Raw genomic sequence first — 104,735 nt, forward strand, 5'->3', positions numbered from 1 at the left:
CCCCATCACTCCCATACCGACGCCGCCCCTACCCCTGACCAGCGAAAACACAGTCGTCAGACTCGGAAAGACAACAGCGTCTAAGGGCTGTCCCGTTAATAGATCTCAGGGCTCGGGAGGTCTGTCGCTCACGCATGGGATGTGCTGTGCACGGGGGAGTTGGGCCCTCTGCTCTTGTCGAAGGCGGCAGCAGTGCCGGATGTACCGTTGTGCAGAATCGGGTAGGCCGCCTACCGTTCGGCTGTGAGCAGCTCTTTTCAGACGATCGTTGACCTGGAGGCGACCGCCGAGGACGCCGTCGCGCACGGGGAGCGGGTGGCGGCGTGGCTGGTCGGCGAGGGAATCGTGCGGCTGCCGGATCACGGCCCCGGGCCGCGGTGGGAGCGGGCGACGGGGTTCCGGGAAGCGAGCGGGAGCAACGGGCTGACCGTTGTCACGGGGCGGACGGTGTTCTTCTCGCCGCAGCAGAGCGGACCGCCGGTCTGTCCGTACTGCGCGGCGGCGTTCGGGGATGGACACTGCGAGATGTTCTCGCCGGTCATGGACGCATGGTGGAACACCGGCAGGGGCGAAGTGCCGTGTCCGGCGTGCGGAAGGGTGGTGTCGCTGGCTGCGTGGGAGTGGGCGGGGGACGGGCTTGCCTTCGCGTACCTGGGGCTCGAGTTCTGGAACGGGTCCGCGTTGCTGCCGGAGTTCGTTACGGAGCTGGGTCAGGTACTCGGGCACCGGACCCGGTTCGTGCGAGGAAGAATCTAAAGGTTGCCCCGTAACTGCTGGTCACGGGTGAGATGATCTTGATGTGGCTGGTGTGATCACGGCGTCGGAGTCGTTCTGGATAGCCCCGTTCGCCGGGCTGAGCCCTCGCCTGTTCGGCAAGCTGGTGACCGTACTGCGGCGCGAGGGCGCGGATGGGGCCCGCAAGGGCCGGCCGTGGAGCCTCCCGCTGGAGGACCGGGTCCTGCTGGTCGCGGCGTACCGGCGCACGAACTTGACGATGCGCCAGCTCGCCCCGCTCTTCGGGGTGTCCAAGTCGACGGCGGACCGCATCATCGACCACCTCGGGCCGATGCTCGCGCTCCAGCCCCGGAAGCGGTTCGCCAAGGGCACCGTGCTCATCGTGGACGGCACCTTGGTCCCGACCCGGGACCACGCGGTGGCGGAGCAGTCCAAGAACTACCGGTACTCGACCAACCACCAGGTCGTCATCGACGCCGACACCCGCCTGGTCGTCGTGGTCGGCAAGCCCCTGCTCGGCAACCGCAACGACTGTAAGGCGTGGGAGGAATCCGGCGCCAAGGCCGCCGTCGGCCGGACCATGACGATCGCGGACGGCGGCTATCCCGGCACCGGACTCGTCATGCCCCACCGCCGCCGCAAAGGCGAAGACCTGTCCGAGTACGCCGGGCGTCGTGCCTGTGGGTGCTCTGGTCTCGCCGTGTGGCCAGGCACCTCGGCGACGTGACGTCCACCCAGTGTGCGCGGTCATGCTGCCGCTCGATGTGATGGACGCGTAGGTCACGACGGCGGGGGAAGACCGGTCGGGTCGGGAGTTCAGGTGACTCCCGTTCGACCAGCACTCCTCAAGTTCGGAACGACAACAGCCACTGAGAGACAGATGCGCATGATCGGCATTGAATGCGCCGAGGATTTGTAGGGCGCGGCCGATGACAGGGCCCGTACCTGCGGGCGGCGAGGGCTGCTGCTGGGACGGTCGGCCCGGTAGGGCTGTGATCGTGCGGCGGTCGTGAGCCAAGGCGTGTGACTCCTTGTTCGACCTGGGTGCGACAGTCCGGCAGTCACTGTTCCTCAGCGAACGGGAGGTGGAACTCCGAGTACAGGACAGGTGGTGGCAGCTGAAGGACGCTCGTCCAGGTCTCATGCTTTGTCGCGGAGCGACTCCTCGTCCAGCGAGGCGAGTCTGCTGAGGATGTCGACGGCCAGTGCCCGTTCACCCGCGGGTAGTGATCTGAGGAGCAGTTCGTTGATCCGTTCTGCTGGAGTGATCAGGGAGTCGAGCAGTTCGGCACCCTCGTCGGTGAGGCTCAGCAGCGTTCGTCTGAGGTCTCCCTCGTCGCGCACCTGGCTCACGTAGTGCTGGTCGGTCAGGCGGCGGATCATATGGTTGACAGTAGAACGGTCCAGTGAGGTGAGGTGTGCGAGAGTCCGCTGGTCGATGCCCGGGTCCCGGCTGAGGGCGTTGAGGATGGCGAACTTCTGGGACGTGATCTCCCTGGACACGTGCTGGGTCCAGAGGGCTGTGTGCACTTGTTCGGCACGCCGGATCAGATGGCCGATGTAGTTGGGCAGCTCCAGTGCGCGTGCCACGGCGCTCCGTCCGTCGTCGAGGTGGTGCCGGCAGGAAAGGCGGCCGGTCTGATGGAGTCTAGAGAGTGCGCGACACCACCTTGGGGGGACTTGTCCGTCAGCGTGCCCGACGTCCGGGGCGCTGGTCGTAGGGGGTGGCCCGTGAGCCGTCGACCCCCACTTCCAGTCGGCCTACCCGCTCGATCTCCAGCACGACGCGGTCCCCGTGGCTGAGCGGTCCCACGCCGGCCGGGGTGCCTGTCGCGATGATGTCGCCCGGGTGGAGCGTCATCACGGACGAGGTGTAGGCGATCAGGTCTGCGACCCCGAAGATCAGGTCGGCTGTGTTGGTGCGCTGCCGGGTGGTGCCGGCGACATCGCAGCGTAGATCGAGGGAGTCGGGGTCGGGTATCTCGTCGGCGGTGACGATCCAGGGGCCGATCGGTGTGAACGTGTCGAACGACTTGCGTGTGGAGCGGTCTTCGCCGGAGCGGACGGTGATGTCCAGGACGCAGGTGTACCCGAAGACGTAGTCCAGTGCGTCGGCCGCGTCGACGTGATGGGCGGTGCGTCCGATGACGACGCCCAGTTCGCCTTCCTGATCGGTGCGCTTGTCCGTGTAGGGCAGGACGATGTCCTGGCCCGGTCCGATGACCGAGGAGTTGGCTTTCAGGAAGACGCCGAGGTCGGCGACCGAGGTGGTGTACTCCATTTCCGCCTTGTGGTCGAGGTAGTTGACCGGAGCTCCGACGACCTTTCCAGGCCGGGGCAGCGGGGATTCCAGGGCTGCCTCGCTGAGCGGGACGCGTGCGCAGTTGGACACGTCGACATCCATCGCGGCGCCGCGGGCGAGGGTTTCGATGTGCTGGTGCAGTGGGCCGGCCGCACCGGGGTTGCTGCCTTGGGCGAGTTGTTCGGTCACGTCGACGAGATGGTCGCCGTCGACGATTCCGAGGCGTCCTTTGTTGAACAGGGCCAGGCGCATCGTGGCCTCCTTGTGAAGTGTCGGCTGTGGTGTGGTGGATCAGGCTCCGGGATCGGCGCTTTCGGTGCGGTAGAGGCCGAGGGAGCGCATGACGGGCTCGTCGCTGTACGAGAACAGGACGGCATCGTCCGAGGTGGAGGCGTTCAGGTGACGGTAGGAGGCCCAGCCGGGAACGGCGAAGGTGTCGTGCTCGGACCAGTCCAGACGCACGCCGTCCACGATCGTGGCGCCTTCGCCACGTACGACGTTGAAGATGGTGGAGGCGGTGTGCCGGCGGCCGGCTCCCTGGAAGCCGGGGCGCAGGCGTTGGATGCGGCAGCCGATGGTGGGCATGACCGGGCCGCCCGTCCACGGGTTGGTGTACTCCAGGACGATGCCGTCGACGTCGCTTCCTTCGGCGGTGTCGGCGATGCCTTCCAGTGACCGCTGGGTCTCGTGCCAGGTGTAGCGGGTCACGGGGGAGTTGGGCCCGTCCTGGGAGAGCCAGACCGGGTTGAGCCGGCCGTGGAGGAACTGCCTGCTGCCGGCGTCATCGGCTCGGGTGACCGGTTGGAGGCGCTGGTGGAACTTCTCGTAGAAGCCGGCCTCCAGAGCGTTGACCAGCGGGTAGTCGAGAGCGTCGAGCCAGATCATCGGCGCGTCACCCTCGTGGGTGTGATCGTGCCAGTGCCATCCAGGAGTGAGCAGCAGATCACCGGGGGCCATGAAGACACGCTCGCCGTTGACCGTCGTCCACGCGCCACTGCCTTCGAGGATGAAGCGGAAGGCGTTGGAGGTGTGCCGGTGTGCCTGGGCGGATTCGCCTGGCAGGATGATCTGCAGGCCCGCATAGAGCGTGTTGACCGTGGCCGGGGGGTCGCTCAGGCCGGGGTTGACGAGCATGAGGACCCGGCGTTCGGCCTCCTCCAGCGACAGGGTCCTGGAGAAGTGCAGGAGGTGAGGCCGCAGCTCCTGCCAGCTCCATCGGCAGGGCACCGCGCGGCTCTTCGGTTCGGCGGGGAACAGGTTGCCGTAGAAGCGCCAGAGCGGAGCCGCCCCGAGTCCCTCCAGTGTCTTGTAAGCAAGCTCATCGGTCGTCATGGTGTCCTCCTACGGGTGCGGGATCACGGGGCGGGGACGGCGGCCCGGGCAGGTGTCCACACCCAGGAGACGTCGCTGAAGTCCTCGGGCGCACGTGACGCGAAGAGCTGGTTGCGCAGGGTGGCGCCCATGCCCTCCAGGTGGCAGATCTCGCCGAAGCGGCGGGCGTTGGTCTGGATCCGCGCAGCGCGCTCGCGGCGCTGATCGGCGTACGCGGCGAAGGCGTCCGCGGGGTCGGTGAACCGGCCGAAGGACTGCCCGAGCGCGACGGCGTCCTCCAGTGCCTGGCAGGCCCCCTGGGCCAGGTACTGGAGCATCGGGTGTGCGGCGTCACCGAGCAGGGCGATCCTGCCGTGGACCCAGTTGTCGATGGGCAGGCGGTCGTACAGGGGCCAGCGCCGGTCGCGTGCTATCAGCGGCAGGGCGTCGCGCACGGTCTGGCATGTTCCCGCGAAGCGTTCTTCGAGCTCGGCCTCAGTGCCCCAGTCGTCCGAGTCCGGTGTGTAGTGGTCGCTCTCGAACACGGCGACCTGGTTGTAGAGCTCGCCGCGCCGTACCGGGTACTGCACCAGGTGCATGCGAGGTCCAGCCCAGACCATGACCGCATCAGAGGCGGCGTGCTGCGACATCCGGCCGGTCATCCTGTCGGCGGGAAGAGCGCCGCGGAACGCTACGTAGCGGGAGCAGACCGGCTCTCCGTCACCGACCAGGGCCTGACGCAGGCGCGAGTGCAGACCGTCCGCCGCCACGACGACGTCGGCTGTGAGCCTCGGAGCCGTCCCGGCGAAGTGGAGGTGTACGGCGGATTCATCCTGTTCGGCGTGCGTGACGGTGTGTCCGGTGCGCAGCGTGACGGCGGGGTGTTCCCGGCAGGCGGCAAGGAGGGCCGCGTGCAGGTCCGTGCGGTGGGTGACGAGGTAGGGATGTGTGAAGCGTTCGGTGTACGCAGCGCTGCGCAGGTCGAGAGACGTGACCTGGTCGCCGCTCAGGGCGTCCATCATCACGAGCCGGGGCGGCGCGACCGCGGTGCGCCGGACCGCATCGAGCACCCCCAGATCCTCGAGGGCCTGTGAGGCGTTCGGGGCGAGCTGCAGGCCGGCCCCGATCTCCCCGAACTGGGCAGCTCGTTCGAGAACAGTCACATGGTGACCGGCGCGGGCGATCGACAGCGCGGCGGCCAGGCCGCCGATACCACCGCCGACCACGACGATGCGGAGTGCAGCAGGGGTCACGGACATATGGCCTCCTTGGTGAGGGAAGTGGAGGACACCTATGGGGAGCGCGAGACGCGCCGGCCAAATGATCAGTACCCCAATCATTGGTGTACTGATTATATTGCGAGGACGTTACCCCGGTGTCAACGGTTCAGGGGAGAAAGGTCAGCAGGGAGCGCGACGTCAGGTCTGTCTGATCAGCATGCGGCCGTACGGCTGTCCGCGTATACGCGAGCTTCGGTGCGCGTGATGATCTATCAGCGCACCTACGACGCCCCGACCGTACGGCAACTCGGCATGCTCGGCGTCGAACCGCGCGTGGAGGTCTCAGTCGGCAGCTTCCCACTGCTGCCGCTGCTGGTTGCCGGCACCCGGCGCATCGCCCTGATCCAGGCCCGCCTGATGACGCCTCTCGCTGCCGTGCGGGTACTGGAACCGCCCTACGAAGCGGTGCCGCTGCGAGAGGTGATGTGGTGGCACCCCGTCCACACGCACGACGCCGCACACATCTGGCTACGCGAAACGGCGGCCCGGGTCGGCCGACGCATGGCCGACGGGCACGACACGCCGCAGCCGTCCTGACAGGCGGCGGGAGCGCACGACCTGGATCGGCGGTATCCGCCCAGTGGATCCGAGGCATCCGAAAATCGGATCGCGGCAGGGCTGGGCAGGCCACCCAGGGGGCCGCATAGTCGTGGCACATCCCTATGCCGTGCGCCGACGTCGTCGACCGACGCATCTTTTGCCACGCGCATCTCCCTTCCCGCCTCCCGCTCTGGAATGCCGCCATGCCCGCTCCCGTCACCCCGCCCTCCGACGCCCACGACTTCCCGGATACGCAGGGGAAACTACCTGCTGCTCTCCTCATGGCCGGCAGTTGCCTGCCTGCCTGTTCTGGGCGCTGTGCTGCTCGCACCGGTTCTGCCTCGCATGCAGGAGCACTTCGAGGGTGTCGCCGGCAGCGAGGCCCTGGTGCCCCTGGTGCTGACCGTTCCCGCGCTGTCGCTGGCCCTGCTGGCTCCCTTTGCCGGTGTCGTCGTCGACCGCCTCGGCCGCAAGCGCCTGCTGATCGTGGCGACGGTCCTGTACGCGTTGTTCGGCACAGTTCCGTTGTGGGTGGACTCGACCTGAGCTCGGCCGTCGGAGCGCTCGGCCTTGCCACCCTGCTTCTCGCGGGTGCGCCCCTTCTCCTCGCCCACCGGACGCCGGCCGCTGCCCCGCTGCACCATGTTCACGAACAGCCCTGACCACCGGGGTCACCGCGCCGGCGCTGCCAAGGTGGACCGGCGCACGACCAGTTCCGGCTGCAGTACGACGTGGACATGTCCGTGAACGGCGTTGTGCGCCGTGTCCTCGATGAGCAGGCGGCCGGCCTGCTGTCCCATGGCGACGACCGGCCGCCGCACCGTGGTCAGCGGCACGACGGCGGACACTGCGAAGTCGAGGTCGCCGTAGCCGACCAACGCGATGTCGTCAGGCACCCTCAGTCCGGCCTCGTACAGGGCCTGCATCACTCCGAGAGCGAGCAGATCGTCGGCGCAGAACACAGCGGTCGGCCGGTCCGCCAGGCCGAGGATGCGCTGACCGGCGTCCTTGCCCGCGCCCACCGTCAGGGCTGGGCACGCGAGCTCATGCAGGGAGTCCGAGGCGAGCCCGGCCCGGCTGATGGCACGGCGTGCACCTGTGCACCGGTCCCGTACCGGCGCGAGCTCGTAGGGACCGCCGACGTGCACAAAGGACCGGTGCCCTTGCTCGAGCAGGTGACGGACTGCCGCGTAACCCCCAGCGACATCATCGATTCCCACGGAGCACGCAGCCGGTTCGAGAGCGGATTGGTCGGCCATGACGAAGGGCAGCGCATGCCGACGCAACGCAGCCGCGGTTCGGCCTGCTCCGTCACCCGAAACCAGCACGGCTCCGCGGATCCGGTGCGCGGCGATCAGGGCGAGGTGCCGACCGTCCTGGGCCCCCTCGCGGGCGCCGGTGCACACCATGACGCCGAGGTCGGCCTCGCGTGCGGCCTGCTCGACGCCGGTGGCCAGCGCCGTGAAATACGGATCCGCCCCGTTCAGCCCCAGGACGGCGATGACACGGGAGGCCAGACCGTCCACCCCCTGTGCGCCTTGGGCGCGTACGTATCCGATCGAGCCGATCACGTCGAGGACGCGCTTGCGGGTGGCCTCGGCGACGACCTCCGGGTGGTTGAGGACGTTCGAGACGGTGCCGAGCGACACACCGGCCTCGCGCGCAACGTCCTTGACACCCACCTTGCGACGCGCCCTGCCGTCTCGAGCCGTCCTTGTATCCAGCCCGTGTGCCGGTGTCCTGTTCAAGAAGGGAATGGTTGTGGGCAGCTGGTGGGCCATCGTTCAAGGGCTCACTGGGGCTGCGGTGGTGCTGCGTTGCACGAGGCGTGGGGTCATCGTCGTCTGCATGGACCGGTCCCGCCTGCCTTCCACGCGCTCGATGAGCAAGCGGGCGGCGGTGGAGCCCATGGTGTGTCCCGCCTGATCGACGCTGCTGAGCTGGACGGTGGCCAGGTCAGCGAGAGCGGTGTTGTTGTAGCCGACGAGCGAGAGGTCCTCGGGGATGCGAAGGCCGAGTTCGTGAGCCGCCCGGTAGATGCCCAGGGCGGCGACGTCGGCGCCTGTCATGACGGCGGTCGGCGGTCGTTCCATGGTCAGCAGGGTCATACCGGCCTTGAAGCCGCCCTCGTCGGAGTACGCGGCATGGTGAACCCGCACGTGCTCGGTGAGGCCGTGCCGTTCCATGGCTGCGCGGTAGCCGCCCGCGAGGACGACCTCCGGTGTGCGCTTCCACTGGTTGGCTCTGGTGCCGGGGGCCGCGACGAGGGCGATGTCTCGGTGTCCGAGCGCCACCAGATGGTCGACCACCAGGCCCGCGCCGGTGTCATCCGCGTCGACCACCGAGTCGTGGGTGTCGGTTGCGTCGTGGTGACCGATGACAACGGTCGGCGTGGCCGCCGCAGTTGCAAGTACCTCGGCGCGCGAGGTCCCCGGAGCGATGAGGATCAAGCCGTCCATCTGGCGGTCGACCATGGAACGGATGGTTTTCGCCTGTTCGTCCGGGTCGAAGCCGGCCGCGCCGATCAGCACGGTGTACTCGCTGGTGCGGAGCTCCTCCTGGATGCCGTCGAGGATGTCCGCGAAGAAGGCGTTACGGACGTTGTCCAGGAGCACGCCGATCGTGTACGTCCGCCCCCGCATCCCGCGTGCCGCCGCCTGCGGCCGATAGTCCAGTTCGGCGATGGCAGCCCGCACCTTCTCCTGCATGCCGGGGCTCACGCCGTAGGCGTTGCGCAGCACCTTGGAGACCGCGGCGACGGACACGCCGGCGTGCCGGGCGACGTCGGTGATGGTCACGCGCTTGTTCTGCTTGGGTGCGGCAGCCCCGCCCATCGTCAGTACCCCAGATTTCGTAGGTGCGAGTGTAACGGTCTACATAATGACTGCTGGATGACGGTAAGGCTACTGGTTCGCGTCCTGGTGTTACGGCTCCGTGTCTTGACGGATGCCGACGAGCGGTGCAGGGTGTTGCCCACTTCGTGGTGGAGAACGTTACACACAGCCTTCTGTGCGGTTGGACTCGTTTCCCTTCCTCAGCGCCGCTCGCCGTTCCTCGCCCCTCTCTCAAAGACCTCCGGGAGTCTCCATGCCCCTTCGCATGCCCCATGCCCGTCGTGCGCGTCTGAGCCTGTTCGCGGCCGCCACCACCTCGCTGGCGCTGGTCACCACCGCCTGCGGCGGTAGCGGCTCCGGATCCTCCGCCGCCCCCAAAGAGTTCAGCTACCTGAGCGTCACCGAGAACACCACCGTGAAGACCGCCCTGACCACCATGTCCGAGGGTGCGTGCAAGGCGGCGAACGACGCTCTGCCTCTGAAGGTGGAGACCGTGCCGCAGACGAGCCTCGACCAGAAGCTGCAGCTGCTGGCCGGCCAGGACGCGCTGCCGGTGCAGTTCGCCGCGGGCAATGCCCCCGCGCTCACCCAGCAGTTGGCGAAGTCGGGCAAGGTGGCTGACCTGGAGAAGGAGCTCAAGTCGCTCGGCGTTCTCGATCAACTGGAGCCGGCGGCCGTCTCCACGATCAAGGCACTGTACGGAGGCAAGCTCCAGGTGCTGCCGTACGAGTACAACATCGAGGGCATCTTCTACAACAAGAAGCTCTTCCAGGAGAACGCCATAGCCATTCCGGGCACCTGGGACGAGTTGGTGGCTGCCGCGGCGAAGCTGGACGCCAAGAACGTTCAGCCCTTCTCCGCCTCCGGTCAGCAGGGGTGGCCCATCACCCGCCTGCTGAGCACGTACCTCTACCGCAGCCTGGGGCCCGACGCCCTCCAGAAGGTGGCCGACGGCAAGGCGAAACTGACCGACCCGGAGTACGTGAAGGCCGCCGAGGAGATCGCCGGCCTCGGCAAGCGGGGCTACTTCGGCAAGGGCGTCGGTTCCATCGACTACGACACGGCGATGAACCAGTTCCTCAACGGCAAGGCCGCCATGTTCTACATGGGCAACTGGGCACTGGCGAACATCTCCGACGACAAGCAGAACAAGATCGGTGCGGAGAACGTCGGCTTCATGCCCTTCCCCGCCGTGCCCGGTGGCAAGGGGTCCATCGACCAGTACCCCTCCAACGTCGGCCTCGGCATCACGCTCGGCGCGAAGTCCTTCGACGAGAAGACCGGTGACTGGGTCTCCTGCATCGCCAAGAACTACGGCAGCACCGCGCTCAAGGACCACGGTTCCATCTCCGGTTTCAAGGTCAACACCGGGGTGATGGACGCCAACGACGTCACCACGAAGGTCCGCAAGACGATCAGCGAGTCGAAGCAGAACGTCCTTTGGTTCGAGGCCCTGTTCAGCACCAAAGCCACCACCGTCAGCCAGACCAACGCGGCCGGCCTGGTCACCGGGAGCATGAAGCCCGAGGCGTTCATGCAGACGGTCCAGGACGCGCTGACCGCCAAGTGACCCACCGGGGGCGGCCCGAGCCTCCCCGCACGGACCGCCCCCGGTTCCGTCCCGACAGGTCTCTTCAACGAAAAACGAAGTGGACACCATCCATGCACCGCGTACTCGGTGACCGCAGGGCCATCGCGATCCTGCTCGGCCCCGCCCTTCTCGTCTACTCACTGATCATGCTGGTCCCCATCGTGTGGTCCCTCGGGTACTCCTTCACCAAGGGCAACACCATCGAGGGATTCACCGGAAACGGGGGTGCCAACTTCTCCAGGCTGTTCGACGACCCGGCCGTCCGCGACGCCCTCTGGTTCACCCTCAAATACGCGGCCCTCGTCACTGTGGGCCAGGTCGTCGCCGGCTACCTCCTGGCCCTGCTGTACGTCTTCTTCCTCAAGAAGTCCTCCGCGCTGATCCGCACGCTGGCCTTCTTCCCGGTCGTGCTGCCCACGGTCGCGGTGGGCCTGCTCTTCCAGAAGTTCTTCCAAGTCGCCCCGCAGACAGGTCCGGTCAACTCCCTGCTCAACGCGGTCGGAGTCGACTCCATCGACTTCTTCGGCAGCGCCGGGAGCGCGTTCTGGGTTCTGATCGTCATGGACATATGGCGCTCCATGGGCTTCTACGCCGTCCTGCTCTTCGCCGGCCTGGTCGACATCCCCGACGAGGTCCTCGAATCGGCGCGCCTGGACGGAGCCTCGGGGCTGCGACTGATCCGGCACATCGTGCTGCCGCTGTCCCTGCCCGTACTGATGTCATCGCTGATCTTCAGCATCAACGGGACGCTCAAGGTCTTCGACTCCGTCGTCGCCCTGACCAACGGCGGCCCGGGCAACGGCACCACCCCACTGACCCTGTACATGTTCCAGACGTCGTTCACCTACAGCGACTACGGCTACGGCAGCACCATCGCCCTGCTGCTGACCGTGGTGTGCCTGCTGGTGAGCCTGGCCGTCTACCGCGTCTCGCGGCGCGACATCACGGAGGGCTGAACGCATGGCCATCGACACACCTGTGAAGACCTCCGCAGGCCGCTGGAGCCGGAAGCCGTCCGGACATGCCGGCCCGAGCCGCAGACCCCGGGCGCCGCGCCGGCTGTGGGTGAAGATCGTCGTCACCCTGCTGCTGGTCGTCGAGGTCTACCCACTGATCTGGATGCTCCTGACGTCGCTGAAGTCCAACGACGACTACCTGAACAATTCCACCTGGAGCCTGCCCACCACGTGGGAGTGGGGCAACTACACCGAGGCATGGACAACCGGCCATCTCGGGCTGTACGTCCAGAACAGCGTCCTCGCCGTTCTGCCTGCCCTGGCCCTGATGCTGCTCCTGGGAACGGCCGCGGGATTCGCCCTGCAGATCATGGTGTGGAAGGGCCGCAGCCTCACCCTGCTGGTCTTCCTCGCAGGCATGATGGTGCCCCCGCAGATGATCCTCCTGCCGCTGTTCACCGTGTACTTCCAGACCGGCCTGTCCGGCACGCTGTGGCCGTTGATCCTCACCTACACCGGCACCGGCCTGCCCCTGACCGTCTTCATGATGGCCACGTACTACCGGACCGTTCCCCGCGAACTGTTCGAAGCGGCCACCATCGACGGCGCGGGCATCCTGCGCGCCTTCTGGACCATCAGCGTGCCCATGGTCCGAAACGCCCTGCTCACCGTCGGCCTGGTGCAGTTCTTCTTCATCTGGAACGACCTGCTCATCGCGCTGACCTTCACCAACAACCAGGACCTGCGCACCATCCAGGTCGGCCTGCTCAACTTCACCGGCGACTTCGGTGCCACACAGTACGGGCCGCTGTTCGCCGCGATCTGCATCAACGTCTTCGGCACCCTCCTGATCTACCTCTTCCTCAACCAGAAGGTCATGAAGGGCCTGACCTCGGGAGCGGTCAAGGGCTGAGACCGGCTGCCCGCAGCCCACTCGCCCCGCTCCCGCGCACGTGAAGAAAGGCTTTCCTTGTTCCCCCCTCAGCCCTGCCCGGTGTCTTTCGAGCACCTCCCGGACGGCCTCGGCATCGGCGTCCCCACACCCCGACTTACGTGGATCCTGCCGGCAGGCGGCGGGTCCCAGGAGGCGTACGAACTCGAGCTCGCACGTGACGGCCGTACAGACCGCACCGGCCGCATAGCAAGCAGTGACCAGGTGCTGGTGGCCTGGCCCGGTGATCCGCTGAACTCCCGAGAACGCGCCACCGTCCGCGTCCGCGTCTGGACCACGGGGGCGAGTGAGCCCTCGTACTGGAGCACCCCGAGCGCCGTCGAGGCGGGCCTGCTGGACGCCGCCGACTGGCAGGCAGTCCCGGTGGGCGCCGCCTGGCCCGAGGACCCCGAAGCCGCCCGCCGTCCGGCCCGCGTCCGCAAGGACTTCCGGATCGACCGGACGGTGGCACACGCCCGCCTCTACATCACCGCACACGGCCTGTACGAGGCCGAGATCAACGGACGCCGCATCGGCGACGAGACGCTGGCTCCGGGCTGGACCGTCTACCCGCACCGGCTGCGCTACCGCACGCACGACGTCACCAGCCACCTCACCGAAGGCGCCAACACCATCGGCGCATGGCTCGGCGACGGCTGGTACCGCGGCAAGTACGGCTTCGACGGCGGCACCCGCAACATCTACGGCACCGACCAGTCCCTGATCGCCCAGCTGGAGGTGACGTACGACGACGGCACCACGGTCACGATTGCCACGGACCGGACCTGGAACGCCGCGCCAGGGCCGATCCTGACCAGCGGACTGTACGAGGGCGAGACGTTCGACGCCAGGCTGCACGAGCCCGACTGGGCCACCCCTCCCGGCGCTGCCCAGGGCGAGTGGACGCAAGTCCGCACCGGCAGTCGCGACATGGGCACGCTCGTCGCCCCGCAGGGACCTCCGGTGCGCTGCACCGAGGAGATCACTCCGGTCACCATCACCCGCACCGGCGACGACAGCCATCTGCTCGACTTCGGCCAGAACCTGGTGGGCCGTCTCCGAGTCACCCTCGACGGACCGGCCGGCACCGCCGTCACCCTCCGGCACGCCGAGGTCCTGGAGCAGGGTGAGCTGGCCACGCGGCCCTTGCGCGAGGCGCACGCCGAGGACACGGTGATCCTCTCCGGCCGAGGGCCCCTCACCTGGGAACCACGCTTCACTCTCCACGGCTTCCGCTATGCAGAAGTCAGTGGCTGGACGGCAGACCTGACCGCCGAGATGGTGACAGCCCGGGTGTACCACACCGACATGCGTCGCACCGGCTGGTTCGAGTGCAGCGACCCGCTGGTCAACCGGCTGCACGAGAACGTCGTGTGGAGCATGCGCGGCAACTTCGTCGACATCCCCACCGACTGCCCACAGCGCGACGAACGCCTCGGCTGGACCGGTGACATCCAGGTCTTCGCCCCCACCGCGAGCTACCTGTACGACTGCTCGGGCATGCTCGACTCCTGGCTCACCGACGTCGCGCTGGAGCAACTCCCCGACGGAACGATTCCCTGGTACGTGCCCGTCATCCCGGGCGAGCCCATGTGGACGCCGATCCACCCCGGGGCCGCCTGGGGCGACGTTGCCACACTCACTCCCTGGACGCTCTACCAGCGCTTCGGAGACCTCGATCTCCTGCGCCGGCACTACCCCATGGCCAAGAAGTGGGTCGACCTCGTCGAAAGCCTCGCTGGGCCGACCCGACTGTGGGACACGGGCTTCCAACTGGGGGACTGGCTCGACCCTGCCGCACCACCCGAGGACCCGGCCGCCGGCCGCACCGACCGTTACCTCGTCGCTACCGCCTACTTCGCCCACTCCGCCCGTCACCTCGCGCTGGCGGCAGCCTCATTGGGCGATGACACGGACGCCCGGCGGTACAACGGGCTGGCCGACGAGGCCGCCAACGCCTTCCGCCGCCGCTACGTCCTTGCATCGGGGCGCATGAGCAGTGACAGCCCCACTGCCTACGCCATCGCGCTCGCCTTCGACCTGCTGGCCCCGCCGCAAAGGCAGCCGGCCGGTGACCGTCTGGCCCAGCTGGTCATCGAGGACGACGCCCGCATTGCCACCGGCTTCGTCGGCACCCCGCTGATCTGTGACGCCCTCACCGATACGGGACACCTCGATATCGCCTACCGGCTGCTCCTCCAGACCCAGTGCCCCTCATGGCTGTACACCGTGGACATGGGCGCCACGACGATCTGGGAACGCTGGGACAGCCTTCGCCCCGACGGCACCCTCAACCCCGGAGGTATGACGTCGTTCAACCACTACGCCCTCGGGGCCGTCGCTGACTGGCTCCACCGCGTGGTGGGCGGCATTACCGCCACGGCCCCCGGATACCGGAGGATCGCCTTCCGTCCGCGTCCCGGTGGCGGCATCACTTCGGCCCGTACCCGGCACGAGACTCCCTACGGCTCGGTGTCGTTGTCGTGGGAGCAGACAGCCGCGGGGCTGACAGCCCACCTCGTCGTACCGGAGGGCTGTGAGGCGACCGCAGAACTGCCCGGCTGCACGCCGGTCGTCCTGGGGCCGGGCAAGCATGTCCTCAGCACGGTGGAACTCGCGACAAAGGCAGCCTGACCCCCGTTTCGTCAGCTACTGCAGGCCCGGTGCACGCTTCAATGCGCCGGGCTTTGCGGTTTCCGGGTTCGATGAACGCATCTGCATTTGCCATGTGGATGACGTCCATTCACTGCGTCGATAAAGCGCACGCGTAAGCTTTCAATTGAAATTTCAAGGCGATTCAACTGGAAAGTCTTGGTCGTTCCGGCCGTGAGTTTCTTGAAGTGAGTGTTGCTTGAGGGTTGACCCGAAGGGGTGATAGGTAATACTTTCCCATCGTTGGTTGAAACGCTTCACGGGCGGTTGTCTCTGAACACCCAAATCGCATGCCGCGGTACGCGGCGTTGATTGTCTCGAATGAAGTGGCAATGCATTTTCTGTACGCACGTGTGTCCCACCGAGGTCCCGACCTCCTCGAACTGGGGCCGGCCGAGCACCTGACTGCTCGGCCGGCCCCGCCCCCCACGGTGGCTCGTTCAGAAGCTGCCATCTTCTTCCGGGAGAGCCGCTGTGAACACGCAACTTCATTGTCCGTCGCCGTCTTGCACTGATGGTCGGTGCGGCTTCGGGCGGAAGTGATCCGGCAGCCGCTCTGTCCGGAGCTGGAGTGCTGAAAAAGAACGTCCACTCGGTCCCGTAAGCAACGGAATATGTATCAGGGGTGGCCCGATTGCCGGCCTGAAGGAAAGTGCCAGGCTGTGGCCATTCGCTCTGCCGGGTGCTGAAGATCCAGAAGGTGTTCTCTGGCGGCACCGATATCAAGGGCGCCCCTGTCGCCCTGAATGAGGTATCTCGAGAGGGTCGGGCCGCGAGCGCCGACTCTGCCCGATGTATCCCCTGAGTTACCCCACCCCAGCAATGCGCGGCGACAGCTGCGAGCGTCGCACAGCGCTGTTCTGTCCTGCCCTGATTCCTCATGGAGGAGCCGCCATGAATCGTCGTACGTTTCTCTCCGCCGCCGTCCTGACCGCTCTGGCTTCCGGCATCGCGCCGGCCGCTTCCGCGTCCCGTCGCACCGCGGATACAGCCCCCGCCAGCAGGGCCGTCGCCCTGCTGGCGAGGATGACCCCCGCACAGAAGGAGGCCCTCGTCCGCTGCGACTTCGCGGCCCTGAGCTCTCTCGGAATCCCGGCCCTGACCATGGTGGACGCCTCGGCAGGACTGCGTGGGGAGACCGGCGTCACCGCCTTCCCCGTCCCCCTGGCCCAGGCCGCGACATTCGATGCCGACCTCGCCGGCCGGCTCGGCACGGCACTGGGCACCGAAGGACGGGCCAAGGGTTACAACAACCTTCTCGGCCCTACCGTCGACACCGCCCGCACCTGGCACTTCGGCCGACAGGCCGAGGGCATGGGCGAGGACCCTCTCCTGGCTGGGACCCTGGGCGCAGCGCTCACCCGAGGCATACAGGAACAACAGGTTGTCGCCACCGTCAAGCACTTCAGTGCGTACACCCAGGAAGTCAACCGCTTCTTCGTCGACGCGCAGCTCTCCGACCGGGCCCTGCACGAGATCTACCACGCCGCTTTCGAGCGCATCGTCGCCAACGTGCCCGTCACCTCGGTGATGATGGCCTACCCCAAGATCAACGGTACGTTCGCCACGCAGAGCCCCGCGCTGTTCAACGACCTCAAGAAGACCATCGGTCTGGAGGGCTACACCGTCCCCGACTTCTGGGCCGGCGATGATCCTGTGGGAGCCGTCAAGGCAGGCATGGACCTCGGCGGTCTCGGCCCCGGTGGTGTGAAGATACCTCTCGGCGACCTCCTCGATGGCGGCGTCCCCACGGCCCGCCTGGACGACGCAGCCCTGCGCATCCTCAACACCATGTACGCCAACGGCCTGTTCGACCACCCCGTGCCGGCGCCCGCCGCAGACGTCAGCACCCAGGCCCATAAGGACCTCGCTCATGCCCTCGCGGTCAACTCCGCGGTCCTGCTCACCAACCGCGGCCAAGCCCTCCCGCTGACCTCCACCATCAAGTCGCTCGCGGTCATCGGCCCTGCGGGCGACACCGCCTTGACAGGAGTCTCCGGCTCCAGCTACGTCACCCCTGGTGCCTGGATCACCCCGCTGGCGGCCATCAAGGACCGCGCCGGCGCCGGGATCACCGTCACCCACCGCGAGGGATCCGTCGGTGACATCCCCCTCACCGCCGTTCCTGCGACGGTGCTGCGCACGGCCTCTGGTGCGGCAGGGCTCACCGGTAGCTTCTACGCCGCAGCCGAACCATCCGGTACTCCCGTCGCCACACAGGTCAGTGCCGGTGTCGATTTCACCAGTGCGCCCGTGGCCGGTCTGCCCGCCGTGTGGTCGGCCCGCTGGAGTGGCACCCTCACGCCGACCACCACCGGCCTGCACCGTTTCTCGCTGCTGCCCTCAGGTACCACCAAGCTCGTCATCAACGGCAAGACGGTCATCTCCGGCACCCGGCACAGCCGCCGGTTCTTCCTCGGGCCGTACGACTACCCGCTCCAGGGCACCATCGATCTCACCGCCGGGAAGGCGGTGAGTGTCAGCATCGATTACAGCAACAGCACCGCCGACACCGGCACCTGCGGTCTCACCCTCGGCTGGCAGCCGAAGTCCCTCATACCCGACGCGGTAGCCGCAGCACGGGCCGGCGACGCCGCGGTCGTCATCGTGAACCGGGTCGCGGGCGAGGACATGGACCACGGTGTCCTCGACCTGCCGGGCGACCAGAACAAGCTCATCGCCGACGTCGCAGCAGCCAACCCCCGCACCATCGTCGTCCTGAACACCGACGGCCCCGTCGCCATGCCGTGGATCAACGATGTCGAAGCGGTAGTCCAGCTCTGGTATGCGGGACGCGCCACCGGAACGGCCCTGGCCGCCATCCTCTTCGGTGACGCCGACCCTTCGGGCCGTCTTCCGGTCACGTTCCCCGTCACGGTGTCCCAGGGGCCCGGGGCGACACCGGCCACCTACCCGGGCAATGGCCCCACCGTCTCCCACAGCGAAGGCCACCTGGTCGGCTACCGCTACTACGACGCGAAGAACCAGAGCCCCCTGTTCCCCTTCGGCCATGGCCTCTCCTACACCACCTTCAACCTGGGCTCCCTGGAAACGTCCTACAACACAGTGACCAAGACGCTTACTGCCGCCGTCACCCTCACCAACTCCGGCTCCCGCCAAGGTACCGAAGTCGTGCAGCTTTACGCGGGGCTGCCTGCCGGCGCCCAGGCCGAGCCACGGCGACTGATCGGCTTCCACAAGGTCACGCTCGCTTCCGGTGCCGGCACTCGGATCACCTTCAGCGTTTCTGCCCGCGATCTATCGGTGTGGACTGACGGCGCCTGGAAACTCACCCCCGGCTCCTACACAGTCCACGCCGGCCGGTCCTCGCGAAGCCTGGCTGTACAGCGGGTTGTCACCATCAGCTGAGGCCCCTTGAGCTCGTCGGATTCCACGTGCGTCGCATTTCGGGCGGGCCTCGGTCTGCTGCCGGTTGTGGTCGACAGCAGACCGAAGCCCTGAGCCTGACGACCGGAGGGGCAGTGCGACGTGGACCGGCGTCCCCGGCAGCGCGGTCGACATTGGAGTCGGAGCCGACGGCGCCGTTGGCATGTGAGCTCTGCAGGCGGGATTTACCGCTGCACCGGGGACCAGGGCTCTGAGAAACTCCGGCAGAGCAGTCACGGGCCGCTCTGCGTGGCCGTCCGGCTCAGCTTCCGTGGCCGGGCACGTCGTGAGTGACCGGACGGCCGGCGAAGTAGAGAACTGGGGGCGGGCGGCTCAGTACGGACCGCCCGACGGGGGAGCAGGGACGGCAGGCGCGAGGTACGGGTGATTGCGACCGGCGGAAGAAGTGCCCGCCGCCTCACAGCCTTCTGCAACACGCGTGAGCGCCGTTCCTCATCGCCCAATGTCAGGTCAGCGCGGTCAGCACTCGGGCCGCGCCGTCCTCGCAGCCGGTGGCGATCCACCTGCCGTCGGGACTGAAAGCCACGGCGAGCACAGGACCGCCATGGGACTGACGCAGAGCCTCAGAGCCCGTGGCCGCGTGGAACACCCGGGCCGACCGGTCGACGCCGGCGGTCGCGAGCCACGTTCCGTCCGGGCTGAAAGCGACGGCTCGAACCGGCCCGTCGTGCGCCAGCCGGAACCGCTCGGCGCCGCCTGTCGTGGCGAACACGCGGGCCGTCCCGTCGTTACAGGCGGTCGCCAGCCACGCTCCGTCCGGACTCAACGCCACGGCGAGCACCGCGTCGTCATGGCGCAGCCGCATGAGTTCGGCACCGGTCCGCGCGTCGAACACCCGGGCCGACTTGTCGGCGCTGGCGGTCACCAGCATCCCTCCGTCGCGGCTGAACACCACCGACCGCACTGCGCCCTCGTGGACCAGCTCGGCGTTCCTGGCCCCAGTCTGGGCGTTGTAGACACGAGCGGTACCGTCCGCGGCGGCCGTCGCCAATCGCTGACCGTCCCTGCTGTACGCCACCGCCTCGACCTCGGCGTTGTGCACCAGCTTGAAGCGTTGCGCGCCGGTCGCCGCATCGAAGAGACGTGCCGTCCCGTCAGCACTGCCAGTGGCGAGGAAGAGCCCGTCCTCGCTGAACGCCAGTGCCCCCACCGGCCCGTCGTGCGGCAGCTGTTGGGGGTTGGCGCCCGTTTCGGCGTCGCACAGCCGCACCACGCCGTCGCTGCCCGCGCCGGCCACCCGGTGCAGTTGCGAGTCGTAGGCGACGGCCTGTACGGGGCCGCCGTGCGTCTGGCCGACCAACTGCGTACCACTACCGGCATCGAAAACCCGGGCCGTACCGTCGGAGCAGGCGGTAGCCACCCGCGTACCGTTCTGGCTGAAGACCACCACATTCACGGCACCGCCATGGGTCAGCCGACTGTGCTCCTGGTCGGTGTCGGGGTCGAACACGCGGTCCGCCTGATCGTGCATGGCGGCGACCGACGTGCCGTCCGGCAGATACGCGGCATGCGAGCAGTCGCCGAGTCGCGCCAGCTTGGCGCCGGTCTCGGCATCGAAGACGAACCCCCCGCCCTCCTGCTCAGGGGGAGCGCCGGCCACCACCCCCACCGAATCCGTGGCCACCCTTCGCCCGTTAGGGCTGAAGGTCAGGCTGAACACGGAGAAGCCATGCACGACCCGGCACTTCTCCTCGCCGTTCGCCACGTCGAAGACCCGGACCACGAAGTCCCGGCTGCCCGTTGCCACGCGTCTGCCGTCCCGGCTGAAAGCGATCGCGTCCACCTGGCTTTCCATGGTCGAGGGCTGGATGAGCTGTGCTCGCACGGCGCCGGTGTTCGCGTCAAGGACTGTCGCGCTGCCGTCACCGCAAGCGGTGGCGAGCAAGTGCCCGTCGGCGCTCCACGCGACCTGGTTGACGAAGCCACTCTGCGCAACGTGCATCAACACCTCGCTCGTGCGGGAGTCGACCACCGTCACACCGCCCGTCTGCACCTCGAACGCGGGACTGGTACCGCTGCCGATCGCCACCCTCGTATCAGGGCTCCACGCCAGTGTGCGCATCGGTTCGAACGACGGATCGTCGGCGGCGATCCTGCAGCGCACGGCCCCGGACGCCGCGTCGAACACCCAGACCTTCTCGTCGTACTCCATGCCCAGGAGCAGGCTGTCGGGACTCCATACGACGGTGACATCGCCGACCGTCACCGTGCTGCTCATGTCCTCGGTGATGATGCTGCAGCGCTCGGCGCCCGTTGCGGCGTCGAAGACAACTGCCGTCTTGTTCCCCAGCCCGACGGCCACCCACCGCCCGTCCGGGCTGAACGCGAGGTCGTTCACGAACGACGAGTGGGTGAACCGGCAGCGCTCGGTGGCCGTCCGCGCCGCGAAGACGCGAATGGTCGAGTCCTCCTGGCTGCTCGCGGCCCAGAACCGCATATCGGGGCTGCGCACCACCCCCCGGGGGGTGAAGCCCTCCACTCTCATGGGGTTCACCGATACCACTCGGGCCATCCGTGTCATGGTTCGCTCCTGCGCTCAGGGCCGCCGCCGGTGCTGACTGACCGGGGTTGCAAGAAACTTCTCGGCGTTCGTGAGGCAGAACCGCGAGGAGAGATCGCGCACGCACGTGCCCCAGGTCTACGGGAATCCGAAACCGATGCCATGTGGCATGACCGGAGTGGACGAAACGCAAACGGGCGTCGCCGTCCGAGCCCCGCCGCCCGTCGAGCTCGCCGGGCGCCCAGGTCTCTTACGCTGCAACGCCTCTCCGCGCTCCGACCTCGAGGCGCCTCACCGCACCGGGCTTCGCCTGCACACCCCGGGAGGGTGACTGCGGTGCTCCATGTGGAACAGGGGCCGCTTGAAGTCCGCGGCGTCGGTAAGACATGAGCCTTGAGTTCGACTCGCCGGTAGAACGGACCAGGGAGGTACGCGGTGGCACGGATCTGCAAGCCCCTCTCTCTCCGCACCTCGGGCAGGCCACTCGGGGCCCTCTGCGGACAGAGCGCCGCATGACGACTCTGGTGGTGCACGACACGACGGAGGCGTGGACCTCCGCACACCCCGCGCTGGAAGTGACTACCGGAAGTCGGACCGTCCTCGGCCGGGACGCGACGGTCAATCTGCTGCGATACGAAGGCAGCCCGGGCAGCGGACCGCCGGACCGACCGGGAGATGGACCGCCGGACCGACCGGGAGATGGACCGCAGGACCGGCCCGAAGGCGGTGCGGCGGCCGAATTCGTCCCCCCGCAGCCGCTCGACCTCACCGCGTGGGAAGAGCTCCGGATGTGGATCCGGGCCACCGTTCCCGCTGACGGAACCCCGGCACGACCCTTCTATCTGGCGCTCTCCTACGAGGACGCACACGACACCGCGGAGGAGCAGCATCGCTGGTTCGTTCCCGTGAACGAGCCGCAGGGGTGGGAGCAGCGCGTCATCTGCATCGGAGCCGACCGTAGAGGGGCGATCGCGCGGTTCCGGCTGGAGGCGGTCGGTGCCGCTGCGTTCACGGTCGAGCTGTTCCGGCTCGTAGCGGTCCGGGAGGAGATGCTCCGGGACATCGAGGACGCGTTGGCGGACGCGCTGTCGGGGGTGCGTCTGCCCGGGGCCACCGAGGTACCGATCCGGACGACGGTGAACCCCGCCGCGACCACGGTGGTCATTGACCTTGCGCTTGGCGTCGCCGTCGGCAACCGTATCCTCCTGCGGGGCGCCGGCCCGCTGAGTGACGAGGTGCACGACGTGGTCCAGGTGGACCACGAGCCGGCGACAGGCCGGACAGTGCTGGCCTTCGCCGCGGATTCGCCGGTCCTCGGCACCTTCACCGCGGGTACGTCCTCCGTGTCCGTGCTGGTGCCGGTGTCGGTGGAGGGCGCCGCGGTGCCCGGTCAGGAGGCGAGCGCCCGGATCGTGCTCCGCGCGCTGGACGTCCTGGAGGTACCCGAGCGCAGTGGCGGTGTCGCTCAGCGGGACAGTTTCCGGCGCCGGGGACAGCTCACGACCTGCGCCGTCCGGCCGCCTGCCCGAGCCTACGCTGTCTCCTACCGGGTTACGCCGTTCGGTGCGGACCGTGCACAGCAGCTCGCGATCCACACGGACTTGCTGGCCCGACTCGGCCCCGACCGAGCCCTGTGGATCAACGACGCACCCGCCCCAGTCCAGTTGCTCGCCCCTTCCCTCTTGGAGGACGGCGGCCCTCAGCCGCCGTCGCCGCTGTCTGTCCTCGTCGCCTCCCGTCTCCAGACGGGCTCGCGCGAGGAAGTGCCGTGGGCGAGCGGTCCGGACGTCCGGGTCGGCCGCCCGGACACAGCCGGCAGCGACGAGGGGCAGGCGCCGAGGCGATGACCCATTCCGTGCTTCGGCTGACCTCCGGCGTGAAGGACCGACGGCGCTCTGCGCCGTGCACCACGCCCTCCATCCGTGTGGGCGGCGGCAGAGCGCGAAAGCGAGAGAGTGGTGCGGTATGCCCTCGAACGTAGGAGTCAACGTCGTCGAGGTCGATGGCACCGCGCAGCCGGCGGTCGCTGCAGCCGCGACCTCCGTCGCCGCCTTGGTCGGTTTGACCGAACGCGGCCCCGTGAATCGCCCGGTACGGCTTACCAGCCTGGCGCAGTTCCGCGACCGGTTCGGCGGACACCGGGCCGAAGGGACGCTCGCGCACGCGCTGGAGGGTTTCTTCGTGAACGGTGGGGCCACCGCGTACGTCAGCCGCGTGGCCGGAGCGGGGAGCGCCCCGGCGTCGCGCGTGCTCATGGACCGGCAGGCGACGCCGTCGACCGCCCTGCGGGTGACCGCCGGTTACCGCGGCGAAGACGACCCGGGGCCGTGGGGCCGGCGGATCCGAATCGACGTAGCGGACGATCCGCGCACCACCACACTGCTGGCCGCCGACACCTCGGCAAACGCCGTCCAGGCCCGGCTCGTGTCCCTGAGCGAGGTGCGGGTGGGCACGGTGCTGCTGTTCACCTCGAGCGGCACCAGGGAGTACCGGGAGGTGACAGCGATCGCCCCCGCGACCGGAACCGTCACCTGGTCGGACCCGGTGGCTGGGGCCATGACCGTCGCGCACACCACGGTGAGCACGCCCGAATTCGCCCTGACCATCCGCTGCCAAGCAGACATGCGCGGAGAGTCCGCCGTGGTGGAGACCTGGCGCAGGCTCAGCATGGATCCGGACTCGGCCGACTACGCGATCACCCGGCTCAACCACCCCCTCACGGGTTCGCGCTACGCCATGCTGACGGATGTGGCGGCGGCGAGCACGCCGAGCGGTGTACGCACTCCTGCCCCGGTCACCGGCTGGGATCTGCGCGAGGGCCAGGAGAACGAGGCCATCGCCACTGACTACGTCGGCGACGCCGCCACGCACACCGGACTGCACGCGCTGGACGCCACGGACGTGCAACTGCTCGCGGTGCCCGATGTCCACACCCTTGACGACGACGCCCGCACGAGTGTGGTCCGCGCTGCTCTGGACTACTGCGCCCAGCGCGGCGACCTGTGTTTCCTCGGCTCGGCCCCCGGCCGGAAACTGCGCGGCGGAGCCACCGCGCCGCGCGCGCAGGCCGACTACGCGGACCTGGAGAGCGACTACCTCGAGAACGTTGTCTCCTACGCCGAGCCGTTCCAGGGAGCCAAGGTGTACGGCGCGCTGTACGCGCCATGGATCCAGATCGTCGATCCGACGGGGACGGGCCCGGCGCCCACCCGGTTCATTCCGCCGGACGGTCACGTGATGGGCGTGTTCGCCAGAACCGACGCGGAACAAGGCGTCTGGAAGGCTCCTGCCGGGTTGCAGGCCCAGCTGCGGGGCGCGCTCGACGTCGCCGCGCGGTTCACCGACGTACAGCACACCCATCTCGTGCGCGACGGTCATGTCAATGGCATCCGGCCGGTCCGCGGGGCAGGCATCGTGGTGGCCGCGTCCCGGACTCTCTCGACTGACACCCGCTGGTGGTTCGTCAACGTCCGGCTGCTGTTCAACTACGTCAAGGTGTCGCTGCGCGACTCCGTGCGCTTCGTGCGGCAGGAGCCGCACACCGAGCAGTTGCGCCGCTCGGTCAGGCTGAACGTGGTGACCCCGTTCCTGACCGGGCTCTGGCGGAAGGGAGCCTTCGGGTCAGGTCCGCCGGAGCAGGTCTTCAGCGTCAAGTGCGACGCGGAGAACAACCCCGCATCCGAGGTGGATCAGGGCAACTTCTGTCTGGAGGTCTACTTCTACCCGGTCAGGCCGGCCGAGACCGTCACCATCGTCGTCGGTCAGCAGTCCAGCGGCGGCTCGGCCGCCGAGGTGTGAGGAAACAGCGATGGCTTTGAACATCGGAGTGAACGTTCGCGAAGTCGACGGGCGCGCGGCGCCGACCGTCGTCGCCGCGCCCGTCTCGGTGACCGGCTTCCTGCTGCGTGCCGAACGGGGGATCCCCCATACCCCTGTCGCGCTGCGGGGGCTCAACGACTTCGCCGCGTACCTCGGCAGCCATCTGCCCGGAGTCCACGGCTCGCACGCCGTCCGGGGATTCTTCGACAACGGAGGCACGGAGGCCTACGCCGTACGGGTGGTGGACCCGCGCACCAGCATTGTGGCGCAGGTGGAGCTGCCCGATCACAAGGGCGTCCCCTCTCTGAAGGTCGGCGCCGGAAGCCGCGGCCGCGACGACCCGGGCGCCTGGGGCAACTCCCTCTCGGTGCGGGTCGCCGCTCACCCTCGGGCGACCGTCGCCGTCCCCGCCCAGCTGCTCGGGAGGCAGCAAGAACCCTTCGCTCTGCAGGACGGACACACCCTCGTGGTCACCGTCGACGATGCGGACACCACGGTCACCTTCCGCCCCGACGACTTCGGGGCGCCCGGGATCGGTGCGGCGTCGGCTGCCGACGTGGCCGCTGCGGTGGCCCGTCAGACGACCGCCTTCCGGGCGGTCCCGATGCCCGACGGCGGTCTGCTGCTGGTCGCCTCGGCCCCTGGCCCGTCCTCCCGGCTGAGAGTCGCTGGTTCGGCCGCAGAACGGCTGGGCTTCAGGCCGCCCGCCCCCCACGCCGATCACGACGGCGATGCCGATGCCGATGCCGATGCTGAGGCCGGCAGCAATGACAGCGCCGGATCACTGCCGCAGAACAGCTCCCTGGCGGCTCTGGAGGCCGTCGGCGGGCTGGCTGTCGGCTCGGCGGTCATCATCGAGAGCCGGGGCCTGGTGGTGGCACCGTCGGCGATGGCGTCGGCCATCGCCGAGGGGGCGGCTGTAAGGGTCACCGTCGACGGCGCTGCCGTACCGGTCGATGTGACCTTCCAGAAGACGGACTTCGCAGGTCAACTGGACGTTATCTCGCCCCGGGACGTGGTGGCGGCGGTCAACCGGCAGGCGCGCGGTTTCACTGCCTGGCTGGCCCAGGACAGGCTGGTTCTGGTGTCCGACCGTTACGGTGCGGGCTCCGCGATCGCGGTCGCCGCAGGGGCGACGGACGCGACCGCCGCACTGGGGCTCACCGACGCCGTGCCGGTGGCCGGAGCCGCGGAGCGGAAGACGGTCGCCCGCGTGTCGGAAACCGGAAGGTACGTGATCTGGAACAGCAGTCTGTCGGTCCAGGTGCCCACGAACGTGGCGCGGGTCCGCTCCGCCGAGTTCGACCTGGTGGTCAGCCGCGACGGAAGGGAGGTCGAGCGTTTCGAGGCCCTGTCCATGCAGAGCGGCCTTGACTGGTTCGTCGGCACGGTGGTCAACGACCAGCAGTCGGGCTCCCGTTTCATCACTGTCACCGATCAGGACAGCGCTTCCGGCCCGGTCGACGATGTGCCGGCCGACGGGACGTACGTCCTCGGCAGCACCACCCCGGGCACGGACGGCGACCCCCCGAGCGATCTCGACTTCATCGGCGACCCGGCCGCCCGCACCGGTCTGTTCGCCTTCGACACCGTGGCCATCCAGTTGCTGGCCTGTCCCGACTCGGCCTCGGCAGGGGTGGTGAACGCCTGCCTCGGCTACGTTGAGCGGCGGGGAGATGCCATGTTCGTCGGCGCGCCGCCGTCCGGCATGGACCTGGAAGCCATCAAGAATTACGCCTCGGCCTTCCGCAGCCGCAAGTCCTACGGCGCGCTGTACGCGCCGTGGATCCACATCGTCAACCCGCTCGACCTGACGGGGGCGGATCCCCGGCTGCTCGTTCCTCCCGTCGGGCATGTGCTCGGCACGTACGCCCGTATCGCTGAGGCGCGAGGGGTGTGGAAGGCCCCGGCCGGGGACGAGGCGCTGCTCGCCTCCGCGCTGGCGGTGGAGTTCGCCATGACCGACGCCGACCACACCGATCTGGTGAAGGAGGGCGGAGTCAACGGCGTCCGGGCGGTGGCCGGGGCTGGGGTGATCATCGATGCCTCACGGACCCTCAGCACCGACCCCAGGTGGTTCTACGTCAACGTCCGGCGATTGTTCAACCATGTGAAGTCCTCGTTGCGGGAGGGGCTGCGCTGGGTGCCGCAGGAACCGCATTCGGAGGAGCTGCGGCGGCGCGTGAAATTCAACGTGGTGACGCCGTTCCTGCTCGGCCTGTGGCGGCAGGGCGCGTTCGGATCGGACCCGGCCGAGGCCTCGTTCACGGTGAAATGCGACGCCGAAAATAATCCGCCGGAGGACGTGAACGTGGGCAATTTCAAAGTGGAGGTCCTCTTCTACCCGGCGAGACCCACCGAGACGATCCTGATCGTCGTCGGCCAGCAGGACAGCGGCGCCGCCGCGGCGGAGGCATGAGGGAAGTGAATCGGACATGGCAGAGCTGACGTTCCACGAGTCCTACCGGACACATGGGTTCGCGCTGGAGATCGAAGGGGTCGGTTGCCCCGTAACGAAGGTGACCGGTCTCAGCGAAGGGACCTCGGAGACCATCGAACAGCCTGACGGTGGCTCCCCGGTCGTACGGAAGATCGCCGCCGGAGTGGTCAAGTTCGAGACCTTGGTGATCGAGCGCAACATGGACGGCAGTCCGTTCGACAAGGTGTTCCGAGACTGGTTCCGCGACATGTTTGCCCTCAACGGTGTCAGCGGTGGGTCCTCGGTCCGGCGCAACGGCGCGGTTCTGAAGCTGGAGAACGGACAAGAAGTCCTCCGTTTCGCCTTCTACGAGGGCTGGGTCAAGTCCTCCAAGTTCGCCGACCTGGAGGCGGGTTCGACCAACCTGTTCAAGCAGACGGTGGAAATCGAGCACAACGGTCTGGAAAGGGTGTCCTGAGACATGACCGCAGAACTGACCGCAGAGACGACCGCGGACATGACCACCGAGGCGGCGCGACCACGCAGCCGGGAATTCGAGTTCGAGCTGCCCGTCGGTTTTGAGGATTCGAACAGTCAGATCCACCGGACGGCCGTACTGAGGAAGATGACGGGACGCGACGAAGCCATCATGGCCGAGAAGCGCCATCGCACCAACGGCGCCCGGATGATCTCGGAGCTGCTCGGCAGCTGCCTGGTCCGTCTCGGCACCATCGAGAACCCGGGCACCCGCGCCGCCCAGCAGCTGTACTCGGCCGACCGCCACTTCCTGTTGGTCAAGTTGCGGGAGATCACCTTCGGCTCCGACATGCAGGCGACGTACTCCTGCCCCACCTGCCAACAGGCCACCGTCCTGACCGAGGACCTCGCCGACCTGGAGGTGGTGCGGCTGAGCTGCGGTGAGGTGCTGGAGGACATCGTCGTCCGTCTGGAGGACGGGTACGTCGACCGGTCGGGTGCACTCTTCGACGTCGTGGTCTTCCGGCACCCCACCGGCACCGACGAGGAGCGCATCGCCGCCGCGATCCGGGAAAACGCTTCGCACGGCAAGAACGCCCTGATGGCTCGCTGCCTCAAGTCGATGGGCGACATGCCCCTGCCCCGGCTGGAGGCACTGGGCAGCTCCGTCTTCAACGAACTGACGCTCTCCGACCGCCACCTCATCGACCAGGCCATGAATCGCGGCGGCCCGGGCATCAATCTGCGCCGCGCGGTCACCTGCGGTGGCTGTGGCCGTGACTACGCGGCGGCCATCGACATGTCAAATTTCTTGGCAGCTTCGTAGGAGAGGAGGACCGGCTGCGCCGGGAGGTCTTCGTTCTCGCTTACCACCTGCACTGGGGGCGGGACGACATCCTTGATCTCCCGACCGAGGAGCGGTGGCACTACCTGCGGCAACTCGTCGACCAGCTGGAGCGCGAACAGAGCGAGATCAGAAGAAGCACTCCGGGCTGAAGAGTCCCGAGACATCCATGGCGGGCCGGGAGGAGGTGAGGGTATGGACTTCGGCAGTCTGCTGTCCGCAATCGGGCAGCTGCAGGAACTGGTGCGCCAGCAGGGCGTGACCTCCGGTTCCATTCCGCATGTCCTCCTCCAGCTCCAGCAGTTCGTCCAGGCCAGCAGCGAAGGCCAGGTGGTCCAGCTGGAGCAGAAGCTCCGCCTCGTGATCACTGAGAACCAGGTCGGTGTCGCCGGGCAGATCGAGGAGAGTACCCGGGAGCTGCAACGCTCCGTGGATGTCGCGAACCACACACTGGCGCAGAACATCGAGGATAAGACCACCGCGGACGCGAACAGGATCATCAACGAGGAGCAGATCTACCGGGACGTGATCGTTAACGCGCTGGGACGGATTACGCCGGTGCAGACCGAGAACGTCGAACTGAGCCCGCGGGTCGTGGCGAAGATCGAGACACAGCTCGAAGGCATCTTCCGGCGCATGATCGAGGAACGGTTCCAGCCCGCGCTGCTCAAAGAGGGATTCGAGAGGCTGCGGTTCCAGGACACGATGGGCCATGCCTTCGAGCCCGCGATCGAGTTCCTTTTCGCCCCCGACGGTCCGATCGCCAAGGTCGCCCTGCGCGCGGCCGGCGGCAGCCCCGACTTCCACCCTGCCATGGAGGTGTTGTTCGGAGCGAGCGGCAAGATGGCCGACGTCGCGCACGAGGCCGCGCTCGGGGTCAATCTGGACAGCAGCGAGAAGACCTTCGAGAAGAAGCTGGAAGACAGTGTCGGTGCGGCGCTGGGCGAGGCGGGGGACAAGGCGTCCGCGAAGGCCGCGGAGTCGCTCGGGCAGAAGATCTCCTCCGGGGCGACCGCGCTCGGCACGCTCCTGACGTCGATCCCGCAGCTGTACGACTCGGTGACCAAGCTCGGCGAGGCCTGGGACAAACCCAACAAGTCGACGAAGGACTACCTGGACCTGTTGGGCGCTGCCGGCGCCGCGGTCTCCCAGGCCGGCCAGGTGCTCCAGGCGTTCTCCGGGATCACCCAGATCGCGACCGCCGCCCAGGCGGTCTTCAACGCGGTGATGGCACTCAACCCGGTGGTCCTGGTTGTCATCGCCGTCGTCGCCTTGATCGCCGTCGTCGCGCTGCTGATCATCTACTGGGACGAGGTCTCGGCCGCACTGCGGGACAACCCCTGGCTGGCCGTGATCGCGGTCATGCTCGGTGTCATCGGCATCATCATCGTCGTCATCGCCTACTGGGACGAGATCAAGCTCGCGGTCCTGATCGCCGCGAACTTCATCAGCATCCAGGTGCAGCTGATCGGGCAGGTCTTCGCCGGGCTGGGCGTGCTGGTCGGTCAGGTGTGGGCCTGGATCGTGGCCACGGCGCAGAACGCGGGCATCGGCGTCATCAACACCTTCATCGCGGCCGGCACAGCCGTGCAGAACTTCTTCGTCGGACTCATCAACAGCATCCTCGGCGTCTACAACCAACTGGCCGACAGTGCGGCCGGACAGCTCGCCGGGCTGACCCGCGCCGCTCTGATCCCTCCGGTTGACGTGCAGACCAGGCTGATCCCGCCGAAGGAGGTGCCGCAGATCAACGTCGCGGCGGCGTTCACGCCCAAGCCCGTGAAGGGTGGCCTGGAAGACCAGATCGCGGCGCAGGAGGAGGCGGTGGCCAAGGCCCAGCAGGCCGACGAGGAGCGCCGCGCCAAGGCGGCGGCCGGGCAACCGCCTGCCGCGCCCGCCCCCACCGCGGCCCCCACCGCAGGAGGTGCTCCGGCCGGGCTTCCCCCACTGCCTCCGGGCGTCGCCCCACCCGCCGCCGGCGGCCCGCCCGCCCCCGCCGGAGCCGGTGGTGGCCGGCCGCCGCTGCCCCCGGCCGTGACGGCGCCGACCGCCCCGGCGGCCGCGGACCAGTCCGTCCACGTGGAGGGCGGCATCACCGTGAACATCAACGCCGAACGGCTGGAGGCGGACTCGGCCCGGCTGCTGTCCGACGAGCTGATCCAACGGATCCAGGAGCGGCTCGGATCGCTTCGGTCCGAACAGGACTTCCGCACGGGCACTCGCGCCCCGGCGCCGGCTTGACGAGGAAGGTGAGGCCGATGCTGACCCTCCAGAACCCGAGCCGGGGCTTCCTGCTCGGCCACATCCCCGACCCGGGGGTCCCCGACGTCCTGGTCGAGTTCCAATACAACCCCACGCAGCTGGCGGACAAGCGGACGGTCAACTACGCCGCGCTGAACGCGCCCGGCCGACTGTTGCCCCTGCGCCAGTACACCCAGGGCGGTGACCGTACCCTCTCCTTCACCGTCCGGGTCGACGGCCTGTTCCCCGGCCCTGCGGACGAGCGGATTCCGATCAGCAAGGACGCCGAGGGCAGCATCGCCCCCGAACTGAACAAGTACCGGGCCCTGGTGTGGCCACGAACCCCTGACTGGCAGCACGCCGGGGCGAGCTTCACCGGCCTGTACGGGGGCGCGTCCGGGTTCGTCTCCCCACCGGACTGCGTCTTCGGCTTCGGTGACCGCATGATCGACTGTGTCGTCACCGAGGTCGGCATCACCGAGCTGCTGTTCACCCCCGGGCTTGCGCCGCTGCGTGCGGACATCTCCGTCACCCTCGTCGAACGGATGCCGGACGACGACGGCCCGAGCACCGTGCCGCTGAGAGGGGTCAGCTGATGGCGCCGGGCCCCGGCTCCCGGTTCGTGGGGCTGCCGACGCTGACGGTGACCGCGCCCGACGGCTCGTCGAGGCGCGTGGTCGCCCTCCGGCTGACCCGGCCCGCGCCGGGTCCGGTGACCCCCCACATGGTGGCGGAGGAAGAGGGCGTGGATCTGCTGGCCCGCCGCTTCTACGGCGCGGAGAATCTGTGGTGGCGCATCCTCGACGCCAACCCGCCGGCCTTCCCCCTGGATCTGCGCGCCGGTGACGTGGTGAACCTGCCCGAGGCCGGCCCGGTCACCCGTACGACCCGGGCCAGGGACTTCTGACATGGGCACAACGGTTCCCTACGTCAACGTGCGGCTGGAAGGCCAGGACGTCACGGACTGGGTGGAGTCGGTCTCGGTGACCGAGGATGACCGGCAGGCCGACAGTGTCGCGCTTTCCCTGTCCGATCCCCTGCTGGTCTACGCCGACGGACTCTTCGAGGGCAGCGTGATGGAAGTCGACCTGGGGTACGCGGACCCGGGCCAGCACGCGATGCTGATCCGCGCCACCGTCACCAAGGTCGAGGTCGCCTACCCGGAGAGCGGGGTGCCGTCGATTTCGCTCAAGGGCGAGGACCGGTCCATCCTCATGGGCTTGGTCGAACGCAAGAAGGTGTGGCGCGACCGCACGGTCACCGACATCGTGCGCGCCGTCGCCGCTCCGTACGGTTTCGCCCGGGTGGAGGCCTCACTCGCACCGGATCCGCTGATCCGGAGTCGGCCTCTCACCCAGGACGGCAAGACCGACCTGGCCTTCCTGCAGGAGCTGGCGCAGAGCTACCACGCCAAGTGCTTCGTCGAGCTGGACGACGCGGAGCAGGACGTCCTCTACTTCATCCCCGAGCGCAGAGTGGTCCGCCTGCGGCGGCCGGACATGCTCGCCCTGCGCTACCGAGAGGGACCCGGCAGCAATCTCACCGCCTTCTCCCCCAGCTTCGACAGCAGCTACATCGACCGCCTGAAGGAGACGACCGACATCGACCAGCAGGGCAAGCAGATCGCCTCCCAGCCCAAGGCACCGGCCGACGTCGTGGTGTGGCAGCTGGACGAGGGCCGCCTGTCCCGGGCGAGCGCCGCGGACCGAGACCGCCTGCGGGCCCTGTACGAACGCGGAGTTCAGCGCAAACGAGAGCTGCAGCAGGCACTCTCGGCCCGGCAGGTCACCGTCGGCCTGGTGGTGCCGGACCAGGGGGAACTGGAGGCGGCCAACGACTCCCTCGACTCGCGGCGGCTCGGGATGTCCGCGAGCGGCAGCACCGTCGGCACGATCTGGCTCCGCGCCAAGTCGAACGTCGTCGTGCACGGCGTCAACGACAGGTTCAACGGCGAATGGTACGTCTCCTCGGTCACGCACAAGGTGGACAACGGGGGATACCGGACCGACTTCAAATGCGTGCGCTGACAGGAGGAGGGACATGCCGGACCAGTACTTCGGGAAGTACACGGGGATCGTGCGGGACAACCGTGATGGGGCGGGCCTGGGACAGGTCCAGGTGTCCGTACCGGCCATCTTCCCGCCCAGCGAACTCATGCCGGCGCGCGCCGCGTTGCCCTATGGCTACCACTTCGTGCCCGAGGTCGGCACCAAGGTCTGGGTCGAGTTCGAGGGCGGGGACCCCGGTCTGCCGCTGTGGACCGGCGTGCAGTACGCGGCCGGTGAGTGGCCGGCCGAGGCCCGAGCCGATCCGCCGCAGTCGCGGGCCGTCCGGTCGGCCGCCGGGCATCTGCTCCTGCTGGACGACCGGGGCGGCGAGGAGAAGGTCTGCCTCACCGACGGCGTGCACCGGCACACTCTGACACTGGACGCCGACGGCATCACCGTCAAGGACGGGGTGAACGGGCACAGCATCACCCTCGGCCCCCAGGGGATCCTGACCGAGCTCGCCACCGGCGGCCGCATCGAGATGACCGCAGCCTCCACCACGGTCGACGCCGGTGCGGGAGTGGTGGAGGTGAGGGGCTCGCTGGTCAGGCTCGGAGCCGGATCCAGCCCGGTGATCAGGCTGGGCGACGCCGGCATCGGCAACCTCGGTGCACCCGTGGTCATGACCGTCACCACCAACACCCAAGTACTGGCATGAGGAGCGGTCATGGGACTCGGAGCGGACCAGGATTCCACTACGGAGCAGTTCGTCGCGGCCATGCGGCCGATCGCCGGGGACAACGTCGACATCCCTCAGGTCCGGGCGAACCTCGACGCGCTCGGCCTGGCCGTGTACCGCACGCTCACCGCGAACGCGGAGACGGGATCCGACGTGGACGCCGACGCCGCCTTCTGGCGGTGGGTGCAGGACGTGCACGCGTGGATCGAGGCGGTGCACGCAGTCATCGACGGATGGGGCACCGCTACACCGGCCGAGGCGGCCCTGAAAGCGGCACTCGGCGCGGTACCGAAACCGTCCGCGGCGCCTTCTGCGCTCAAGGGGCGAATCGTATGACCGACCGGCTGATGGGGCTGCGCTTCCCCTTCCGGATCGGACCCGGCGGCGGCGTGGAGCGGGCCGAGGACTTCGCCAAGGTCGATTCCGACCTGCGGCATCTGCTGGCCAGCCGCACCGGCGAACGGGTCATGCTCCGCACCTACGGCGCCGGAGTCCGCAACCGGCTGCAGGAGCCCAACACGGCGCCCATGCAGGCCCTGCTGAGGCACGACATCGAGCAGTCCCTGCGCCGGTACCTGCCCCACGTGCGGCTCACCGCCCCGGTGAGGGTGTCCGCAGCCGACGGACAGCTGACCGCCACCATCGAGTACACCGTGCACCCCCGTGACGAGGTCCGACGGCTCAGCGTGGCGCTCCAGCTGCCCGGGGAGCGGCCATGACCGGTGTGCCCCTCGACTACACGAACATCGGCTACGACGCCCTGCGGGCGTCCATGCTGGAACTGGCCCGGGGACGCCTGCCGGAGTGGACCGACCAGAGCGAGAACGATCTCGGCGTCCTGCTTATCGAGTTGTTCGCCTACGCCGCCGACCTGACGCTCTATTACCAGACCCGGATCGCCGCCAATCTGCTCCCGGAAACGTCCGACGAGCCGGACGCGCTCATCCAGTTGCTCCGGCTGATCGGCTACGAACTGATGCCCCCAGCGCCCGCCACCGCCGACCTGGAGATCGCCCTCGGAGCCACGGTCGCGTTGCCCTTCACCGTCCCGGCCCGCACCCGGTTCACCGTTGCGGAACCGGGTGGACGCCAGCTCACCTTCGAGACCGCGGCGGACGTGGTGATCGACCGGCTGCCGCCGCCGGAGACCGACGGACTGCGGCGCTTCTTCCCACTGCCGGTGGCCGAGGGCAACACCGTCGAGGAGGAACTGGTCGGTGTCTCGGACGGTAGCGCAAACCAGATCTATCCATTGGAGAAACGGCCGGTTCTCCGCGACTCGGTCTCCGTGACGGTGACTGAGACAGGCGGCGTTACCCGGTGGACGGAGGTGCCCACACTCGCCTCCAGCACCCCCGCCGACCGGCACTTCGTGGTCAGGCGGGACGCCGGTTACGGCGCCACTATCCGCTTCGGCGACGGGATCAATGGAATGGCACCTCCGAAGGCGGACTCCTCCCGCCCGGTACGGGTGGAGGCCACCTACCGGACAGGGGGCGGAGGCGCGGGCAACGTACAGGCGGAGCTGTCCTTCGTCTCCTCGCTGCCGCAGATCGTGCAGGCGGTCAACCCCGGTCCGGCCTCGGGCGGGACGGAGGGGGAGGACCTGGACCGGGCGCGTGCCCTGGCGCCGCGGCTGTTCCGGTCCCAGGACCGCGCGGTAACCCTCGACGACCACGTGGACGTGGCCCGTCAGGTCCCGGGGGTCGGCAAGGTCAGGGCGGCGGCGACCAACTGGAACGACATCGTGCTGTATGTGGCCCCGGCGGGGCAGGTCGCTTCCCCGTCCGAGATGCTCAAGCGCGACCTGCTGGCCCACTTCGAACGGCACCGGATGGCGACCGTGTCCCTCTCCGTGGTGGGCCCCACCCCGTGCGACATCTACCTGGGTGCGGTGATCCGGGCACAGCCGTACTTCGGACGGGAGGCGGTCAGAAGGGCCGTCGAGGAGGCGGTCGCCGCCTACCTGGCCTTCGACGCCGTCGACTTCGGTCGGCCGGTGTACCTGAGCCGGGTCTACGACCTGATCCAGGAACGGGAGGAGGTGTCGTCCCTGACGGTCGTCAAGTTCGGCCGGGATCCCGCCCTGCCGGCCGACATCGTGGACCACCCGGACGTGGAGACCAGCGGGGTCATCACACCGGCACCGCACGAACTGGCCCGCCCCGGCTACCGGGAGGCGCCGCCGGCCGATGCGGGCTTCGACCTGTCCGCCCGACCGGTGATCTTCACCCTCATCGAAGGCGGCATCTCGTGAGGAGCGTGACTGGCGTCCGCGCCGTCCCCCATCTGGAGGGCGGGCGTATTGAGCTCACATGGCAGAACCCGTCGCCCGCCGCGTTCGCCGACGGACCGCCGCTGGCCGGGATCCGGGTGGTCCGCCGGGAGCGGACCTTTCCCCTCGGCCCGGGCGACGGCGACACCCTGTACGAGGGACCGGTCGTCTCGTCCTTCTCCGACCGCGCGGCACGGCCGCTGGCCACGCACTACTACACCGTCTTCACGCAGAGCTCCGCCACGCCCGCGGAGCACTGGGCCGACGAAAGATCCCATGCCGCCGCCTTCGCGACCACCGCTGAACACGGACTGGGGGACGCCCTCTACCGGCTGCTGCCCGCCGTCCACCGGAGCCTGGACCTGCCGCTGACGGAGGCGGAGACAGCGCTCGCTCCGCCGGCGGTCGCGGCCGCGCTGGCCGCCTTGCCCGCCGGGCTGCGCGAGCGCGGGCAGCTCTACCGGTTCCTGTCCGTGGCCGGAGCCGCACTCGACCTGACCCGTAGCCTCGCGGAGGGGTTGAGACAGATCCACGACCTCGACTCCGTACGCCCGGAGTTCTTGCCCCCGCTCGCCCGCCTGGTCGGCTGGGAGTTGAACCGTACGGCGCCGGTCGACATCCAGCGCAGCGAGATCGCATCGGTGCCGTACCTGTACCGCGGGGTCGGAACGGTGCCGAACCTGCGGGCCATTGTGAACCGCTACACGGGCTGGTACGTGCAGGTCGCGGAGACGGCCCAGTCCATCGCACGCTCCAACACGGCGCCGGAGTTCCATGTGTTCGCGGTCACCGCCCCACCCGCCAGACCGCGCGCCACCGACGACGCCGGACCGCTGCTCGGGTTCGCCCACAACAACGCCTCGGCCTCCGGAACGGCCGGAGCCGCGGCGGCCCTGAACTCCAGCGCCACCGGTCCGTTTGCCCTGCGCCCGGGCATGCAGCTCACCGTGACCGCGGACGACCGGGTGCCCGTCAAGGTGGTGTTCGCACCCACCGACTTCACCGACATGGCCGCCGCGACCTCCCTGGAAGTTGCCGCCGTACTCAACCGGACCCTGTCCGAAGTCACCACCACCGCAGGGCCGGACGGCCGGCTGAGACTCACCTCGAACACCATGGGCGCGGGCTCGGCCGTGCGCGTCGAGGAGGCCCTCGCCAGTCTGGTGACGCTGGAGGGTGCGCCGGCGGGCCGGCTCAGCGTGTTCGGCACCGGCCGGCCCAGGCTTTGCTACGAGGTCGCGGAGACTCCCGGCAGACCGGCTGTCCGGGTGAAGACGTACCGGCGCGGCTCCTGGGGCGAAGCGAACCCGGTGCCCACCGGGCCCGAACCCGCCGCGCGCCCGGCCGGCGTCGAACTGCCGGACGACCGGCTTTTCCTGGCATGGGTCGACGATTGGGGTACCAGGAACGCACGTATCCGTTGCGCCGTCGCGACCCCCCACATGCCGGAACCAGCCACGGTCGGAACCGGTCATGCCGGGCCGTTCACCCTCCGGCCCGGCTCCCGCCTGGTGGTCCGGGTCCGCGACCACCGACAGGGCGTACGGTTCACCGCAGCCGACTTCGCGACCCCCTCGGAACAGTTCCCGGACCTGCGAACGGCGGATGCCGCCGATGTGGCCGCCGTGCTCTCCGCCCGGCTCACCGGCGTCATGGCCACCGCCGCACCCGACGGCACCGTCCGACTCGTCACCTCCGAGGCCGGCGGAGACGAGCGCCTGGAGATCGAGCTGGAAACCTCCGACGCGGCCGGGGCGCTCGGCTTCGGCCCCGGCAACGCCTCCGCCGCCGGGTCGTGGGGCGACGGCCTCGACTGGTCGCCGCCGCAGGACGTGACCGGCCCGGGGTGGGTGACGGACCCGTTCGCGGTCGTCGACGGACCGCATCATGTCCGGCTGTTCTGGTCCGCGCACGACGGCGCCCGCTGGACGATCGCGACCGCGCGCTGGGATAGCTCGGCATGGAGCGCCTCGGAGACCGTCACGGCCGGTGGAGGCGGCAACCGGGAGGCGGCGGCGATCGTAGCCGGACCGCAGGACGGAAAGCTGTGGCTGTTCTGGTCGCGGCGCAGGGCCACAGGCACAGTCGACGACGTGTGGACCCTCGCGTATCGCGTCCTTGACCTTGCCACTGGCAGCTGGGGCCCGGAGAGGGAACTCACCTCGCCCGTGCCGGACGGCCGGTCCGCCGACGGCGAGCCGGCACCTGTTGTGCAGCCGGAAGGCGGCCTGCGGGTGTACTTCAGCTCCGACCGCTCGGGTTCGTCGGGCCTGTGGGCCCTGGACATCACCCCGGCTGGTGTGGCGGGGGAACCCTTCCCGGTCCTCGTCGGTCCCGAGGAAAACCGCTCGCCTGCTCCGGTTCGGGCTCCCGACGGCACCGACTCCCTGCTCTTCCGCAGCGACCGGGGTGTCGCGCTCGCGGGGGTGGCCTCCCGAGAGGTGCCCGTCCGGGACAACAGGGTCACTTCGTCGCCGGCCGTCGCACCGGACGGAAACGGGCTGCACACCAGCGTCCGGACGGTCGATACGGGCACGCTCCGCAGGTACGCAGGCACAACCTCGGCGGTTCCGGCCGCCGCGGACCGCAACGGGCGGCGCAGACAGTGGGACGACATGCTCTCGTATACCCCGTCCAAGCCCGGAGGGACGACGGCCGGCGAAGAACTGGACGACGCCGACCTGTACACCCGGGGCACACTCGCGCTCTTCCTCAGCCCGCTCGTCCCGGAGTCACCGCTGTCCGGGCAGATGCAGGAGCAGTTGCGGCCGCTGCTGACGAGGTTCCTGCCGATCGGCACCCGCGCCGTGCTGGTCCTCGCGCCCCGGATGACCACCGAATACGTCTATCCGCCGGGCCGCGACATCACCGAGTCGTATCGCGACGACTTCACCGACCTGGAGGTGTTCCGGTCTCCGGAGGCGACCACCGAGGCGGTGCTGCCCGACTGGACCTTCTTGCTGGCCAGCACGCCCGGTCACGTATCGGCGAACCCGGACGACCCCACGACACTGCGGCGGCGGGCATGGTTCTCGCCACCCTCCTGAACGAAGGAACGGCCATGACGACTCAACGATCCTCCCTCGCGCCGCTCATGGGCGAGTACCGCGACGTGCTGCTCGACCCGGCCGGACGGATCACCTGGGAAAGCGGCGTGCGCAAGAACACGATCGCCACCGACTGCCGGCGCCTGCTGTGCGGCTTCCTGCATAGCGGCACCACCACGGCCCTGGGCATCACCGGACTGCAGGTGGGCAAGGGCGAGGCCTCCTGGGACCAGTCGCCCGGCGCACCACCCGCGCTGCCCAGCCGGACCGAGCTCGTTGACCCGCACTCCTTCACCGTGGCGGCGGACGCACTGCAGATCGACTATCTCGCCGGTACCGCCGTCAGTGCCACGCCCACGAACCAGCTGCAGGTCGTGGCGACTCTCGGCCCCGGCCGGCCCGACTGGCCGGACGCCCACCACTCGGACGGCACACTGCGCGAGTTCGGCCTGGTCGGCAGCCTCGACGGGGCGACCGTCCTGATCGACTACGTGATCCACCCGGCCATTCCCCGAGACCCACTCAGCACTCTGAAGCGCACCATCCGACTCGTCTTCTGACCGATCACGAACCCGAACAGCAGGGAGAGTACCGTGGCCGCAATCTCGCCCGCCACCTTCGACCCACTGCGCCGCTTCGTCAGAGTGAGGCTGCAACAGGGCGTCCCGATCGTGGACGCGGACACCAACGAGCGCGAGGACATCCAGAAGTTCGAACTGCGGGCCTTCCTCAAGTGGTTCGTCGGCGACGGCGTACCGGCGGGCAACGACGGGTTTAAGGTCGTCGGCACCGGCCTGCCGAACGATTTCGAGATCGGGGCCGGGTTCGACGGTGCCCCGGACGCACTGCACCGGATCGGCCGGTGTCTGGTCCAGGGGCTGGACGTGATGATCGAGGAGTCCGTGCAGTACAGCGGGCAGCTCCTGCACGAGAGCCGCGGAGCGCCCGCCATCGAACTGGCAGCCCGGCTGCAGGTACCGGTGATCGAGAGCATCGAGTCGCTCGACGCACCCGTGATCCTGGTGTACCTGGACGTGTGGGAACGGCTGGTCACCCCGGCGGAGGATCCGCGGCTGGTGCATGCCGGGCTGGGCACCGAGAGCTGTGCCCGCTGCAAGCGCGAGTGGGTCGTCCGGACCCGGGCCGGCGACGCGCTGCCCCTTCTCAACGACGCCGACTTCGACCCGACGCACGCGTACACCACCCTGGCCACCATCCAGCGGCGTACGGGCGACGCGCTCGTGCAGCCCGGGGACATCACCGACCGGCGCGAGCGGGGTCTGCTGGTCCCTCCCGCCAACCTGGTCGAGGATGTGCTGGGAACGGATCCCGCCGAGTACCGGCGGGGCAGGGGGAGACCCCCGATCAGCCTCCGGGAAGCGATCAACGCACTGATGCGGGGGGAACTGCCCACCACCGCCGACGCCCCGGTGGTCGCCTCTGCGACGGCACAGGTGCCGGGCCGGGCCTTCGTCGCCGACGGAAGCGGCGGCCTGGTCGCCCTCTGGTCCGGCGAACAGAGCGGCGGATCCGACCAGATCTTCGCCAGCCGGATGGACCTGGCCGACGTCCACGGCGGCTTCGCCGCCCCTCAACAGATCAGCTCCGGCGGCACGCATGTGAACCCGCACGCGGTCCTGCTGCCCGATGGGCAGCTCCTGGTCGCCTATCAGGCGGGGACCGTCGCCACCGCGGACGTGGTCATGAAGCGCGCGCCTGTGGGCGCGCTCGCGAACGCCCCGGAAATCCTGGTGGCGGCCACTGCCGGTGTCGGGGAAGCCGCCCCGTTCGTGACGCTGACCGGTGGCGTGGTGACCGTCTTCTTCCGCCTCTCGTCGACCAACCGGTGGCAGTACCGTCGCTGGCGCCACACCAGCAACGCCTGGGCCGACGCCGCGGGTCCGGTCCAACTGTCGGCGGTCACCGCCCTCACAGCCGACTTCCACGCGGCGGTCGACTCCAGCGGACAGGTCTGGGCGGCGTTCCACACCGGAGGCGACGTACATGTGCTGCGATTCAATCCGAGCACGGGCGTGGTGGACCAGGAGGAGACCTTCGACAGCGGCGGCGCCGACCAGGAGCCGTTCGTGGTGTGCACCCGCAGCGGTGACGTATGGGTCTACTGGTCATCCCCCTCGGCACTGCACGCACGCCGCTTCCGGGGCGGCGGCTGGGAGGCGGTGGAGACCGTCCCCACCCCGGCGGGCATCGCCTCGAGTCCGTGCGCCGTGGAAGACTCCGACGGCGCCCTGTGGCTGATGTGGTCCCGGGGGGACATCGGTGAGGCCGACCTGGCCGCGATGCGCCGGGACCCGCTCACCGAGAGCTGGGGTCCGCTGCGGCAGCTGACGACCTCCACGGGCGACGACCGGGCCCCGACCGCTCTCATCGCACCGGACAACGCGATCTGGATCTTCTGGGCCAGTGACCGCAGCGGCGTCACGAACGTCTACGCCAAACGCCTGGTAACCGCTGTATGAAGGCCGTCGGAGCAGAAGGGCAACGATGAGCGTGCCACGGATCACCCCGGCTTTTGCCGGATCACCCGTCTACACCGTGAACCACTCCAGAGGTCTGGTCGCCGATCTCGCACTCGACATCGGCATCACCCCTCCCTTCCCGGTCGTCGAGGTGCGACTGCCTGCCGCCGCGGACGTCGAGGTGACCCTGGTCCGGGGCACGGTGGCGCTTCCGCTGCTGCCGGGCCCGGTCGATGACACCACGACGTTCGCGAAGCGCCGGGTGATGGCCGACGCTGTCACGGACGGCTCGGATCTCGTACTCGCCGTCGAGATCCGTGCCACCGCCGGTGCCGCCGCGGGCGAGAACTGGTCCGTGCGCTGCGAGGCCACGGACCCGCAGCCGACATGGCAGTTCACCCAGGGTGACAACACCCCCGGCGATGTGACCGTTACCAGGATCATGTGCGATCCGGTGGCCGACTTCACCGTCACCGCACCGGCTCCGGCGGCCGGGGCGGTGCCCGAAGGGACGAAGGTCACCCTCACCGCCACGGCGGCGCTGGGCACAGCGGCTGCGCCGACCGTGGTCGGCGGCCCGGCACCCGCCGTCGCCTACCGGTGGAGCAAGACCGGCGGAGTGGCGATCCTCGATTTCCCCACGGCCTGCTCGGCGGTCCCGCAGGCGGAGTTCACCACGCCGGGGGTCTACGTGGAGAGAACCATCGACGTCACCGTCGACGTGTGGTTCGAGACCGGCTGTCCGGGGCCGGTCGGGATGCTCAACGGCACTGCCCCGGCGAAGTCGGTGACCATCGGGGTCAGGCCGCAGCACCTCGCCCTCGTCCTGGACCGGTCGGGAAGCATGAGCGGGGAGCGCTGGGAGAACGCCAAGACCGCCGCCCAGCTTCTGGGCAACCTCTTCGTGGCTATGCGTGCGGGGGTGAACCCGGCAGACCGGATCGAGCTGCTGGTGTTCGAGGACACGTCCTGCGCCTGGCACACGGCTGCCGATCCGGCCATTCAGCCCGTGCTCGGTCCCGCCGATCCCGACACGGCCGACACCCTCGTGTGCGCGGTGGACTTCGGGCCGGCGGGGAGCTGCACACCGATCGGCGACGGTCTGATCCGTGCCATCGACGACCTGTCCGCCCTGCCCGACGCCGGCGATCCGCAGTACACGATCGTCCTGCTGACCGATGGGTACGAGAACAGCGGGTCGGTGCGGGTGGCTGCCAGTACGCCGATTCCGGCGGGCACCCCGGGCACCCAGCGGTTCGGCGTCGCCCGCCGGACGGGGGCCGCTCGTCAGCGGGTCGACCGGCATTTGTCCCTCTACACCATCGGTCTCGGCGGTACCGTGCAGGAGGACGTGCTCGACGCTCTGGCCACCCAGTCCCAGGGGGTCTACCGGCACGTCGTCGACGTGTCCGGGATCGCGGACGCCATGGCCCAGATGGTCAGCTTCTCCCAGGCCGCTCAACGCGTCCTGCCGGAGCCCGGCGCCGGCCTCACCGAGCGCGTGGTCATGCTCGACTCGCGTATCAACAGGATGGCGGTCGCCGTCCTGTGGAACGACCCGGCCGACACCGTCGAACTCGCCTGGCGGACCCAGGGATCAGGCGATCCCTTCGCGGAGGTCACCCCGGCCGTCAAGCACTGCCCCGGGCATGGCTTCGCCTCGGTCGACCTCACGGCGCTTCTGGGCATGGATGAGGGATCAGTCCCCGCAACCGAGTGGCGCATCGTTCACCGGGACGGCTCTGGGGCGCCGCTGCCCCTGGACGACCCCGACCTCCTGATCTTCGTCGACCTCTTCGTCCGTGCGGACATCGTGTTCGACCGCGCGACGTACGGCACCGGCGACCCGATGGTAGTCACCGCCCGGCTGAGAGCGGGCGACGACCCGGTCACCACGGCGTCCGTGACCGTGCAACTGGCCAGGCCGGGAGAATCGTTGGGTTCCTTCCTGGCGGCCAACGGATCGCAATACGAGCCTTCCGCGCCGTACCCGCCCGATCCGCACGCACCCAAGGCGAGGATGCTGACGGATCTGCTGCGTCGCCACGAGATGCCGGACGGGCTGCCCGTCCTCGAACCGTCGTCTGTCTTCGAGGACGGCACCGACGAGCTGTTCGACGACGGCGCTCACCACGACGGCCCGGCCGGCAACGGCGACTTCGCCAACCAGTACACCGAACTGGACAAGGAAGGCACGTACACCTGGCGCGTCACCATCGTGGGAGAACTCCCTGACGGCAGCCGCTTCTCACGGGTCGTCACCGTCTCGAAGTGGGTGGGCATCACCCCCGACCCCGATGCATCCGAGGTGTTCGTGGGCCCGACGACGTCCTGGCAGGGGCGTCTGCTTACGGAGATCACGGTTCGCCCCCGGGACCGCAACGGGGAGTTGCTCGGCCCGTTCCGTCCGGAAGACGTGATCTTCAAGTCCCGCCGCTGCCCGTTTTTGCCCGCCCAGGAGGAGGAACCGCAGGAATGGGCCGGGGTCCGCTACCCGTGCCGGGACGGAGGCACGGTCCTCAGCAGGTACGACGGGGGATACAGCCGCGTCGTGATGTGCGAGGAGGGAGAGGAGAACGAGGTGGTCGTCACGGTCAGAGGGGTCGTACTGCCGCCGGTGGTGATCGACGGTCACGATGCCGCCGACGGTCGTCCATGACCGCACACGGCGTCGGCGGGGCGGGCAGGTCAGCGAGGCGCCTTGTGACGGCTCCACGGATCCCTTGCCCCCTTCCCCCAGGGCCCCGAATCGGCCTGTGTCCCGCATCCCACCAGGCTCACCATGAGGTGAACAAGGAACAATTCAAAGGGGCTGAACACCCCTTCGAAACCGTGGTAGTTATCGCCGGGGGAGCTGCGGGGCGGGCCGGTTCAGCGCTGTCGCCCTGTGGCATGACGGTGTATGTGGCAGGCCGTACCCGGCGCGGATTCGAGTCCCGGCACGGCGGTACCGTTGCGCAGACCGCCGCCCTCGTCGATGCGGCCGGCGGCGAGGGCATCACCGTGGCTCTCGACCATGCGGACGACACCGATGTTGCCCAACTGTCTGCCCGATCGGCGGAAGAGCACCTGCACACGGCGGCCGGAAGGCAGGAGCGGAGGCCACGAGCAAGCCGATCCTGCCGAGGCCCTTGTCTGCGACCTCCACGTCGATGCGGATCCGGTTCTGGGCTCGCCGGAGCTTTTGTCTAGGGCTGCGTCCCCTCCGCCCAGCCGGCGTGGGGTGTGCGCCGGCCAGGCGCGAGGCACACGCCGCCCTGGACGTACTCCAAGTCGGACACGGCTGCGCGAGGGCGCGCGGCGCCGTGAGGGTGCCGCACCAGCGCGCCTTGCGCTTTCGGTGGTCAGCCGGTGGTGCACGACACCGTTGGCCAGTTCCGGGAACCGTTGGTCTGCAGCGTCACCCCAGGTGTTTCCGCCGCCGTTGGGCCTCGCGGTCAGGACTTGAGCGCTGGGGTACGACGCGCTGATGTTCCAGGTGGAGAGGATCTTCTCGGGGGAGGGGACGTTCATGGTGACGGTCCAGCTGCAGGCCACAGCAATCACCGACCGATGGGGCACCGCTCACTACGGCCGCCTGTTCGGAAGCCTTGCCGCGCCGGCCACCAGGCCTCAGCCCTTGCCCCCTTCGCCGGCGCGTCCTTGGCCGCATCGCTCGGCGGACACCCTCACCTGTTCATCGCCCTCGCCTGCATAGCCGCAGCTGCCTGTCTCACCGCACTCAGAACAACAACCGGGTGACGAGGCGGGACCTTAGGGCCGGCAGCGGCTTGCGGGTCTGATTCATGAGCCCCCTTTGCCACAGCCGAACCGCACAGGAAGGAAAGCTGATCGGCGGTGCAGGCCCTCGCTGGCGTCCCTTCACAGACCCTCCCTCTCAGGGTGGGCAAGAGGCCAGAGCCGTGCCGGTGAGCAGGGCGGTACGTCGTGCCCGGATCGGTGCGGAACATAGACCATGAGTGCCGGTCGGCCAAACCGGCGATGGTGGCGACGATGGGAGTAGCTCGCGTTCGGCTCCGCTGACGCCGAGGCTCTCAGAGGAGGCGAAGTCGCCAGACCGCGGCTCGGCGCTGCGGGCCAGGCGCTGGGATGCTGCGCCGCCCATGCCTGTGCGAGCGTTCCCGGGCACTCAAGGAGAGTGAAAGTCGTGTCTGTTCCGATCAAGGGGCTTCCGCCGAATGCGAAGGAAAAGGTTCGGTACCGGTTCGTGGTCGACGTAGGAGCTCATCCCTCGACTGGCAAGCGGCGGCAGGTGACCCGCACCTTCTGCACTCTGAGGGAGGCGAAGGGCGGGTACGCGCACATCATGCACCGCCGCTACGAGGCCGCGGCCGTGCCGTTCGATGCCAGGTCACTGGACGACTGGCTCGATGCGCTCCAGCGCAGCTCGATGAGCCATGCCGCCCCGGCTTTGCCCTCGCGGTCGACGGTGCTCCGTGCGAACTCCTAACTCATTCGTTATGAGTTTTAGCGCTCGACAACCTGTTCGGTGCCCGGCTGGAGGCGAAGCATCGCTTGAGCTGTTTCGCGTCCGGGGTCGACACAGCCTTCGGGGCCCGTGAAAAGTACGTAGTTGATGCCACCATTGTGTGCTGAGCGGAAGGTGATCCCGTCCACGTTGAGTGGTGAGAGGTAGCGGAGGTACTCAGTCAGTAGCTGGGTGGGGACGTAAGCGAGGTGCTCGTGCCCGTCCCGGACTACCGGGCGGCTCAGGTCTTCCGAGAAGGACCGGACGAACTCGACTGGGCCGGTCATGGTCTCTCGGTCGGGGTCGAACAAGCTCGGTACGGAGGGGACGGCCGCCAAGTCGACCACGGGGACGGGCCGGAGCAGCTCGAACGCGGCTACGGCTGCGTAGGGTCTGGGATCGTGTGCCGATATCTCAGCTAGGGCGGTGGCCACGTCCGCAGATCCGTAGAACATTGAGACACCTGCCGGGCTCATCCGGTTGGCGGTGGCACGTGCGGGAGGCGTCGAGCCGATGCCCGCCGCGACGTAGGTCGGTGGCACAGCGACCGCGCGCATGCGGCCGCGCCACACCTGGTGTCCGGCGGGCAGCGTGCGAACGAGTCCCACCCGGTCGACGACCGCAGAGACCTCGTCCAGCATGGCCAAGGGTGAAGGCGCACGGTGTCGCCCGGTTCTGGCGAGCAGGGTGAATCGTTGCTGATGACTGACCTGCTGGCGAAAGCCGGTCCACAGGGCGTACGCGGCGTGCTGTCGTCGAACTTCCCGTAACTGCCAGGACGCGGGATCAGCCCACGCCTGTACGACACGCGTCACCTGGGGCTCGACGGCACTCCGGCAGACGTCTTCGATAGCTGCCGCAGTACTGATGCCCCCCTCGGACGCATGCGTGTGCTCGTACTTGTCCTGGACGGCGCCCAGCACACGACCCACGAGGAGGTGGACGCCGACGGCCACAGGTTCGTCTTGGAGCGAGTGCGTGGTGCAGAAGGAGCAGTGGGAGGCGGTCATCATGGTGCTGAGGTGGCGGCGCAGATGCGTGTCGCTGATGTGGTTCATGCAGACCGCATCCTGCGGAGACAGGCTGTCCGGCGAGGTCACCCGCGCTCCTGGGCGATCTGTTCGTAGGCGCGCTTCTTGGCGTGAAGTCGCTTGTGGAGAAGGTCGAAGATCGTCTTTCGGCGGGTGGTGAAGTGGATGCTCCAGCTGGGGTCTTCGGCCAGTTCGCTCATCAGTGGCTCCCAGATCAACTCGAAACTCTCCGAGACGCTCATTCCACCGCGTCCTGCCCCGAAGAGTGGGAAGCAGATGGAGGAGAGAGCGAGGCCCTGCTCGTTACGTTCCTGACGGGCCAGGTCGAAGATGGCGTGGACGGCTCTGGGGATCGATTGAGGGTCGATGCCGTAGTTGTTGGTTCCCGAGATGGGGGCGGCGATGGCCGCGTGGTAGATGCGTTGCACGTTTCGTTTCGACAGTGCACCCGCTGGTGTCGGCGCGACGGTTCCGCCGGATACGGGAAGACCGAAGCTGCCGTGGCTGCGTAGCCACGCCGTGAGGTGATCGCCGGCCACATCTTCCAAGATTTGGCCCCCGCCGCTCTTTTCCGCCGCCGCCCGTCGGAGACTGCCGGAAGTCGACGGCTTGAAGAACTGGGACATCTGAAGATAGGTGTTCTCCGACGACACCACGATATCTACATTCCTGAGTTGCTCCACTGGGCCGCCGTGGAGGTACAGGGGGGTCACATGCCCACCGGTCGCGCCAGTTGGGATATTGATCGGTCCAGCCATTTCGAGTTCCGTGAGCACGTCGGCTGCGAAGTGGGCCGGTCTGCGTCGATGAGGGATGTCGGCTTCGGGTTGCCGCTCGACCGGGAAAGGCTCCGCAAGGGCCCGTGCGAGCTCCTTGGCGACGGCGTGGACAAGCCGGCTGTTCGGACCGATCGGTTTGATGACCGAGAAGTGGTCGCCTGGCAGCACCCCCGTCTCGGGAAAGAATCCTGCGGCCGAGGAGGGGACCACCACGTTGTCGCTCTCGCCTGCGTAGGCCACGATCGGAATCGGACAACTGGTGTCCGCAACTTCCGACGCCCGGACGATTCCGTCGATCACCCTACGCTGAGTCTCGAGTACAGAGGTCTGGAGCGGTTTGAGCTCGCGCTCCTGGCTGTTCCTGGTCATCGGGATCAGTCCCCTGCGGGCCAGGAGGAACAGATCGGACCCGTTGTTTGGGCAGGCAAACATCACCAGCCTTCGGATCCTGGCGAGTTCTCGCCCGCGGCCCGCCAGCAGCATCCGGGATAGATATCGTTGGGCGACTAACCCGCCTTGGCTGTGCGTGATCAGAGCTGCCCGCTCGTAGCCGGCGGTGAGATCCCCGATGAAGCCACGGAGGCTCTCCGCGATCGTGTCGAGATCCGGCATCCGTCGCAAGGGATTCCAGGTCACCGGTCGCGTCGCGTACTCGAAGAACAGGAAGTCGTACTCGTCCGATACAGCAGGGATTTCGGACATCTCCTGTTGCAAAGGGGTCCAGGTGGTCGGCGATGAGAAAAGACCGTGGACGAAGACGATGGCGGCCTGATGCAAGTCTCCCCCTGGAGCCGAGGCGCGGTGCGAGGTTGTTCGCACGCATCGTACGGAGATCGATGGCCTTGCGGCAGGGACTCTAGCGAGCGCATGAAGCCCCGTGTTCCTGGCGAGCATCTGAACATGATCGTTTTGGAGAGTGGGTTCTCGCGGCTGAGTCTGATCCGCTGGATCGTCGCGTATGAAGCGGAGAACTGACAGATGCGGAGAGTCAACCGGTCGGTAATGATCATTTCCGGAGCGGCGTCGCAGTGATTGGGGGGGCCCGGTTCGGCCTGGGTGAAGGCCCGGCACCGTCCACGTGCCGACTCCAGCAGTGCCTGCGGGGGCGGGCGACACGAGTGGGGCACTGGTCGGCCCTCGCCTCGGTCTGGCCCTGGTTCCGCTCTTGATCCGCCGGACGAGCCCTGTACGGAAGAGCGGAACTTGATTCTCAGGAAATGTGGCCGGTGGGCGCCGCTGGCCCTGTAACTACTCTGCGTCGGCAAGCGGGGCAAGCGTGATAGCCAGAGGGTCCGTAGCGGTTGATGGGAGTGCCGCAGCCGGCGCAGGGACCGATGTGCCAGGGCAGACAGTTCAGGCGGTGTGCTGCCTGTTGCCGGTCGTCGGGTTCGAGGGCCAAGCGGCGTTCTTGGCGCGGGATGCGGTACAGGTGAGCGGGCACTTCGTCCCAGGTGTGGGGGGCGGCAGCTGCGGGTGTGGCGCGGTGTCTTCGAGTGTCGTCGAAGACGTGGGTGCGCTCTCCGTAGCGGCAGCGCGTGTCGAGGTCCTCTCCGGTGAACGTGAGTTCCCCGTCGCCGGGCCGGTCTTCTTCGTCGGTGTCCTGTTCACGCGGTCCGAGGATCTCGCGCCAGCGGGCCCTGTCCTGTTCGGGGACCCACATTCGAGCTGTCAGTCGTTCATCGCGCGGGTCGGGTATCCGCATCGGCACCCAGCTGCCCATGGCGGTGGTGACAACGAGTTCGTCCAGCTGAGGTGTCGGCTTCGGCGGAAGGCACAGAGCGGGCAGGTCCCAATGGGCGTGGAACCCTCCGCAGGTCCGCATCCCACCCGGCCCCGGGCACGGTCGCTGACTGTTCTCGCAGGGCCGGGTCCGCGGTGACCAGGACTGCGTCTCACGAAGGGGGCTCGGCCGCTGGCTCCGTGAACACCCGGGCGTCGAGGTTGCCTGCCGCGACGGCTCCCTCACCTACCGGCAGGGCATCACAGCCGGCGCCCCACAAGCCGTGCAGGTCAGCGACCGCCTTCACTTCGGGCTGGGCCTGGCGCGCCGAGTTCAGGACATCGCCTCTGCCCACCGCGGCTGCCTGCCCGCAGCCCTATCACCGGTCAGCGAGGATGATCGCCCGCTGACCGAGGAAACCACCGAGAACGCCGCGGCGGGCAGCAGGGCCGGGCGCCATGCCCAGAGCCTGCATCGTCGCCGCCGAGGGCAGCAGCCGTAGAGCCGGCATCTGCTGTCTTCAACTGCCTCGGCAGGTCCGAGGGTGAGGACGGCCCGGCCCCACCATCACGCCGGTCTCACCGTGAGATCGTGGACCGCCGGGCTTGGGAGGGTGTCCACCTCGCAGTTCTACTTCACCGCGCCGCTGGTGATGCCGGAGATGATCTTCCGTTGGGCGATGGCGAAGACGACGATCAACGGCAGGCTCATCAGGATCACGTAGGAGAAGATGAGGTGCCAGTTGTTCAGGTAAAGGCCTGCGCTGGCCACGCGGAACAGATTGAGCGGCAGGGTGTCGAGCCGTCCGCCGACGACGAAGAATGCGTAGAAGACGTCGTTCCAGATGTAGAGGCACACCAGGATGGTCGCGGTGGCGAGCACCGGCCGCAGGAGCGGCAGGACGACCTTGAAGAACACGGTCGCCGGGCCGGCGCCGTCTATCCGGGCGGCTTCCTCCAGGGACGGAGGGATGGTCCTCACGAAGCCCGTCACAAAGAAGATGACGGTCGACATGTAGATGCCCATGTAGACGCCGATCATCCCGATGACGCTGCCGGAGAGTCCGAGCTGGCGCAGCAGGAGTACGAGGGTGACGACCGCGGGGGGCAGCACGATGCCGCTGATGGCCAGGGCGTAAAGGGCCGCGGTGAGGCGGGTGGCGCGGCGGGCGAGGATCCAGGCGGCCATGGAGCCGACGATGAGGACGCCGAGGACGGCGGGGACGACGATGACCATGCTCCCGAGGAACGCGGCAGGGATGTCGCCCTCGGTCCACACCTCCTTGAGGTTGGTGAACAACTGCCAGTGCTGGGGTGCCGAGAGGTCCGGTCTGAGCGCCTCGGCCTGCGACTTGGACGCGGTGGCGACGACGAGCCAGAGCGGGATGCCGATGACGGCGAGGCACAGGAGGGTCGCGACGACCGGCTGGAGCCGGGTCCAGATGGGGGCGTCGCTGAGTGCGGTCCGGCGGTGGTGCGCGGTGGTGTTCACAGGATCTCCTCCCGCCTGCGCAGGACAGTGATGACGGGAAAGGCCATGAGGGCGACGACCAGGAAGAGCACCAGGCCCATGGTGGTCGCCTGGGCGAACAGACCCTGGCCGAAGGTGCGGTAGATGAAGATGTTGAGGATCTCCGTCGTCCGGGCCGGGCCGCCGGCGGTGGTCGCCTGGACGACGTCGAAGCCGTTCATGGAGCCCAGGAGCGCGGTGGCGACGTTGAAGGTGATCGCCGGAGCGAGCAGCGGGAACCTGACGGACCAGAACATCCGCCGGCGGGAGGCGCCGTCGATGCGGGCGGCTTCGACGATGTCTTCGGGCACGGTCTTGAGCCCGGCCAGGTAGATGAGCATGGACAGCCCCATCCACTTCCAGGCGTGGATGATTGAGACGACGACGATCGTCCAGGTGGGGTCGCCCAGCCAGGCGCAGTGAACGTCGAAGGGGAGGAGCCGGCTCAGGATCTGGTTGAGGCCGCCCTCCGGCTTGAGGAGCGCCTGGAAGATGTAGCCGACGGCGAGCGCGGACATGAGTACGGGGATGAGGAAGAAGACGCGGGCGACCCGGTTGACGGTGGTGTCGCGCTCCAGGAGGACCGCCAGGAGGAAGCCGAAGAGGTTCTGGAAGATCGCCACGAGGACCGCATAGACGACGGTGATCCGCAGTGCCCGGAGCAGGGTTCCGCTGGAGGCGAGGTCGTTGAAGTTATCGAAGCCCACGGGGTTGATCTCGCTCTTGAAGCTTGACCAGTCGGTGAAGGCGTAGATGAAGTTGAAGAGGGTGGGGAGGAAGAAGAAGACCAGCAGGATCGCGAAGGCGGGCGCTATGAACCACAGCGGGTGGTCCCGTCGGTTGAGCGTGTCCTTGCGAAGGCGCGGGGCTCCGTGGCCTCTGGGCTTGGCGCGGGCCTGCGGCCGGGTGGTCCGGTCCTTGACCGTGTGCATGAGTCGGGCTCCTAGGCGGGGGAGAGGAGGGCCGGAGTCGCCGCCGGCACCGCCTCCTGGTCGGGAGTCGGAGCCGGATGCTTCGGCGGTCCTGCCGGTGTGCATGTGTCGGCTCCTGGGGGCTGTCCCGCCAGGAATTGCGGGACCGCCCTGAGGCGGGGAGAGGGGTGCCGGAGTCGTCTCCGGCACCGTTCGCCTCGCGGTCTGGATCAGAAGCCGGGGGCTCCGGCGGCTTTGGCGAGCTGGTCGAACTGCGCCTGGGTGGTGGAGGCGACCTTCTCGGGCGACATGGCGCCCGAGATCATGTCGGCGAGATTGATGTAGAGGTCGGGGTTGGCGACGGCGAGGGCCTGCATGGACCCGACCGAGTTGCTGAGGGAGGCGTGAGCGTCCTGAAGTGCGGTGGGCACTCCGGCGGGGTTGGGCACGGACGTCTCGATCGAGACGGTCTTGCGGTCGGCGATGAAATCCTTGTAGTCCGGACCCATCCAGAACGAGAGGAACTGTCGGGCGGCCGCCTCGCGCTTCGCGTCACCGGTGCGGAAGGCAACCAGAGCGTTGGACTGGTCCGGGATGAAGGTACCGACGTTTCCGGACGGGGAGATCGGGAAGAAGCCGATCTTCTTGTCGAGGGTGGCGGTGTCGGCGGTGGCCTGAAGCTGGCCGAAGAAGGAGTTGACCTGGACGGCCATGGCGGCCTTGCCGTCGAGCAGGGCCTTGCCCTGGTCCTCGAACTTGGCCGTCTTGATGTCCTTGTTGAAAAGGCCTTCGTCGATCAGGGACTTGTACTTCTTGATCGCGTTCAGTACGACCGGACTGTTGAAGGTCTCCTGCTTGGTGTTGATCTTCTTCCAGAGGCCGTTCTTGGCGGCGTCCGCGAGCTGGACCTGAACCCACCACTGCGTTGCCCAGCGGTCGGCGCCCATCTCGTGGAACGGGGTGACGCCCTTGGCTTTGAGCGCCCGTGCGACCGTGACCATTTCATCGAAGTTCTTCGGCGTGGAGGTGATCCCGTTGGCGGCCAGTACCTCCTTGTTGTAATAGACGCCCTCGACCGCCGGGCTGGTGACGAGCGTCGCGTAGCGGGTGTCGCCCACGAACCCGGTCATTCTTCCCACGGCCGGCGAGAACTTCTTGAGCCAGGGGGCGTCGGTCAGTGGCTGGAGATTGGTCTTGGCGTTCAGGGCCGTCAACTGGGAGGTGGTGGGCTGCCAGAAGGCGAGGTCGGGCTTGTCGCCGGTGGCGACCTTGGTCTGGACGGACTGCTCGTACGGGTCAGGGATGGTGACGACCTTGACGTTGGCGCCGGTGGCCTTGTTGAAGGCGTCGACGACCTGCTTGGGGATCGCATTGCTGTTCTGCGCGGCCCAGATGGTCAGGTTGACACCGTCGAGCTTCGCGGTGGGCTCCGCCCACGTGACGGGGCCGGAGGAGGCGGATTGGTCTGCGCCCGGGTCGCTGCAGGCCGCAACGCTCAGGACGAGGGTGGTGGCGACGACGAGGTGGTGCCATCTCTTCATGATCGTTCCCTTGGTGATGGCGGCTCCGCCTGCCGGCGGGCCGTCGGCTGGTCAGGAGGGGTCAGCAGTCGTGGAGCGGAGGCGCAGGAAGCGGGCGGCGACGGGGGCGTCGCCGCTGTCGGTCAGCGTGAGCCGGCCGGTGGCGGCCTCGAATTCGGATGCGAAGGCGGGCAGGGTGCGGGGGTAGAGGGTCTCGATCTCCACCTCTCGGCCGGCCAGGTGGGGCAGAGACAGGACGGCATGGCTGTCCGGGCCGCCGCGGTGCCAGACGGTCAGGTAGGTGGTGTCACCGTTTCGCATCGCCAGGGCGAGCCAGGGGTCGGCCCAGTCGGGCAGGCCGAGCGGCCAGAGCGGCGTGGCGGAGGCGAGGGTGCTGCGGATGTTCCGGTGGACGGCGACGGCCTCGCCGACCGCGGCCTGCTGAGCCGGGGTCATCCGGTCGAGGTGCCCGGAGAGGTAGAGACGGCCCAGGAGGCCGGTGCACATCGTGAACGCGATCTCCTCGTCGGTCATGCCGGGTTGGGGGTAGGCCCAGTTGGCGGCCTGCTCGGGGAGCAGCGACATCGGAGCGGAGGCGGCGATGGGCGGGTAGCGGGTGAAGTCCTGCTGGTCGCTGGTGGACTGCAACTGCATGCGGCTGAGCAGGGCGTAGTCCATGCGCATGGCGCCGGATGCGCAGTTCTCCAGAATGAGGTGGGGGTGGCGTTCGAGGACGCCGTCCAGCCACGCGAGGTGCGCGCGGTTGTGGGCGAGCAGGCCCGCGCCGGCGCTGTCGGCGTCCAGGTCGGTGCCGGCGCCGGGGTCGATGTTGTAGTCGAGCTTGAAGTAGCCGACGCCGTACTGTTCCACGAGGCGGTCGACCGTTCGGTCCAGGTGCTCGACGGCGCTCGGGTGGCGGAGGTCGAGGTGGTAGCGACTGTGTTCGAGGACGCGCTCGCCGCCGCGTTGGAGGAAGGCCTCGGCGGGGAGTTTGTCAGCGATCGGGCTGCGGACACCGATGACCTCGGGCTCCAGCCACAGGCCAGGGGTGAGCCCGCGGTGGCGGATGTGTGCCAGGACCTCTTCGATGCCGCCGGGAAAGCGGGTCTGCGAGGGTTCCCACTCGCCGACGCTGTCCCACCAGGTGGCGTCGTTGTCGTACCAGCCGGCATCGACGCAGAACACCTCGGCGCCGACCTTCGCCGCAGCGTCGATCAGCGGGAGCAGTTTGGCGGTCGTGGGATCACCCATGAGGGTGTTCATGTAGTCGTTGAACACGACGGACAGGTCGGTGCCGTCCGCGTGGGGCCGGACGAGCGCCCGGCGGTGGGCGGTCAGTGCGGCTGCGGCGCCGTGCAGACCGTCGTCCGAGACGGCGACCGATACCGGGACGGTGGTGAACGACGCACCGCTTGCCAGGCGGTGCTGCCACTGGTGGTCGAGGTCGGTCGGGCCGGTCAGCGCCACGTAGGCGCCGTCCAGCCGCTCGCCGGCCTCCCAGCGCCACGCCCCGTTGTGCTCGACCTGCCACAGCCATGCCTGGCCGGTGTTCCGGTCGATCAGCCCGCCGGTGGGCAGTTGCTGACCGGTCGACCAGGTGCCTGTGCTGATGGCGGCGAAACGGCCACGGCCGTCCTGGCCGTGCTGGGCGAGTCCGAGGCCGACGACGGGGCCGGAGCGCAGCGGGCGGCGGGTCCAGCGTCCTTCCCCGAGCCACTCGCTGTCGCCGTACACGATGTCGAGGTCGTCCACGGGGTTGCCGTGGAATCCGGCGGAGTAGGAGGAGATGCCCAGGAGCGTGACCGGGGTGTCACCCGTGTTGGTCACCTGGACCCGGCTCTGCACCGCGGGCACTCCCTCGGCGGAGCGCAGGAAGACCTGTACGTGCAGTCCGGTGGCCTCGTCGCGCAGATCGATCCGCAGCTGTCGCCAGTCGCCGTCCTGGGTCCGCTCGCTGCCCGTGAAGACCAGGCGCTGACCGATCGCCGTCTCGGAGAAGCGGTGGGAGGCCCGGGCCCGGCCGGTGCGGGCGGTGAGGATCTCGACCAGGGGCTGGGCGGTGTGGGCCGTGGGGCGGGCGGTGAGGCCGCCCGCCAGTGTCAGCACGCTCACCGGCTTCCCCGGGGTGATGTCCAGCGCGAAGTTCAGTGCCGAGTGGCCCCAGACCAGGGTCACCTTGGCATCCAACGGGTTCACGTACTGCTCCTAGTGGTGGGGTGGGGCGGGGCCTGGCGGGATGCGGTCTGCCCGGAGGCCGGGGAGGGGGCGCCCCGGGCAGACCACGTGTCGCCTTCCCGGCGCTATCCGACGGGCGCGGCGATCCGGATCAGATCGATGTCCGGTGCGTACGCGGACGCGTTCGCGAAGGTGATGGTGTTGGCCCCGGCTGCCAGATCGACGTCCACGACCGTGGTCCGGAAGTTCGACCAGCCGAGCGTGTTGCGGAAGAGCGACCGTTTGGCGGGGCCTCCGTTGACACTGATGTCCGCGGCCCGGTCGACGATGTTCGTGTTGTAGTTCGAGGCGCCCGAGCCCAACTCGCCGTTGGCGTACACGACGGTCATCCGGTAGCGGCCGGCGGCGGGCACGGTGACGTTGCCGAAGCGCAGGGTGTTGCCCGCGCCGGCGCCGATGAAGCCGACGTACTGACCGCCGGAGGCCGCGGTGTTCGATCCGGCCGAGGCGGTGCCGGAGCGCGTGTTCGCGTTGCTCTCGGCCTGGTACTCGGTGATGATCCCGGTCGTCGGCGTCACGTCGAGGTAGTCGATGTTGGCGGCGTCCCGGTCGTCGCTCGCGTAGGCGTTCGCCTCGATCTGGTTGATGCCGGCGTGCAGGAACACCTTGGTGGTGGCGGTGTTCCAGGTGTTCCAGTTCGCGGTTCCGGGGAGCGACACGTCGGTGAGGTCGGCGCCGTTGAGCCTCAGGCGCAGCGAGCGGTTCGGCGGCGCCCCGGCGTAGGGGCCGGCGGAATAGCGCAGGCCGACGTTGTAGTAGCCGTCGGCGGGTGCGGTGACCACGAAGGACGTGCCGGCGTTGGTGCTGTTGCCGTACCCCTCGGTGAAGTACGTGCCGGAGTAGCCGGTGTTGGTGCCGTAGGTGACCCGGGCGGATCCCTTCAGGGCGGCGTACTCGGCTTCGTACCGAGTCGGTGAGGCCACGGGTGTGAGGTCGCTGTTCGGGGTGACGACCGCCTGGTAGGCGGAGGAGCCCTTGAGGCCCGTCAGGGGCAGGGTGATCTGGCCGTTGGAGACGGGGAAGTCGCCTTCGGTGACCAGGTACTGACCGGATGACGGATTGAGGCCCGAGCTGTCGACGCCCCAGACGGAGGCGTGCACCGTGCCGGAGAGGTAGGGGGCGGAGGCGAGGCCCTTGACGACGACGTTGGTGTCGTAGGTGCCGCCGGCCTGGATGTTGCCACCGAAGATGACCCGGGCCTGCTTCTTGTCCGGGTCCAGGGCGGCGACCGCCTGCAGGGAGCTGGTTGAGCTCGGCAGGGTGACCGGCACGGTGTGGCCGGTCAGCTCGCCGTACCACTTGTAGAGCCACCAGGCCCCGGTGGCCCGGTTGTTCTGGGTGACGAGGTCGTTGAGGCCGCCCGCGGTGGTCCAGTAGGCGAGGCAGCCGTCGACCTTGCTGTTCTCGAACCTGGAGACGAACTGCACGAGGTTGCCAGGCACGCCGAGGTCGCCCGAGGGCCGGCCGTACTCGTTGATCGTGATCGGCCGCGGGCTGAGGCCGAGGTCGGATTCGATGTCCCGGTAGTCGGCCAGGTGGGCGTCCCAGTCGGTGAAGAAGCTGTCGCCGAGCTCGTGCCAGGTGGTGACGTCGGGTACGGCGTTGTTGGCCTTGGCCCGGGTCATGAAGGTACGCATGGAGGCCGCGTCGTAGGCGGAGAAGTTCGGCCCGGCGATCCGCGCGGTGGGGTCGATCGAGCGGATCTTGTCGAAGACCGGCTTCCAGTCGGCAGCCAGAGCGTTGACGTTGTTCTGGTACCAGATGCCATCGGGCTCGTTGAAGGGCACGTACACGTACGAGGCGCGGTGGGGGTCGGCGACGATCTTGCGGGTCATCGTGTCGACCTTGGCGAGGTAGTCGGCGAGGCCGTTGTTCTCGTACGGCCACTGCTGGTAGACGTCCTGCATGTAGACCTGGATGTCGCCGCCGCCCGCGTTCTTCCACATCGGCGCGATCTTCAGCGCGTCGCCGTTGGGGTGCTGCAGACCATCCGGAGCCTTCTGCGCGGTGACCTTCGGCTTCAGCGTGGCGAGCATGGTCTGGTCGGGGATGCCCGACTCGCCAAGGCCATACAGGAAACCGGTGGCACCGTAGCGAAGCGCGCCGGTGTTCCCGGACAGGTCGACGCTGAACTGGGAGGGTGCCGCAGCTGCCGGGGCCACGGACACGAGCCCGGCTCCGGCTGCGAGCGCGGCCAGCGCCAGCCAGATGGTGGCTCGTTTCGGGAGGGGCGGTACGGATCTCATGGGGGGCCTCCTTGCCCGGACCGGTGATGTGACCGGTCACACGGACAGAGTGAGGCTGTGACGTAGGACATGGGAAGCCCTCGTTACCGCTTTGTTACGAGCGGGTGTTCATGGGATGGCGAGGGGCGGTCGACTCGCGTACGACGAGGACGGGCGGCGCCAGCACCGGTGCCGCCTGAGGCTCCGAGTCCAACTGCGCCAGCACCGCGGCCAGGCACGCACGCCCCAGGGCAGCGAAGTCGATACGCACCGTCGTGAGGGCCGGGATCCAGTACGCCGACCCGGGGACGTCGTCGAAACCGACGATGCTGACGTCGCCCGGCACATCACGGCCTGCGTCGTACAAGGCCCGCCGTACGGCCAGCGCGGTGTCGTCGTTGCCGCACAGGATCGCGGTGACGGACGGGTCCGCAGCCAGCACCTGCCCGGCCTCGTACGCGGACCGGGCGTCCCACCCAGCGGCCACCACCGGCGGAGCCTGCAGCCCGGCTTCTGCCAGGGCCTGGCGCCAGCCCGCCTCACGTCCCCGCGTACCGGTCTCCGACGGAATGGCGACGTGGTGCACCAGTCGGTGACCCAGGGACAAGAGATGCCGGGTAGCATCCGCCGCGGCAGGACCCTCGTCCAGGCAGATCATGGTGCGGCCCGTCTCGGGAAGGAGGCCGGGCTCGATCGCCGCAACGGCGGGCACCTCGGCGGGCAGGCTCCGCAGCACCTCCACCCCCTCCGCATCGAACGCCACCACGATCACCCCGCCGGCGGAGAGATCGCTGACGTACTCGACCGCCTGCCGGACATCGGCGCTCCGGGCAGACTCGATCACCCGCATACCCACCGCAAGGCCGTTTTCCCGGGCGGCTTCCTCGATCCCCTGCAGTGTGGAGGCGTAGCCGTACAGCGTCGTGTTCGACGTCACCACAGTGACGGCCCGCGCCCGTCCCCGCCCCAGAGCCCTGGCCGCCCTGTTCGGCCGGAATCCGAGCCGCTCTATCGCCTCCAGCACCTGGCGCCGCGTCTCCGGCGCGACCTTCGGTGAGCCGTTCAGCACACGCGACACCGTTTGGTAGGAGACACCCGCCGCCGCTGCCACATCCCTGATGCTGGGTACCGAGCCACCGCGACGCCGAGGGTCGGGAGTATCTTGATGCCGAGACAGTTGGCTCACGGAGCCATGGTGGGGCTTGTGACAGTGCAGGTCAAATAGCCTCACGGACGCGGCAGGGTGTTGGGCGACCTGGCTGTGGCCCTGCCTGTCCATGCCCGGCCCAACGACGGCCGTCCTCATCGGTGACTCCTCAGGCCGCCAACCGCGGGGCGTGCCAAGGGGGTTGGCTTGGCCGAGGCCGTCGAGAGTCCCCAACCTCGTTACCGGGCGCGGAGCGTGACGATTGCGGCCCGGTCGGCGGCTGGCTGGTGGCCACAACACCATGAGCGCGAGCGTGACTGACGAACAGATCCGCGCTCTGGCCGCGACCGCGAAGCCCCACAGCCTGGCGCTCCTTCAGCGGGGGCCGGAGCGGCTGCTCAGCACGGGAGGAGCCCCGCCCATCACCTGGAGGGGCATCGAATCCGGCGACAGACGCGAGGTCGGCGTACGCCATGATCTCGGTCGGGGCCGGCGATTTCGTCGGCGCGGTCGTCGCCGTGCGTGGTGCCCTGTCCCCCGAGAGGCGGCGCGGGGGACAGGGCATAACTCCGAAGTCAGCGAGCGAGGGAGACGGCGAACGGGGTGAAGCCGTTGCGGCGCATGATGTGCGGAACGACGAGGATCATGGCTTCGGTGGCGCGGGCGGTGGCGATGTCGCCGAGGTCCTCCATCCAGGCGGGATCCCATCCCAGGTCGCCGAGGAGACCGGCGACGGTCTTCTTGGCCTGCTCGTCGTTTCCGGACAGGTAGGCGGTGGGCGGGGTTGTCAGTCTTCCCGGCGCGGTCATGACGGGAAAGAGCATGGTGTTCAGGGACTTGATGACGTGTGTTTCGGGGAGGGCTTCCTGGAGTTGCTCGGCGAGGCTTGAGCCGGGGTAGAGGAGGTCGGCGGGCAGTCCGTCGGGTCCGTCGGTGGTGGCGTTGGAGACGTCGATGAGTATCTTGCCCCGCAGTTCCTCGCGCAGGGCGGTGAGCCGGTCCAGCGAGCCGGCGCCCGGGGTGGCGTTGATGACGATCTGTGCCGTCCTGGCGGCGTCGGCGGCGGCGCCAGGTGCGCGGTCCACTGCCGTCACGTCGTGTCCTGCCTGGGTGAGGGCGGTGGCGAGGTTGCCGCCGACGCGGCCGTTTCCGAGAACTGCGATCGTGGTCATGGTTGTTGTGGTCCTTCCGTGGTGTGCGGGTTGTGGTGTGTGGTCGGTGGTCAGCGGGAGAGCGTGGTGACGGCCTGGGCGTGGACGCCGGGCGCGGCGGCCAGGAAGGTCTCGCTCCGGGGGGTCCAGGGGCGGCCCTGGGCGTCGGAGATCTGTCCGCCGGCCTCGGTGACGAGGAGAGCTCCGGGCAGCAGGTCGGCGCGGGCGCCGGCGTACTGCCAGAAGGCGTCGAGCCGGCCGGCTGCCACGTTCACCAGGTGCAGGGTGGCGGGCACGGAGGTGCGGACGACGAGTGCGTCGAGGAGCATGGCGGTGATGGAGGAGCCGATGCGGTGGACGACCTTCTCGTCCTCGTCGGGGCGGGCCTGGCTGGTGGCCACGAGGCCGAGGCCGAGGTCCGTGGTCGGGGAGACGCGCAGCGGGCGGCCGTCGAGGTGGGCGCCGGCGCCGGCGAGTGCGGTGTAGGTCTCGCCGGTCAACGGCAGGTGGACTGCGGTGAGTACCGGCTGGTTGTCGCGGACGAGGGTGGCGGTCACCGCCCACTCCGGCAGGGCCTGCAGGTGGTTGACGTTGCCCTCGGCGGGGTCCACGACCCACCACTCGCCGGCCGGCAGGGCCCCGCCGTCCAGTTCGTCCTCCACCCATCCGGCGTCCGGACGCAGACGCGTGAGGGCGGGGCGCAGGATGTCGAGGGCGGCGTCGTCGTTGCCGGCGAGCGCGCTCATCAGCTCTTCGCGGGTCCGGTAGGCGACCACGTCGCCGAACCGCTCCCGCAGCACGGCACCCGCCCCGCGCACGGCGGTCACGGTCCGCGCGAGCACGTCCGCGTCGGACGCGGTGACGTCGGCGGTCGCAGCAACTTCGATCGTCTGAATCGACTCGGACATGGTGGTGCTCCCAGATGAGTAGGGGGTGATCAAGCGACCAGGCGAAACCGTGTTCCGTTCGCGTCTGCATCTTGAAGGTAGAAGGGCCGATCATTAACTTCAACTGCATGTAAAGCACTACTGGGTTGACTCTCATGCAATTGGCCTCGTTGTCTCCTCGCCGCGCTCGATGAGCTCTTGGGGGAAGGCGCCGTCGCCGGAGCTGCTGGGCGTCTGCATGTCACACGCCCCACGATGAGGCGAAGCCTCGGGCGGGCCCGGCGCATGGCGAGGGATCAGTTCCTGGTCGGTGTCATGGCACTGGCATGTCAGTCACCCGACGGTGACCGTGCCGGTGGTCTCGACACGCTGTTGGCGGCCTCGAAGCTCCACTACGAGGTCGGCTCCCAGCGCCGCGCCGACGATCCCGAGGGCCGGAGTCCACAGTCCCGTTCCCGTCAGCGACCGGCGGCGCCCCCGCGAACGCCCCTGCGAGTGCTGCGGTCGCCGTGAACCGGGGCCCGGGCTTTGCCGTCGGTCGGACGAGGTGTACACCGAGGCCGGTCAGCAGTCCGGTGCCGGGCACCACCACAACGTGGTCGGTGATGAACCATCCCGGCGTCAGCGTCCAGGGTGAACAGGACGCCCAGGAACCAGCCGGCCAGGCCCAGCGGCGCCATGGTCAGCACCTGGATCCACCGGCTCGCCCCGGCGATGGCGCGCCGCGTCGCAGGCGCTTGCGGAGCAGTAGGCCCAGTACCAGCAGGCCGCTCAGCACCCCACCGGTGGGGACGGCCGATGAGGAGACCGGCCGTCGTCGACATGCTCGACGGCACGGCGTCGAAGTCCGGGTGGCGAACCTGTGCGAGGACACCCTCCACAAACTGACGACCCGCCTCACCACCGAGTACGGCGTGGGCGGGGCGGGCAGGTGGCACAATCCCCAGCCCCAGAGGCGGGACAGAAACGGGAGACCGTCAAGAGGACACCGAGGCGCAACTCGCGCTCTGGTGACACCGTCACGGACCATTCCGGCAGAAACGCCGGAATTGCTGAGATCCACTGAGAACTGCAGCAACGGCTAGCCACACATAGAGCCTGGCGTGCCCCCGTGAGCGAGCAGAACGGCGGGCAGGGTCTCGTCGAGCCACGCCTCGGACTCGTCCAGGGACCAGCCGAGATCGTCGGTGCGGACGAAGTACGCGGTGTTGGACAGATAGATCCAGAGCAGGTCGGTGGCCCTTGAGGCGTCGACACCCGCGCGGAGCGCGCCCATCGCGGCGAGCCGGTCCGCGGTCAGGGCCAGCCCGCCGCGCAGGCTCTGGTGCGCGATCTGCTGGATTTCCCGCACCTTCGGTTCCTGCGGTGCGGCGGCGGCGACCTGCCGCATCAGGTCGGACCACTCCTCGAACTTGGCGCGGGTGGCACGCACGATGAAACGGATCAGCTCGCGCGGCTCGGTGAACGACTCGATCAGGGCGAGGATCGCCGGGATGTCCTCGGCGGTGGTGCCGGACTCGACCAGCGTGCGCAGCAACCCGTTCTTCCCGCCGCCGACCGCGTACACGGTGGCCGGCGCGACCCGGGCTGTCCGGGCGATCTCCTCCACCTTCGTACCGAAGTAGCCCTTGCGGACGAACAATTCGCGGGCGGCGTCGAGGATGGCGCGGCGCGTGGTCTGGGCGTATTCGGCTCTCCTGCCGACAGGGGCAGCTTCGTTCGGCACGTCTGACATATCAGTGACCATACCTGCCACTGTTCATCAGAGCTCGCTCTGATGAACAGACCATGCTATGCATTCTTCGAAGGGGCACCCGTGCTGTCATGAAAGCGCTCTTCACCACCGTACGGACACCTGCTGCCGATGCTCCCGCTGGCCAAAGCCGCCGTCGCGGCCGGAGACGAGGTGGTCGTCGCCGCCTCGGAGGATCTGCACGGGGCCGCCGGCGACCTGACGACGCGTGCCCTCGGGCCCTCGCTGCCCGACTTGCTCGCCGAGACCGACCGCCGCCTCGGGGAAGGCGTTCTCGGCTACCGGAGCGACAGTTCCAAGGTGCTCGACGCGAACGTGGCCCTGTTCACGACGATCCGGGCCGACATGGCCTTCGACGCGTTGTACGCACTGGCCATCGACGAGCGCCCGGACGTCATCGTCGCGGAGATGTGGGACTACGTCGCACCCCTGGTCGCGCGACGGCTCGGCATACCGCTGGTGACCTTCGTGCACAGCCCGGCCACCACGATCGACGGCATGCGTTCGCGCTCCGGGCAACCCCCCACGACACCACCGAGATGGCCGACATCCCGGCCTTCGACGGGGCGCGCCCGGTGGTGCTGGTGACTCTCGGCACGGTCGTGGATGATCTGACGCTGCTCAACGCGGCCGTCCGGGGTGTCCTTGACGCCGGGGCAGACCCGTTGGTGACCACCGGGTTCACCACCGCGCCGGAGGCCGTCGAGGGTGACCCCGGCCGGGTGCGCGCCGTCCCGTTCGCTCCCATCGGACAGTTGCTGGACCGGGTCCAGGCGGTGGTCGCCGCCGGTGGTTCGGGGACCACGCTCGCCACGCTTTCCCGCGGCCTGCCCATGGCGTTCGTGCCGCGCATCGCGAACCAGCCGATCGTGGCCGCCGCGGTCACGGACTTCGGAGCCGGTGTCGTCTCCGGTGAGAATTCCGCCGCTGTGACCTCGGCCATACGAAGGGTGCTGCACGAGCCGGGCCCACGAACACAGGCTCAGGCTGCCTCCCAACGGCTGGGGCAGCGTCCCTCGCCCGACGAGGTGTGGTCGGCACTGCGGGATCGCGTCCCGCACCCAACCTCCGTGGGCAGAACAGCTAGCGCGAGGACATCGACGCTGGTCCGCGGCGGAGGCACTCGATCCTCCCCACTCTCCGGATACCTCGTCCTCCCGGCACAGCCGCGCCCCACGACCGCCGTCTCGCCCGGGCGCGAAAAACCCCCGCAGGTCGCTCAGGCATCCGCCATCGCGGTGGTCGCCGGGGGGAGAGGCGTGGTGCCGAGGCCAGGCGTGGCTGTGGTCATGGGCTCCCTGCCGAATTCGGCAGAAGTGGGTGGGTATTGGGTGTTCCTTTCGGACCCGCATCTCCAAGATAAAAGCCCTCACTATTAACACCAGGTGCATGTTTTTCACTTGTATGATTACCGTTATGCAATTGGATTTGAATCTGCTCACGGCCCTGGACGCGCTGCTGGAGGAAGGCAGTGTGGCCGGGGCCGCGGCCCGGCTTCACGTCACCGCGCCGGCGATGAGCCGTTCACTGGGGCGTATTCGCAAAGCCACCGGCGATCAGATCCTGGTCCGCACCGGACGCCACATGACGCCCACCCCCCGCGCGCTGGCCATGCGCACCGAGGTCCATGCCCTGGTGCAGCAAGCTCACCAGTTGCTGTCCCCCCGTATGGACCTCGACCTGGCGGCCCTGGAGCGGGTGTTTACCGTCCGCTTGCACGACGCCCTCACCACCGCCTGCGGGACCGCACTCGTCGCCGCGATGCACCGCCAGGCCCCTGGGGTGAAGATACGTCTCACGGTCGAGCCCGGCCACGACACCCCTGAGCTGCGTCGCGGGGAGGTCGATGTGGCCTCAAGTGCCGACCCGCCGTCTCAGCCCGATATCCGCCACCGCCTTATCGGCCAGGACAGGATCATCCTCGCTGTCCGGGCGGGTCATCCGCTCACCGAAGGGCCGGTCACCGTCGAGAGGTATGCGGCCGCCGATCACGTGACCGTCTCCCGGCGTGGAAGCCTGCGCGACCGGGTCGACGGGGTCGTCGCCGCCCTCGGCCACGAGCGCCGTGTCATCGTCTCGGCCCCCGCGATGGACACAGCGCTGCAGCTCGCCCGTGACGCCGACGTCGTGGTCACCCTCCCCGACGCGGTCACCCGCTCCGCCCGCGACCAGCTGGGTCTGACGACGCTTCAGCTGCCATTCGACCTGCCGCCCGTTCCCCTCTATCTGCTCTGGCACCAGCGTTACGACAACGACCCCGCCCACACCTGGCTGCTCAACCTGGCAGCACAAACCCTCCAGGACCTGTTCACCACCCCACACGCCTCTGACCAGTAGCGACCGGCTGCGGCCCGCCGACGCGGTGTCGCGTCAGCCGATGGGGGAGGTGCTGACCTCGCGGGCGTCGAGTAGCTCGTCCCAGTGCTCGGTCGCCCATTGGCACGCGGCGTCCAGCGGCTCCAGGATGCTGCGGCCCAGGGGTGTCAGCGCGTACTCCACCCGCAGTTTCGGGTCGGCGTGCGCCGTGGGTCTCCCGGCGGTTGCCGCCAGGAGTGGGCGGAGGTCCACCGTGCAAGGCGGCATCCGGCAGAAGCGTTAGGCCATGTATCGAAAGTGGATCTTGGGTTGTGAACGATCACAGATCATGGGCCGGGGAGATCTCACAGACGAACAGTGGGCGGTGCTGGAGCCACTGTTGCCGAAGGGTGCCAGGGCGGGGCGGCCACCGATCTGGCCTCGACGGCAACTGATCGACGGCATACGGTTCCGGGTCCGAACCGGAGTTCCGTGGCGGGACATCCCGGTCGGATACGGACCGTGGAACCGGGTCTACGACCTGTTCCGTCGGTGGCAGCGGGACGGCACGTGGCACCGGATCCTCACCCGGCTCCAGTCCCTGGCCGACGCGAAAGGCGCGATCACGTGGGACCTGAGCGTCGACTCCACCGTGTGCCGCGCTCATCAGCATGCGGCCGGGGCCGCAAGCAGGGTGATCTGCAGAAGGAACCACCGGGCGGTGTGCTCACCGAGCCGAATGATCACGGGTTGGGACGCTCGCGCGGCGGGTTCACCACCAAGCTGCACCTGGCCGTCGAGCAAGGCCAGAAGCCCATGTCGATCGTGGTGACCGCCGGGCAGCGCGGGGACTCACCGCAGTTCGAACCCGTGCTGGAGAAGGTTCGCGTGCCCCGCCTCGGGCCGGGTCGGCCACGCGTCCGCCCCGATCGCGTGCGGGCCGACAAGGCGTAGGCCTCCCGCCAAAACCGCGCCTACCTGCGCCGCCGCGGGATCCGCTGCACCATCCCGACAAGGCAGACCAGGCACGCAACCGCCAGAAGCTCGGCTCCCGTGGCGGCCGCCGCATTTCGATCCGGCCGACTACCGCGAGCGCCACGCGGTCGAGTGCGGGATCAATCGCCTCAAGCGACACCGAGCCGTGGCCACGAGATACGACAAACTCGCCGTCCGCTACGAAGCCACTGTGCTGGTCGCGGGGATCAACGTATGGATATGAATCCGGCGTACTCAAAATCGCTAGCCTCACCGGCTATGAAGCAGCGCCAGCAGAAGAAGCTCTCCCGCCACCTCTTCGAAGCAGTCCTGGCAGGTGACGCCATGCGCACGAAGGCCCTGTTGAGCAGTGGAGCACGTCCAGAGAGACGGAACAGTGACGGCACCACTCCGCTGTACCTGGCTTCAGTGCAGGGCGAAGCCGAGATAGCTCGTTTGCTCATGGAAGCCGGGGCTCCTCCCGACACCGAAAGCAGCGGCCTCGGCTCTGAGGGCACACCGCTCTGCGCAGCCGCCTGCTGGGGCACACCGAAACGATCCGGCAGTTGTTGACGCATGGCGCCGATCCCAACCTTCGCGAAGACCACGGCACAGGCAAGTCCCCGCTGGACTGGGCGAACAGCGGCCCTCACCCTGACACTGCCGAGATCCTCCGGGCAGCAGGGGCGCAACGGGCAACTCACCCAACTCCGGAGCTAGCGCGCCCTCAGCACTCAGTGGCGGGGTATCGCCACTCGTTACGAGAAGACCGCGACCATCTACCTGGCCGGACTCCACATCGCAGGCATCTTCCTCTGGTCGGCGCGGTGATCCAAACGAAACTGCCTAGGTGTATTGGCCCTCAGCGTTGTTGCCCGCATCGGGACAAGCGTCCGGTCAGCTGGCCAAGAGGACGGAAGCGCTGCACCTGGGGCAACGGGCCCGTGAACAGCCAACTGCGGCGCGGTGCTAGGTCCGGTCCGTCCGAAGGCTGGGCAACATAGCCCGAGAACACCGGTTAGCCAAACCGGCCTTTCCACGCACCATGGATATCTCGCGGTCGATTCGGGGAGGCAACCGATAACTCGTTGGCGGAGAGCCTGTCACGACCGCGCAGACCGCCCCCGTTCACAGCGTCAGGGACGCGTATCCACCTCAGGAGCCACCACGTGAGCCCAGCAACCGCCGAAGCGCATGTCGGAAGCCCCGCGCACAGCCCCATGCACATCCGTGCCACCTGGGGTGGCACCAGCAGCGTGGCAGATGCTTCCAAAGCCTTCGGGTTCTCTCGCGCGAAAGACTACGACCTCGTCCGCCAGGGAAAGTTCCCCTGCCGTGTGCTCCACATCGGCAGCGGAGCACGCGTAGTTACCGCCTACCTGCTCCGCGTACTCGAGAGCGGGGAGCCCGAATACAACCACCCATCACCCGCTCCTCCCCCGCTCTAGGGGCTGTTGCCGAAGTCATGGGAGTCGACGGTGGCAGTCGGCAGATCGGGCCGGATCGCCCTCCGCGCGCAGTTCGGCGGCGAACACGGTCGCGCGAGCCTTGGCCACGACGGCTTCCGCCGCCTCGGCGACGACCGGGATCGCGGCCTGGCGGACCTGGGTATCGGCCAGCGCGTAGATCGTGGTCGAGGGCTTCGCAGACGTCGAGGGCCCGGAGGGGGCCGGTGGCCTCGTTTGAAGACAGTGAGAATACGGGGATAGTCCGGGTGCTCGGGCAGGTCGGGCGAGGCAGCAGAAGCAGCCTTGACCAGCGCCGGAGACAAGCGAGTCGCCAGCCGCATCGCCGACAACCCCGGCGGCCACACCACCGGGGGCCGACGGATGACGAGCGGGCTGGACTCATCCAAGGCAATCCGGTCGGGCAGGCGTTCAAGGACAGCCTCGGCCGGGTCACAAGCCTCCCTGCCGCGCCAGACGGCGAGCTTGCAGCCTGTGGTCAGCGACCATGAGGGCGCAGCGCCCCGTACGTTACTGCGCCACGGCGGCTTGTCCGCGCGACGCAAAGCGTCACCGGCCCGCCCTGCCCTTGCCGCAGCGGTGGACGCGCCGACCCCCGCACTCAGTCCCGCAGGCGGGCTGCTCCTGGGGTTCCCGCGCCGCCTGCAGGCCCTTTGCCCATGCTCAGCGATAAACGAGATGGTTTGGTCTTCTTTGAGGGACTTGAAACCATCAGAGGGTGTTCTGCTGTAATTCGCCGTGTTTCGAACCGGCAGTGGGATGGTTCACGCGTGGCTGGCCGTGGTCGGGCTATCCGTTGCGCGTGAAGCGGCCCTGCGGGTTGGGCGGGGCCGCTTCACGGTGGGTGGGGATCAGGTGTGGCGGCGGTTTCCGGTGATGAGCCGGTACAGCGCGAGGAGGATGAGCGAGCCGATGATGGCGGCGATCCACGTGGACAGGTCGAAGAAGCCGTCGATGGAGTCGACGTCGAAGATGACCTTGCCGAGCCATCCGCCGAGGAGGCCCCCGGCGATGCCGATGAGCATGGTGATGATGACGCCGCCCGGGTCCTTGCCCGGCATGATCGCCTTGGCGATGAGACCCGCGAGCAGTCCGATGATGATCCACGCAATGATGCCCATGTTGCCTCTCCTGCCTGGTCGTATAAAGAAACTGTCAAGAGCCATGTTTACCGTGCCGGTGCTTTTAAACGCTGCCCCACGATCATTTGCGCATAGGGCGGTATGGGCGGCCCGTGGTGCGGCTGCGGGCTCGGCCGTCCACGGAGAGAAAGGCTGTCCGAGGCTGCCGAGGCCTCGAGGTCACCGCCGACTCCGCATCGGGACCGGGAGCTACGCCGGCCGTCGCACAGCCACGTCATGCCGCGCATGACCCGCAGAGCCGGTCACGCTCTCTGTCCCGCACCTCGCACCACCCCGGCCCTTGCCGCGGGGTGCCGGGGGAACCGAGATCGCTGTCGAGGGGCATTGCCCCTGGAGGAGGGCCGGGGTTTGGCGGCGCGGCGGAGCAGGTTGGCGATCGCGAGTCCCGTCGGGCAGCAGTGTTGCTCCTGGTCGGGTCGGCTCCAGGCGGTCTTTCTGTTTCTGGTTTGGTCAGGCGGATGCGCCTCGGGCGGCTCAGGCAAGCGCACTCACGGTGCCGCTGACCACGTCTCACCTAAAGATCGCAGCACCTGCCGACAGGCCACCGACAGATAGCCGTCAATCGCCGACAGGCGGGTCAAGACCCTTCCCCGAACGGAGAATCCGGTTGCCTGGACTGTCAGCCCGTCCGCAGACTCGCAAGCATGATGTCTCACGCGCGCGGCTTGGTCCTTGAACACTTCCGCTGGATCGGCGGCCACGCCGACGTCTGGCAGGTTTTCCGCGACCCCGAGGCGCTGGCTGGGGTGGTCCGCGAACTGGCCGGGCCGTTCCGCGAAGACGGCGTCACTGCCGTCTGCGGCATCGAGTCGCGTGGATTCCTGCTCGGCGCTGCTACGGCCGTCGAGCTCAGCGTCGGCTTCGTCGCGGTACGCAAGGGCGAGGGGATCTTCCCGGGGAAGAAGGTCACCCGGCGCAGCGCCCCCGACTACAGGGGTACTCGCCAGGAGCTGCGTCTGCAGCAGGCGGCGGTTGGCCCCGAGGACCGGGTGCTGCTGGTCGACGACTGGATCGAGACGGGTAGCCAGGCGTCGGCCGTGCGGTCGATGGTCGAGGAGTGCGGCGGGCAGTGGGCCGGCTGCTCCGTCGTCGTTGACCAGACGGCCCCGGCTCGGCGGGCGGACCTGGGCGTCCGCAGCATTGTCACCGCCGCCGAACTTCCGGCCTGGGACCGGCGGTCCTGACACATACCTGCCTGTCCGGTTGCTCAGTTGGCTGGATATGTCCGTCCGATTAGTGATCACTGATGCGATGAGGGGCGGGACTGCGCCGCTGATACCGGCTGATTCGGTTCGCGGGCGGCGGTGGGCCGACCACCGCCGGACACTCGAGGCCATCGCGTGGAAGTACCGCACCAGCTCGCTGTGGCGAGACCTGCCGGACCAACTCGGCCCTTTCCAGGGGCTCATAAGCGCCTGATCAGATGGGCCGTCGACGGCACCGGGGAACGCATCCTCGCCGCTCTCCTGGCCGCAGCCGCAGCCGCAGCCGCAGCCGCAGCCGCAGCCGAGGCCGAGGACGACATCGACTGGACCGTGTCGGTCGACTCGGCCATCGTCCGAGCCCATCAGCACGCCGCCGGCGCACTCAAAAGAGAGGCAGCTGACCGGGCCGAACCCGCCGATCACGCCCTCGGACGTTCCCGCGGCAGGCTGAGTTCCCCGAGTTCCCCGAGTTCCCCGAGTTCGCGGAGGAGGCGGAATACCCTTCGGACCTCGCGGTGGTGCGCTCGATCGAGCCGGCCACCCTGGACCTGCCGAGTGGATCCGAGCCACCGGCTGGACCGCACCCTTCCTGAAGCTCCGGCCGCGATGAACGCCCCGCGATCGTGCCCCTGGGTTGCATGATGCCGTTCAAGCCAGTGAGTAAGGGGTCCGCGTACCGGTACTACCTGCGTCAGGTGGCGGTTGGGGACGGCCGCCGGCCCCCAGAGCAAGACCCTGGCCCAAGCGCAGGAGAATCCGGCGTCCCGCCCGGCGTCTGCACTGCCTGGCGGCACGCACGAACTGACCGCGGCCCGTACTCACCGGATCATCACGGATCTGCGAGCGTCAGGGCGTTCCAGTCCTGGCCGAGCGCGCCTACATGGGAGCCGGACCGTGGGCGACGACGCCCCACAGACGCCCACCGGGCCGTGGCCTCACGCCCACCCAACAGGCCGTCAACCGCGTGCTGTCCGCGGCACCGGCTCCGGTCGAGCGGGGCGTCGCACGGCTGAAGTCGTGGCGGATCTTTCGCAGGGCCCGGTGCAGCCGGAATCGAGTGTCGTCAATCGCTGCAGCCGTCCTCACCCTGGAGCGGCAACGCTGAACCCAAGGCACCGATCTATCGAGATGGGAGTCCGACGAGAGTTAGGGCGTTGTTCGACGCTCTGCTGCAGCGCGGTCGTGAGATCGACGGGAGGTTCGGGCGGAGGCGGTTCGGCCGAACAGTGGATGTCAGCCGCCTCCGCCTCCGCCGCTGGTGTTGTCCGGACCGAGGTCATCCTCCCGGCTCTGGTTCGAGCCCGATCCCCAATGCTCGTAGCAGATGAGTCCCGCCCCGATGAGCAAGACGATCCCCGTAGCTATCAGCGATATCCATGCGCCGGCGTCCATGCTTGCGGATGTACCCACCGCTGTCAGTGCGAAGCCTCTGTCGTCTGCCACGGAAATGTCAGGCGTTCTGCCACATTGTGTGTCAGCGCCCCGTGGGCCGGTTGTCTGGTTCGGGGCGCGACGCCGGTCCTGCGCGTCGACGTCGTCGGTGGCACCGTCGTAAGGGACCGAAGGGCTCTCCGGCGCTGCGGGCGGCCAGGGCGGGCGCCGCCCCCTTCATGCGCTACTGGGCGGGTATCACCGAGTGCTCCGGTCGGGCTTGTCGTGTAGGGAGGTGAACCCGATCTGGCGCTCGTGCAGCGCGGTCACCATGTTCACCAGTTCAGCAGGCCTGCAAGGGCCCGGCCTCCTCGCCCCGCGGCCGCTCGTGGCGTGGCTGGACCGGGATGTCGCCGGTGGTGGTCCAGCGTCCCTTGCTGGTGGGCAGGCCGTCCCCGTGGGACTCGTCGACGACGCGGGCACCGCGGCCGATGGCCGGAAACGGGTCGCCAGCAACGTGGCGCCGTGGGCGGAATGCAGCTTGACCTGGGAGTTCGTTGCCCGGATCTCGACGTGATGGCGGACGATCAGTACCTGCCGCTCGACCCGGCTCTTGCTCTGCGGCCGGTAGGCGCTGATCCTGAAGGTCTGACCGGCCAGAACGAGGAGTGCCTGTGCGGGGTGGACGCGAACACACGCCGCCGCCCGGAAGCTGGACGCCAACAGTTGCTGGCCGCCCGGCGCGTCGCCCGGCCTGCTCGAATGCGCGCTGTTCGCCCGAGAGGCATGGCCGCGGTCAGCAGTCCTTTCGTGTGCCTGCCGGTGTCTGCGACGTACGGTCAGGATTCTGGGCGCTAGTCAACGCGTCGACCAGTCGGGCGAACTCGGCACGCTGCCGGGCGGTGAGCGTGGCGTAGAGCGGTGCCTGCAGCTCGTCGGTGAGTTGCTCGGCGCGCCGCCATCGGGGGATAAGGGCCGCGGCGGCCGGACCCGGCTCGCGCCAGCCGTAGTGGGTCGCCTGCTCGACGCCGAGGTTGACGACCATCGCCTCCCGGGCGCTCAGCCCGGACAGGCGTACCGCCGCGAGATGGCAGGCGCCGCGGTGTTCCCGCAGGACGTGGATGCGCTGCATCGCCGCCCCGACCGGGTCGTCGCTGGGCACGGGCTGCGCGCGCCAGCCGGCGAACAGGGGCAGCGCGTCGGCGTCGGCGGCGTCGATCAGTCGCTGTGCCAGGCGGTTGAAATGCTCGGCGTCGCCGTCGGCGGGGATGTGGGCGCGCCCCCACGTCCGGACCGCCTCTGCGTAACAGGCGGCGGCATCCTCCGCCGGCATCACGGGCCGGCCGGCCCGCCAACCGGTGACGACGAGATCGGGACCCAGAAACCCCTGCACCGCGTGGACCACCGGGGCCGGTGCCTCGCCGAGCACCCCGAACCGGCCGCGGCAGTAGAAGCCGCGTCCTGGCGGGAATCCGGCGCGCCGGCCGATGGCGGCGGTGGCCTCGTCGGACATGAACTCGTCGCCGAAGTCGTGGACCGGCCTGACCACGGCGGCGATGCAGTCGAAGATCTCCATACGCAGAAGATCGCCCACCTTGACTCAGCAGGTCAAGGGAAGAATTTCTGATGAAACTCTTTAGGTAATCTATCGAGTCATGCTCGATATCCGCCGTCTGCACATGCTCAAGACCGTCGCCGCCCGCGGCTCCATCACTGCGGCCGCCCAGTCACTGGCGCTGTCCGCCGGTGCCGTGTCTCAACAGCTCGCCGCACTGAGACACGACGTCGGGGTCGATCTGCTGCGTCCCGACGGGCGAACCGTCGCGCTCACGGAGGCGGGCCGCGTCCTCCTCGCACACGCCGACCGGATCTTCGCCGCCATGGAGGAAGCCGAGTGCGCCGTCGCGACGGTCAAGGGCAAGGTCGGCGCCACCGCCACGCTCGCCGCGCTGCCGTCGACCGTCGCCACGATCGTGGCCCCCGCACTCACCGCGCTGGGCGCGGACCATCCGCAGCTCGCCGTGACCTGCCTCGTCACCGACCAGGCGCAACTGCGCGAACTCACGCTCGGCACCGTCGACGTGGTGCTGGGACAGCGTTACCACCACCTGCCGGAGACCACGCCCAAAGGCATCGCGGTCTCACCGCTGCTCGATGACCCGCTGCGCGTCGTCACCGCCGGCGACGAATCCGCCGACGGATGCCACGAACGGCCCGTCGGCTTGGGCGAACTGGCCACGCACCACCTCGTCGTGCCACCGGCGACCACGGACTGCGGACAGGCCATCCTGCACGCCTGCCACCAAGCCGGCTTCACCCCCACAACCCGCTACATCACCGCCGACATCGCCGCCCAACTCGCGCTCGCCCGAGCCGGCCTCGCCACCGCGCTCATCCCCCAGACGGCCATCGACCCGACCACACCAGGAATCCGCACGACCCCCATCGAGGACCATCCCATCCAGCGGCTCCTGTTCGCCGCGACCCGCCACACCGAAACAACCAACCCGACGACCGCGGCCGTCATCGCGGCGCTCCGCACAGCAGCGCGGCAGGACCGCACCACACACCTCCCGGCCGCCCTGAAAACAGAACCGCGAACAGCGGACGAACAGGGCCAGGAGACCCGCCCCCCAGGCGCGGCCTCTGGCCACGCTCGCTCCGAGAGGGGGCGTCACTCGGGACCCTGTTCGTAGCCGCAGCCTGGGGTGTTCCGTTGGTCGGCCTGCTGTGCGGGGTGATTGCCCTTGTAGCCATCACTCGTTGGCGCCGCCGGGCAATCAGCACTCTGGAGAGGGCCGAGGAAGAGCAAGACGGACCTGCCCTGCACGCACCCCATCGGTGGAGAAACTGCGGGGAACAACGACGAGGGCGTAAGTGGCGCCCAGGTCAGCACCTTGGCCGGTCAAGACAGGCCCGCTGGCGCGATCTTCAGGCTGCGTCGTTGCGGTCGCGTTCGATGGCTGCGAGCCGGTTCTTGAGCCGGTAGCTGGGGCCGTTGATGGAGATGACGTCACAGTGGTGGAGGAGCCGGTCGAGGATGGCAGTGGCGAGGACTTCATCGCCGAACACCTGTCCCCATTCACTGAATGTCTTGTTCGAGGTCAGGATGATGGAGTCCTTTTCGTAGCGCTTTGAGATCACCTGGAAGACCAGGGTGGCCTCCGCGCGTTCGAGGGGCTGGTAGCCCACCTCGTCGACCACGAGGACGGCTGGCCGGAGGTAGCTGCCGAGCTTGCTGGTCAGCCGTCCGGCGGCCTCGGCGGTCTTGAGGTTGCGGACCATGTCGTCGAGGCTGGTGAAGTAGATCGAGTAGCCGGCCCGGCAGGCCGCGAGAGCGACGGCGATATGCGTCTTGCCCACTCCCGGCGGGCCGAGGAGGGCGGCGTTGGCCTTGGCCTCGATGAAGGAGAGGGTGGCGAGGTCTTTGACCTTGCGCGGGTCGAGTTCGGGCTGGAACGCGAAGTCGTCGTCGTCCAGCGTCTTGTGGTGAGGCAACTTCGAGATCCGTAGACCTGTGCGGAAGCGGCGGTCTTCACGGACGGCGAGTTCTTCGGAGAGGACCAGGTCGATGAAGTCGAGGTAGCCCATCTTTGCCTCGTCAGCCCGCTGAGCGTATTGAGTGAGGGCCTCGGCCAGGTGAGGCAGGCCCAGCCGCGACGGCGCGGTGGCGAACCGGCCCATCTACGTTGCCCTGGCCGTCACCGTCGAGGGCCGACGGGACATTCTGGGACTGTGGGCCGGCGATGGCGGCGAGGGTGCCAAGCACTGGATGCACATCCTGACCGAGATCAAGAACCGCGGCGTGAACGACGTCCTCATGCTGGTATGCGACGGGCTGAAGGGGCTTCCCGACGCGGTGGAGACCGTCTGGCCCCGCACCACTGTCCAGACCTGCGTGGTCCACCTGCTGCGGAACTCTTTCCGCTATGCCGCCCGCCAGGACTGGGACAAGATCGCCAAGCTCCTCAAGCCCGTCTATACCGCGGCGACCGAGGAAGCCGCACTCGAGCGGTTCGCGGAGTTCGCCGACGCGTGGGGCAAGAAGTATCCGGCGATCGTCCGGCTCTGGGAGAACGCCTGGGAGGAGTTCACTCCGTTCCTCCGGTTCGACACCGGGATCCGCCGCATCGTCTGCACGACGAACGCAATCGAGTCGGTGAACGCCCGGATTCGGCGGGCGGTGAAGGCTCGCGGGCACTTTCCGAATGAGCAGGCCGCCTTGAAGTGCGTCTACATGGCGATCATGTCGCTGGACCCGACCGGCAAGGGCCAGGCCCGCTGGACCATGCGCTGGAAGACCGCCCTGAACGCCTTCGATATCACCTCGACGGCCGCCTCTCCGCGGCGCGCCAGTAACCCTCAACAACCCCAGTTACACCGCTCTTTTGACAGACCCACGCCACGCCAGCTCGGAATACCCGCGACGGCCACGTTGCTTCCCGTTGTCGAGGTCCGGCACAGCAAACAGCCGGCGAGGAGCCACGAAGAGCCGTTCACGACCGGCGGCACCAACTGAAGGGCAAAGCGTGACGTCTCAACCTGCCCCGGACTTGGCCAGTCTCTATCCTGAACTCGGACAGGACGGCACGCTCCAGATCGCCCTGCAGAAAGCCGTTGACCAGGCTGGATATCGGTTCGACGTGCTCCCGGAGCGAGCTCCAGGGTGGAAGCGATCAGGAGCTCGGGCGGACAGTGACAGCCGGACGACGAGCGTTCACCTGGGTATCCAAGACCGCTGCTTCGTCATGAGCTTCTGGGAACGCGGTGTCGCGATGGCCAAGGGCACGACAACCAGTTTGAGCGAGGCTGCCACGGCTACCGGGGTCTGGCAGTCCGGCGCCTACCTGGAAGATCTTCGATCCGCATGCCCGTTCGTCCGCTACAGCCCGCTCACCGAGGCCCACGAACGCGGCACCGCCGTCGAGACCATGTGGGCGATCTACCGTCAGACCGCGGCGTCACACGTCGACCACGACCTCATCGAAGCGTCTTACGCCCAGCCACAGCTGCGAGCCTTGTTCCCTTTCCACAGCCACAGGTCACTGAACTTCAGCCGCTGCACCGGCTTTCCCTACACCCACGACGTTCCAGTGGTTACTCCCGTGGACGGGAGATACCGCGTCACCTGGTGGAAGACCCGCTCGCCTCAAGGGCCGGCGGACATCGGAGAGGCTGACAACCCGCGTGACGCAGTCGCCTTGGTCGTCGCCCACCTTCCCTCAGAGTGCGGGCCGGCAGTCCCTGGCACTGCCAAATGACCTTGACAAGTCAGATTCCACATAACCGCCTGGGAGCGGGCTTACACGTTCTTCCGCCGTTGGCGGGACAAGGGCATGGTCAAAGAGTTCCACGAGCGGCTGCGTGGGAAGGTCCGCGAGGCGGCCGGCTGGGATCCGGAGCCGACCGCGGGCATCATCGATGCCCAGTCGGTCAAGGCCGCGCCGCGTCCGTGCCCGCCTCATCACGCGGCTCCGACGGCGGGAAGAAGATCACCGGCCGCAAGCGGCACATCGTGTCGGCACGACAGGGCTGTGCTGACGGTCATGGTCACCGCGGTGAACGTGACCGACCGGGAAGCATCCAGATTCTGCTGGCCCGGCTGGCGGCACGGTTCTTCCTGCTGCGGCTGGTCTGGGCCGACGGCGGCTACACCGGCCGCTGGTCGACTTCGCCGCGAAGGTGTTGCGTCTGACGCTCACGGTCGTTAAACGCAATGCGGATGTTTCGGGCCTTGTGGTGCTGCCCCGCGGGTGGGTGGTGGAGCGGACGTTCGGGTGGCTGATGCGTTCGCGCCGCCTGGCCCGCGACTACGAGAGGCGGACTGAGACGGCCGAGGCGATGGTGATGTGGTCGATGACCATGGTCATGAGCCGTCGGCTCGCGAAGCGGCGACGCTGAAGGAGCCCGGATTGTTCTCGACGAGCCAACGCCGCGCGGCCAAACGTTTCGCCTTCGGCCGGACCCCTTCGATCTTCGCCGGAACCGGCTCGAGGTCCAGCCTGGCGACCTGCCGGCAGATCGCCGGCCCTTCATCGGACCGCTCACCCTCGGCGAGGACGTGCATGATCCGCTGATAGTCCGGCGACAGTACCGTCATATCTAGCCCCTCCCGCCGCACCGGAACCATCGAATGGGGCACCGCCCCGGACGCCGCCGGTTCCGACTCGATCGGACGGGCATCCCCGGAAACCTTCAGGTCCTTGGCCTCGCGGGACTCCCGACAGCACCTGACTTACCATCTCCTTCGCGATCACCAGGCGATCTCGCGCGACTTCCGCCTCCTCCAGCTCGGCAACGAGCCGGTCCAGCTCGCCCCGCTGCGACTCCACCCGCTGCCGGGCGGCGACCTCCCGATCCTCGATCAACCGAGCACAGACGGCATCCGGCATCTCCACCGAAGAGAAAACACGACGTGTCATCTCTACTGCAGAAGAGACCACTTCGCGCCTGATCAGCGGAAACGTGGCTACCACAGGCTGAAAGACAACAGCTTCTCAGGCAGGAGCGGGTTTCATGAATTTCATGGGCTGATCCTCTGGCGTCGGTGGCGTCATTTGCTCCACGCGGCGGTTGCGTGGGCAGCGCCTGCGTACGCCCAGGCGCCCAGTGTCTGCGCACCGAAGATATCCGCGAGTAGGAGTGGGAAGTTTGTTGCCACCGGGCTGAGGTGACTCTGGGTAGCAGTTTCGTTCGCCTACGGCATACGAGAAAGAGCTGCAAAGGACTGGAACGCCTTCCGAAGGTATGTCAACGTACAACATCTCCGGACAGAAGGTTTCTGGTAGCGGCTCCCCGAGGGGTATCTGAGGAGTCATTTTGATAACCGATCTCCGGCCTGGCCGGCGGACCGTAGCCGACGATCGCCGGTTGGCCAAACCGGCGATCGTCGCGAACATGGAGGGCGCCAAGGGGGTCCTGGCGAAGGACGGAGCCGAAGGGGGCCTTCGCCCAGCGTGAGGTGGTCCCTTGCCAGACACGCATGCAACTGGATGCTCGTTGTGGATGCGATGCAGCAACGTCGCTTGGTTGTAGTACTGACACGCTGAAAGGTGGGGTTGATGCCCGAACCGAAGAAGATCGTCCTAGCGTCCGGCAGCGTTCGCTATCGCGCAGTTATCGGGATCGGAAAGCACGAGAACGGTAAGCGTAAGCAACTCACCATCACTAAGGATACAGCGAAAGAGGTAAAGGTGGAGATATCCCGGATCGAGCACGAATAGAACACGGGAACCTTCGTTCCGCCCTGCCTCTCCCGGTAAAGGAAGCATTGAAGAGGTTCAAGGCTCTCCAGGCGGCTGAGAAATTGGCACTGGGGGAGGACTGTTTGGACTCCGTCTACATCTGCGTGAATGAGGCCGGAGAGGTCCACACAACCAAGCAACTCCGCACCCGAGCGTACAAGCTCATGGAAGAGGCGGAATTGCGTCGTGTGCGCCTTTACGACGCTCGTGCATCGTGCTTCACCTACTTGGCCAACCATGGGGTGCCGGATCACTTGCTGGCACGATGGGCGGGGGCACACCAACGTCAAGACCACCAAGCGTTGGTACGTGAAGCCGGACGTAGAGGATCTTCGTGGAGCCGCTACGACATGGGGCGGTCTTCACAGTGCTCAGGAGGGGGGTGCGTGAGATGCCGGTGAGACGTGGGAGCGTAGGGCTGTGAGTCAGACAGACAGCAAAACGTTGAAGTGCCAGGTAGATGGGCCAGAGGACGCACCTGTGTTGGTGCTCGGACCAAGCCTCGGTACCACATGGCACATGTGGGACCGGCAGATACCCGAGCTCACCCAGCACTGGAGAGTCTTCCGCTACGACCTTCCCGGGCACGGCGGCGCGCCCGCGCACCCCGGCAGTGCTGTCGGGGAGCTCGCCGACCGGCTGGTGGCCACCCTCGACGGGCTCGGGGTGCGGCGATTCGGGTACGCGGGCTGCTCCATCGGCGGTGCGATCGGCGCCGACCTGGCGCTGCGCCACCCGCAACGGGTCGCCTCGCTGGCTCTGGTGGCCTCGTCCGCCCGGTTCGGCAGCGCCGACGAGTTCCGCCGGCGCGGGGTGATCGTACGGACCAACGGGCTGGAGCCGATGGCGCGCACCGCGCCGGAGCGCTGGTTCACGCCCGGTTTCGCCGCCGCGCAGCCGGCGATCGTCGAATGGGCCGTCCAGATGGTCCGCACCACGGATCCCGGCTGCTACATCGCCGCCTGCGAGGCCCTCGCCGCCTTCGACATCCGCGGCGAACTCGGCAGGATCGGCGTCCCCACGCTCGTCCTCGTCGGCGCCGAGGACCAGGTCACCGGGCCCGGCGACGCCCGGACGCTGGTGGCGGGCATACCGGACGCGCGGCTCGCCCTCGTCCCGGGCGCCTCCCACCTGGCCCCGGTCGAGCAGCCGGGAGCCGTCACCGATCTCCTGCTCACGCACTTCTCCGATGCCTGGCAGGACACCCAGGCAGCCATTCCCGCGCCCTCGTTCGCCCCCAGGCTGTCCGCCCCCGTGCTGCCCGTCGCGGAGCTCACCGCCGCCACCGCGCAGCCCGAGGCGGAGACCGGCGGGCGGGCCGATCCGTACGGGCCGGGCATGAAGATCCGCCGTGAGGTGCTCGGTGACGCCCATGTCGACGGGGTCATGGCCGCAGCCGACGACTTCACCGGCGATTTCCAGGAGCTCGTCACCCGCTACGCCTGGGGCGAGGTCTGGAGCCGGGAAGGGCTGGACCGGCGCACCCGCAGCACCGTCACGCTCACCGCTCTGGTCGCCTCCGGGCACCTGGAGGGCCTGGCCGCCCATGTCGGCGCCGCCCTGCGCAACGGCCTGACCCCGGCCGAGATCAGGGAGGTGCTCCTCCAGACGGCGGTGTACTGCGGGATTCCCGCCGCGAGCGCCGCCTTCACGATCGCCCAGTCGGTGATTCACGCGGAAACGACGCCGCCCGCGTAGCAGGATGGGCGGTATGGACGACCAGAACCCCGAGCCGATCGCGCTCACGCTGACCAAGCAGTCCCACTCCTGTATCCGGCTGGAGAAGGGCGGGCGCACGCTCGTCATCGACCCGGGAGGGTTCTCCGAGCAGGACGCCGCGATCGGGGCCGAGGCGATCCTGGTGACGCACGAGCACCCCGACCACTTCAACGAGGAGCGGCTGCGGGCCGGCATGGCGGCCGACCCGGCCGCCGAGATCTGGACGCTGCGCAGTGTGGCCGGGAAGCTCGCGGCAGCCTTCCCCGGGCGCGTCCACACCGTCGGACACGGCGACACGTTCTCGGCGGCCGGGTTCGACGTCCAGGTGCACGGCGAACTCCACGCCGTGATCCACCCGGACATCCCGCGCGTCACGAACATCGGTTTCCTGGTCGACGGGTCCGTCTTCCACCCGGGCGACGCCCTCACCGTGCCCGAGCAGCCGGTCGACACGCTGATGCTCCCGGTGATGGCCCCCTGGAACAAGATCTCCGAGGTCATCGACTACGTCCGTGAGGTCGGGCCGCGCCGTGCCATCGACATCCACGACGCGCTGCTCACCGATCTGGCCCGTCCCATCTACGACAGCCAGATCGGCAGTCTGGGCGGCGCCGACCATGCCCGGATGACCCCGGGGGAGTCGACGGGGCTGTGACGGGCGCCGCCTCACCCGCCGCTGTCAGTGGGAGCCGCTAGGTTTACGTACATGCGCATCGCCACCTACAACGTCAATTCGATCACCGCCCGCCTGCCCCGGCTGCTGGCCTGGCTGGAGAGCAGCGGCACGGACGTGCTGTGCGTCCAGGAGACCAAGTGCACGCCCGAGCAGTTCCCGGCCGACGCGCTGCGGGAGCTCGGCTACGAGTCCGCGGTCCACGCCACGGGCCGTTGGAACGGGGTGGCGCTGATCTCCCGCGTCGGCCTGACCGACGTCGTGTCGGGGCTGCCCGGCGGCCCCGACTTCGAGGGAGTGCAGGAGCCCCGGGCCATCAGCGGGACCTGCGGCCCGGTCCGTCTCTGGTCGGTGTACGTGCCGAACGGCCGCGAGGTGGCGCACGACCACTACGCGTACAAGCTGCGCTGGTTCGAAGCGCTGCAGAAGGCGGTGGCGTCGGACGCGGCGGGGGCGCTGCCGTTCGCCGTCCTCGGTGACTTCAACGTAGCCCCGACCGACGAGGACGTCTGGGACCCGGCGCTCTTCGAGGGCTCGACCCATGTCACCCCCGCCGAGCGGGCCGCCCTCGCCGCCCTGCGCGAGGAGGGCCTCGCCGAGGTGATGCCCCGCCCGCTGAAGTACGACCGCCCGTACACCTTCTGGGACTACCGCCAGCTGCGCTTCCCGAAGAACAAGGGCATGCGCATCGACCTCGTCTACGGCAACGCCCCGTTCACCGCCGCCGTCAAGGACAGCTACGTGGACCGCGAGGAGCGCAAGGGCAAGGGCGCCTCCGACCACGCCCCCGTGGTCGTCGACCTCGACCTCTGAGCCTGTCCGGCCTCCAGCAGTCCTCGGAGCCCGTACGGCCAGGTGAGCGCCGGCCACCAGCAGTCCTCTGAGCCCGTACGGCCTCCAGCAATCCGGAACGCGAGGTGTACGGGGGGTGTTGGGCGCGCGAACGACAGGCCGCGCGCCCTGTGGTGCGGATCCGGGCAGGGATGGGACCCTGAGCGGTATGAACATCCCTTTCTTGGACAACTGGCGTAAGCGTCACGACGGAACGCGGGAGGCGGGGCTCGCAGCCGCCGTCGAGGCCGATCCGGAAGGCGTGGCCGAAATGCTCGCCGAATGTGAGCTGCTCCGCGTCCGGGTGGGGGAGCGCGGGCTCGAACTCGACGACACTCCGGCCTCGTTGGCGGCGCTGGATCAGCTGCCGCCCCGCTGGCGCGACGATCCGGAGGAGCTGCCCTGGCTGGGCAACGACGCGGGGCTCTATCTCGGCACCGTCCTGGTGCGCAACGTCGAAGGCGCGCTCTGGCACATCTGGCCGAGCGGTCAGCCCGTGGTGCGCCTCGCCTCGGGGCGGGAGATCGATGTGGTCGCGGCCGGACTCGACTGGGCGATGACGGGCAGCCCCGAGCTCTCGCAGGTCTACTCGGAGTCGGCCGAGGGGTGAGCCCCGGCCGCGCGCACCGCGCGGCGCGATAAAACGCCTTATGACCCATTTACGCGTGTCGGGTGTGAAGTCCCTTTCCGGGGCGGATAGTTTGCGCTGACCTCGACAAAGCGATAAGTGGGTAGGGCAGCGTATGGCCGTCGATCCGTTGATCGAGCTGCATGGCGTCAATAAGTTCTACGGAAAGTTGCACGTACTGCAGGACATCAATCTCACCGTCGGCCGCGGGGAGGTGGTGGTGGTCATCGGCCCCTCCGGCTCCGGTAAGTCGACGCTCTGCCGGACCATCAACCGCCTCGAGACGATCGAGTCGGGCCGCATCTCCATCGACGGCAGACCCCTGCCCGAGGAGGGCAAGGGCCTGGCGCAGCTGAGGGCCGAAGTCGGCATGGTCTTCCAGTCGTTCAACCTGTTCGCGCACAAGACCGTGCTGGCGAACGTCTCGCTGGCGCAGCTCAAGGTCCGCAAACGGAACAAGGGCGAGGCCGACCGGCGGTCCCGGGAACTGCTGGAGCGTGTGGGGCTCGTCGGTCAGGCCGACAAGTACCCCGCCCAGCTCTCCGGCGGCCAGCAGCAGCGCGTGGCCATCGCCCGCGCCCTTGCCATGGACCCCAAGGCGCTTCTCTTCGACGAGCCCACCTCGGCCCTCGACCCGGAGATGATCAACGAGGTGCTGGAGGTGATGCAGCAGCTCGCCCGCGAGGGCATGACCATGGTCGTCGTCACGCATGAGATGGGCTTCGCCCGCTCCGCGGCCAACCGTGTGGTCTTCATGGCCGACGGCCGCATCATCGAGGACCGCACCCCGGAGGACTTCTTCACCGCCCCGGAGAGCGACCGCGCCAAGGACTTCCTGTCCAAGATCCTCAAGCACTGACGGGAGGCCCTGTGTTGCGTACGAGAAAACTGCTGGCCGCCTGTGCCGGTCTCCTGCTGGCCGTGCTCGCCGCGGGCTGCGGGAAGGATGGCAGCCCGCCGGTGAAGGGCCCGCAGGCCGGGGCGCTGCCGGTCTACAAGGTCGACACCGGCTTCCGGCTGCCGGACTCCCGGACCTGGACGCAGGCGAAGAAGCGCGGCTATCTGCGGGTGGGGGCCAAGGAGGACCAGCCCTACCTCGGCGAGAAGGACCCGGCATCGGGCGTCTACTCGGGCTTCGACATCGAGATCGCCCGGATGATGGCCGCCTCGCTGGGCTTCGATCCGAAGACGATCAGGTTCAAGACGATCGCCTCCGCCAACCGCGAGACCGCCCTGCAGAACGGGCAGATCGACTACTACGTCGGCACGTACACCATCAACGACATGCGCAAGAAGCTCGTCGGATTCGCCGGCCCCTACTACATGGCGGGTCAGGGGCTGCTGGTCCGCACCGACGAGGACGACATCCACGGACCTCAGGACCTGGCCGGCAAGACGGTCTGTTCGGCGGCCGGTTCGACCCCGTACCAGCGGATCGCCGCCGACTACCCGAAGGCGAAGCTGGTCGCCTACGACACGTACTCGATCTGCGTCGACAACCTGCTGACGTACCAGGTCGACGTCGTCACCACCGATGACGCGATCCTGCTGGGCTTCGCCGCGAAGGCCCCCGACGAGATGAAGGTCGTCGGCAAGCCGTTCTCCGAGGAGCCGTACGGCATCGGCGTCCCGCGCAGCGACAACGCGCTGCGGTTCGCGCTCGACGACGCGCTGGAGACCAACGAGAAGAACGGCAACTGGAAGAAGGCCTTCGAGGCGACGCTCGGCCTCTCCGGGACACCCGCGCCGAAGCCGCCGCCCATCGACCGCTACCCGGCGAACTGAGAGGAGGGCCACGACACATGTACGTACTCACCGACAACTTCTCGCTCTACGCCAAGGGCTTCCTCGGCACCGTCGAGCTAACCTTCTACGCCTCGCTCCTGGCACTGGCCGTCGGATTCCTGATGGCGTCCTTCCGGGTGGCGCCCGTCGGTTCGCTCCGGGTGATCGGCACGGTCTGGGTGACGGTCCTGCGCAACACCCCGCTGACGCTGCTGTTCTTCGCCGTGCTGCTCGGTCTGCCGCGCTTCGGCCTGGTGCTGCCGTTCAACGTCTTCGCGATCCTCGCGCTCGGCTGCTACACCTCCGCGTTCATCTGCGAGGTGCTCCGCTCCGGCATCAACACCGTGCCCACCGGGCAGGGCGAGGCGGCGCGGAGTCTCGGCATGACGTTCGGTCAGACGCTCGGCAACGTGGTGCTTCCGCAGGCGTTCCGCTCGGTGATCCCGCCGATCGGCTCGACGCTCATCGCGCTCGCCAAGAACTCGGCGATCGCCGGGGCGTTCAGCGTCACCGAGCTGCTCGGCACCTACAAAACCCTCAACGAGCTGGGCTACAGCATCATCTGGACCTTCGTCTGGATCGCCGTCGGGTACCTGATCATCACTCTGACCATCAGCGCGATCTTCAACGTGCTGGAAAAGCGCTGGGGAGTCGCCCGATGACCGCTCACTCCGCCGCCGGCGCGACCGTGCTCTACGACATCCCCGGACCGCAGACCCGCAAGCGGCACCGCGTGTACGGGATCGTCTCGACGGCCCTGATCCTTGCCCTGGTCGGCTGGGTGATCTATCTGCTCTTCGACACCGACCAGTTCACCAGCGCCAAGTGGACGCCCTTCGAGTACAAGGGCATCCAGGAGCTGCTCCTGCGCGGGCTCGGCAACACCCTCAAGGCGTTCGCCTACGCCGCGGTGCTCTCGCTGGCGCTCGGTGCCGTCCTCGCGGTGGGCAGGCTCTCCGACCACCGGCCGGTGCGCTGGGTGGCGACGATCCTGGTCGAGTTCTTCCGTGCCATGCCGGTCCTGGTGATGATCTTCTTCATCTTCGTGGCGCTGAAGGTCCAGCCGCTGCCCGCCCTGGTCGCCGGACTGACGCTCTACAACGGCTCGGTGCTCGCCGAGGTGTTCCGTACGGGCATCAACTCGGTCGAACGGGGCCAGGGCGAGGCGGCGTCCGCCCTGGGCATGCGCAAGACGCAGGTCACGACCTTCGTCCTGGCCCCGCAGGCCGTGCGCGCGATGCTGCCCACCATCATCAGCCAGTTGGTGGTGGCGCTGAAGGACACCTCGCTGGGCTACCTGATCACGTACGAGGAATTTCTTCACGCGGGGAAGCTCATCGCGTCCAACCTCGACTACGATCTGCCCTTCATCCCCGTGGTGATGGTGATCTCGCCGATCTACATCGGGATGTGCATGCTGCTCTCCTGGTTCGCCACCTGGGTGGCGAGGCGTCAGCGGCGCAACCCGAAGACGGAGGCGACGGGCGTGGGCCCGGCCCAGCCGGCCACGCTGATGCCTGGAGCGCAGTAGCCCGGTCCTGCCGCGAGGCGGCCCGGGGGAGCGGTGCCCGTCCGGCAGCAGCCGGTGATCACTTCTCGCCCCTCGCACGGATGCCTGCGAAGGCCCGTGCCGGGCGGGGAGAAGGTCAGCTGCGTGCCGGCCGTGCCGGTCGTACCGGTCATGCGGACCGTCGCCCGTCGAGCCGTCAGCCGAGAGCGCTCCTGGTCTGCCAGTCGGCCCAGGAGACGTTCCACGCCCCGTAGCCGTTGCCCTCCGCGACCGTGCCCTTGGCGTCCGCGCCGGTGATCTCGAAAGGGTCGCCGACGCGGACCTGGCGGTAGAGGGACGCGGCGTCGGCGTCGCTCATCCCCACGCAGCCCGAACTGCGGTTGGCGACACCGAAGTACGCCGCGTTCCACGGCGCGGCATGGGCGTACATGCCCGACCAGGTCAGCCGCATCGAGAAGTCGACCATCTTGTCGTACGCGTCCCCGAGGCCCACCGTCTCGGAGTTCATGTTGATGGTGCCCTCCTTCGCCATCAGCACGGCGGTGCCCCGCCAGGACGCCTTGTCACCGCCCGGTGTGCCGGCCGACATGGGCACGTCCATGACCGTCCGGCCGTCCCGCTTCAGCGCCAGCCGGTGACGGTCCAGGTCGACCTTGACCACCTGACTGCTGCCGACGGTGAACGTCGTGGCGTAGTCGCGTACGAACCAGCCGCCCGAGGGGCCCGAGTCGACGCCGTTGAGATCGGCGTCGAGGGTGATGCGGGTGCCGGACTTCCAGTAGTCCTTGGGCCGCCAGTCGACGCGGTCCCGGCCCGAGTGGTCGACCAGCCAGCCCCAGGAGCCCTCGGTGTCGTTCGAGGTGGAGACCTTGAGCGCCTTCTCGACCGCCGCCCTGTTCTTCACCGGATGATCGAACACGATGGAGAGCGGCTGGGCGATCCCGACCGTGGTGTTCTTGCCGGGGGCCAGGGTCAGCTTGTTCACCTGGCCGGCCGGCGCAGTGGTGAACCCCGCCGTGTCACTGCCGCCGCCGGTGTCCTTCGCCTCGACGCGGTACGTGGTGCCGGGCGCGGCCGGCCGGTTGGACGTCCAGGTCCTGCCGTCGGGGGAGAGCCGGCCGACGAGGGCGCCGCCGCCGTCCGCCGACACCGTGACGGTGCGCAGCTTCCCGGCGGTCAGCGTCACCGTCACCGGCTTGCCCGCGGTGGCCGTGGCGCCGCGCAGGTTCACCGAGATCCGGGTCTCCGCGGCCTTCGAGGGGCCGGCGCTCTGCTCCCGGCCGTCATGACCCGAGGCGGCCGCGCCGCCGGAGCAGGCCGTGAGGGCGGCGCCGAGCACCGCGGTGCCGGCGATGAGGGCGAACCGGGCAGGACGGACGGGATACGCGGAACGGACGAGTCCCGGACGGGTGGCTATGAAAGGCAGCAAGGGAAAACCTCCTGGTCCATGCGCTCTCGTCGAAGGAGCGGCATTCACCGGAGCCTAAGTTCCGTGAATCCGCAGAAATGCGCGAATGCGGTGTGTGACAGGAAGCGCAGCGCAACGGTCACCGTCCGGTCACATCGGGCGCGCAGCCCCGTCATGCCCCGCTGTGAGCATCCTGTGCAGCCCCGCAGAACCGCCGCGGGGCCCACGAGGGAGGGCCACGGACATGTCAGCGCTGCTCGCGACCGGAGACCGCAGCCGTCACCAGGACCTACGGATCCGCGGTCTGACGGCCGCCGAGCACCGGGCGCACGTGGCCGCACGGGCGGACGCGAGCTTCCTCCAGTACCCGTCCTGGGCGGGTGTGAAGGACCAGTGGTCGTCGGAAATGGTCGGCTGGTCCGGCGACGACGGAGAATTGGCCGGCAGTGCGTTGATTCTCTACCGGCAATTCCCCGGCACCCGCAAATACTTCGCCTATCTGCCGGAAGGACCCGTGGCGGACTGGGCGGATCCCGGAATCGACCGCTGGCTGGGGCCGCTCATGACCCACCTGCGCGGTGCGGGCGCGTTCGCCGTACGCATCGGACCGTCCCCGGCCTACCGGCGCTGGGACACCGCCCGCCTGAAGGCCGCCACCGGTCCCGGCCGCACCGTCGGTGACGTACTGGCGCGCGAGGTCGACCCCCTCGGCGCGGCCCTGGCCGACCGGCTGCGGGCCCGCGGCTGGCGTCGCTGCGGCGGGGACGGCGACGACGCGGACGCCCAGCCCCGGTACGTGTTCCGGGTGCCGCTGACCGGCCGGACCTCCGACGACCTGTGGGCGGGGCTCAACCAGGAATGGCGCCGCAACGTCCGCAAGGCGGGCAGGGCCGGTGTGCGCATCGTCACCGGGAGCGCGGCCGAACTCCCCGAGTTCCACCGGCTGCTGCGGCTCACCGAGGAGCGCGACGGCTTCCGGCTCGGCCGCTCCCTCGCCTACTACCAGCGCCAGTACGCCGTACTCAACGCCGAACAGCCCGGCCGGATGAAGCTCTGCCTCGCCGTGCACCAGGGCGAGATACTCGCCGCCCACACGATGATCAGTACCGGGAACCGGGTCTGGTACCAGACGGGCGCGTCCGCCGACCACCGTCGCGAGGTACGCCCCAGCAACGCCCTGCAGTGGCAGATGCTTCTCGACGCCCACGCCCAGGGCGCACAGGTGTACGACATGCGCGGGGTATCCTCCACCCTCGATCCCGACGACCGCCCCTTCGGGCTGCTGCGCTGGAAGTTCGGCACCGGCGGGCAGGTCGTGGAGACCCTCGGAGAGTGGGAGACATCGGTGGGCGGAGCCGCGAACAAGACGCTGTACCGGGCGTTCCAGGCCTACCTGGCGCGCCGGTGACGGCGGCGGACGCGACCACCGCCACGGTCGCCACGGAGGAGGACGAGCCGCGGAAGTCCGGCTCGGTGCTGCGCAGCGGCGCCGTGATGGCCGCCGGGTCCGTGTTCTCACGCGCGACGGGGTTCATCCGCTCGGCGGTCGTCGTCGCCGCGCTCGGCACCGGGCTGCGGGCCGACGGCTACACGGTCGCCAACACCGTCCCCAACATCCTCTACATGCTGCTGATCGGCGGCGCCCTCAACGCCGTCTTCGTCCCCGAGCTCGTCCGGGCCGCCCGGGAGCACGCCGACGGCGGGACCGCCTACACCGATCGCCTGCTCACCCTCTGCACGGTGGGGCTCCTCGCGCTCACCGCGTTGGCCGTCGTCGGCGCCCCGCTGATCATCTCGGTGTACGCCCCCACCTACGACGGCGACCAGGCCGAACTCACCATCGCTCTGGCCCGCTACTGCCTGCCCCAGATCCTTTTCTACGGACTCTTCACCCTCCTCGGGCAAGTGCTCAACGCCCGCAACCGGTTCGGGGCCATGATGTGGACCCCCGTCCTCAACAACCTCGTGATCATCGCCGTGTTCGGGCTGTACCTCTGGACGGCGGCGGGCTCGCACGGCGAACTGACCTCGGCCCAGGCCCAGTGGCTCGGCTGGGGGACCACCGCCGGGATCGCCGTACAGACCCTCGCGCTGATACCCGCCCTGCGCGCCGCGAAGTTCCGCTGGCGGCCGCGGTTCGACTGGCGCGGCAGCGGACTCGCCCGACCGCTGCGGGCGGCCGGGTGGCTCGTCATGCTCGTGCTCACCAACCAGGCCGCCTACTGGGTGGTGACCCGGCTCTCCACCGCCACCGGCCAGCACGCGGCGGAGCAGGGCCTGGTGGGAGGCGCGGGCTACACCGCGTACAGCTACGCCTACCAGCTCTGGGTGGTGCCCCAGGGCATCGTGACCGTCAGCCTCGTCACCGCGCTGATGCCGCGGATGAGCCGGTCCGCCGCCGACGGGGACCTCGCCGGGGTGCGGCGCGACGTCTCGTACGCGCTGCGGACCTCCTCCGCCGTCGTGGTCCCGGCCGCCGCCGCCCTGCTCGCCCTCGCCCCGTGGGTGATGGGCTCCGTCTTCGGGTACGGACAGACCGGCCCGGCGGACATCACCGTGATGGCGGGCATGATGGCCGCCTTCGCACCGGGACTCGTCGCATTCTCCGGGCAGTACGTGCTCTCCCGAGGCTTCTACGCGATGGGCGACACCCGCACGCCCTTCCTCCTCAACCTGGTGATCGCCGCGCTCAACGCCGGACTCTCGGCCGCCGCCTATCTGCTGCTGCCCGCGCGCTGGGCGGTGACGGGGATGGCGGGGGCGTACTCCGTGGCCCTGTTCGCCGGGTTCGCCGTCACCGCGTCCGTACTGCACCGCAGGGTCTCCGCATCCGGCAGGCGGGGACCCTGGCTCCTGCGCTCGCCGGGGGTGTGGGCACATGCCCGGCTGGTGGCCGCGTGCGTCCCCGCGGGATTCCTGGCGTACGCGGCGGCCCGCGCCGTCGACACGGACGGGCCGGGGATCGGCGACTTCGCCGCGGCCGGGACCGGAGTGCTGGTCCTCTTCCTCGTGGTGGCCCTGCTTGCCCGCCCGCTGCGGCTGACCGAGGTAGACACCGCGCTGAGCGCCGTACGCGGCCGGCTGCGACGCACGTGAGGCAGCACCGGCCGTACGCGCACCCTTCCGAATCCACCCCTTGATCACTGGGATACTGACGCCATGCCTCGCGTGCTGCTGATCGAAGACGACCCCTCCGTACGGGAAGGGGTCGAGCTGGGGCTGCGCAGGCGCGGGCACGACATGCGGACCGTCGGCACGGGCGAGGCGGGGCTGGCCGCACTCGACGAGTTCCGGCCCGAACTCGTCCTGCTCGACCTCATGCTGCCCGGAATGAACGGCGTCCAGGTCTGCCGCCGCATCCGGGAGACCAGCCAGCTGCCGATCATCATGCTCACCGCACGCGGCGACGACTTCGACGTGGTCGTCGGGCTGGAGGCCGGCGCCGACGACTACATCGTCAAACCCGCCCGCACCGAGGTCATCGAGGCCAGGATCCGCGCGGTGCTGCGGCGGCTCGCCGAACCCGCCGGCCGCAACGGCGTCGAGACCCACGGCGCACTGACGGTCGACCGGGCCGGCCTCACCGTCGCCAAGGCAGGGGAGCGGCTGCTCCTCGCCCCCTCCGAACTGAAGCTGCTGCTGCACCTGTCGGCCGCACCCGAACAGGTCTTCAGCCGCCAGCAGCTCCTCGAATACGTGTGGGAGCACAGCTACCACGGCGACGCCCGGCTGGTCGACGCCTGCGTGCGCAGGCTGCGGCAGAAGATCGAGGACGTGCCGGGATCCCCGCTCTACATCCAGACCGTCCGCGGCTTCGGCTACCGCTTCGGGCCGCTGGCATGAGACTGTTCTCCGCCCGGTTCGGGCTGCGCACCCGGCTCATAGCCGCGTTCCTGTTCGTCGCCGCGGTCAGCGCCGCCACCACGGCGGCCCTGACCTACCGCGAGGCACGCTCGTCGATCCTCCAGCAGGCGCAGGACACCGCCGTAGCCCAGTTCCGGGACCGGATCACCGCACGCGGCCTCGACCTCCCACCCGACCAGGCCGGACTGCGGGACATGTGCCTGGCCCTGGCCCGCGACGGCAAGTCGCACACGTGGACCGTCTTCGCCGAGTACGGGGACCTGCGGGTCTCCTCATCCGACCGGCCGGTCTCCAGCGTGATCACGGCCTCCCTGCGGGCGGCGGCCCGGAACAACAGTCACGGCTCGTTCCAGCGGGTCGTCAAGGACGGCAAGCCCTGGCTGACCGTCGGCATGCCGACCTTGTTCAACCGCGGCGACGGCCGCCAGCCCACCGGCCTCGTGCTCTACGCCGTGATGCCGCTCACCACCGAGGAGGCGAACGTCGCCGCCATGGTCACCGCGGCCCGCGACGGCGCCCTGCCCGCCCTGCTCATCGCCCTGGTCCCGGCCCTGCTCGCCGCGCGCAGCGTCCTGCGTCCGGTACGCGATCTGCGCCGCGCCGCGGCAGGCATCGGCCGTGGGGAGCTGGACACCCGGATCGCGGTGAGCGGGACCGACGAACTCGCCGAACTGGCATGGACGTTCAACGAATCGTCGACCAAGCTCCAGGAATCCGTCGAGGAACTCCGCCGGGCCGAGGAGCGGGCCCGGCGCTTCGCCTCGGACGTCTCGCACGAACTGCGCACCCCGCTCGCCGGCATGCTCGCCGTGACCGAGGTGCTCGACGAGGACGCCGCCGGACTGCGCCCCGACACCGCGGCGGCCGTCCGGCTGATCAGTACCGAGACCGGGAAGCTCGCCACGCTCGTCGAGGACCTGATGGAGATCTCCAGGTTCGACGCCGGGGCCGTCGATCTCCACAGCGACGAGGTCGACGTCGCCGAGACCATCCGCAAGACCCTTCAGGCCCGTCACTGGGACGGCCGGGTGCGCACCGAACTCCCCGACGGCGTACGGGCGGTGCTCGACCCGCGGCGCTTCGACGTGGTCGTCGCCAACCTGGTCGGAAACGCCCTGCGGCACGGGGCCGAGCCCGTCACCGTACGACTGCGGACCGGGCGGCGGGACGGGGCGGCGCGGCTGGTGACGGAGGTCGAGGACAGCGGCCCGGGAATCGACGCCGCCGTGCTCCCGCACATCTTCGACCGCTTCTACAAGGCGGACGCGGCCCGCACGCGATCGACGGGAAGCGGGCTGGGACTGGCGATCACCCGGGAGAACGTCCGGCTGCACGGCGGCACGGTCCACGCCGGGAACGGCCCGGCCGGCGGTGCGGTGTTCACCGTCGAACTGCCGCTGGAGGGACCATGAGGAGCGGGCGCGCGCTCGGCTCGCTGCTGCCCCTGGTGCTGCTGGCCGGGGGCTGCGGCATCCGGGCGACGGAGGTGGTCGAGGCCGGCGAACCGGCGACCGTGCAGGTCCAACCGGCCGGGGAGCTGGGCACGGTCCTGTACTTCGTCTCCTCGTCGGCGGCGGCCCGGCTCATGCCGGTCGTCCGCTCCACCGAGCCGTGGGACGACGGTACCGGGACGGGCGGCTCCTACGGGGAGGAGCCGCCCGCCGGCGCGATCAAGGCCCTCGACATGCTCTTCGCCGGCCCCACCCGGGCGGAGCAAGACATCGGCCTGCGCTCCGAACTTCCCACGAACCGGAGGAAGATGAGCATCGAGCTGAATGCGGAGGGGGTACGGGTCACCCTCGACATGCCGGTCACCCAACTCTCCGAACCCGCACGCCAGCAACTCTTCTGCACCGCTGCCCAGGCCCGGACCGCCGACCGGGGCGAGGCGGTGACGGTGACGGGCACGGACGGCGTCATCGGTCCGGCGCGCTGCTCGGTCTGACGGTCTGACGGTCTGACGGTGGGGCTGGGTCGTGCTCAGGGCTTCTCGGTGGCGACGGCGGAGGCGGAGAGCAGCGTCCCGGCGGCGAGGCTGCCCCAGAGGGCGGCCGAGCCGTGCGGCGCGAGCGCGGTGATGGCGGCCGGGGAGACGGCGAGACCGAAACCCGTGGAGAGCTGGAAGCGCGCGAGAGCCCGTCCCAGGACACGGGCCGGGGCGAGGGCGGTGACGAGCGCGGTCGCGCTGCCGGCATAGACGATCTCGCCCAGGGTGCAGACCACGGACACCGCGGCGACGGCCGGGGCACCCCAGCCGTGCCCCAGTGACGTCGCCACCAGGAAGCCGAGGTAGGACGCGGCGAGGACCACGCCGGCGAGGGCCAGCACGGTCCGCCTGGAGAAGCGGGACATCAGGACGGTCACCGGAACCTGCAGCGTGACCACCAGCACCGTGTTGGCCACGAAGATGGCCGCCGACCACACCGGGGACGCGTGCAACTGCGTCACCAGGACCAGAGGGAGCGCGATCTCGGGGACGTTGAGGCAGAAGGCGTAGATCACGTTGGCGCCCAGCAGTGCGCCCATGCGGGGCGGAGGCCCGGCGTTGCCGTCCTTGGCCCGCGCAGCGGCCGGACGGGCGTGCAGGCGGACCGACCACGCCAAGATCGCGGCAGCGAGATAGGCGAGCCCGGTGACGGCCGCCAGCACCTGCAATGCGGTGGCGCCGCCCGCCAGGCAAGCCGTGGCGAGGAGCGCGCCCACGCCCAGGCCGGCGTTCCGCAGGGCGCGGCCGGCCGCGAGAGCGGTATCGCGTTCCCGGCCGTGAGCAACCGTGGCCACGAGAGCCGCATGGGCGGCCGGCCACGCCTGGTTGCCGATGCCGAGGAAGAGCACCGCCGTGGCGAACAGCGGGACATGGCCCGCGGGGGTGGCCAGCAGCAGCGCCACACCCAGCACCCGCACCAGCATCGACGCTGCCACGACCGTGCTGCGTGCGCCCCGGTCCAGCCATCGGCCGACCGCGGGCAGGCACCCCAGACCCACGACGACGCCGACCGTCATGGCGATACCGGTGGCCGGCGCCGACAGCCTCAGCACCGTCACCCCGTAGAGCAGCAGAAAGGGCCGCAGCAGGCCGGTGCCGACCGCGTCCACGGCCAGGGCCACGGCATAGCGGGGGCCTCCGGAGGCACGGACCAGGGCACGCGGCCGGATCTTGGGGGTGGTTGCCATGGCGTCCACGGTGCGGTCGGCCGCCGGGCCGGGCCCGTCGGTTGACGGACACCGTCAACCGACGCGGCCACCGCCCGTCCGGTCGGTGATGATGAGGGGGTGACCTTGAGGATCGACATCAGCGGCCTGCCGTCCGGGCGACTACGGTTCGTCGCCTCCCCGCTGGCCGAACTGACCGCGATGCTGCACGTGCTGGCCGAACCCGGGCACCATCCGCGACTCGGCGGCTGGGCCGGGGACGTCTGGGCCGGGCTGCGGCCGGAGCTGGCCGAGCGGCTCAGGGAGGCCGAGTTCCTCTGGCGTTCCTCACGAGCCGACTTCCTGGTCCCCGCCCGTCCCCGGCAGACCCTCGCCGAGGAGTTGGACGACGTGGACCGGATCGACGACGAGATGTATGTGACCGCCGCGCTCGTCACCACCTGCGGCAGCAACCGGGTTCACTTCGCCGCACCGTCGCCGCTCACCGACGTGACCGCGCGTGAGCGTGCCCTGGACCTGGCCCAGGCCCGTGGCCCGCTGCAGGAGGCCTTCGCGGAACGGCTGCTCGCGGACCCGGCGGCTGTGCGGGCGAGGGTGCGCGGCACCCTCGAACAGTGCGCGGACGCCTTCTTCGACGCCGCCTGGACCAGCGTCGCCGTGGAGATCGCCACCGATCTGCGCACGAAGAACGACCTGCTGAAGCGACAGGGGAGAGGGGCGGCCCTCGCATCGGTCTCCGAGGCGGTCACCCTGGCGCCGGACGGCGACAGCATCGTCCTGGACAAGCTGCAGGACAAGTCGACCTCCGCCCGCGGCACCGGGGTCACCTTCATCCCCAGTGTCTTCGGCAGCCCGCACCTGGTGGTGGTCCATGCGCACGGGTGGCAGCCGGTGGTGCAGTACCCCGTAGCCGAGCCGGGTTCGGCGGAGCTCGTATCGCTGGAAACGATCACGCTACGGCTGGAGGCCCTCGCCCATCCGGTACGCCAGCGGCTGCTGCGCACCCTGGCCCGCGGCCCGCACACCACCGGCGAACTGGCCCACGCCTGGGAACTCTCGGCCCCGGAGGTGTCGCGCCACCTTGCCGTCCTGCGCCGGGCGGGCCTGCTCACCGCCCAGCGGCAGGGCCGTTACGTCCACTACACCCTCAAGCTGCCCGATCTGACGGCGCTGGGCGCCGACCTGCTGGCGGCCGTACTGCGCTGAGCGGCTTCGCGGCGGGACAGGCCACGGCGCGGTGTCCGGTCGGGCTCCGCGCCGGAGCCTGCGGGTGTGCGGGACGCCGGGGTCAGCCCACGCTGCAGCTGCCGACCGAGGGGGTCGGGCTGCTGGGCCCGCTGACGGTGAAGCCGAACGACGTCGACTGCCCGGCGCCCAGGGTGCGGTTGTAACCGGCCGGGGTCACGGTCAGCACGTTCCCGCTCCGGCTCGAGGTGCCGTTCCAGAGCGAGGTGACCGTCTGGCCGGCGGCCAGATTCACCGGCACCTTCCAGCCGGTGACGCCGCTGCTGCCCGCCTTGATGGTCACCTCACCGTTGAAGCCGCCGTTCCACGCGCTGGTGGTGCGGTACGTGGCGGAGCAGGCGCCCGTCCCCGGAGGGGGAGTGGTTTCCCCGCCCGGAGGCGGAGTGGTGGGCGTGGTGGTCCCGCCGCCCAGGCTGACGCTGGAACTGCCGGTGCTCTGGTAGCCCTCCGTGGCCATGATCATGTAGTAGTTGAACGCGCCCATCGGCATCCCGGCCGCCTGCCAGGCGTCGAAGTGCACACCCGTGTTGATGGTGCCGCTGCTGCGCTTGCTCTGCCGGACGCTCCAGTACTGCTGGAAGGTCTTGGTGCCCTCCACGGAGGGCTGGTTGGTCCGGGTCGACTCGTAGATGTCGTACGTACCGCCGTCGTCGGTGACCGTGCCGCGCTTCGTGCCCGCGGAACCGGGGTTGTACGGGCCGAAGTTCTCCACGATGTAGTACTCGACGAGCGGGTTGGCGGTCCATCCGTACAGCGCCAGGTAGCCGTTGCTGCCCGGGTTGAACGAGCCGGAGTAGGTGACGGCCCGCCGGCTGCCGTTGCTCCAGCCGAGACCGCCGACCCAGTTGTTGGTGCCGCTCCACTGGCTGCTGTACGAGCCGGGCGTGTCGGACAGCGTCATGCTGACGTTGCCCGGGGTGTCGGTCCAGAAGGAGTAGTAGTACCCGTTGTGCGTACCGGTCGCGTTGCTGGTGAGGACCGTTGCGGCGCGGGCCGTGCCGGGCAGCAGCAGTCCTGCTGTCCCGGCCGCGACCAGCGCCCCGGCACTGCCGAGCACCAGTTTCCTGCGGCTGATCTGACGTGGGTCCAAGGGGTGGGAGGTGTCGCTCATGCGTTGTTTCCTCCTCGCGATTAGCGCGGTCTGTGACCAAGGCACGCCGAACACACGTCGGCGTTCATCGATGGGGTGACACAGCCCTGCCGTGCGCGTCCATGCACGGCCCGGGAGCGACACAACAGTCGGGCCTGGTAAGGGAGTTGTCAACGGTTTACGTAACGTTTCCGAAACTTGGGCGACACCTGAAATTGCTTCTTCGCTGGTCAACGCGCGTTGAGGTGCAGCATTGAAAGTCTGAGGCCGGGATGCCGCTCATCCGGGGGAGCCGCGCTTCTCAAAGGTTCGAAACTTTCGAAGCATCGTTCGGCGGAATGTGAGGCAGCGGGTGAGGCGGGTGAGTAAGGCGTGGCGACGGCATCCTCGGGCCGGGCCGCCGCCCCGACGGCGGCTGCCCGGCTCCGGAGTTCTCAGCCCGAGGCGCGGTGCGAGGTCCGGGGCGCGGGTGCCGGAGCCTGGGCCGCCCGGGTCACGTCGCCGACCAGCTCGACCACATCGGGGCCGTACGCCTGGGAGTTGACCACCTTCAGCAGCAGGCAGAAGGTCTGGTTGCCGTGCTTGCGGGCCAGTCGCTCGTAGTTGCGCGCCAGATAGCGGGAAGCCGCCTGGTTGGTGATCGCCTGCTGGCCACAGAACAGGAAGACGGGACGGGCGTCCTGACCCGCCGTCAGCCGCGCCAGGAGCACGTACTCCGCGACGCCCTTATCCGCCCGGTAGCGCTCCGAGCCGATCTGGAAGGCGTTGCGGTCCGGGCCCGGCTCGGGATCCGTGTTGACCTTCACGCCGGGCAGCAGGGAATGCAGGTGGGCGGCCATCCGGCGATTCAGACGCGTTCCGAGGGTCCCACCTTGAACTCAGTTTCGTGACAGCCTCCTGACCTGCGGAAACGTGAGGCCCCCGCTTCGGTGGGGGCCTTCGCCGTGAGGGCGGGAGCCTTGAGCGGCGGCCGCTGCATGTGCGGACGTGGCGCTTCGGTGTCTCCCGACGCTTCATGCGCGGGGTCCCGTGGCCGGACGCCGGGAGTTCTCTGGGCTGCTGCCGGTGGCTATTGCGGCTTCAGGTGCAGGCGTATAACCGGGCTGGTCATCTGTTCGGTGGTCGGCGAGCCCGCGCGGCTCCGGTATATCGCGCTTTGTCGAGCAAAGGCCGCACCTCGTAGGACGGTCAGGATGATATTCGAGCGGTCCATGTCAAACCGACAGGCGACACGTCACGGTGCTTGTGGCGAAGATGGGCGAGGGCGGTCAGCGGTTGATCGACGAACACCAGCGGCCCCATGCCAGCACCCACGACTCGCATCCGCAGTCGGACTGAAGCGCGGCCTGGTGACAACGTCCGTGCCGCAACGGGCTGTCTTCTCGCCGAGTTGCCCGACAACTTCGCCAGACAGGCGCCCCCGCCGACCACGAGCAGCATTCGAGGGCTCATGTCTCGCTGCACACCGTGCACGAACTCGTTCGGCGTGTGGGCTGAGGGAAGCGCGGTGCGATGTCCAATCTCGGAAATGTGTGCAAGGTGTGAGGGAATCGTGCCTATGATGCGTCGAGTTGGCCCGTCCGGCGGTGATTGAGGGGCAGGACGGCTTAAAGACGTCGCGTCGTGCGCCAGGCGCGTGAACGAGAGACCTTGGGGGCCGTCGTGTACCTGGCATGCCTGTATGCCGAAAACTTCCGGATCTTCGGAGCCCCGCCGCAACAGGAAGATGAACCGGATACGCGTCTACGGATGGACTTCGGCCCCTCCACCAACGTTCTGGTCGGCGAGAACGGCAGCGGTAAGACCGCCGTCATCGACGCCATCCGCCTGTGTCTACAGACCACGGCTGGGGACTACTTCCGGATCACCGCCGACGACTTTCACATCCGCGATGGTCGCCGCGCCGACACCTTCACCCTCACCTGCGCCTTCAAGGACCTCACGCCCCAAGAGCAGGCCGTGTTCCTGGAGCTGCTGACCACCGAGGAGGACGGCAGCAGCGCACTCTATGTCAGTGTGCGGGCCCAGCTGATCGATCCCGTGCGTTCGAACCGGGTCTCTCTCGTGACTCGTACGGGTCCGGATGGCAAGGGCCCCACTCTCGACGGCACTGCCAGGGAACTCCTCAAAGCCACCTACCTGCGCCCGCTACGAGATGCCGAATCCGAACTGCGTTCCGGCCGAGGCTCGCGTCTCTCTCAGATCCTCGTCGGCTATCCCGCCATACAGGATCAGGAGAAAAGCGACTTCAACCCGGTCGACGACTCCGCCACCACACTGGTCGGCATCCTTCAGCGCACCGAATACCACCTCGGCCGTAACAAGGCCATCACCGCAGCACGAGACGACATCAACACCAGTTACCTGCAGAAGTTCGCCATCGGTGCTGACGCGCTACGCGGCGAGATCGGCGTCTCGGGCGACGCGACCCTGGTGCGTGCCCTGGAACGCCTGGAACTGCGTCTGTTCGCCGGCTCTAAGGAGTGGACCCGCCACGGGCTGGGATACAGCAACGCACTCTTCATGGCCGCAGAGTTGCTCCTGCTGGGCAACAGTGAACTCGCCCCGCTCCTTCTCATAGAAGAGCCGGAGGCCCACCTCCACCCGCAACTGCAGACTCGCATCATGGATCTGCTGAGCGAGCGTGCCGGAGAATCCAGAGACAAGCCGACCCTACCCGTCCAGGTCATCTGCACCACCCATAGCCCCAACCTCGCTTCGGCGACACCAGTGGAGCACCTCACGTTGGTCTCGCGCGGTGCGACCTTCAGTCTTGCTCCAGGCCAGACCCGCCTGGACCCCGGCGACTACCAATTCCTCTCCCGATTTCTTGACGTCACCAAGGCCAACCTGTTCTTTGCCCGTGGTGTCGCCATCGTCGAAGGTGACGCCGAGGCGATCTTGCTGCCGGCTCTGGCCAAGGCCGTGGGCCGGTCCTTCAACGAACGCGGCGTGAGCATAGTCAACGTTGGTAGCGTCGGGCTCTTCCGCTACAGCCGCATTTTCCAGCGCGACGGCGCGCAAATCCCCGTAGCTGTGGCCTGTATTCGAGACCGCGACCTTGTCCCTGCAGGTACCTGCGCAGATATGCGCAAGGAGCTGAAGTGCTCGGCAGATATGAGTGCCGAGGAGATAGAGCAGCACCTGAATCGACTGATGGTCGAGGACGATGGCAACGTTCGCACCTTCGTCTCCGACTGCTGGACTCTTGAGTACGACCTGGCCGCGGCCTCTTGGACTATGGCAACTCTCATGCACCAGGCTGTCCGCTGTGCCGTCGCGTCCAAGGCTCACTGGCCCACCGCAGCTAGGATCGAAAAGCTAGACAAAGAGGCTCAAGGGCAGGTCCAGCAGTGGAAGGAAGACGGCATATCCTTGGCTGATGCCGCGCTGGACGTTTACAAGCCTCTGCGCTTGAACAATGCCAGCAAGGCCATCGCCGCTCAGCACGCGGCCAGGCTCCTACAGTCCACCCCCGTCACAGACGATGACCTTCCCCCGTACCTGATGGCAGCCCTAACCTACCTTTGCGCTTCAGGGGCCTGACCTATGATTCTTCCCTTCGCACCTGATGCCTTCGCCAAGGACAAGGTCGAGGCCCTGGCCGCCCAGCGCGGCCTCGAACTCACTCACTCCCAGCAGTGGAACTTCCTGCAAAGCACCGAACGGCTCGACCTGCAGGCAGCCCCCGGTTCTGGGAAGACAAGCCTCATAAGCCTCAAACTCACCCTGCTCGCGGAAGGGTGGGCCTCCGCGACGCGTGGAATTTGTGTTCTCTCCCACACCAACACGGCCAAGGGTGAGATTACCCGCCGACTTGTCGATACACGGGCCGGCCGCCGCCTACTGGAATTCCCCCACTTCATAGGGACCATCCAGTCCTTTACCAACACCTTCCTCGCCCTGCCCTCTTTGCGTTCCAGAGGCATCGAGATCCAGGCTGTTGACGACGCCTCCTACGAACACGCAGCCCTGCGCCTTTTGGATAACCACCGCGCCTACTCCAGCCTGAAGGCGTACGTCGAGCGCCGTCACGGCGGACGCGATCTCGTTGCTGGCGCCCACTACGTATGCGACGCCGGCGAACTCACTGTTTCCGGTCCCGCAGGAACCCTGCCCTTCAAGATCACCAGCGCCAGCGGACAGCAGCTGATCCGACTCAAGAACCAACTTGCCGACGAGGGGAGGTTCCGCTACAGCGACATGTTCGCGATCGCCGAACACCACCTCTTGCACCACCCCGACATAGCGCGTGCCGTCGCACACCGCTTCCCGTTCGTACTCCTCGACGAGATGCAAGACACCAACGATCTCCAGCAGCACCTATTGGACCGGGTCTTTGGCGGAGCTGAATCCGTTGTGCAGCGGGTCGGCGACGTCAACCAGGCCATCTTCAGCGACCACGCCCCGGCCCTCGCGCGTCCGTCGGCCTTTCCCTCGCCCTCCGCGTTCCAACTGCCGGTCAGCCGCCGGTTCGGCACCCAGATTGCCGACCTGGCCAGCCTGCTCACCGTTCATCGCCGCCAGGTCATTGACGGAGCCGGCCCCGAGGGAGCCATCGCGGTCCTCCTCTTCGACGATAACTGCGTCGGCGATGTCGTACCCGCCTTCGAACGCCTGGCCAGCGAAACTGTCCCCGACCATCTGCTGGCCACAATGCCACCACGCGTCCTGGCATCGCGCCTGGTCCCGGGAACGGCCAGACAATTCCCTCAGTCGCTCACCTGCTACCTGCCCGCCTTCAGAACCTCCTCAGCTCAGACCACTCCAGAACTGATTGGAGCAGTGCGCGCAGCCCGCACCCACCGGATGGCCGGCGATGGCCGCACCGCAACGCTTCAGGTCTGGGACGCCGTTCGCAGAGTCTTCTGGCAGAGCGCCGGCAGCGCCCTACCGGCGATCCAGCGCATCGACCGCGGTGTTGCCTCGAGCGGCTTGACGATGCGCGTATTGCTACACGACCTGCTCACTGGCGATATCGACGACCCCGCGCAATGGGACGCCCTGATGGGGCGCTTGCGGGAGACGATGACACAGCTTGCGGATGCTCCGACCGTCGCCCCGCGTCGCCTCGATGACCTCCTGTGCCATATTCCACGCCCAGTGCAGTCCACAGAGCTCGCGCCGGATGGCGAAGGCGTGGGGAGGTCGGTAGCCACTTCCATCCAGCGGGCCAAGGGCGAGACGCATGCGGCCACCCTCATCCTTGAGTGTCTCGAGAGCCGCGGCCGCAAGCACGACGTGCACGAGACTCTCGCGCTCGTAGCGCAGTCAAAGGATGTGGACAGTGCCTCGCCGACTCTGCGGAAGGCCGCTCAACTGCTCTTCGTGGGGATCACCCGCCCCACACACCTGCTGGCGTTCGCAGTCCACCGCGCACGCGCCGAGCCGTATCTCGACGCGCTTGAGGCCCGAGGATGGCTGATCCGTGATGTGCTTCCCAAGTATTGAGATCGGCTGCCGCCCCCCTGGTCATGGCAAGTTGTCCCCTGCGTCCCTACCGGTCGCCTGAGTTTCGCTCCGGGAGAATGCGCAGAGCCATGACGGTGCCGTCGTCCCCGAAGGAGACCGGTCCCCAATCGGGCGCGGTCGTTCCGCGGGGCAGAGTGGTGCGCAGTTCGTATGCCCGTCGCCGGTATTCCTCGACTCTTCCGTCGACCAGCAGTTCGTACAGTTCGTCTACCATTCCGGAGAATGCCTCGACGCGGACTCTGTTGAGTCGGAAGACTTGGTCGGTACCGACGTAGGTAGCCGAGCCCATGTCGTGTTTCGCATCGCGGACGCTGGAGGCGCCGGCGAAGGTCCGCTGTGCGTAGTGTTTGTGCCCTTGGCTGGTGGTGAGGTACTGGGCGACTTCGTTGCCCGCCCCGGCGAACGCCAGATGTCCTGCCGCATCGGTGCGTGCAAGGACTTGTCCGTACCAGTTGAGGTCTTTGCCGGGGATGAGGAACCCGTTCTGCAGCCGCTGCCTGCCGGTGCCAGGTACTTTGACGGCGTTGACGTATAGGGGGGCGCGCTCCGAGAGCACGGCATCTGCACTGCGAGGTCCGGTTGCCGGCCTTCCAGGTATCAGAGCGTGGCCGGGTGCTTGTACTGCGTTTACGGTGATGCCTTCCTTTGCCAGTAGCTCGGTGGACATCAAGAGGCATGGGGTGGTGTTCCACTCGGCCAGGTGGAAATGTTCGGCGCGCTCGCTGGCCCTGGCCAGCTGCTTGAACGCTGATCGGTCAGTCTTGCTCGTGCGTTTGGTGGCCGCCTGGTGATTTCCGTTGACCGTCGCCACGCAGAGCTGTGACGGTTCTCCGGGCTTCCATGCTTCTATGAAGAAGTCAGGTCGTGGTCGCGCACCGAGGGTCGGCCGTGAACCGGAGCGTGCGAAGCCCGCGAGGAGGACGGCCTCAGCGTCAACGGTAGAAATCATGTGATCCGGGAAGCGGTTGCGCACAGCGCGTTCCGCTACGGCGAGGCCGAACGCGCGGCCCAACTCCCGTGCCTGCATGGCGCGATAGGAAAGCTCAGGGCTCTGGCCCTCTTCGGTGAGTGTCATGTAGCCACTGGTACTGGAGGCCAGAGCCTGGCAGTACCTCAGTGCCTGCCAGTGCTCAGCGAGCCCTCTGCCGCGCCCCTGCCGCGCCAGGGTGGTGGCCCGCGCGAAGACGCCCAGCACCTCCCAGGGAGTGGTGGGCAGGTCTTCTCGGTCGGCCCCCTGTAGCGGTTCGAGGGTGGGTTTGCGAGCGCTCGGCTCCACGTCGCTTTGCTTCCGTGCGCGTTTTCGGTCGATTGCGGCGGCGGCTTTGTCCGTGCCCACGATGAGAGCGGTGCTCGAGCCTACGTGCACGGGGAACGAGTCGCGAAGAAGAGCGAGTACCTCGGCGGCAGATGCTGACATGAGTGAGGAGGCTAGGAGCAGGTACGGGGGAGCACGCAAGTGCGCATGGGCGTGGACGGGTTCAATCGAACAGTCCCTGAGCGAGGACCTCTGTACCGTGGAGGGAGACAACTCATCTGACTCGTCTGCAGGCTCAAGCTCTGTGGATGTTTCTGCGTATCTGCCTGGCCGGCGTTTCCATGGCGACTTGATCAGGGTAGCGATCACGTGTGCATACGCCTCGTACAGCGGCTTCCGCAGGAGCTGAGCCGAGTCCGGAGAGCAAGGTGCTGCGGGCGGTTGACTACCTGCGGGTGTCGACGGCGGAGCAGGCCAGGGGCTACGGAATCTCGTACTCCGGCAAGGAGACTGCTTCTTACATCCGTGGGAAAGCCTGGGAGCACGTCGGGACCTTTGCCGACGAAGGTGTGTCCGGAGCTTTGGAATCTCATCAACGCCCGCAACTACGGGTGCTGATGGCGGCTGCTCGGGCAGTGCCACGCACCGTCGATGTTGTCGTGGTGAACGAGGGCCGCGTCATCGGCCGGACCGGGCGCGCCTTTTGGAGATGGGTGTGGGAGCTCCAGGACCTCGGGATTTTCGTTGCCGTGGTCAAACGGGACTACGACAACAGCACTCCCGACGGGGAGAGCAAGATGCGCAAGGACGCCGATTACGCGGAGGACGAGCGCGACAACATCCGTGAGCGAACCCAGGGCGGGATCCAGGAGAAGGCCGAGGAGGGCGGATACGTCGGCGGAAAGGTCCCCTACGGCTACCGCGTCGTAGGCCGGGTGCGCACGGGGGAGTGGAGTGACCCCCGAAATTCCGACACCTGGACGCTGGATGTTTCGTCATCCAGGGGAAGTGATCCAAGGTGGCAAAGCGGAAGAACTACCCCGAAGAGTTCAAGCGGGACGCTGTGGACCTGGTGCGTTCCTCGCCGGACCGTTCCCTCACCGACATCGCTCACGGCCTGGGTATCCATCTGGAGACCCTGCGCAAGTGGGTCCGGGAGGACCGGACCCACGTCGAGGCGACGGACGGTGGGGGTGACGCCGGCGTGACCCCTGACGCGAAGGAAGAGCTCAAGCGCCTGCGGCGGGAGAACGCCCGGCTGAAGGAGGACAACGAGATCCTCCGGAAAGCCGCCGCCTATTTCGCGCGGGAGACGACACGGTGATCCGCTTCCGTTTCGTCGACGAGCACAGAGGCGCCCACAGGGTGAAGCGGATGTGTGATGTTCTCGGCTGGGACCGTTCCGGCTACTACGCCTGGCACCAGAACAAGGAGGCGCGGCAGGAGAAGGCCGATGAGGAGGAGGGTCTGGCCTGCCGTATCCGGGAGATTCATACCGATTCTCGGGGAGCTTACGGGGCCCTGCGGATCACCCGGACACTCCGGGACCAGGGTCACGTGGTGAACCGCAAGCGGGTCGCCCGGATCATGCGGGAGCGTGAGATCGTCGGGATAACGCGACGGAAGTCGCGGTCGCTGACGCGACAGGACCGCACGGCGCCGCCGGCGCCGGATCTGATCCTGCGGGACTTCACCGCGC

Annotated in this window: 78 protein-coding genes and 11 pseudogenes; 60 read left to right on the forward strand and 29 right to left on the reverse strand. The window is 68.4% G+C overall.

Features of this window, described 5'->3' with window-relative positions:
• Positions 1-243: 243 nt before the first annotated feature.
• A complete protein-coding gene (locus ABTX18_RS34100; RefSeq protein WP_352126680.1) occupies positions 244-756 on the forward strand; it encodes a hypothetical protein in 513 nt (170 codons plus the stop codon).
• Between the two features lie 43 nt (positions 757-799).
• Positions 800-1,384: pseudogene (locus tag ABTX18_RS34105) on the forward strand (transposase family protein); the annotation flags it as partial.
• A gap of 491 nt (positions 1,385-1,875) precedes the next feature.
• On the opposite strand, the gene ABTX18_RS34110 reads toward ABTX18_RS34105, so the two are convergent.
• From ABTX18_RS34110 to ABTX18_RS34125, 4 genes are all read right to left on the reverse strand, one after another.
• Positions 1,876-2,325 (reverse strand): MarR family winged helix-turn-helix transcriptional regulator, encoded by a 450-nt coding sequence (locus tag ABTX18_RS34110; protein ID WP_352126681.1) that lies wholly within the window; start codon positions 2,323-2,325, stop codon positions 1,876-1,878.
• A gap of 97 nt (positions 2,326-2,422) precedes the next feature.
• A complete protein-coding gene (locus tag ABTX18_RS34115) occupies positions 2,423-3,289 on the reverse strand; it encodes a fumarylacetoacetate hydrolase family protein (RefSeq protein ID WP_352126682.1) in 867 nt (288 codons plus the stop codon).
• A 39-nt stretch (positions 3,290-3,328) separates the two neighbouring features.
• Positions 3,329-4,369: a cupin domain-containing protein gene (locus tag ABTX18_RS34120; RefSeq protein ID WP_352126683.1), complete on the reverse strand. Its 1,041-nt coding sequence runs from the start codon at positions 4,367-4,369 to the stop codon at positions 3,329-3,331.
• A gap of 23 nt (positions 4,370-4,392) precedes the next feature.
• Positions 4,393-5,601: an FAD-dependent monooxygenase gene (locus ABTX18_RS34125; protein ID WP_352126684.1), complete on the reverse strand. Its 1,209-nt coding sequence runs from the start codon at positions 5,599-5,601 to the stop codon at positions 4,393-4,395.
• 234 nt (positions 5,602-5,835) lie between these two features.
• Here ABTX18_RS34125 and ABTX18_RS34130 point away from each other — a divergent pair.
• Positions 5,836-6,165 (forward strand): annotated as a pseudogene (locus ABTX18_RS34130) (type 2 periplasmic-binding domain-containing protein); the annotation flags it as partial.
• A gap of 348 nt (positions 6,166-6,513) precedes the next feature.
• The gene (locus ABTX18_RS35930) at positions 6,514-6,714 is read left to right on the forward strand and encodes an MFS transporter (RefSeq protein WP_503061255.1); all 201 of its coding nucleotides are present in this window, start codon (positions 6,514-6,516) and stop codon (positions 6,712-6,714) included.
• A 125-nt stretch (positions 6,715-6,839) separates the two neighbouring features.
• Here the strand turns inward: ABTX18_RS35930 and ABTX18_RS34140 are convergent, their stop codons facing one another.
• Together ABTX18_RS34140 and ABTX18_RS34145 are read right to left on the reverse strand one after the other, a co-directional pair.
• Positions 6,840-7,850 carry a LacI family DNA-binding transcriptional regulator gene (locus ABTX18_RS34140; protein WP_352126686.1) on the reverse strand — a complete coding sequence of 337 codons (1,011 nt, stop codon included), beginning with the start codon at positions 7,848-7,850 and terminating at the stop codon, positions 6,840-6,842.
• Positions 7,851-7,952: 102 nt separating this feature from the next.
• Positions 7,953-8,966 carry a LacI family DNA-binding transcriptional regulator gene (locus ABTX18_RS34145; RefSeq protein ID WP_352126687.1) on the reverse strand — a complete coding sequence of 338 codons (1,014 nt, stop codon included), beginning with the start codon at positions 8,964-8,966 and terminating at the stop codon, positions 7,953-7,955.
• Between the two features lie 289 nt (positions 8,967-9,255).
• On the opposite strand from ABTX18_RS34145, the gene ABTX18_RS34150 reads away from it, so the two are divergent.
• From ABTX18_RS34150 to ABTX18_RS34170, 5 genes are all read left to right on the forward strand, one after another.
• Positions 9,256-10,572 carry an ABC transporter substrate-binding protein gene (locus ABTX18_RS34150; protein WP_352126688.1) on the forward strand — a complete coding sequence of 439 codons (1,317 nt, stop codon included), beginning with the start codon at positions 9,256-9,258 and terminating at the stop codon, positions 10,570-10,572.
• 92 nt (positions 10,573-10,664) lie between these two features.
• Entirely contained in the window at positions 10,665-11,549 is an 885-nt protein-coding gene (locus ABTX18_RS34155) for a carbohydrate ABC transporter permease (RefSeq protein WP_352126689.1), read from the forward strand.
• Positions 11,550-11,553: 4 nt separating this feature from the next.
• Positions 11,554-12,462 carry a carbohydrate ABC transporter permease gene (locus ABTX18_RS34160; protein ID WP_352126690.1) on the forward strand — a complete coding sequence of 303 codons (909 nt, stop codon included), beginning with the start codon at positions 11,554-11,556 and terminating at the stop codon, positions 12,460-12,462.
• 81 nt (positions 12,463-12,543) lie between these two features.
• A complete protein-coding gene (locus ABTX18_RS34165) occupies positions 12,544-15,114 on the forward strand; it encodes a family 78 glycoside hydrolase catalytic domain (protein ID WP_352126691.1) in 2,571 nt (856 codons plus the stop codon).
• A 912-nt stretch (positions 15,115-16,026) separates the two neighbouring features.
• Positions 16,027-18,501: a glycoside hydrolase family 3 protein gene (locus tag ABTX18_RS34170; RefSeq protein ID WP_352126692.1), complete on the forward strand. Its 2,475-nt coding sequence runs from the start codon at positions 16,027-16,029 to the stop codon at positions 18,499-18,501.
• 484 nt (positions 18,502-18,985) lie between these two features.
• On the opposite strand, the gene ABTX18_RS34175 is transcribed toward ABTX18_RS34170, so the two are convergent.
• A complete protein-coding gene (locus ABTX18_RS34175) occupies positions 18,986-21,061 on the reverse strand; it encodes a WD40 repeat domain-containing protein (RefSeq protein WP_352126693.1) in 2,076 nt (691 codons plus the stop codon).
• Between the two features lie 491 nt (positions 21,062-21,552).
• On the opposite strand from ABTX18_RS34175, the gene ABTX18_RS34180 reads away from it, so the two are divergent.
• The 17 genes from ABTX18_RS34180 (at position 21,553) to ABTX18_RS34260 (ending at position 44,028) form a co-directional block, all read left to right on the forward strand.
• A complete protein-coding gene (locus ABTX18_RS34180) occupies positions 21,553-22,887 on the forward strand; it encodes a hypothetical protein (RefSeq protein WP_352126694.1) in 1,335 nt (444 codons plus the stop codon).
• A 118-nt stretch (positions 22,888-23,005) separates the two neighbouring features.
• Complete coding sequence (locus ABTX18_RS34185; RefSeq protein ID WP_352126695.1) at positions 23,006-24,838, forward strand: phage tail sheath family protein; 1,833 nt, start codon at positions 23,006-23,008, stop codon at positions 24,836-24,838.
• Positions 24,839-24,848: 10 nt separating this feature from the next.
• The gene (locus ABTX18_RS34190) at positions 24,849-27,278 is read left to right on the forward strand and encodes a phage tail sheath family protein (RefSeq protein WP_352126696.1); all 2,430 of its coding nucleotides are present in this window, start codon (positions 24,849-24,851) and stop codon (positions 27,276-27,278) included.
• Between the two features lie 16 nt (positions 27,279-27,294).
• Entirely contained in the window at positions 27,295-27,756 is a 462-nt protein-coding gene (locus ABTX18_RS34195) for a phage tail protein (protein WP_352126697.1), read from the forward strand.
• A gap of 3 nt (positions 27,757-27,759) precedes the next feature.
• Positions 27,760-28,581, forward strand: a complete 822-nt coding sequence (locus ABTX18_RS34200) for a T4 family baseplate hub assembly chaperone (protein ID WP_352126698.1) — start codon at positions 27,760-27,762, stop codon at positions 28,579-28,581.
• Between the two features lie 213 nt (positions 28,582-28,794).
• Positions 28,795-30,840, forward strand: coding sequence for a phage tail tape measure protein (locus ABTX18_RS34205; protein WP_352126699.1), 2,046 nt, complete (start codon positions 28,795-28,797; stop codon positions 30,838-30,840).
• A gap of 17 nt (positions 30,841-30,857) precedes the next feature.
• Positions 30,858-31,436 carry a CIS tube protein gene (locus ABTX18_RS34210; RefSeq protein WP_352126700.1) on the forward strand — a complete coding sequence of 193 codons (579 nt, stop codon included), beginning with the start codon at positions 30,858-30,860 and terminating at the stop codon, positions 31,434-31,436.
• Positions 31,436-31,747, forward strand: a complete 312-nt coding sequence (locus ABTX18_RS34215) for a hypothetical protein (protein ID WP_352126701.1) — start codon at positions 31,436-31,438, stop codon at positions 31,745-31,747. Before ABTX18_RS34210 ends, ABTX18_RS34215 begins: the two co-directional genes overlap by 1 nt.
• A gap of 1 nt (position 31,748) precedes the next feature.
• The gene (locus ABTX18_RS34220) at positions 31,749-32,867 is read left to right on the forward strand and encodes a phage late control D family protein (protein WP_352126702.1); all 1,119 of its coding nucleotides are present in this window, start codon (positions 31,749-31,751) and stop codon (positions 32,865-32,867) included.
• Positions 32,868-32,880: 13 nt separating this feature from the next.
• Entirely contained in the window at positions 32,881-33,546 is a 666-nt protein-coding gene (locus ABTX18_RS34225; RefSeq protein WP_352126703.1) for a phage baseplate assembly protein V, read from the forward strand.
• Between the two features lie 9 nt (positions 33,547-33,555).
• Positions 33,556-33,903, forward strand: a complete 348-nt coding sequence (locus ABTX18_RS34230; protein WP_352126704.1) for a hypothetical protein — start codon at positions 33,556-33,558, stop codon at positions 33,901-33,903.
• Positions 33,900-34,286: a GPW/gp25 family protein gene (locus ABTX18_RS34235; RefSeq protein WP_352126705.1), complete on the forward strand. Its 387-nt coding sequence runs from the start codon at positions 33,900-33,902 to the stop codon at positions 34,284-34,286. The genes ABTX18_RS34230 and ABTX18_RS34235 overlap by 4 nt, the downstream gene beginning before the upstream one ends.
• Positions 34,283-35,824: a putative baseplate assembly protein gene (locus ABTX18_RS34240; RefSeq protein ID WP_352126706.1), complete on the forward strand. Its 1,542-nt coding sequence runs from the start codon at positions 34,283-34,285 to the stop codon at positions 35,822-35,824. The genes ABTX18_RS34235 and ABTX18_RS34240 overlap by 4 nt, the downstream gene beginning before the upstream one ends.
• Positions 35,821-38,889, forward strand: a complete 3,069-nt coding sequence (locus ABTX18_RS34245; protein ID WP_352126707.1) for a hypothetical protein — start codon at positions 35,821-35,823, stop codon at positions 38,887-38,889. The genes ABTX18_RS34240 and ABTX18_RS34245 overlap by 4 nt, the downstream gene beginning before the upstream one ends.
• A 14-nt stretch (positions 38,890-38,903) precedes the next feature.
• On the forward strand, positions 38,904-39,449 hold the full coding sequence (locus ABTX18_RS34250; protein WP_352126708.1) for a hypothetical protein: 546 nt from the start codon (positions 38,904-38,906) through the stop codon (positions 39,447-39,449).
• Between the two features lie 33 nt (positions 39,450-39,482).
• Entirely contained in the window at positions 39,483-41,369 is a 1,887-nt protein-coding gene (locus ABTX18_RS34255) for a DUF6519 domain-containing protein (protein WP_352126709.1), read from the forward strand.
• Between the two features lie 25 nt (positions 41,370-41,394).
• Positions 41,395-44,028, forward strand: coding sequence for a VWA domain-containing protein (locus ABTX18_RS34260; RefSeq protein ID WP_352126710.1), 2,634 nt, complete (start codon positions 41,395-41,397; stop codon positions 44,026-44,028).
• A gap of 685 nt (positions 44,029-44,713) precedes the next feature.
• On the opposite strand, the pseudogene ABTX18_RS34265 reads toward ABTX18_RS34260, so the two are convergent.
• Positions 44,714-44,897: pseudogene (locus tag ABTX18_RS34265) on the reverse strand (hypothetical protein); the annotation flags it as partial.
• 619 nt (positions 44,898-45,516) lie between these two features.
• Between ABTX18_RS34265 and ABTX18_RS34270 the strand changes: the two are divergent.
• Positions 45,517-45,819: an Arm DNA-binding domain-containing protein gene (locus tag ABTX18_RS34270; RefSeq protein ID WP_352126711.1), complete on the forward strand. Its 303-nt coding sequence runs from the start codon at positions 45,517-45,519 to the stop codon at positions 45,817-45,819.
• A gap of 17 nt (positions 45,820-45,836) precedes the next feature.
• Here ABTX18_RS34270 and ABTX18_RS34275 read toward each other — a convergent pair whose 3' ends face one another.
• From ABTX18_RS34275 to ABTX18_RS34320, 10 genes are all read right to left on the reverse strand, one after another.
• A complete protein-coding gene (locus ABTX18_RS34275) occupies positions 45,837-46,895 on the reverse strand; it encodes an RES family NAD+ phosphorylase (protein ID WP_352126712.1) in 1,059 nt (352 codons plus the stop codon).
• Between the two features lie 38 nt (positions 46,896-46,933).
• A complete protein-coding gene (locus tag ABTX18_RS34280) occupies positions 46,934-48,424 on the reverse strand; it encodes an alpha/beta fold hydrolase (RefSeq protein ID WP_352126713.1) in 1,491 nt (496 codons plus the stop codon).
• Positions 48,425-49,997: 1,573 nt separating this feature from the next.
• Positions 49,998-50,858, reverse strand: a complete 861-nt coding sequence (locus ABTX18_RS34285) for a carbohydrate ABC transporter permease (protein ID WP_352126714.1) — start codon at positions 50,856-50,858, stop codon at positions 49,998-50,000.
• Positions 50,855-51,808 carry a carbohydrate ABC transporter permease gene (locus ABTX18_RS34290; RefSeq protein ID WP_352126715.1) on the reverse strand — a complete coding sequence of 318 codons (954 nt, stop codon included), beginning with the start codon at positions 51,806-51,808 and terminating at the stop codon, positions 50,855-50,857. The genes ABTX18_RS34285 and ABTX18_RS34290 overlap by 4 nt, the downstream gene beginning before the upstream one ends.
• A 209-nt stretch (positions 51,809-52,017) precedes the next feature.
• Positions 52,018-53,328, reverse strand: coding sequence for an ABC transporter substrate-binding protein (locus ABTX18_RS34295; protein ID WP_352126716.1), 1,311 nt, complete (start codon positions 53,326-53,328; stop codon positions 52,018-52,020).
• Between the two features lie 51 nt (positions 53,329-53,379).
• Positions 53,380-55,503, reverse strand: a complete 2,124-nt coding sequence (locus tag ABTX18_RS34300; protein ID WP_352126717.1) for an alpha-galactosidase — start codon at positions 55,501-55,503, stop codon at positions 53,380-53,382.
• Positions 55,504-55,607: 104 nt separating this feature from the next.
• Entirely contained in the window at positions 55,608-57,788 is a 2,181-nt protein-coding gene (locus ABTX18_RS34305; protein ID WP_352126718.1) for a carbohydrate-binding protein, read from the reverse strand.
• Positions 57,789-57,882: 94 nt separating this feature from the next.
• On the reverse strand, positions 57,883-58,953 hold the full coding sequence (locus tag ABTX18_RS34310) for a LacI family DNA-binding transcriptional regulator (protein ID WP_352126719.1): 1,071 nt from the start codon (positions 58,951-58,953) through the stop codon (positions 57,883-57,885).
• Positions 58,954-59,489: 536 nt separating this feature from the next.
• Entirely contained in the window at positions 59,490-60,086 is a 597-nt protein-coding gene (locus ABTX18_RS34315; RefSeq protein WP_352126720.1) for an NADPH-dependent F420 reductase, read from the reverse strand.
• 50 nt (positions 60,087-60,136) lie between these two features.
• Positions 60,137-60,973 (reverse strand): inositol monophosphatase family protein, encoded by an 837-nt coding sequence (locus tag ABTX18_RS34320; RefSeq protein WP_352126721.1) that lies wholly within the window; start codon positions 60,971-60,973, stop codon positions 60,137-60,139.
• Between the two features lie 177 nt (positions 60,974-61,150).
• Between ABTX18_RS34320 and ABTX18_RS34325 the strand changes: the two are divergent.
• Positions 61,151-61,261: pseudogene (locus ABTX18_RS34325) on the forward strand (LysR family transcriptional regulator); the annotation flags it as partial.
• A gap of 772 nt (positions 61,262-62,033) precedes the next feature.
• Here the strand turns inward: ABTX18_RS34325 and ABTX18_RS34330 are convergent.
• On the reverse strand, positions 62,034-62,687 hold the full coding sequence (locus ABTX18_RS34330; protein WP_352126722.1) for a TetR/AcrR family transcriptional regulator: 654 nt from the start codon (positions 62,685-62,687) through the stop codon (positions 62,034-62,036).
• A 129-nt stretch (positions 62,688-62,816) separates the two neighbouring features.
• Between ABTX18_RS34330 and ABTX18_RS34335 the strand changes: the two genes are divergently transcribed.
• The 3 genes from ABTX18_RS34335 to ABTX18_RS34345 are packed head-to-tail and all read left to right on the forward strand — an operon-like array spanning position 62,817 to position 65,042.
• Positions 62,817-63,293: a glycosyltransferase family protein gene (locus ABTX18_RS34335; protein WP_352126723.1), complete on the forward strand. Its 477-nt coding sequence runs from the start codon at positions 62,817-62,819 to the stop codon at positions 63,291-63,293.
• Positions 63,245-64,084, forward strand: coding sequence for a glycosyltransferase (locus ABTX18_RS34340; protein WP_352126724.1), 840 nt, complete (start codon positions 63,245-63,247; stop codon positions 64,082-64,084). Before ABTX18_RS34335 ends, ABTX18_RS34340 begins: the two co-directional genes overlap by 49 nt.
• A 37-nt stretch (positions 64,085-64,121) precedes the next feature.
• Positions 64,122-65,042 (forward strand): LysR family transcriptional regulator, encoded by a 921-nt coding sequence (locus tag ABTX18_RS34345; RefSeq protein ID WP_352126725.1) that lies wholly within the window; start codon positions 64,122-64,124, stop codon positions 65,040-65,042.
• Between the two features lie 33 nt (positions 65,043-65,075).
• On the opposite strand, the gene ABTX18_RS34350 is transcribed toward ABTX18_RS34345, so the two are convergent.
• Positions 65,076-65,273 carry a winged helix-turn-helix transcriptional regulator gene (locus tag ABTX18_RS34350; protein WP_503061256.1) on the reverse strand — a complete coding sequence of 66 codons (198 nt, stop codon included), beginning with the start codon at positions 65,271-65,273 and terminating at the stop codon, positions 65,076-65,078.
• A 76-nt stretch (positions 65,274-65,349) separates the two neighbouring features.
• Between ABTX18_RS34350 and ABTX18_RS34355 the strand changes: the two are divergent.
• Positions 65,350-66,219: pseudogene (locus ABTX18_RS34355) on the forward strand (IS5 family transposase).
• A 35-nt stretch (positions 66,220-66,254) separates the two neighbouring features.
• Positions 66,255-66,667: pseudogene (locus ABTX18_RS34360) on the forward strand (ankyrin repeat domain-containing protein); the annotation flags it as partial.
• Positions 66,668-68,292: 1,625 nt separating this feature from the next.
• On the opposite strand, the gene ABTX18_RS34365 reads toward ABTX18_RS34360, so the two are convergent.
• Positions 68,293-68,562: a GlsB/YeaQ/YmgE family stress response membrane protein gene (locus ABTX18_RS34365; protein ID WP_352126726.1), complete on the reverse strand. Its 270-nt coding sequence runs from the start codon at positions 68,560-68,562 to the stop codon at positions 68,293-68,295.
• Between the two features lie 665 nt (positions 68,563-69,227).
• Between ABTX18_RS34365 and ABTX18_RS34370 the strand changes: the two genes are divergently transcribed.
• The 3 genes and pseudogenes from ABTX18_RS34370 to ABTX18_RS34380 all read left to right on the forward strand — a co-directional run.
• Positions 69,228-69,767: a phosphoribosyltransferase family protein gene (locus ABTX18_RS34370; protein WP_352126727.1), complete on the forward strand. Its 540-nt coding sequence runs from the start codon at positions 69,228-69,230 to the stop codon at positions 69,765-69,767.
• Between the two features lie 37 nt (positions 69,768-69,804).
• A pseudogene (locus ABTX18_RS34375) lies at positions 69,805-70,244 on the forward strand (transposase); the annotation flags it as partial.
• 321 nt (positions 70,245-70,565) lie between these two features.
• A pseudogene (locus ABTX18_RS34380) lies at positions 70,566-70,893 on the forward strand (transposase family protein); the annotation flags it as partial.
• Positions 70,894-71,955: 1,062 nt separating this feature from the next.
• On the opposite strand, the gene ABTX18_RS34385 reads toward ABTX18_RS34380, so the two are convergent.
• Positions 71,956-72,735, reverse strand: coding sequence for an SCO6745 family protein (locus tag ABTX18_RS34385; RefSeq protein WP_352126728.1), 780 nt, complete (start codon positions 72,733-72,735; stop codon positions 71,956-71,958).
• Positions 72,736-72,814: 79 nt separating this feature from the next.
• Between ABTX18_RS34385 and ABTX18_RS34390 the strand changes: the two genes are divergently transcribed.
• Positions 72,815-73,855, forward strand: a complete 1,041-nt coding sequence (locus ABTX18_RS34390) for a LysR substrate-binding domain-containing protein (RefSeq protein ID WP_352126729.1) — start codon at positions 72,815-72,817, stop codon at positions 73,853-73,855.
• A gap of 235 nt (positions 73,856-74,090) precedes the next feature.
• On the opposite strand, the gene istB is transcribed toward ABTX18_RS34390, so the two are convergent.
• Positions 74,091-74,843, reverse strand: coding sequence for an IS21-like element helper ATPase IstB (gene istB, locus ABTX18_RS34395; RefSeq protein ID WP_352126730.1), 753 nt, complete (start codon positions 74,841-74,843; stop codon positions 74,091-74,093).
• Between istB and ABTX18_RS34400 the strand changes: the two are divergent.
• The 4 genes and pseudogenes from ABTX18_RS34400 to ABTX18_RS34415 form a co-directional block, all read left to right on the forward strand.
• Positions 74,815-75,516, forward strand: a pseudogene (locus ABTX18_RS34400) (IS256 family transposase); the annotation flags it as partial. The gene istB and the pseudogene ABTX18_RS34400 overlap by 29 nt on opposite strands.
• Positions 75,517-75,712: 196 nt before the next feature.
• The gene (locus tag ABTX18_RS34405) at positions 75,713-76,420 is read left to right on the forward strand and encodes a DUF6193 family natural product biosynthesis protein (protein ID WP_352126731.1); all 708 of its coding nucleotides are present in this window, start codon (positions 75,713-75,715) and stop codon (positions 76,418-76,420) included.
• A gap of 191 nt (positions 76,421-76,611) precedes the next feature.
• The gene (locus ABTX18_RS34410; protein ID WP_352126732.1) at positions 76,612-76,854 is read left to right on the forward strand and encodes a hypothetical protein; all 243 of its coding nucleotides are present in this window, start codon (positions 76,612-76,614) and stop codon (positions 76,852-76,854) included.
• Positions 76,855-76,943: 89 nt separating this feature from the next.
• Positions 76,944-77,060 carry a hypothetical protein gene (locus tag ABTX18_RS34415; RefSeq protein WP_352126755.1) on the forward strand — a complete coding sequence of 39 codons (117 nt, stop codon included), beginning with the start codon at positions 76,944-76,946 and terminating at the stop codon, positions 77,058-77,060.
• Here the strand turns inward: ABTX18_RS34415 and ABTX18_RS34420 are convergent.
• Positions 77,026-77,259 carry a hypothetical protein gene (locus ABTX18_RS34420; RefSeq protein ID WP_352126733.1) on the reverse strand — a complete coding sequence of 78 codons (234 nt, stop codon included), beginning with the start codon at positions 77,257-77,259 and terminating at the stop codon, positions 77,026-77,028. The two genes, ABTX18_RS34415 and ABTX18_RS34420, sit on opposite strands and share 35 nt — an antisense overlap.
• 1,564 nt (positions 77,260-78,823) lie before the next feature.
• On the opposite strand from ABTX18_RS34420, the gene pcaDC reads away from it, so the two are divergent.
• The 8 genes from pcaDC to ABTX18_RS34460 all read left to right on the forward strand — a co-directional run bounded on the left by pcaDC (position 78,824) and on the right by ABTX18_RS34460 (position 85,570).
• Positions 78,824-80,101 carry a bifunctional 3-oxoadipate enol-lactonase/4-carboxymuconolactone decarboxylase PcaDC gene (gene pcaDC / locus ABTX18_RS34425; RefSeq protein WP_352126734.1) on the forward strand — a complete coding sequence of 426 codons (1,278 nt, stop codon included), beginning with the start codon at positions 78,824-78,826 and terminating at the stop codon, positions 80,099-80,101.
• 4 nt (positions 80,102-80,105) lie between these two features.
• Positions 80,106-80,777 carry an MBL fold metallo-hydrolase gene (locus tag ABTX18_RS34430; protein ID WP_503061257.1) on the forward strand — a complete coding sequence of 224 codons (672 nt, stop codon included), beginning with the start codon at positions 80,106-80,108 and terminating at the stop codon, positions 80,775-80,777.
• Positions 80,778-80,828: 51 nt separating this feature from the next.
• Positions 80,829-81,608, forward strand: a complete 780-nt coding sequence (locus ABTX18_RS34435) for an exodeoxyribonuclease III (protein ID WP_352126736.1) — start codon at positions 80,829-80,831, stop codon at positions 81,606-81,608.
• A gap of 187 nt (positions 81,609-81,795) precedes the next feature.
• Positions 81,796-82,236, forward strand: a complete 441-nt coding sequence (locus ABTX18_RS34440; RefSeq protein WP_352126737.1) for a DUF6278 family protein — start codon at positions 81,796-81,798, stop codon at positions 82,234-82,236.
• A gap of 133 nt (positions 82,237-82,369) precedes the next feature.
• Entirely contained in the window at positions 82,370-83,113 is a 744-nt protein-coding gene (locus ABTX18_RS34445; protein ID WP_352126738.1) for an amino acid ABC transporter ATP-binding protein, read from the forward strand.
• A 14-nt stretch (positions 83,114-83,127) separates the two neighbouring features.
• Positions 83,128-84,039 (forward strand): glutamate ABC transporter substrate-binding protein, encoded by a 912-nt coding sequence (locus ABTX18_RS34450; protein ID WP_352126739.1) that lies wholly within the window; start codon positions 83,128-83,130, stop codon positions 84,037-84,039.
• 17 nt (positions 84,040-84,056) lie between these two features.
• Positions 84,057-84,701, forward strand: a complete 645-nt coding sequence (locus tag ABTX18_RS34455; RefSeq protein WP_352126740.1) for an amino acid ABC transporter permease — start codon at positions 84,057-84,059, stop codon at positions 84,699-84,701.
• A complete protein-coding gene (locus tag ABTX18_RS34460) occupies positions 84,698-85,570 on the forward strand; it encodes an amino acid ABC transporter permease (protein WP_352126741.1) in 873 nt (290 codons plus the stop codon). Before ABTX18_RS34455 ends, ABTX18_RS34460 begins: the two co-directional genes overlap by 4 nt.
• A 175-nt stretch (positions 85,571-85,745) precedes the next feature.
• On the opposite strand, the gene ABTX18_RS34465 is transcribed toward ABTX18_RS34460, so the two are convergent.
• Positions 85,746-86,978 carry a L,D-transpeptidase gene (locus tag ABTX18_RS34465; RefSeq protein WP_503061258.1) on the reverse strand — a complete coding sequence of 411 codons (1,233 nt, stop codon included), beginning with the start codon at positions 86,976-86,978 and terminating at the stop codon, positions 85,746-85,748.
• Positions 86,979-87,201: 223 nt separating this feature from the next.
• Here ABTX18_RS34465 and ABTX18_RS34470 point away from each other — a divergent pair, with 223 nt between their 5' ends.
• The 5 genes from ABTX18_RS34470 to ABTX18_RS34490 all read left to right on the forward strand — a co-directional run bounded on the left by ABTX18_RS34470 (position 87,202) and on the right by ABTX18_RS34490 (position 92,766).
• Entirely contained in the window at positions 87,202-88,365 is a 1,164-nt protein-coding gene (locus ABTX18_RS34470; RefSeq protein WP_352126742.1) for a lipid II:glycine glycyltransferase FemX, read from the forward strand.
• Positions 88,362-90,053, forward strand: a complete 1,692-nt coding sequence (murJ, locus tag ABTX18_RS34475; RefSeq protein ID WP_352126743.1) for a murein biosynthesis integral membrane protein MurJ — start codon at positions 88,362-88,364, stop codon at positions 90,051-90,053. The genes ABTX18_RS34470 and murJ overlap by 4 nt, the downstream gene beginning before the upstream one ends.
• A gap of 63 nt (positions 90,054-90,116) precedes the next feature.
• A complete protein-coding gene (locus ABTX18_RS34480; protein ID WP_352126744.1) occupies positions 90,117-90,800 on the forward strand; it encodes a response regulator in 684 nt (227 codons plus the stop codon).
• Positions 90,797-92,233: an ATP-binding protein gene (locus ABTX18_RS34485; protein ID WP_352126745.1), complete on the forward strand. Its 1,437-nt coding sequence runs from the start codon at positions 90,797-90,799 to the stop codon at positions 92,231-92,233. The genes ABTX18_RS34480 and ABTX18_RS34485 overlap by 4 nt, the downstream gene beginning before the upstream one ends.
• Positions 92,230-92,766, forward strand: a complete 537-nt coding sequence (locus ABTX18_RS34490; RefSeq protein WP_352126746.1) for a hypothetical protein — start codon at positions 92,230-92,232, stop codon at positions 92,764-92,766. The genes ABTX18_RS34485 and ABTX18_RS34490 overlap by 4 nt, the downstream gene beginning before the upstream one ends.
• A gap of 35 nt (positions 92,767-92,801) precedes the next feature.
• Here the strand turns inward: ABTX18_RS34490 and ABTX18_RS34495 are convergent, their stop codons facing one another.
• Entirely contained in the window at positions 92,802-93,995 is a 1,194-nt protein-coding gene (locus ABTX18_RS34495) for an MFS transporter (protein WP_352126747.1), read from the reverse strand.
• Between the two features lie 99 nt (positions 93,996-94,094).
• Here ABTX18_RS34495 and ABTX18_RS34500 point away from each other — a divergent pair, with 99 nt between their 5' ends.
• Positions 94,095-95,180, forward strand: a complete 1,086-nt coding sequence (locus tag ABTX18_RS34500) for a DUF5937 family protein (protein WP_352126748.1) — start codon at positions 94,095-94,097, stop codon at positions 95,178-95,180.
• 82 nt (positions 95,181-95,262) lie between these two features.
• On the opposite strand, the gene ABTX18_RS34505 is transcribed toward ABTX18_RS34500, so the two are convergent.
• On the reverse strand, positions 95,263-96,330 hold the full coding sequence (locus ABTX18_RS34505) for a glycoside hydrolase family 11 protein (RefSeq protein ID WP_352126749.1): 1,068 nt from the start codon (positions 96,328-96,330) through the stop codon (positions 95,263-95,265).
• A 413-nt stretch (positions 96,331-96,743) separates the two neighbouring features.
• Positions 96,744-97,169: pseudogene (locus ABTX18_RS34510) on the reverse strand (hypothetical protein); the annotation flags it as partial.
• A gap of 763 nt (positions 97,170-97,932) precedes the next feature.
• Here ABTX18_RS34510 and ABTX18_RS34515 point away from each other — a divergent pair.
• Complete coding sequence (locus tag ABTX18_RS34515; RefSeq protein ID WP_352126750.1) at positions 97,933-99,855, forward strand: ATP-dependent nuclease; 1,923 nt, start codon at positions 97,933-97,935, stop codon at positions 99,853-99,855.
• A 3-nt stretch (positions 99,856-99,858) separates the two neighbouring features.
• Positions 99,859-101,760, forward strand: a complete 1,902-nt coding sequence (locus ABTX18_RS34520; RefSeq protein WP_352126751.1) for a UvrD-helicase domain-containing protein — start codon at positions 99,859-99,861, stop codon at positions 101,758-101,760.
• Between the two features lie 46 nt (positions 101,761-101,806).
• Here the strand turns inward: ABTX18_RS34520 and ABTX18_RS34525 are convergent, their stop codons facing one another.
• Complete coding sequence (locus tag ABTX18_RS34525; protein WP_352126752.1) at positions 101,807-103,198, reverse strand: hypothetical protein; 1,392 nt, start codon at positions 103,196-103,198, stop codon at positions 101,807-101,809.
• Positions 103,199-103,464: 266 nt separating this feature from the next.
• Here ABTX18_RS34525 and ABTX18_RS34530 point away from each other — a divergent pair.
• From ABTX18_RS34530 to ABTX18_RS34540, 3 genes and pseudogenes are all read left to right on the forward strand, one after another.
• Positions 103,465-103,914 (forward strand): annotated as a pseudogene (locus tag ABTX18_RS34530) (recombinase family protein); the annotation flags it as partial.
• Between the two features lie 140 nt (positions 103,915-104,054).
• A complete protein-coding gene (locus ABTX18_RS34535; RefSeq protein WP_352126753.1) occupies positions 104,055-104,360 on the forward strand; it encodes a transposase in 306 nt (101 codons plus the stop codon).
• A 50-nt stretch (positions 104,361-104,410) separates the two neighbouring features.
• The coding region (locus tag ABTX18_RS34540; protein ID WP_352126754.1) for an IS3 family transposase at positions 104,411-104,735 on the forward strand (325 nt) is incomplete at its 3' end.

Source organism: Streptomyces sp. NPDC096323 (assembly GCF_040302845.1).
Lineage (GTDB): Bacteria > Actinomycetota > Actinomycetes > Streptomycetales > Streptomycetaceae > Streptomyces.

Coding starts and splice junctions, on each gene's coding strand:
- ABTX18_RS34225 (WP_352126703.1), top strand. CDS start 32,881: ATGCCGGACCAGTACTTCGGGAAGTACACGGGGATCGTGCGGGACAAC.
- ABTX18_RS34305 (WP_352126718.1), bottom strand. CDS start 57,788: ATGAGATCCGTACCGCCCCTCCCGAAACGAGCCACCATCTGGCTGGCG.
- ABTX18_RS34460 (WP_352126741.1), top strand. CDS start 84,698: ATGACCGCTCACTCCGCCGCCGGCGCGACCGTGCTCTACGACATCCCC.
- ABTX18_RS34390 (WP_352126729.1), top strand. CDS start 72,815: ATGCTCGATATCCGCCGTCTGCACATGCTCAAGACCGTCGCCGCCCGC.
- ABTX18_RS34170 (WP_352126692.1), top strand. CDS start 16,027: ATGAATCGTCGTACGTTTCTCTCCGCCGCCGTCCTGACCGCTCTGGCT.
- ABTX18_RS34430 (WP_503061257.1), top strand. CDS start 80,106: ATGGGCGGTATGGACGACCAGAACCCCGAGCCGATCGCGCTCACGCTG.
- ABTX18_RS34470 (WP_352126742.1), top strand. CDS start 87,202: ATGTCAGCGCTGCTCGCGACCGGAGACCGCAGCCGTCACCAGGACCTA.
- ABTX18_RS34485 (WP_352126745.1), top strand. CDS start 90,797: ATGAGACTGTTCTCCGCCCGGTTCGGGCTGCGCACCCGGCTCATAGCC.
- ABTX18_RS34330 (WP_352126722.1), bottom strand. CDS start 62,687: ATGTCAGACGTGCCGAACGAAGCTGCCCCTGTCGGCAGGAGAGCCGAA.
- ABTX18_RS34440 (WP_352126737.1), top strand. CDS start 81,796: ATGAACATCCCTTTCTTGGACAACTGGCGTAAGCGTCACGACGGAACG.
- istB (WP_352126730.1), bottom strand. CDS start 74,843: ATGGGCCGGTTCGCCACCGCGCCGTCGCGGCTGGGCCTGCCTCACCTG.
- ABTX18_RS34315 (WP_352126720.1), bottom strand. CDS start 60,086: ATGACCACGATCGCAGTTCTCGGAAACGGCCGCGTCGGCGGCAACCTC.
- ABTX18_RS34455 (WP_352126740.1), top strand. CDS start 84,057: ATGTACGTACTCACCGACAACTTCTCGCTCTACGCCAAGGGCTTCCTC.
- ABTX18_RS34435 (WP_352126736.1), top strand. CDS start 80,829: ATGCGCATCGCCACCTACAACGTCAATTCGATCACCGCCCGCCTGCCC.
- ABTX18_RS34180 (WP_352126694.1), top strand. CDS start 21,553: ATGACGACTCTGGTGGTGCACGACACGACGGAGGCGTGGACCTCCGCA.
- ABTX18_RS34185 (WP_352126695.1), top strand. CDS start 23,006: ATGCCCTCGAACGTAGGAGTCAACGTCGTCGAGGTCGATGGCACCGCG.
- ABTX18_RS34320 (WP_352126721.1), bottom strand. CDS start 60,973: ATGTCCGAGTCGATTCAGACGATCGAAGTTGCTGCGACCGCCGACGTC.
- ABTX18_RS34230 (WP_352126704.1), top strand. CDS start 33,556: ATGGGACTCGGAGCGGACCAGGATTCCACTACGGAGCAGTTCGTCGCG.
- ABTX18_RS34175 (WP_352126693.1), bottom strand. CDS start 21,061: ATGACACGGATGGCCCGAGTGGTATCGGTGAACCCCATGAGAGTGGAG.
- ABTX18_RS34210 (WP_352126700.1), top strand. CDS start 30,858: ATGCTGACCCTCCAGAACCCGAGCCGGGGCTTCCTGCTCGGCCACATC.
- ABTX18_RS34200 (WP_352126698.1), top strand. CDS start 27,760: ATGACCGCAGAACTGACCGCAGAGACGACCGCGGACATGACCACCGAG.
- ABTX18_RS34480 (WP_352126744.1), top strand. CDS start 90,117: ATGCCTCGCGTGCTGCTGATCGAAGACGACCCCTCCGTACGGGAAGGG.
- ABTX18_RS34420 (WP_352126733.1), bottom strand. CDS start 77,259: ATGACGGTACTGTCGCCGGACTATCAGCGGATCATGCACGTCCTCGCC.
- ABTX18_RS34250 (WP_352126708.1), top strand. CDS start 38,904: ATGACGACTCAACGATCCTCCCTCGCGCCGCTCATGGGCGAGTACCGC.
- ABTX18_RS34160 (WP_352126690.1), top strand. CDS start 11,554: ATGGCCATCGACACACCTGTGAAGACCTCCGCAGGCCGCTGGAGCCGG.
- ABTX18_RS34335 (WP_352126723.1), top strand. CDS start 62,817: ATGCTCCCGCTGGCCAAAGCCGCCGTCGCGGCCGGAGACGAGGTGGTC.
- ABTX18_RS34275 (WP_352126712.1), bottom strand. CDS start 46,895: ATGAACCACATCAGCGACACGCATCTGCGCCGCCACCTCAGCACCATG.
- ABTX18_RS34155 (WP_352126689.1), top strand. CDS start 10,665: ATGCACCGCGTACTCGGTGACCGCAGGGCCATCGCGATCCTGCTCGGC.
- ABTX18_RS34120 (WP_352126683.1), bottom strand. CDS start 4,369: ATGACGACCGATGAGCTTGCTTACAAGACACTGGAGGGACTCGGGGCG.
- ABTX18_RS34150 (WP_352126688.1), top strand. CDS start 9,256: ATGCCCCTTCGCATGCCCCATGCCCGTCGTGCGCGTCTGAGCCTGTTC.
- ABTX18_RS34385 (WP_352126728.1), bottom strand. CDS start 72,735: ATGGAGATCTTCGACTGCATCGCCGCCGTGGTCAGGCCGGTCCACGAC.
- ABTX18_RS34495 (WP_352126747.1), bottom strand. CDS start 93,995: ATGGCAACCACCCCCAAGATCCGGCCGCGTGCCCTGGTCCGTGCCTCC.
- ABTX18_RS34520 (WP_352126751.1), top strand. CDS start 99,859: ATGATTCTTCCCTTCGCACCTGATGCCTTCGCCAAGGACAAGGTCGAG.
- ABTX18_RS34215 (WP_352126701.1), top strand. CDS start 31,436: ATGGCGCCGGGCCCCGGCTCCCGGTTCGTGGGGCTGCCGACGCTGACG.
- ABTX18_RS34235 (WP_352126705.1), top strand. CDS start 33,900: ATGACCGACCGGCTGATGGGGCTGCGCTTCCCCTTCCGGATCGGACCC.
- ABTX18_RS34195 (WP_352126697.1), top strand. CDS start 27,295: ATGGCAGAGCTGACGTTCCACGAGTCCTACCGGACACATGGGTTCGCG.
- ABTX18_RS34370 (WP_352126727.1), top strand. CDS start 69,228: ATGATGTCTCACGCGCGCGGCTTGGTCCTTGAACACTTCCGCTGGATC.
- ABTX18_RS34505 (WP_352126749.1), bottom strand. CDS start 96,330: ATGAGCGACACCTCCCACCCCTTGGACCCACGTCAGATCAGCCGCAGG.
- ABTX18_RS34525 (WP_352126752.1), bottom strand. CDS start 103,198: ATGTCAGCATCTGCCGCCGAGGTACTCGCTCTTCTTCGCGACTCGTTC.
- ABTX18_RS34205 (WP_352126699.1), top strand. CDS start 28,795: ATGGACTTCGGCAGTCTGCTGTCCGCAATCGGGCAGCTGCAGGAACTG.
- ABTX18_RS34295 (WP_352126716.1), bottom strand. CDS start 53,328: ATGAAGAGATGGCACCACCTCGTCGTCGCCACCACCCTCGTCCTGAGC.
- ABTX18_RS34220 (WP_352126702.1), top strand. CDS start 31,749: ATGGGCACAACGGTTCCCTACGTCAACGTGCGGCTGGAAGGCCAGGAC.
- ABTX18_RS34490 (WP_352126746.1), top strand. CDS start 92,230: ATGAGGAGCGGGCGCGCGCTCGGCTCGCTGCTGCCCCTGGTGCTGCTG.
- ABTX18_RS34115 (WP_352126682.1), bottom strand. CDS start 3,289: ATGCGCCTGGCCCTGTTCAACAAAGGACGCCTCGGAATCGTCGACGGC.
- ABTX18_RS34260 (WP_352126710.1), top strand. CDS start 41,395: ATGAGCGTGCCACGGATCACCCCGGCTTTTGCCGGATCACCCGTCTAC.
- ABTX18_RS34190 (WP_352126696.1), top strand. CDS start 24,849: ATGGCTTTGAACATCGGAGTGAACGTTCGCGAAGTCGACGGGCGCGCG.
- ABTX18_RS34365 (WP_352126726.1), bottom strand. CDS start 68,562: ATGGGCATCATTGCGTGGATCATCATCGGACTGCTCGCGGGTCTCATC.
- ABTX18_RS34340 (WP_352126724.1), top strand. CDS start 63,245: ATGGCCGACATCCCGGCCTTCGACGGGGCGCGCCCGGTGGTGCTGGTG.
- ABTX18_RS34345 (WP_352126725.1), top strand. CDS start 64,122: ATGCAATTGGATTTGAATCTGCTCACGGCCCTGGACGCGCTGCTGGAG.
- ABTX18_RS34240 (WP_352126706.1), top strand. CDS start 34,283: ATGACCGGTGTGCCCCTCGACTACACGAACATCGGCTACGACGCCCTG.
- ABTX18_RS34415 (WP_352126755.1), top strand. CDS start 76,944: ATGCGTTCGCGCCGCCTGGCCCGCGACTACGAGAGGCGGACTGAGACG.
- ABTX18_RS34290 (WP_352126715.1), bottom strand. CDS start 51,808: ATGCACACGGTCAAGGACCGGACCACCCGGCCGCAGGCCCGCGCCAAG.
- ABTX18_RS35930 (WP_503061255.1), top strand. CDS start 6,514: ATGCAGGAGCACTTCGAGGGTGTCGCCGGCAGCGAGGCCCTGGTGCCC.
- ABTX18_RS34445 (WP_352126738.1), top strand. CDS start 82,370: ATGGCCGTCGATCCGTTGATCGAGCTGCATGGCGTCAATAAGTTCTAC.